At 40.2% G+C, this 103,276-nt stretch carries 80 protein-coding genes and 1 pseudogene (1 of these 81 running past the window's edge); 47 read left to right on the plus strand and 34 right to left on the minus strand.

What is annotated here, in order from left to right; all coding sequences use genetic code 11:
* From V7K98_RS18215 to V7K98_RS18240, 6 genes are all read left to right on the plus strand, one after another.
* Positions 1-2,635, plus strand: the 3' portion of a protein-coding gene (locus V7K98_RS18215; RefSeq protein WP_335024251.1) for a putative Ig domain-containing protein. Its footprint begins 2,624 nt before the window's first position; only the last 2,635 of its 5,259 coding nucleotides appear in the window; its start codon lies off the left edge, out of view; the stop codon is at positions 2,633-2,635.
* Between the two features lie 267 nt (positions 2,636-2,902).
* A complete protein-coding gene (locus V7K98_RS18220; protein ID WP_335024253.1) occupies positions 2,903-7,153 on the plus strand; it encodes a phytase in 4,251 nt (1,416 codons plus the stop codon).
* A 966-nt stretch (positions 7,154-8,119) separates the two neighbouring features.
* Complete coding sequence (locus tag V7K98_RS18225; protein ID WP_442940423.1) at positions 8,120-11,218, plus strand: esterase-like activity of phytase family protein; 3,099 nt, start codon at positions 8,120-8,122, stop codon at positions 11,216-11,218.
* 289 nt (positions 11,219-11,507) lie between these two features.
* Positions 11,508-14,243 (plus strand): beta-propeller fold lactonase family protein, encoded by a 2,736-nt coding sequence (locus tag V7K98_RS18230; RefSeq protein ID WP_335024255.1) that lies wholly within the window; start codon positions 11,508-11,510, stop codon positions 14,241-14,243.
* Between the two features lie 1,148 nt (positions 14,244-15,391).
* A complete protein-coding gene (locus V7K98_RS18235) occupies positions 15,392-18,400 on the plus strand; it encodes a peptidase domain-containing ABC transporter (RefSeq protein WP_335024257.1) in 3,009 nt (1,002 codons plus the stop codon).
* Between the two features lie 58 nt (positions 18,401-18,458).
* On the plus strand, positions 18,459-20,042 hold the full coding sequence (locus V7K98_RS18240) for an HlyD family efflux transporter periplasmic adaptor subunit (protein ID WP_335024259.1): 1,584 nt from the start codon (positions 18,459-18,461) through the stop codon (positions 20,040-20,042).
* A 267-nt stretch (positions 20,043-20,309) separates the two neighbouring features.
* On the opposite strand, the gene purQ is transcribed toward V7K98_RS18240, so the two are convergent.
* Entirely contained in the window at positions 20,310-20,984 is a 675-nt protein-coding gene (purQ, locus tag V7K98_RS18245; RefSeq protein WP_335024261.1) for a phosphoribosylformylglycinamidine synthase subunit PurQ, read from the minus strand.
* A 142-nt stretch (positions 20,985-21,126) separates the two neighbouring features.
* Positions 21,127-21,405 (minus strand): phosphoribosylformylglycinamidine synthase subunit PurS, encoded by a 279-nt coding sequence (gene purS, locus V7K98_RS18250; RefSeq protein ID WP_094332891.1) that lies wholly within the window; start codon positions 21,403-21,405, stop codon positions 21,127-21,129.
* A gap of 143 nt (positions 21,406-21,548) precedes the next feature.
* Here purS and V7K98_RS18255 point away from each other — a divergent pair, with 143 nt between their 5' ends.
* Complete coding sequence (locus tag V7K98_RS18255; RefSeq protein WP_335024263.1) at positions 21,549-21,953, plus strand: Fur family transcriptional regulator; 405 nt, start codon at positions 21,549-21,551, stop codon at positions 21,951-21,953.
* Positions 21,954-22,029: 76 nt separating this feature from the next.
* Here the strand turns inward: V7K98_RS18255 and V7K98_RS18260 are convergent, their stop codons facing one another.
* Entirely contained in the window at positions 22,030-22,599 is a 570-nt protein-coding gene (locus V7K98_RS18260; RefSeq protein WP_335024265.1) for a Uma2 family endonuclease, read from the minus strand.
* 221 nt (positions 22,600-22,820) lie between these two features.
* Here V7K98_RS18260 and V7K98_RS18265 point away from each other — a divergent pair, with 221 nt between their 5' ends.
* Entirely contained in the window at positions 22,821-23,408 is a 588-nt protein-coding gene (locus V7K98_RS18265) for a pentapeptide repeat-containing protein (RefSeq protein WP_335024267.1), read from the plus strand.
* A 65-nt stretch (positions 23,409-23,473) separates the two neighbouring features.
* Here V7K98_RS18265 and V7K98_RS18270 read toward each other — a convergent pair whose 3' ends face one another.
* Together V7K98_RS18270 and V7K98_RS18275 are read right to left on the minus strand one after the other, a co-directional pair.
* Positions 23,474-24,481, minus strand: coding sequence for an SPFH domain-containing protein (locus V7K98_RS18270; protein WP_335024269.1), 1,008 nt, complete (start codon positions 24,479-24,481; stop codon positions 23,474-23,476).
* A 133-nt stretch (positions 24,482-24,614) separates the two neighbouring features.
* Positions 24,615-25,049, minus strand: a complete 435-nt coding sequence (locus tag V7K98_RS18275; protein WP_335024271.1) for an NfeD family protein — start codon at positions 25,047-25,049, stop codon at positions 24,615-24,617.
* Between the two features lie 233 nt (positions 25,050-25,282).
* Here V7K98_RS18275 and V7K98_RS18280 point away from each other — a divergent pair, with 233 nt between their 5' ends.
* From V7K98_RS18280 to V7K98_RS18295, 4 genes are all read left to right on the plus strand, one after another.
* Positions 25,283-27,313, plus strand: a complete 2,031-nt coding sequence (locus tag V7K98_RS18280) for a protein phosphatase 2C domain-containing protein (RefSeq protein WP_335024274.1) — start codon at positions 25,283-25,285, stop codon at positions 27,311-27,313.
* Positions 27,314-27,500: 187 nt separating this feature from the next.
* A complete protein-coding gene (locus V7K98_RS18285) occupies positions 27,501-27,761 on the plus strand; it encodes a hypothetical protein (protein WP_335024276.1) in 261 nt (86 codons plus the stop codon).
* A 425-nt stretch (positions 27,762-28,186) separates the two neighbouring features.
* Positions 28,187-28,864, plus strand: a complete 678-nt coding sequence (locus tag V7K98_RS18290; protein WP_335024278.1) for a class I SAM-dependent methyltransferase — start codon at positions 28,187-28,189, stop codon at positions 28,862-28,864.
* A 158-nt stretch (positions 28,865-29,022) separates the two neighbouring features.
* Entirely contained in the window at positions 29,023-30,420 is a 1,398-nt protein-coding gene (locus tag V7K98_RS18295; protein ID WP_335024280.1) for a DUF2079 domain-containing protein, read from the plus strand.
* A gap of 91 nt (positions 30,421-30,511) precedes the next feature.
* Here the strand turns inward: V7K98_RS18295 and V7K98_RS18300 are convergent, their stop codons facing one another.
* Positions 30,512-31,462 carry a 1-aminocyclopropane-1-carboxylate deaminase/D-cysteine desulfhydrase gene (locus V7K98_RS18300; RefSeq protein WP_335024282.1) on the minus strand — a complete coding sequence of 317 codons (951 nt, stop codon included), beginning with the start codon at positions 31,460-31,462 and terminating at the stop codon, positions 30,512-30,514.
* A gap of 208 nt (positions 31,463-31,670) precedes the next feature.
* Here V7K98_RS18300 and V7K98_RS18305 point away from each other — a divergent pair, with 208 nt between their 5' ends.
* Complete coding sequence (locus V7K98_RS18305) at positions 31,671-33,401, plus strand: diflavin flavoprotein (RefSeq protein ID WP_335024284.1); 1,731 nt, start codon at positions 31,671-31,673, stop codon at positions 33,399-33,401.
* Here the strand turns inward: V7K98_RS18305 and V7K98_RS18310 are convergent.
* The gene (locus V7K98_RS18310; protein ID WP_335024286.1) at positions 33,351-33,476 is read right to left on the minus strand and encodes a hypothetical protein; all 126 of its coding nucleotides are present in this window, start codon (positions 33,474-33,476) and stop codon (positions 33,351-33,353) included. The two genes, V7K98_RS18305 and V7K98_RS18310, sit on opposite strands and share 51 nt — an antisense overlap.
* Before the next feature lie 84 nt (positions 33,477-33,560).
* Here V7K98_RS18310 and V7K98_RS18315 point away from each other — a divergent pair, with 84 nt between their 5' ends.
* The 9 genes from V7K98_RS18315 to V7K98_RS18355 all read left to right on the plus strand — a co-directional run bounded on the left by V7K98_RS18315 (position 33,561) and on the right by V7K98_RS18355 (position 42,224).
* Positions 33,561-34,073 (plus strand): phosphate-starvation-inducible PsiE family protein, encoded by a 513-nt coding sequence (locus tag V7K98_RS18315; protein ID WP_335024288.1) that lies wholly within the window; start codon positions 33,561-33,563, stop codon positions 34,071-34,073.
* A gap of 97 nt (positions 34,074-34,170) precedes the next feature.
* Positions 34,171-34,365 carry a hypothetical protein gene (locus V7K98_RS18320; RefSeq protein WP_335024290.1) on the plus strand — a complete coding sequence of 65 codons (195 nt, stop codon included), beginning with the start codon at positions 34,171-34,173 and terminating at the stop codon, positions 34,363-34,365.
* A 7-nt stretch (positions 34,366-34,372) separates the two neighbouring features.
* Positions 34,373-36,109 carry a diflavin flavoprotein gene (locus V7K98_RS18325; RefSeq protein ID WP_335024399.1) on the plus strand — a complete coding sequence of 579 codons (1,737 nt, stop codon included), beginning with the start codon at positions 34,373-34,375 and terminating at the stop codon, positions 36,107-36,109.
* A 411-nt stretch (positions 36,110-36,520) separates the two neighbouring features.
* Positions 36,521-37,525, plus strand: coding sequence for an ABC transporter ATP-binding protein (locus tag V7K98_RS18330; RefSeq protein WP_335024291.1), 1,005 nt, complete (start codon positions 36,521-36,523; stop codon positions 37,523-37,525).
* The gene (locus V7K98_RS18335) at positions 37,526-38,338 is read left to right on the plus strand and encodes an ABC transporter permease (RefSeq protein ID WP_335024293.1); all 813 of its coding nucleotides are present in this window, start codon (positions 37,526-37,528) and stop codon (positions 38,336-38,338) included. It begins immediately after the preceding gene.
* Positions 38,339-38,504: 166 nt separating this feature from the next.
* Entirely contained in the window at positions 38,505-40,259 is a 1,755-nt protein-coding gene (locus V7K98_RS18340; protein ID WP_335024295.1) for a GldG family protein, read from the plus strand.
* Positions 40,260-40,341: 82 nt separating this feature from the next.
* On the plus strand, positions 40,342-40,971 hold the full coding sequence (locus V7K98_RS18345) for a DUF4340 domain-containing protein (protein ID WP_335024297.1): 630 nt from the start codon (positions 40,342-40,344) through the stop codon (positions 40,969-40,971).
* Between the two features lie 24 nt (positions 40,972-40,995).
* Complete coding sequence (purU, locus tag V7K98_RS18350; protein WP_335024299.1) at positions 40,996-41,850, plus strand: formyltetrahydrofolate deformylase; 855 nt, start codon at positions 40,996-40,998, stop codon at positions 41,848-41,850.
* A 239-nt stretch (positions 41,851-42,089) separates the two neighbouring features.
* Positions 42,090-42,224, plus strand: a complete 135-nt coding sequence (locus V7K98_RS18355) for a hypothetical protein (RefSeq protein WP_335024301.1) — start codon at positions 42,090-42,092, stop codon at positions 42,222-42,224.
* A gap of 703 nt (positions 42,225-42,927) precedes the next feature.
* Here V7K98_RS18355 and V7K98_RS18360 read toward each other — a convergent pair.
* A complete protein-coding gene (locus tag V7K98_RS18360; protein WP_335024302.1) occupies positions 42,928-44,571 on the minus strand; it encodes a lipoxygenase family protein in 1,644 nt (547 codons plus the stop codon).
* A 327-nt stretch (positions 44,572-44,898) separates the two neighbouring features.
* On the opposite strand from V7K98_RS18360, the gene V7K98_RS18365 reads away from it, so the two are divergent.
* A complete protein-coding gene (locus V7K98_RS18365; protein WP_335024304.1) occupies positions 44,899-45,588 on the plus strand; it encodes an ATP-dependent Zn protease in 690 nt (229 codons plus the stop codon).
* A gap of 99 nt (positions 45,589-45,687) precedes the next feature.
* Here the strand turns inward: V7K98_RS18365 and V7K98_RS18370 are convergent, their stop codons facing one another.
* Both V7K98_RS18370 and V7K98_RS18375 read right to left on the minus strand, forming a co-directional pair.
* Positions 45,688-46,710: a GGDEF domain-containing protein gene (locus V7K98_RS18370; protein ID WP_335024306.1), complete on the minus strand. Its 1,023-nt coding sequence runs from the start codon at positions 46,708-46,710 to the stop codon at positions 45,688-45,690.
* 1,324 nt (positions 46,711-48,034) lie between these two features.
* Complete coding sequence (locus V7K98_RS18375; protein WP_335024308.1) at positions 48,035-48,235, minus strand: heavy-metal-associated domain-containing protein; 201 nt, start codon at positions 48,233-48,235, stop codon at positions 48,035-48,037.
* Between the two features lie 59 nt (positions 48,236-48,294).
* Between V7K98_RS18375 and V7K98_RS18380 the strand changes: the two genes are divergently transcribed.
* Complete coding sequence (locus V7K98_RS18380) at positions 48,295-48,444, plus strand: hypothetical protein (RefSeq protein ID WP_335024310.1); 150 nt, start codon at positions 48,295-48,297, stop codon at positions 48,442-48,444.
* A 42-nt stretch (positions 48,445-48,486) separates the two neighbouring features.
* On the plus strand, positions 48,487-51,129 hold the full coding sequence (alaS, locus tag V7K98_RS18385) for an alanine--tRNA ligase (RefSeq protein ID WP_335024312.1): 2,643 nt from the start codon (positions 48,487-48,489) through the stop codon (positions 51,127-51,129).
* A 110-nt stretch (positions 51,130-51,239) separates the two neighbouring features.
* Here alaS and V7K98_RS18390 read toward each other — a convergent pair whose 3' ends face one another.
* From V7K98_RS18390 to V7K98_RS18400, 3 genes are all read right to left on the minus strand, one after another.
* On the minus strand, positions 51,240-51,734 hold the full coding sequence (locus tag V7K98_RS18390) for an ureidoglycolate lyase (protein ID WP_335024314.1): 495 nt from the start codon (positions 51,732-51,734) through the stop codon (positions 51,240-51,242).
* Between the two features lie 95 nt (positions 51,735-51,829).
* Positions 51,830-52,849, minus strand: coding sequence for an RNA polymerase sigma factor, RpoD/SigA family (locus V7K98_RS18395; protein WP_335024316.1), 1,020 nt, complete (start codon positions 52,847-52,849; stop codon positions 51,830-51,832).
* 924 nt (positions 52,850-53,773) lie between these two features.
* Positions 53,774-54,190, minus strand: a complete 417-nt coding sequence (locus V7K98_RS18400; RefSeq protein ID WP_335024318.1) for a hypothetical protein — start codon at positions 54,188-54,190, stop codon at positions 53,774-53,776.
* A 1,381-nt stretch (positions 54,191-55,571) separates the two neighbouring features.
* On the opposite strand from V7K98_RS18400, the gene V7K98_RS18405 reads away from it, so the two are divergent.
* From V7K98_RS18405 to V7K98_RS18455, 11 genes are all read left to right on the plus strand, one after another.
* Positions 55,572-57,776, plus strand: coding sequence for a GumC family protein (locus V7K98_RS18405; RefSeq protein ID WP_335024320.1), 2,205 nt, complete (start codon positions 55,572-55,574; stop codon positions 57,774-57,776).
* Between the two features lie 76 nt (positions 57,777-57,852).
* A complete protein-coding gene (locus tag V7K98_RS18410) occupies positions 57,853-59,070 on the plus strand; it encodes a glycosyltransferase family 61 protein (RefSeq protein ID WP_335024322.1) in 1,218 nt (405 codons plus the stop codon).
* 19 nt (positions 59,071-59,089) lie between these two features.
* Positions 59,090-60,043: a glycosyltransferase family 2 protein gene (locus V7K98_RS18415; RefSeq protein WP_335024325.1), complete on the plus strand. Its 954-nt coding sequence runs from the start codon at positions 59,090-59,092 to the stop codon at positions 60,041-60,043.
* 91 nt (positions 60,044-60,134) lie between these two features.
* Positions 60,135-61,457 (plus strand): flippase, encoded by a 1,323-nt coding sequence (locus V7K98_RS18420; protein ID WP_335024326.1) that lies wholly within the window; start codon positions 60,135-60,137, stop codon positions 61,455-61,457.
* Positions 61,458-61,508: 51 nt separating this feature from the next.
* On the plus strand, positions 61,509-62,435 hold the full coding sequence (locus V7K98_RS18425) for a glycosyltransferase family 2 protein (RefSeq protein ID WP_335024328.1): 927 nt from the start codon (positions 61,509-61,511) through the stop codon (positions 62,433-62,435).
* Positions 62,436-62,467: 32 nt separating this feature from the next.
* The gene (locus V7K98_RS18430) at positions 62,468-63,742 is read left to right on the plus strand and encodes an O-antigen ligase family protein (protein WP_335024330.1); all 1,275 of its coding nucleotides are present in this window, start codon (positions 62,468-62,470) and stop codon (positions 63,740-63,742) included.
* Positions 63,723-64,994, plus strand: a complete 1,272-nt coding sequence (locus V7K98_RS18435) for a glycosyltransferase family 4 protein (RefSeq protein WP_335024332.1) — start codon at positions 63,723-63,725, stop codon at positions 64,992-64,994. The genes V7K98_RS18430 and V7K98_RS18435 overlap by 20 nt, the downstream gene beginning before the upstream one ends.
* Positions 64,995-65,018: 24 nt before the next feature.
* Positions 65,019-66,035 (plus strand): hypothetical protein, encoded by a 1,017-nt coding sequence (locus V7K98_RS18440; protein WP_335024334.1) that lies wholly within the window; start codon positions 65,019-65,021, stop codon positions 66,033-66,035.
* A gap of 76 nt (positions 66,036-66,111) precedes the next feature.
* Positions 66,112-67,005: a glycosyltransferase family 2 protein gene (locus V7K98_RS18445; protein ID WP_335024336.1), complete on the plus strand. Its 894-nt coding sequence runs from the start codon at positions 66,112-66,114 to the stop codon at positions 67,003-67,005.
* A gap of 102 nt (positions 67,006-67,107) precedes the next feature.
* Positions 67,108-68,259, plus strand: coding sequence for a glycosyltransferase (locus tag V7K98_RS18450; protein WP_335024338.1), 1,152 nt, complete (start codon positions 67,108-67,110; stop codon positions 68,257-68,259).
* 132 nt (positions 68,260-68,391) lie between these two features.
* Positions 68,392-69,216 carry a WecB/TagA/CpsF family glycosyltransferase gene (locus V7K98_RS18455; protein WP_335024340.1) on the plus strand — a complete coding sequence of 275 codons (825 nt, stop codon included), beginning with the start codon at positions 68,392-68,394 and terminating at the stop codon, positions 69,214-69,216.
* 95 nt (positions 69,217-69,311) lie between these two features.
* Here the strand turns inward: V7K98_RS18455 and V7K98_RS18460 are convergent, their stop codons facing one another.
* On the minus strand, positions 69,312-70,058 hold the full coding sequence (locus tag V7K98_RS18460; protein WP_335024342.1) for a creatininase family protein: 747 nt from the start codon (positions 70,056-70,058) through the stop codon (positions 69,312-69,314).
* Positions 70,059-70,523: 465 nt separating this feature from the next.
* Between V7K98_RS18460 and V7K98_RS18465 the strand changes: the two genes are divergently transcribed.
* Positions 70,524-70,754: a DUF6737 family protein gene (locus V7K98_RS18465; protein ID WP_335024344.1), complete on the plus strand. Its 231-nt coding sequence runs from the start codon at positions 70,524-70,526 to the stop codon at positions 70,752-70,754.
* Positions 70,755-71,336: 582 nt separating this feature from the next.
* A complete protein-coding gene (locus V7K98_RS18470; protein WP_335024346.1) occupies positions 71,337-72,548 on the plus strand; it encodes a sensor domain-containing diguanylate cyclase in 1,212 nt (403 codons plus the stop codon).
* A gap of 138 nt (positions 72,549-72,686) precedes the next feature.
* On the opposite strand, the gene V7K98_RS18475 is transcribed toward V7K98_RS18470, so the two are convergent.
* Positions 72,687-73,283 (minus strand): thioredoxin family protein, encoded by a 597-nt coding sequence (locus V7K98_RS18475; RefSeq protein WP_335024348.1) that lies wholly within the window; start codon positions 73,281-73,283, stop codon positions 72,687-72,689.
* A 137-nt stretch (positions 73,284-73,420) separates the two neighbouring features.
* Here V7K98_RS18475 and V7K98_RS18480 point away from each other — a divergent pair, with 137 nt between their 5' ends.
* Positions 73,421-73,978, plus strand: a complete 558-nt coding sequence (locus tag V7K98_RS18480; protein ID WP_335024350.1) for a hypothetical protein — start codon at positions 73,421-73,423, stop codon at positions 73,976-73,978.
* Positions 73,979-74,085: 107 nt separating this feature from the next.
* Here V7K98_RS18480 and V7K98_RS18485 read toward each other — a convergent pair whose 3' ends face one another.
* Positions 74,086-74,697 carry a DedA family protein gene (locus tag V7K98_RS18485; RefSeq protein WP_335024352.1) on the minus strand — a complete coding sequence of 204 codons (612 nt, stop codon included), beginning with the start codon at positions 74,695-74,697 and terminating at the stop codon, positions 74,086-74,088.
* Positions 74,698-74,846: 149 nt separating this feature from the next.
* Here V7K98_RS18485 and V7K98_RS18490 point away from each other — a divergent pair, with 149 nt between their 5' ends.
* Entirely contained in the window at positions 74,847-75,629 is a 783-nt protein-coding gene (locus V7K98_RS18490) for an ABC transporter permease (RefSeq protein ID WP_335024354.1), read from the plus strand.
* Positions 75,630-75,908: 279 nt separating this feature from the next.
* On the plus strand, positions 75,909-76,637 hold the full coding sequence (locus tag V7K98_RS18495) for a hypothetical protein (RefSeq protein WP_335024356.1): 729 nt from the start codon (positions 75,909-75,911) through the stop codon (positions 76,635-76,637).
* Here V7K98_RS18495 and urtE read toward each other — a convergent pair.
* From urtE to V7K98_RS18510, 3 genes and pseudogenes are all read right to left on the minus strand, one after another.
* Positions 76,600-77,298 (minus strand): urea ABC transporter ATP-binding subunit UrtE, encoded by a 699-nt coding sequence (gene urtE, locus V7K98_RS18500; protein ID WP_335024358.1) that lies wholly within the window; start codon positions 77,296-77,298, stop codon positions 76,600-76,602. The genes V7K98_RS18495 and urtE overlap by 38 nt on opposite strands.
* 102 nt (positions 77,299-77,400) lie before the next feature.
* A pseudogene (locus tag V7K98_RS18505) lies at positions 77,401-77,547 on the minus strand (type II toxin-antitoxin system HicA family toxin); the annotation flags it as partial.
* An 80-nt stretch (positions 77,548-77,627) separates the two neighbouring features.
* Complete coding sequence (locus V7K98_RS18510; RefSeq protein WP_094331380.1) at positions 77,628-77,834, minus strand: type II toxin-antitoxin system HicB family antitoxin; 207 nt, start codon at positions 77,832-77,834, stop codon at positions 77,628-77,630.
* A 63-nt stretch (positions 77,835-77,897) separates the two neighbouring features.
* Here V7K98_RS18510 and V7K98_RS18515 point away from each other — a divergent pair, with 63 nt between their 5' ends.
* A complete protein-coding gene (locus V7K98_RS18515; protein WP_335024360.1) occupies positions 77,898-78,050 on the plus strand; it encodes a Uma2 family endonuclease in 153 nt (50 codons plus the stop codon).
* A gap of 144 nt (positions 78,051-78,194) precedes the next feature.
* Here the strand turns inward: V7K98_RS18515 and urtD are convergent, their stop codons facing one another.
* From urtD to V7K98_RS18540, 5 genes are all read right to left on the minus strand, one after another.
* Positions 78,195-78,941 (minus strand): urea ABC transporter ATP-binding protein UrtD, encoded by a 747-nt coding sequence (urtD, locus tag V7K98_RS18520; protein WP_335024362.1) that lies wholly within the window; start codon positions 78,939-78,941, stop codon positions 78,195-78,197.
* On the minus strand, positions 78,916-80,034 hold the full coding sequence (gene urtC, locus V7K98_RS18525) for an urea ABC transporter permease subunit UrtC (RefSeq protein WP_335024364.1): 1,119 nt from the start codon (positions 80,032-80,034) through the stop codon (positions 78,916-78,918). Before urtC ends, urtD begins: the two co-directional genes overlap by 26 nt.
* Positions 80,035-80,065: 31 nt before the next feature.
* Positions 80,066-81,226, minus strand: coding sequence for an ABC transporter permease subunit (locus tag V7K98_RS18530; protein WP_335024401.1), 1,161 nt, complete (start codon positions 81,224-81,226; stop codon positions 80,066-80,068).
* A gap of 273 nt (positions 81,227-81,499) precedes the next feature.
* A complete protein-coding gene (gene urtA, locus V7K98_RS18535; protein ID WP_335024365.1) occupies positions 81,500-82,816 on the minus strand; it encodes an urea ABC transporter substrate-binding protein in 1,317 nt (438 codons plus the stop codon).
* Between the two features lie 193 nt (positions 82,817-83,009).
* On the minus strand, positions 83,010-84,155 hold the full coding sequence (locus V7K98_RS18540) for an NAD(P)/FAD-dependent oxidoreductase (protein WP_335024367.1): 1,146 nt from the start codon (positions 84,153-84,155) through the stop codon (positions 83,010-83,012).
* Between the two features lie 126 nt (positions 84,156-84,281).
* Between V7K98_RS18540 and V7K98_RS18545 the strand changes: the two genes are divergently transcribed.
* The gene (locus tag V7K98_RS18545; RefSeq protein WP_335024369.1) at positions 84,282-84,983 is read left to right on the plus strand and encodes a Uma2 family endonuclease; all 702 of its coding nucleotides are present in this window, start codon (positions 84,282-84,284) and stop codon (positions 84,981-84,983) included.
* A gap of 271 nt (positions 84,984-85,254) precedes the next feature.
* On the opposite strand, the gene V7K98_RS18550 is transcribed toward V7K98_RS18545, so the two are convergent.
* Both V7K98_RS18550 and V7K98_RS18555 read right to left on the minus strand, forming a co-directional pair.
* On the minus strand, positions 85,255-88,770 hold the full coding sequence (locus V7K98_RS18550) for a tetratricopeptide repeat protein (RefSeq protein WP_335024371.1): 3,516 nt from the start codon (positions 88,768-88,770) through the stop codon (positions 85,255-85,257).
* Complete coding sequence (locus tag V7K98_RS18555; RefSeq protein WP_335024403.1) at positions 88,771-89,097, minus strand: hypothetical protein; 327 nt, start codon at positions 89,095-89,097, stop codon at positions 88,771-88,773.
* 183 nt (positions 89,098-89,280) lie between these two features.
* On the opposite strand from V7K98_RS18555, the gene V7K98_RS18560 reads away from it, so the two are divergent.
* Positions 89,281-89,865, plus strand: coding sequence for an Npun_F5749 family FMN-dependent PPOX-type flavoprotein (locus tag V7K98_RS18560; RefSeq protein WP_335024373.1), 585 nt, complete (start codon positions 89,281-89,283; stop codon positions 89,863-89,865).
* A gap of 100 nt (positions 89,866-89,965) precedes the next feature.
* Here the strand turns inward: V7K98_RS18560 and cysE are convergent, their stop codons facing one another.
* The 8 genes from cysE to V7K98_RS18600 all read right to left on the minus strand — a co-directional run bounded on the left by cysE (position 89,966) and on the right by V7K98_RS18600 (position 100,085).
* A complete protein-coding gene (gene cysE, locus V7K98_RS18565; protein ID WP_335024375.1) occupies positions 89,966-90,730 on the minus strand; it encodes a serine O-acetyltransferase in 765 nt (254 codons plus the stop codon).
* 194 nt (positions 90,731-90,924) lie between these two features.
* Entirely contained in the window at positions 90,925-91,416 is a 492-nt protein-coding gene (locus V7K98_RS18570; protein WP_335024377.1) for a hypothetical protein, read from the minus strand.
* Positions 91,417-91,580: 164 nt separating this feature from the next.
* A complete protein-coding gene (locus tag V7K98_RS18575; RefSeq protein ID WP_335024379.1) occupies positions 91,581-92,066 on the minus strand; it encodes a nucleotide exchange factor GrpE in 486 nt (161 codons plus the stop codon).
* On the minus strand, positions 92,059-92,673 hold the full coding sequence (locus tag V7K98_RS18580) for a molecular chaperone DnaJ (RefSeq protein ID WP_335024380.1): 615 nt from the start codon (positions 92,671-92,673) through the stop codon (positions 92,059-92,061). Before V7K98_RS18580 ends, V7K98_RS18575 begins: the two co-directional genes overlap by 8 nt.
* Positions 92,674-92,686: 13 nt before the next feature.
* Positions 92,687-95,416: a peptidase M, neutral zinc metallopeptidase site gene (locus V7K98_RS18585; RefSeq protein WP_335024381.1), complete on the minus strand. Its 2,730-nt coding sequence runs from the start codon at positions 95,414-95,416 to the stop codon at positions 92,687-92,689.
* Positions 95,416-95,925 carry a LysM peptidoglycan-binding domain-containing protein gene (locus V7K98_RS18590; RefSeq protein WP_335024383.1) on the minus strand — a complete coding sequence of 170 codons (510 nt, stop codon included), beginning with the start codon at positions 95,923-95,925 and terminating at the stop codon, positions 95,416-95,418. Before V7K98_RS18590 ends, V7K98_RS18585 begins: the two co-directional genes overlap by 1 nt.
* Entirely contained in the window at positions 95,922-98,135 is a 2,214-nt protein-coding gene (locus V7K98_RS18595; RefSeq protein WP_335024385.1) for an Hsp70 family protein, read from the minus strand. Before V7K98_RS18595 ends, V7K98_RS18590 begins: the two co-directional genes overlap by 4 nt.
* A gap of 288 nt (positions 98,136-98,423) precedes the next feature.
* On the minus strand, positions 98,424-100,085 hold the full coding sequence (locus V7K98_RS18600) for a DUF3352 domain-containing protein (RefSeq protein ID WP_335024387.1): 1,662 nt from the start codon (positions 100,083-100,085) through the stop codon (positions 98,424-98,426).
* A gap of 158 nt (positions 100,086-100,243) precedes the next feature.
* Here V7K98_RS18600 and V7K98_RS18605 point away from each other — a divergent pair, with 158 nt between their 5' ends.
* The 3 genes from V7K98_RS18605 to V7K98_RS18615 all read left to right on the plus strand — a co-directional run bounded on the left by V7K98_RS18605 (position 100,244) and on the right by V7K98_RS18615 (position 102,909).
* Positions 100,244-100,576 carry a rhodanese-like domain-containing protein gene (locus tag V7K98_RS18605; RefSeq protein ID WP_335024389.1) on the plus strand — a complete coding sequence of 111 codons (333 nt, stop codon included), beginning with the start codon at positions 100,244-100,246 and terminating at the stop codon, positions 100,574-100,576.
* 446 nt (positions 100,577-101,022) lie between these two features.
* Positions 101,023-102,153, plus strand: coding sequence for a heat-inducible transcriptional repressor HrcA (gene hrcA / locus V7K98_RS18610; protein WP_335024391.1), 1,131 nt, complete (start codon positions 101,023-101,025; stop codon positions 102,151-102,153).
* Positions 102,154-102,231: 78 nt separating this feature from the next.
* Positions 102,232-102,909, plus strand: a complete 678-nt coding sequence (locus V7K98_RS18615; protein ID WP_335024393.1) for a DUF2834 domain-containing protein — start codon at positions 102,232-102,234, stop codon at positions 102,907-102,909.
* Positions 102,910-103,276 lie beyond the last annotated feature (367 nt).

Genomic DNA, 103,276 nt, shown 5'->3' on the forward strand with positions numbered 1-103,276 from the left:
CCTGACGACTACAGAAATTACTAGTCCCACAATTGTGAAACTCTCCAATGGAAATGCTTTGCCAACTGCGACGATTTTGGGTAATGGCGGCAGAACTATTCCAACTTCGGTAATCGATAACGACACTACAGGTAATATCGAAACTGGAACGACTACCTTTGATCCAACCCAGGATGGCATTGATTTCTACGAAAGCTTAGAAGGAATGCTAGTACAGGTAAATAATCCTGTAGCAGTTAGCCCGACAAATTCTTTTGGGGAAATTTGGGTATTAGCAGATAATGGCGCTAATGCCACCGGACGTACAGCCCGTGGTGGTATTGTTGTTAGCTCTAACGATTTTAATCCAGAGCGTATCCAAATTGATGACACGCTGTTTACCTCTGGTAGCTCACCCAAGGTTAACGTTGGTGCAACTCTTGGCACGATTACGGGTGTGGTTGATTATAACTTCAGCAACTATGAAGTTCTGCCTACCTCCGTGACAGTGACTTCAAACACCCTAACCAAAGAAGTCACTAATTTAACTCCCACCACAGACCAACTGACAGTTGCTACCTTCAACGTCGAAAACCTTGACCCCAGCGATGGCGCAACCAAGTTTAATAACCTTGCCAGCCGCATTGTCAATAATCTGAAATCGCCAGATATCATTTCTCTAGAAGAAATTCAGGACAATAACGGGGCGACCAATGATAGCGTAGTTGATGCTAGTACAACCTTCCAAACATTAATTGATGCAATTACTGCTGCTGGTGGCCCCACATATCAATATCGCCAAATTAGCCCGGTAGATGATACCAACGGCGGCGAACCTGGGGGAAATATCCGCGTCGGCTTCTTATTTAATCCCAATCGTGTCAGCTTTGTAGATATCCCTGGTGGTACTTCTACTTCTAGCACCACAGTCACAGATATTGGAGGTGTTTCTGCTAGCCCTGGTTTGATTGATCCCAACAACTCAGCTTTTACTAGCAGTCGCAAACCGTTAGTTGGACAGTTTACTTTTAACGGTGAAACTGTGTATGTAATTGGCAACCACTTTAATTCTAAAGGTGGCGACCAACCACTATACGGGCCAAATCAACCTCCAACCCTTAGTAGTGAAGTGCAACGCCAGCAACAAGCTACCTTGGTGAAAAACTTTGTCGCCAGTATTTTAGCGATCGCTCCCAATGCCAATATAGTAGTAGCGGGTGATTTGAATGACTTTGAATTTTCCAACCCTGTTAGCACCCTAGAAAGCGCTGGACTGACTTCCTTAATTGAAACTCTCCCTCCAAATGAGCGTTACACCTACAACTTTGAAGGTAACGCCCAAACCCTTGACCACGTTTTAGTCAGTAGCAACTTACTTGGTAAGCTAGATGCTTATGATGTAGTTCATGTCAACTCAGAATTTGCCGATCAGGATAGCGATCACGATCCTAGCCTAGCTCGGTTTAATCTACCTGCAAACCAAGCACCTACAGCCGTAGCTGATATAGTTAATGTTGCCGAAGATGCAACCACATCTAACCTTTATCTCAGCTTACTGAGTAACGACACCGACCCCAATCAGGGAGATACTAAAAACATCATTGCTGTTAATACTACAGGTACAAAAGGGCAAGTTTCCTTTAACAAAAATACGCAAAACCTGAGTTACACAGCCTCTAACTTTGACTATTTATCCCTTGGGCAAACAGCCAGCGATAGTTTTACTTATGCGATCGCAGACAGTAAAGGTTTACAATCGACTGCGATCGTTAACGTCACCGTCACAGGTGTTAACGATGCCCCCACAGTAGTGCAACCGATTGATGACCAAATCATCTCTACCAACAAGTCGTTTTCTTTCAATGTCAGTAATAAATTTGCTGACATCGATCAAGGTGACACCCTCAGCTACAGCACTACGGGTTTACCCACCGGCTCTAATATTCTTGCCAACACAGGTGTGATATCCGGCACTGTATCCCAAGTTGGCATTTTTGCCGTTACAGTTACCGCCAATGATGGCAAAGGTGGCAATGCTAGCGATACCTTTGACCTGACAGTTGCCAATAATAAGGCAACAACAGGCAACGACATCATCTTTGTCAGCGAACTTACAGGCTTAAACCAATATATAGTCAATGCCCTAGCTGGGAGCGATCGCGTCATCGGCACTAATGCCAGTGAGTTAATCGACGGTGGAACAGGCAATGATTACATAGATGGTAAAGGCGGTATAGACATCCTCCTTGGGGACGATGGCAACGACACAATCTTTGGTGGACTTGGTAGTGACGTTATCTCTGGCGGGAATGGTAGCGATCGCCTCATTGGTTGGGGAGGTGGCACAAATGAAATCGACCTTCTCAACGGCGACGAGGGTGCAGATACTTACGTCTTAGGTGATGCAACTTCAGTTTTCTATGCCAATTCCGGTAAAGGGGATTATGCCGATATATTCAACTTCCAAACAAGCGATCGCATTGAGATTAAAGGAATTGCGACCAATTACTCATTAGGGTCAGCATCAGCCGTGTCTTTAAATAAATCTGCTGTGGGTATCTTCACAAACAATGGTGCGGAATTAATTGCTGTTGTAGAAACCGGGTTAAACCGCAACACCAATTTAGCAACAGATACTCGTTTCCTCTTTATTTAACACATCCTTCTTCTCACCCAGATGCACAGAGAAAGAGTTTGAAATAAAGACTTTTGCAAGGGACTTCCAAATAAAAAAATACTCAAGTACTTCTTGTGGGGCGGGCAAGATGCCCACCCCACAAAATTGGGTAATTTATTTGTTAGAAGTCCCCAACAAACAAAAAAATCTCTCTCAAACTCTCCTCTCTCTGCGCCTCTGCGGTTCGTTATTCCTAACTCCTCCACAAATCCAATCTTCAAAACACTCTAATATCTTGAACAACTTATGGTTACAACAAACACAGTTCGCTTTTCTCAGTTCAACGCTTCCTTAAATCGCAACACAGAAGGAGAGTTAGTAACCGATCTCTCCAGCCCTGATAACCCTCAAGCAAAAGCAGTTGCAGAAATTATCCAACGCAATAACCCAGACGTACTGCTGATTAACGAATTTGATTACTCCCCAGAAGCAGTTCAACTATTCAAGCAAAATTACCTTGCAGTTAGCCAGAATGGTGCAACTCCCGTTGACTACACCTACTCTTACATCGCCCCTTCCAACACAGGTATTGCCTCTGGTTTTGACTTAAACAACAACGGCACAGCAGTTACAACCCCAGGCGCAGCCGGATATGGTGATGATGCCTTGGGATTCGGTAATTTTCCTGGTCAATATGGGATGTTGTTACTATCCAAATATCCCATAGACACTGCAAACATCCGCACCTTCCAAAACTTCCTCTGGAAGGATATGCCCAATGCTTTGCTTCCCGACGATTCGACAACACCAGAACCAAATGATTGGTATTCTGAGGATGAATTAGCAGTTGTACGCCTTTCTTCTAAAAGTCACTGGGATGTACCCATCCAAGTAAACGGTGAGACAATTCACGTCCTCGTCAGTCACCCCACACCCCCAACCTTTGACGGGCCAGAAGACCGCAACGGCAAACGCAACCATGATGAAATCCGCTTTTGGGCAGATTACATAACCCCTGGTAAAGGCGATTACATCTATGATGATGCAGGTAAAACAGGCGGGATTCTTGCTGGTTCAGACTTTGTGATTATGGGCGATCAAAACGCTGACCCCGTAGATGGTGATAGTTATGACAACGCTATCCGGCAACTATTGCAAAATCCCAATATCAATACTAATGTTATCCCTACCAGTCTTGGCGGTCCCCAACAAGCAGACTTACAAGGTGGTGCAAACGCTAACCAAAAAGGTAATCCTAGCTTTGACACCGCAGATTTTGCCGATACGACTCCAGGAAACCTGCGAACAGATTACGTTTTACCCTCTGCTGACCTCAAAATTGCTAACTCAGGGGTATTTTGGCCACTGAATACTGACCCGACATTCTCCCCAGTCGGTACTTATCCCTTCCCCAGTTCTGACCATCGCTTGGTGTTTGCGGATGTGCAAACAAAGCCAACTGAAGCGGGTGAAACTATTCCTAATGTTAAATTTGTCGGACAGACTACCTTCGCTACTGGCTTTATTCCTGCTGGCGTTGCGGGAAGTGTAAATGGTGTACAAATTCCATTGGGTGGATTGTCTGGCGTTGCCTACGACGCAGTTAACAACAGTTACTACGCCATTTCAGATGATCGCTCTCAAGTTGCTCCAGCCCGTTTTTATACCTTCAATACTGTTGATGGTGTGACTTTTACTAATGTCACAACCCTAAAAGATACCAACGGCAACTTTTTTGCAACGAACAGCCTTGATCCTGAAGGTATTGCTTTAACCAATAATGGGACGGTCTTCATCTCTTCAGAAGGTGAAGTTAATCTTAGTGCCGGTCGTGTTAGCAATCCCTTTATTAAAGAGTTTTCCTTGACAACAGGGCAAGAAGTGCGATCGCTATTAGTTCCCAGCAAATTCCTACCAGTAGTTGCAGATACCAATCACGATGGCATTGTGAATACAGGTGATACACAGATATCAGGCGTATATAATAACCTGGCATTTGAAAGCCTCACCATCACACCTGACCAAAAAACCTTATTTACTGCCACCGAAAACGCTCTATCCCAAGATGGGTTAAAAGCTTCGCTCACCAGTGGTAGCCCTTCCCGGATTTTGCAATACAATCTAGTGACTGGACAACCAGAAAAAGAATACCTCTACATCACCGATGCAATTCCCGAAGCACCCAACCCAAGTACAGGTTCTGCTGACAATGGTTTGGCGGATTTATTAGCAATAGACAATCGTGGTACTTTCCTAGCCCTAGAACGTTCCTTTGCCCAAGGTGTAGGCAACACCATCAAAATTTACGAAGTTTCTTTGCAAGGTGCAACAGACATTAGTTTCTACGATTCTCTGAATAATTTGAGTGCTGAACAACTAGCAGCTATTAAACCCGCCCAAAAGCGCCTGCTATTAAATTTAAACGATCTGAATTTGCCCACTGATGCAAATCATCCGATTACAGGAGTGGATAATATAGAAGGTCTTGCTTTCGGCCCCAAATTGGCAGATGGTCGTCAGTCCATTGTGCTGGTGAGTGACAACAACTTTAGTACCACCCAATATACCCAAATCCTCACCTTGGGCGCAGACTTAGTTCCCACTGCTGCACCTACATTAGAAACACGTCCTGATTTAATTGATGATCCGGCGCTTCCCACATCTCAACGTGGCGATGCTGACGATCCTGCGATCTATGTTAATGCCACCAATGCTGCTGATAGTCTAGTTTTAACCTCAGTCAAAAATGCTGGATTGCGGGTTTATGATCTGTCTGGCAATTTGTTGCAGACAGTTAATCCTGGTGGTATTCGCTACAACAATATTGATTTGCAATACGGTTTCAAATTAGGCGATCAATCTATTGATATTGCCGTAGCTAGCGATCGCGGCAATGATAAACTAGCAATCTTCAAAATTAACCCAAACCCTGGCGCTGAAGGCAATTACCTCGAAGATATCACCGATAGCAATATTGGTACTATCTTCCAAACCACACCTTTTGAACCTCCATATTCTGCATCAGCTCGCAGTTCTTACGGACTAACCTTATACCGTAGTGCTGTAACTGACGATTACTATGTCTTCACCAGTCGCCGCCAAACTGGAGACATAGCTCAATTCAAACTAATTGACAAAGGTAATGGCCAAATTGGAGCGGAACTGGTGCGGGAATTCACCATCCCCTCACCCACAGCAGCAGACCGTTCTCCCCAAACAGAGGGTATGGTAGTTGACCAAGAAACCGGCTTTATCTACATCGCCCAAGAAGATGTAGGCATCTGGAAATTCGACGCAGAACCGGATGGTGGCACAACAGGTAAGCTGATCGATCGCGTCCGTTTTGAAGGTGGTTCTCACCTCACCGATGACGCAGAAGGGTTGACCATATACTACGGCAAAAACGGCACAGGTTATCTGCTAGCATCCAGCCAAGGCGATAGCACATTTGTTGCCTACACCCGTGAAGGTAACAACGAATACGTGGGTAACTTTGCCATTGGTAACAATGGGTCAATTGACAGCGTACAAGAGTCAGACGGCGCAGATGTCATCAACGTGTCACTGGGTTCTAACTTTCCATTTGGTTTATTTGTCACTCAAGATGGTTCCAATGAACCTGCTAAAACAATCGATGGTGAAAACGTCAGTTCTAACTTCAAACTCGTACCTTGGGAGAATATAGCCAACGCCTTCCCCACTTCTTTAAATATTGACACCACTAGTTACGATCCACGCAATCCCGTTTCTCAACGCAATCTGACAACAGTACAGCCGACTTTCCCAAATGGTTCTGGTTCTAGCAACAGCGATATTGTCAATCTTGAGCCAGGACAATTTTTTAGTGGAGGTGACGGAGCAGACTTTATCGAAGGTACTCAAGGTAACACAATTGAGGCTGGTAAGGGTGATGACACCGTGCTTGTAGGGAGTGAATCTTCAGCATTTGGGAATGACGGTAACGATCAAATATTTATTGGTCAAAATGGCCCGGCTCAAAATACCAGTGCTGATGGTGGCAATGGTAATGACATTATTACCGTAGTGGAAGCCAGTGGTAGTAATAATTTATTTGGGGGGGAAGGTGATGATACTCTCACTGTAATTGAAGGTTCACGTCAATCATTATTCGGTGGCTCAGGTAACGATACTCTTCGTAGTGGCGGTAGCAATAACCGTCTCTACGGTGGTTCTGGAGATGATAAACTCTTCTCCAACCTTAATGACTCCCTATTTGGTGGCGATGGTGATGATGTGCTATTTGCTGGTCAGCAGGGTAGTAATCGCCTCAGTGGTGGTACTGGTGCAGACCAATTCTGGATTGCTAACGCCAGTCTGCCAGCTAGCAAAAACATTGTGACTGATTTTGCGATCGGCACTGATAAAATCGGACTAGGTGGTATTAGTGTGACTAAATTTAGCGCTTTAACACTATTGCAACAAGGCAATGACACTCTAGTTAAAACCGGAAATACAGAGTTGGTTTTATTGCAAGGAATTAGCCCAACTAGCCTGACTGCAAATGACTTCGTTTTTTCTTCTAGCATTGTGGCTTAGTTTGTTTTAGGACTTACGCAAAACTACATCTGTCGTAGGGGCAATTCATGAATTGCCCCTACAGCCTCTAGTTTCGCATCATTAATTATGTAGCGGTTCTCGGTCGAGTGAGGTACACCCGTAGGGACACGGCAGTGCCGTGCCCTTACACTTTGCGGTTAATCTTGTACTGCATCTGAATGGGAACTGCTATAGACGCATCTTCAAACAGAAATTATATTAGCGATCGCTAACAGATAAAAATTGAAAAATATCAAATTTCATTTCTTAAAATGATCAACGAATAATTTAGTGTTATTAACGCACTAAGCCCTCGATAATGGTGCGTTAATAACTGCGTTACAACACACCCTAGAATACCTAATTTTGTTCAGAAATTAAATATGAGTTTTATATTACTTTATTCCTTGAAATAATTTTAATCATTTCTTCTGTTTAGCTTATTCTTATCTTAATCTTTTAATGAAAATATCTTTAATGCTAGCTAAGTTCTCTCATAACTACTATCAACCGATTTAAGTTCTGAATCTCATTCTTCCGCATTCATTACTCACTAATATCAAGTCCGGGTAACTAGTTATGATTCCCACATTTATTACATACATCATACACACTCGCAAATTCGCTAATGCTGTGACATTCCGCTATCATTTCTCAAGCTTTCGACAACTGTGAGAAAATGCGTTTGTTGGAAATGTATTCTTGGTGTAAATGACGGAATCGGACTAGACTTGCCCAAACTCTAAAGGACTTACACAAACAATAGCCGAAGCCCTAATTTTGGGGTGGGGGCAATTCATGAATCGCCTCTACCGCGTGTAGTTTTGCAATTCTGGAAATTCTCCGTAATTCCGGTTTATAGGATGAGAACATGATTTATTTTTCCCACAAGTAAGTAATGGAATGAGAGAACTTGAACACCTTGTGGTGCAGTTAAATCCCAATACCCAAATAACATTCTAAATTATGGCAATTGAGTTAGTCGGCTTTGCTTCTTTACCTGCTGATACCTATGGTGATGGGCCAGTTTCTGGTGAGGAAATTTCAGCTAACGGCAGAACTGGGCCTTTTCCAGGACAGCCAATACAGGGATTTAGTGGTGTACAGTTTGGTGACAATAACTCTTTGTACTTCCTATCAGATAATGGTTACGGGAGCAAAGATAATAGTGAAGACTTTCTATTGCGTATCCATCGACTAGACCCAAGTTTTAAGGGAACAGAAAATGGAGATAGCACTGTTAAAGTTTTAGACTACATTCAACTATCCGATCCCAATAACAAGATTCCTTTCCAAATAGTTAATGAAGGAACTACCGATAGATTATTGACTGGTGCAGACTTAGATGTAGAGTCATTCGTCTTTGATAAAGACGGGACAATCTGGGTTGGAGATGAGTTCGGCCCTTACCTGCTGCATTTTGATGCCACTGGTAATTTATTAGAGGCTCCCATTGCTACACCTGACAAATTTAAGACTCTAGATGGAGAAGCACCTAAAGTCATTGGTCATAGAGGTGCAAGTGGCTATCGTCCAGAACATACCTTAGAGTCTTATAAGCAAGCAATTGAGCGAGGCGCTGACTTTATTGAGCCTGACTTAGTAGTTACAAAAGATGGTGTGCTAATTGCTCGCCATGAGCCTGCTTTAGCGGTTTTGAATGCCGATGGTACTGTCAATTTCAGTAACACAACTACAGATGTTTACAAACATCCAGAGTTTGCCGATCGCAAGAAAACAGTAAGTTTAGATGGAAACACAATTACAGGTTGGTTTGCAGAAGACTTCACCTTAGCTGAAATCAAGACTTTACGCGCCGAAGAACGTCTACCTTTCCGGGATCATTCCTTTGACGATCAATTTGAAATTCCTACTCTTACAGAAATCATCGATTTGGTTAAGCAAGTAGAAGCCGACACAGGTAAAAAGATTGGCATCTACCCTGAAACTAAGCATCCAACCTATTCGGCCAGTGAAGCCACTTATGTAGGCACTACCGACAAAATAAACAGAAACATCAGTCAGTTATTAATTGATACGCTCAAAGCAAATAACTTCACTGACCCAAGTCGTATTTTCATCCAATCCTTTGAAGTGAACAACCTCAAAGAACTGCATGATACCATCATGCCTGCGGCAGGGGTTGATATTCCACTAATTCAATTGCTAGATGCCAGTGACATTGATATCAACGGTAAGATCATCGAAAGTCAGCCTTATGATTTGAAAGTCAGTGGTGACACTCGCACCTACGGCGACTTGCGAACTCCCGAAGGCTTGGCTGAGGTTGCCACTTATGCTGATGGCATTGGCCCTTGGAAGCGAATGATTGTTAGCGTTAAAGGTACTGATGCTAATGGCGATGGCAAAGCCGATGATGTCAATGGAGATGGAGTAGTCAATGATGCTGATAAAACAACATTACCTCCTTCAACCTTAATTCAAGATGCTCACAATGCTGGTTTACAGGTTCACCCCTATACCTTCCGTGCGGAAGATCAGTATTTAGCAGCAGATTACAAAGGTAAGCTAGAACTAGAAATTCAGCAGTTCTATCAATTAGGGGTAGATGCACTCTTCTCAGATTTCCCAGATATTGCGGATAAAGTACGCGATCAACTTAGAGATGATCCTCAGTATAATGTGGTGCGATCGCCACAAAATCCTGATGTCCTTTCAGGAGACGCTTTTGCTAACTTAGGTAGCTCTAAAGGTTTTGAAGGTGGAGCAATCAACGCCAGCAAAACCAAACTCTATATGCTGCTAGAGGGTACAGTTCAAGGCGATGCGGCTGGCGCTTTGCGGATTAATGAATTTGACCTTGCCAGCCACAAATACACTGACAATACACTTTACTACAAGCTGGACAATCCTTCAAATTCGATCGGCGATCTAGCAGTTATTAATGATAATGAATACCTGGTGATTGAGCGGGATAATGGTCAAGGAGCTTCTGCTAAATTCAAGAAGATTTTCAAAATAGACCTGTCGAAAACAGATGCTAATGGCTATGTAGCCAAAGAAGAAGTTGCAGACTTGTTAAATATCCAAGATCCTAACGACCTCAATGGGGATGGTAAAACAACCTTTGATTTCCCATTTGTAACCATTGAAAACGTTTTAGTTGTTGACAAAAACACCATTTTGGTAGCTAATGACAACAACTATCCCTTCTCAACCGGTCGTCCTGGGAATGATCCTCAAAATCCAGTTATCGACAATAACGAAATCATTCTTCTTAAGTTAGACAAGCCCCTCAACCTTGCTCCTGGTTTAGGTCAACCCCAAACTGAAGAAATTAAGTTTGGCTCCACTACCAGCGATGATATTACAGTGCAGCCAAATCAAACTTTATTCACCGGTGATGGAGCAGACTTTGTAGAAGGTAGTACAGGTAACACAATCCAAACTGGCAACGGGGATGACACGGTGCTTGTGGGTAGTGACTCTTCGATATCCACAGGAGACGGTAACGATCAAATCTTAATTGGCGTAAATGGCCCTGCTAACAACACTACTGCTGATGGTGGTGCTGGTAATGACGAAGTTACTGTAGTTGAAGCCAGTGGTAGCAATAATTTGTTCGGAGGCGCAGGTGCTGATACTCTGACAGTAGTTGAAGGTTCACGTCAATTATCCTTCGGTGGTTCAGGTAACGATACACTCAAGAGTAACGGCAGCAATAACCGTCTCTATGGTGGTTCTGGAGATGACAAACTCTTCTCTAACGTCAATGACTCACTATTTGGTGGCGATGGTGATGATGTTCTATTCGCTGGAAAAGAGGGTGGTAATCGCCTGAGTGGTGGTGCTGGTGCTGACCAATTCTGGATTGCCAATGCTAGCTTGCCAACTAGCAAGAATATTGTTACCGACTTCATGGTTGGCATTGATAAAATCGGGCTTGGTGGTATTGGCGTAACTAAATTTAGTGCCCTAACACTATTGCAACAAGGTAGTGATACTCTGGTGAAAATTGGGAACACTGAGTTGGCTTCATTATTGGGAATTACATCAACTAGTCTTACAGCAAATGATTTTGTTTTCTCTGCTAGTGTGGTTTAGCCCAAAGTTCAAAATTAATTAACACTGTAGCTATTTTGCTAATGCGGGGGAGTGATACTCCCTCGTTTTTATTAATAAGAATAGCAACAAAAAAGAGAACATTTTATAAAAGTTATATAGGAATCATATTTGATTTCTGAAAAAGACTACGAGATAATACGGATGTGTATATAGGAATCCGATTTGAATTTTGAAAAAATCTAAGTAATCGTAAATTTACTGAAGGCAAATATTTGTTTTATCTCATACATTAGGGCGGACAAATAGTAAGTATTAATTAAGTAGGATTATGGCAAATCAAATTCTAGATTTCATAGAATTTCAAAAAAATGGCATAAATGGTATTGATGGGCTTGGTAGTATCGACTCCATCACCGTCAGTCCTGACGGCAAATTTCTATATACATCTGGATATGATGACTCGGCTGTGGCGGTGTTTGAGCGCGATGAAAAAACAGGGGAGTTGAGTTTTGTAGAAGTTAAAAAAGATGATACAAATGGCGTTGATGGACTCGCTGGTGCTGAATACGTCACGATCAGTCCCGATGGCAAATACCTCTATGCTGCTGGATATGATGACTCGGCGATCGCAGTGTTTGAACGCGATGAAAAAACAGGGGAGTTGAGTTTTGTAGAAGTTAAAAAAGATGATACAAATGGCGTTGATGGACTCGCTGGTGCTACCTCCATAACTGTCAGTCCCGATGGCAAATTTCTATATGCATCTGGATATGATGACTCGGCTGTGGCGGTATTTGAACGCGATGAGAAAACAGGGGAGTTGAGTTTTGTAGAAGTTAAAAAAGATGATACAAATGGCGTTGATGGACTCGCTGGTGCTGCCTTTGTAACTGTCAGTCCCGATGGCAAATACCTTTATGCTGCTGGATCTGTTGATTCAGCGATCGCAGTGTTTGAGCGCGATGAAAAAACAGGCGAGTTGAGTTTTGTAGAAGTTGAAAAAGATAATACAAATGGCGTTAATGGGCTTGCTGGTGTCACTTCTTTAGCTCTCAGTCCCGATGGCAAATACCTCTATGCTGCTGGATATGATGACTCGGCGATCGCAGTGTTTGAGCGCGATGAAAAAACAGGCAAGTTGAGTTTTGTAGAAGTTGAAAAAGATAATACAAATGGTGTTGATGGCCTTGATAAAGTCTACTCTATTACCGTCAGTCCCGACGGCAAATACCTCTATGCTGCTGGATATGGTGAATCGGCGGTGGCGCTGTTTGAGCGCGATGAAAAAACAGGCAAGTTGAGTTTTGTAGAAGTTAAAAAAGATAATACAGATGGCGTTGATGGGCTTGGTGGTGCCACTTATGTAACTCTCAGCCCCGACGGAAAATATCTCTATGCTGCTGGATATGATGACTCGGCAGTGGTGGTGTTTATCAATCATGCGCCACAGGTGGCAAATGAAATTCAGGATCAAGAAGCCACTGAAGATAGTGTCTTCAACTTTACTGTCCCATCTGATACCTTCACTGATGCAGACGTTGCAGATATCCTGACTTACACTGCAACTAGAGAAAACGATGATCCTCTGCCAAGTGGGTTGGATTTCAATCCTACTACTCTTACCTTCAGTGGCACTCCTGACAATAATGATGTAGGTAGTATAAACATCAAAGTTACCGCTAAAGATATTGCTGGAAATACAGCCAGTGATGTATTTAAAATCACAATCAAAAATACCAATGATGCTCCAGTGTTGTCCAAGGCGATCGCTGATCAAGAAGCCACTGAAGATAGTGTCTTCAACTTCACCGTCCCAGTTGATACCTTCAGTGATGAGGATGTTAAGGATATCCTGACTTACACTGCAACTCTAGAAAATGATGATTTACTACCCACTTGGTTGAACTTCGATTCGACTACTCTTACCTTTAGTGGCACTCCTAAAAATAAGGATGTGGGTAGTTTAAACATCAAAGTCACCGCCAAAGATATTGCTGGAGATAAAGCCAGTGATGTGTTTAAACTTGCGATCGCTGACGCGACTACTAGTATTCAGTCGATTACCCTGTTCACAATAATTACAGGCGATATCTTTAGTGTTAAAACTAAGCTGAACAAAAAAGGTGATAAAGGAAAACTCTCAATCAAGATAAAAACCAACACCTCCTTACAGGTGAACGAACTGTGTGTATTTGCTGTTGATGATGAAGAAGGTAAAATTAACGGTATAGCCCCTGGTACAGAAGGTTATACGAAAGTAGCTCTAGAGCGCTCAAGGGTGATTTTATCCTCCATTGCCAAGTTGCCCAAGGGTTTTAAAAACGAAGACCTGAAAAATATCTTAGAATTCGAGTCTGGTACGAAACTCAGATTCTATTTGGTTTCTAACAGTACTACTCAGGCTGTGCTGTCTGGAAAAACTTCTTTCTCAAGTGTCGTTTTTTCCTCGGCTACAAATAACAACACAGAAGAGGAAGGGTTTTCTCTCAAATTCCAGAATTTGGTTGTGACGCTTCAAGCAACAGAAGAAGAGGTATCTTTAGGTACTGGTTTGCAAGGCAAATCTCAAGGTGAACTGATTGATTTACGAAGTGTGACACAATTAGTAACAGCTGAGTTTGTAGTCAACAGAGAAGCGTCTTACAACAACTTTGTGGGCTTCTATCAGGTGGCTGATGAAAATGGTGGTATCGACACTAATGGCGATGGCAAAGCAGATATTCTCGTTGGGCAGACTGGTTATGCTGAAGCTGCTGTGCGTGGGCGGGTTGCAGGTATTGACTTGGCGGTGGACAACCAAGGTACAGCAAATTACACTGGCACTTTCGGGGCTGATTCTTTGTTTGCACCATTTATTATTGTGGATGGTAAACCCGATGCTATTCTCAATGGCAAGCAAAATAAGAATGTTTACTTCTCATTCTTGGGTGCGAACTCAGATAAAGTAGATCACATCCGACTCTTGGGAAATAACACCTTTGGTTTTGAGGATCTACCAAATGGTGGTGACAAAGATTATAACGATGTGATTGTGCAGGTAAAATTGAGTGTCAATGCTGCCTAATTTGAACCTCGCATTGACGTAAAGTCACGCGATTCCTGCTTCATAGATCCCTGCCTAAATTGCTCCAGATATTACAGCACTTCCGGCTATTATGCAATACAGTTTTCCTCTTACCCCTGTCCTATCATAGCTTTCAGCTTTGAGGATGTACCTCATAGCCGCCAGAAGTGCTGTATGGGTTCTCCACAGGCGTTTTGATGAGTCTCCGACGCACAAATATTTATTTCGAGATGCGTATATCGGTTCTCAGTCGAGTGAGGTACACCCGTAGGGGCACGGCAGTGCCGTGCCCTTACACTTCACGATTAATCTTGTACCGCATCTGAATGGGAACTGCTATAGCGCATATTTAATACGTCCAAGATCAATCCCCTGTCTTAAAAAGTTTTGCTGCCTGTTACCCAGACTATCTATGGGGTTACTCACAACTGGGCACTCAGCACTCCTGAACTCATTAATTAAACCAGTGAATTTACTGAAGGCAGTTATTGTCTTTACTTCATAAATTTAATAGTTGATTCCTCTCGGCTGACAAAAAATCTTCGCCTTTACTTTTCAAGTTGATTTTATTAAATTAAGCTACCAAGAAAGTAATAGAGGATTTTTTCATAAATAGGGCATGGTGTTGTTTAGCAAGGAAAGCTCACTGTTTATTGCCATAACTGATATTGTCAATCCCTGTATTTAAGAATTTGTAAAAAATAATTCAGAAAATTAAAGTTTTCTTTATTACATAATTCTTAATTAGGGTATTTACTTAGAAAAGCATCTGTGATATTTTCATATTGATTATCATAAATCAAAATATGCGAGGCTAAATTTAATCACCACCTATATATCTTGCATATTTGCAATATTGAATATTGATTTTAAGTTTGTATAAATTATGTAGCTTGAACCAAGTGATATCTTGTACTCAATCTATTAAGTCTATGATTTATTTTGAAAAACCCATAAAAATCTTAACCGTGCGATCTAAAAACACGTCTGAAATTAGACAATCTTTCCCTATGTGATTTTACATGTTTAGACACTTTAATTTCAAATAAGCCTTGCAATACTGCCATGAAATCAAACACTGCCACTGTTAGCAAAAGAGATACTTCCTCATATTTTCGATTTAATTCCTCACTTTTACTTGTTTTACTATGACTTATATTAAGAACACTTTTCTCGAATTTATCACTACTCTAGAAGGGTTTGATTGCTTACCCGATGGGGCGATCGCTAATCTATCAGACCAATTGCAAGCTTGGCGCTATCGCATAGGTCAAAAAATCATCGGTAAGGAAAGTATCCCGGAACGCATCACTATCATTTATGAGGGACAAGTGCGCCTCTTGGGATACGATCCCCAGACGCAAATGCCAATTACTCTAAAATTGCTGCAACCTGGCGAAATTATCGGCGAAATTGGTTTGTTGCGGGATGTCGCCTGTGAAACTGCGATCGCTTCCACTGAAGTAGTATGTTTAACCTTGAGTGCATCGGCATATTTTAGTTTTCTCGCTTTATACCCAGCTTTTGCCGAAGCCCGCAATAACCGTAGTTATTTGGTGGAAGTTTTTGATATTCTCAGTTCCTATTGGAACCAGCAAGCGATCGCTACCTTAAATCTTAGGGAACTCACAGAAAAAGCCTTACTACAAGCAAAAATCCATTACTTACCTCTAGGAAAAACTCCATTCAACCAACTGGATAGCGAAAGAGTCTGGTTTGTAAGTGGCGGTGGTACAGTCACAAATTTATCACCTGGCGATCGCCTAGAATCAGACGATGACAGAGACAAGATTCAGGTTATCGGTCAAAATCCCGCCCGGTTGGTTGGGATACATCCGTCAGATTTGATATTAGAAGATAGTCATGAAATAGTGCTTGCGGTAAATAACACCCAATTAGATACCCAAGATGAAGATGAATTAGATATCCCTTACGCATCAAACGAAATAGTTCCTCACACAGTCCCCGATACCTCACAGAGTTCGTCAAAACAAAAATATCCATTTTTTAGCGGCAAGGGAGAATTAAATACAGCCTTCGCCTGTTTCCAAATGGTCGCCAAGCACCTAGAAATGCCATTTCGTCGTGAAGTGGTTCGTCGCATCTTAACTGAACAAGTCAAACGTCAGGGAGTTATATCGTTTCAAGTTACTGCTTACCTGGCAGAATTAATCGGACTGAAGGCGCAATTAGTAGAAATACCAGTCGCTTCAATTACACGCACTCCAACACCAGCATTGATTCGCTATGGTGACAATTTTGCAGTTTTATACGCAGCAGATTCAAACACTGTGGTTGTGGGTGTCCCATCTAAAGGAATTGTGCGCTGTAAACCGGCACAATTAATTGAACAATTAGATATTGATCCAACCAACTTTCCGCCCCAAGCTAGAGTATTACTGCTCACTGCTACTAATCAAACACCTCAAGAACGCTTTAGTTTACGGTGGTTTTTGCCCTATTTGTCAAAGCACCGTCGAGTGTTGATAGAGGTATTTATAGCTTCCTTTTTCGTACAGTTGGCAGCGTTGGCAAATCCTCTGGTCGTTCAGTTAATTATCGACAAAGTTATCACTCAAAATAGCATTGGAACCCTACATATTTTGGGGATTTTACTATTAGTAGTCGGTATATTTGAAGCGGTATTGACTACCTTAAGAACCTACTTATTTGTTGATACCACGAACCGGATTGATATGGGTTTGGGGTCACAAATTATCGACCACTTACTACGTCTACCCCTGCGCTACTTTGAACGCCGACCGGTGGGTGAACTTTCGACTCGCATCAACGAATTAGAAAATATTCGCCAATTCTTGACTGGTACTGCCTTAACAGTGGGGTTAGATGCTCTGTTTTCGGTGGTTTATATCGGTGTAATGCTGATTTATAGTTGGCTACTTACCTTAGTAGCCCTAAGCACAATTCCCATTTTTATCGTCATTACCTTAATTGCTTCTCCTACCATTAGTAGACAGTTACGTGCCAAAGCCGAACGCAACGCCGAAACTCAATCTTATTTAGTGGAGGTAATGTCAGGAATTCAAACCGTAAAGGCACAAAACATTGAATTGCGATCGCGCTTTTCTTGGCAAGAGCGTTATGCTCGGTTTGTCGCCGCCGGTTTTAAAACAGTTGTAACTTCTACCCTCGCTAACTCTACCAGCAGCTTTCTCAACAAACTCAGTAGCTTACTAGTTTTGTGGGTAGGAGCTTATTTAGTACTGAAACAAGAATTAACTTTAGGCGAATTAATTGCCTTTAGAATTATATCGGGTTACGTCACTAGCCCAATATTACGTTTAGCTCAACTCTGGCAAAGCTTCCAAGAAACAGCCTTATCCTTAGAACGTTTAAGCGATATTGTCGATACACCACAAGAAGGGGAAACAGATCGCTACAACATACCGTTACCGACGATTAAGGGAGCAGTGAAATATGAAGATGTTTCCTTCCGATTTGGGACGAGTGGCCCTCTGCAACTTTCTAACGTCAACCTCGAATTTGAGGCAGGTAAATTTATCGGCATCGTCGGACAAAGTGGATCTGGTAAAAGTACGATGATGAAATTGCTGCTGAGACTTTATGAAACTGAGTCCGGCAGAATTTTGATTGATGGTTATGATATTGCCAAAGTGGAGCTTTATTCACTGCGACGACAAATTGGCGTAGTTCCCCAAGAAACATTATTGTTTGACGGTAGCGTTCAAGAAAATATTGCTTTAACCAATCCCGATGCGACAACCGAAGAAATTATCGAAGCGGCTCAGGTTGCCTGCGCCCACGAATTTATCATGAACTTACCCAACGGTTACAACACGCGGGTGGGAGAACGGGGTTCTGCACTTTCAGGTGGACAAAGACAAAGAATTGCGATCGCTCGTTCTGTTTTACAACGACCAAAATTATTAGTTTTAGATGAAGCAACCAGTGCCTTAGATTATCCCACAGAACGGCAAATATGTCTGAATTTAGCCAAAAAGTTTAAGGGTGATACAGTATTTTTTATTACCCACCGACTAAACACCGTCAGTAATGCAGACATGATCGTTGTCATGGATAATAGCAGGGTTATAGAACAAGGTAGCCATCAAGAATTAATGGCTACTAAAGGTCATTATTTTTATCTGTATCAGCAACAAGAAGTGAACTTGTAGTTAATTATTGCTTGGGAACAGTGTCCATCCGACAAAAAATCCAAAAACCAAAATCCTTATGACTCAACTTAATGGGAATCACCACAACGGCAATCAGAAAAACGGTAATCAGAAAAATGGAGTCAAGCAAGATTCACCAGTACTTACAAAACAACAGAAAGCTGCTCAACAGTCTTTAATTAACTCAAGTAGTCAGGAATTTGAGCAAGCAATTATTTTGCGCCAATCTCCAATTTGGTCGCGGATAATCATGGTTACTCTTATGGCATTAGCCTGCTTTGGAGTTGGTTGGGCTTATTTTGCAAAAATTGAGCAAGTCGTGGCAGCAACAGGCCAATTAAAGCCACAAGGAACAGTCAAAGATGTTCAGGCTCCGGTTAGTGGAGTGGTAAAAACAGTTAATGTTAAAGATGGACAAGAAGTAAAGCCAGGAGATTTGTTACTGACTTTTGATTCCATCGCTTCTGTTGCCGAATTAAATTCTTTAAATAAAATTCGCGTTGCATTAATTAAAGAAAACCAGATATATCGCCAATTGATGAGTGCAAGTACCGCTAGTGGATCTGAACTTTTATATTTACGCGGTAATTTGCCACAAGAAACTGCTTTTCTGCTAAAAAGTCGGGTAGCTTTAGTAGCAGAAAATGACTTATTACGGACTCAATTAAAAAATTCTGGTCGAGATTCTACTCTAGGAATTGATGAGCAACAACGTCTACAAGTTGCTAAAAAAGAATTAGATTCTCGATCTGCTGCGGCGCAGTTGGAAGTAGAGAAAATCAAAAAACAACTAGCTCAAAATAAATATAAGCTTGAAGATAGCAAAGCAAGTTTAGCTATTCAGCAGGGTATTTTAGAAAAGCTGAAAATATTGGCAGAAGAAGGTGGTATTTCTCAACTTCAGTATCTTAATCAGCAACAAGAAGTCCAAAACCGTACAGCAGAAGTAGCACAACTGGGTGAAGAAGAAAAACGCCTCCAGTTTGATATAGAAAAAGGACAACAAGAGTTAAGCAATACAGTGGCTGTTTCTGATAAAAACATTTGGGATAAGATAGCTGATAACAAACAGCGTATTGCGACAATTGATAGCCAATTCATGAAAGTTATCCTAGATAATGAACAGCGTTTAGCAGATGTCAATAGTAAAATCTCTCAATCACAGTTAAACGTTAAATATCAAGAACTCCGTGCGCCTGTAGCTGGAACAGTTTTCGATATCCAAGCTAAAAACCCTGGATTTGTAGCAACTCCGACTACAAAACTGCTGCAAATCGTCCCAAATGAAAAATATATAGCTGAAGTTTTCATAACTAATAAAGATATCGGTTTTGTGCGAAAAGGTATGAAGGTAGATGTGAGAATTGATTCCTTCCCTTACAGCGAATTTGGCGATATTAAAGGGGAAGTGCTTGGGATAGGCTCAGACGCATTACCACCAGACCAAACACATCAATTTTATAGATTTCCGGCAAAAATATCATTGGATAAACAATCGTTAGTAATTAAGGGGAAAAATGTTACTTTGCAATCGGGTATGTCAATCAGTGCCAACATAAAAGTCCGCGAAGAACGCACTGTGCTTAGTTTATTCACTGAGTTATTTACCAAGCAAATTGATACTCTTAAAGAGGTACGTTAATTTGTTAAATTTGAAACGCAAAGGGGCGCAGAGGTAAGCGCAGAGTCACGCAGAGAGTTTGCTACTAATTAATGAAATAATGAAATATTGTACTAAGCTGTCGTGCATTTAATTTGCACAGCTAGGGCGGGCAAGATGCCCACCCCACAAGAGATTTATTTTTTTGAGGATGCAAATTAAAGTATTTTCAGCTTAAGACTTAATGTGATAGAGCGATCGCTATCTGGAGAATAATCTTCTTCAGAGGGCGATCGCCCGATATTTGCTCTACGCTAATGCGGCTACCTTCTCTACCAAGCCTTGAAACAACCTCAAGCCATCACTATTACCCAGCATGGCATCAGATGCCCTTTCTGGATGCGGCATCATCCCCAACACATTGCCCTGACGATTGCAAATCCCAGCAATATTGTTCAGTGAACCGTTAGGATTCTCGCCTTCATAACGAAATACGACTTGCCCATTATCTTCAATTTCTGCGAGAGTGGCTTCATCAGCGTAGAATCGCCCTTCACCGTGGGCAATGGGCAAAGTGATAACTTCACTACTGGTATAAGCTTGCGTCCATAAGAGATTGGTACGCTCAACTTTCAAGGGGACGCGATCGCAAATAAAATGCAAATCCCGATTTTTGGTTAACACCCCTGGTAAAAGTCCAGCTTCAGTTAATACCTGAAAACCATTGCAAATACCGATGACAAACTTACCTTTTTGAGAGTGTTCCACAACTTGCTGCATCACGGGTGAAAAACGCGCGATCGCACCGCAGCGCAGATAATCCCCGTAACTAAAGCCACCAGGGACGATGACTACATCTAAATCAGTAATGTCTGTTTCTTGATGCCAAACCATGCGAGTTGGTTGTAAGAGCAAATCTCTCGTTACATAAGCAACATCGCGATCGCAATTAGAACCCGGAAAAACAACAACACCAAATTTCATGATTGAGGAAAGGGGAGTGGGGAGTAGGGAGTAGGGAGTAGGGAGTGAGGGAGTGAGGGAGTGAGGGAGCAGGGGGAGCCGGGGGAGAAAGAATAAATAACTAATGCCCAATGCCCAATGCCCCATCCCCCATTCCCAATTCCTAAAATACCCCAGTTTGGGTTTCGACCTCAATTAACTCAAAGCGGTAATTTTCAATTACGGTATTTGCCAGCATTTGGTCACAAATGCGATCGAGGTCTTGACGAGCCTTCTTTTCTTCAGTCGAGGTGATGGTGAGTTCAATGTACTTGCCAATCCGCACCTGTTCAACGTTATCGTATCCCAGTTGCTGAAGACCAGATTGTACGGCCACACCAGCAGGGTCTAAGACTGAAGGACGAAGGGTCACAAAAATTTTGGCTAGGTACTTGGTTTGCACGGCTTTTGCTGAATGCTGCGATCGCTATACTATAACTTTCTGTTCCAACTGAGTGAAAATAAGATTACGAAGCGGTTAAAGTTAATTGATCGATTAACCCATCTAACAGCTTCAACTACAGTGGCATATTTAAATAATTGTCTATGAGAGCTATACGCACCCGCAGTCAAGAGCGTATTTTCAACCTACTGAAAACCATCAAAAAAGGTATTTCCGCCCAGGATATTTACGTAGAATTACGTAACACCACTCAGAGTATGGGTTTAGCAACAGTTTACCGCTCTTTAGAAGCCTTAAAACTCGAAGGCATGGTACAAGTGCGGAATTTAGCTAATGGTGAAGCCCTTTACAGCCTAGCCCAGCAAGATAAACATCACCTTACTTGCTTACAATGCGGTGTCTCAATTCCGATTCATCAATGCCCCGTCCATGACTTAGAAGACCAGTTAGAATCCAGTCATAAGTTTAAAGTTTTTTACCACACTCTAGAGTTTTTTGGTTTGTGCAGCCAATGCCAGGTAAATCAAGCTAGTGGGATTGGTCAATAATCATACCAATTCTATGAGGGGAATAAAGCGTGTTTTACTTCTGAATTCACCAATTCTGCTGTAATAAATGCTTTATTCAAATAAAACTCAACCAACTAAACACGTCTACAACTGTTAATTGCCAATCTTCCAAAACACTCAAAACGGGTAAAATATCTTGATTTTCTTTTAATTCTGGTAATTTATTGGGTTCAAAAATCATGATTGACTCATCAGCAGAATCGAGTAACCAACCTAGCTTTGCTCCATTTTGAATGGAAAATATAATTTTGCGGATAACTCGGTTGGGTGATTGCTCTGGTGAGAGAATTTCGATTATCCAATCTGGAGGAATCTCAAATTTATTTGTAATTCTTCCATTAGAAAGCAATGGAATTCTTTGCCATTCAAAAACTGCAATATCTGGTACTATTGAACGACCTTCAAATGTACAACGTAATTCAGGAAAGGCATAAGCAATTTTTTGCGGTTTAGCAATCTCGTTAATTGCTGTGACTAAACTGCTTTGTAACGTACTGTGTTCTCCTTGTGGCATAGGTTTTTGGTATACTTGCCCGTTAAAATACTCGCTTGCTGGTTTTGTCTCTGGTAGTTGTAAGAACTTTTCTACACTTAGTACTGTGCTTGGCTGAATAGATAATGTCATAATTTATAACTTATCAAAAGTACACTGGATACTCTACATTTAGCGATCGCATTTCAAAATAATATCCGATTGGTAACGGCTGATGAAGCTTTAGCAACAAGTGCTGAGGTTTTAGAAGTTGAGGTTTTGTTACTGGGGTAAATCAACTTTCCTTTACAATTCCTCATCCTCCACATTTACCAAAAGTGCGATTTGGCAAGTTTAGGATCAGGTGTTGAAAAATGAACGTCAAAAGACAAAGTATTACTGTTGAAGAGTTGCTGGAACGTTACGCTGCTGGGGAGAGAAATTTTGTTGGTATTGAGTTCAGTTACAGTGATAAAGGGTTGAGAGGCTGTAACCTGAGTGGAATTAACTTGAGTGGTTGCGAAATTGAGTTTTATATGGCTGATGTCAACTTGAGTGGGGCTGACCTGAGTGGAGTTTATATGCCCGAAACCAACTTGGATCGAGCCATCCTTGTTGGTACTGACCTCAGTAATGCTATCTTGTGGCAATGTGGTTTTGTCGATGCCAATCTCAGTGGTGCTAATCTCAGTGGTGCTATCTTGACTGAAGCCAGCTTTCTTCGTGCTAATCTCAGTAGTGCTAACCTGACCGGAGCTAAACTCAACGATACTACATTCAGGATATCTGACCTGAGTGGAGCTAACTTCAGCAATACCGTCTTGGAATGGACTGACTTGCGTGGAGCTAACTTGATCGGAGCCAATTTGGACGGTGTTGAATTCAGGAGAGTATCCTTCCAAAACACCATTATGCCAGATGGAAGTATTAGAGATGGAAGTATTGGAGATGAGAGTTGCTGATGTAGAACATGAGGCATTGAGCATTGCTTCCCCCTCATCCACCTCATCTCCCGCACTCCCCATTCCTAACCAGGGCGGTTATTTTCTAACCCTGGTATTTGCTTAGGAAACAAATCGTTAGAGTCAACTTGACCATTTGAGATCACAGAGCGCATACCCTCGAAAGCAGCAGGGATAGTGCGCGGATCTATAAATAAGACTTTGCTGCTATCGCTTTTACCAATTGTCGCACCCATGTCTAGATAGCCCAAAGCAAACAGAACTTCAACTGCTTTATTGGCATTGGGATTTGTCTGGAGCTTTTGGGCGATAATTTCTGCTGATTCTGCGATCGCTTGGGCTTTTAAAACTTGCTGCTGACGTTCAGCTTGAGCTTTCATCACCAGCGACTTTTGTTCAGCTTCCGCTTGCAAAATTGTCGATTTTTGACGAGCTTCCGCATCCAATATTTGCGCCTCAGCTTTACCTTTAGCACTATTGACAGCAGATTCGCGTTCGCCCTCAGAAGTTAAAATTGCTGCCCGTTTGCGTCGTTCTGCCGACATTTGCAATTCCATCGATTCTCGCACTGCTTGAGACGGAATAATATCTCGCAGTTCTACCCGTGTCACCTTCACACCCCAAGGATCGGTAGCAACATCCAAATCCCGTAATAAAAGTTCACTAATATGAGAACGAGCAGTAAAGGTTTGATCCAACTCCAGTTGCCCCATTTCGGCGCGAATTTGAGTCAGCACCATATTTATCATTGCCGACTGGAGATTTTCTACCTTATACCAGGCTTTTTCCATATCCACGATGCGCCAGTAAAACACTGCATCCACCTCAATACCAACGTTGTCACGAGTGATGCACTGTTGGGGAGGAATATCTAAAACTTTTTCTTTGATAGTTCCTTGGTAGACAATTCTATCTAGGAAAGGAATGACAAAGTTTAGTCCTGGTTCCAATTTTTTGTTATAACTACCCAATCTTTCCACCAAAGCTTCATTACCCTGATTGACGACTTTCACAGATCCCGCTACGGCAGAACCACCAAGGGCTAAAAACACGAGCAAAAAAAACTGTTCCATTGTAAATCTCCTGATTTTTAAGTATTAAATGTCAAATAAAAGGGGAGTGGCAGATCAGAGAAATGGGGGAGATAAGGGGAATAACCAATGCCCCATGCCCCATGCCCCATGCCCAATTCCCAATGCCCAATAACTAAGAATTCAACAGATTTTCTGGTATCACAATCAAAGTGGTACCTTCTCTCCTAACTACATAAACTCTTTGATGGGGTGGTACGGTGAATTCATCATCGTCACATCGTGCTTGCCAGGAATTTCCCTCATACAATACCCGCCCTGTTTTCCCAGGCAGAATTTCTGTTAAGGTTTCAGCTATAACAGCATCCTGAATTTTCGATTTGCGTCGTCGTGGTTGCAAAAAGCGACGAGAAAGCACGATTAGGAATGTGGAAAATAATAGCCAAACTAAAACTTGCAACCATACACTTCCCAAACCCACTCCAGACAGCAGCGCCACCACAAAAGCGCTAATTCCCATCATGAGGGCGACAAACGCCGATGGTAAGAACAGTTCCATGAGACATAAAACTGCTCCTGCCAGAAGCCAGATTAAGGTCAAACTTGGCATAGCGTCATCCTAGACTCTACATTGACGTAAATGCATTTCTACGATTAGATACAGCCAGACGTAAGTTATTTACAGAAAGCAAAACTTGGTTTTTTTACCAATAATTTTGATTAATTTCAGTAACCAGGTGTAGCTAGCGGTACACGAATCCAGTTTATTCTAGCCTTCAAGTCATTGCCAGCTAAATGTAATCGAAATTCATGAGTTGATTGGTTTTTTTAATTTATACTTTTATGATTTCTACTCAACTGACAATTTATTGTATAAATCCAAGCTGTAATAGCCCCATTAATCCTATAGGAGATAAGGTTTGTGCCAGTTGCCAAACTCCCTTGGTTCACCGCTATCTTTGGGCTACTGGCTCATTGTCTGCTCAAATTACACCAGGCACAAAGGTGGCAGATAGGTATGGGGTAATTACTCCCCAGATTTGGCTAGATACTCAACCGGGATTACCGCCAGATGTCCCTGAAGACTTGCCAAAGGAAGTAATTCCTTATCTACGGTTATATCAAGAACGGTTACATCTGCCCCAGGCTTATGGGTTTGCTAGTGATGGTGAGGAAGATACAAATGATATCCTCTTATTAGAAAATGTGCCGATAGATGCGACAGGAAATATCTATCCAACTATTGTTGAGGCATGGGAGCAAGCAACGGCGGTGCGACAAGTTTATTGGCTGTGGCAAATTCTTCAACTTTGGACACCTTTATCAGAATTAGGACTCAGCCGCAGTTTACTGGTAGTAGACAACTTGAGAGTCCAAGGTTGGTGTGTGCGACTATTAGAACTCTACCAAACACCAGAAGATAAGACGCTGAGTTTACAAAACCTGGGAGAGTGTTGGCAGTTTTGGGTAGCTACTGCAAAAACATCAGTAGCCAAAGGGTTGCAAAACATAGTCCAGGAGATGTGTGAAACTGAAGTTGAGCTAGATGATATTGCAACTCAACTTAATGGTTTATTACTAGCATCTGCGGCAGAATTACCATTAGTTTTGCAGGTGGCAGGCTCTACAGATATTGGCCCAATTATGGCGCAAAATGAAGATGCCTGCTACCCCGATACTTTGAGTGATTTAGATGAACCTTTATTACCCCAGTTATCGATTGTTTGCGATGGTATTGGCGGACACGAAGGCGGTGAGGTTGCTAGTAAGTTGGCAGTACAGTCTGTAAAGTTGCAAATTCGCGCCTTACTAACGGAGGTAACAGAACAAACTGTACTTGTATCACCAGAGTTGTTGCAAGAACAATTAGAAGCAAGCCTACGGGTAGTAAATAATGTTATTTTTGCCCGCAATAACGAACAAAAACGCCAAGGCAAAGAACGCATGGCTACAACCATTGTTATGGCGTTGCAAGTTCCCCAACGAGTCCAGACAAGTACCGGCTGGCAATCAAATAATACCCATGAACTTTACTTGGCTAATCTTGGCGATAGCCGCGCCTATTGGATTACCCGCAATTATTGTCAGCTACTCACAGTAGACGATGATGTGGCAACGCGGGAAGTTCGCTTTGCTAAAAGCTTATATCGAAAAGCACTGATTAGAACAGATGCTACTGCCCTAACTCAAGCATTGGGGACAAGAAATGCAGAATCTTTGCGTCTTAGGGTTCAACGATTCATTCTAGAAGAAGACGGCATATTACTATTGTGTTCTGATGGTTTAAGTGATAATAACCGAGTGGAACAATCATGGCAAGATTATGCAATACCCGTGTTAACAGATCAGATGACAGTTGAAGATGCTGTCCACAACTGGATTAACCTGGCAAACGAAAAAAATGGGCGTGATAATACGTCGGTTGTTCTCACTTATTGCCGTATCTCCCCAGAATACTTAGTACCTGTGACTCCGACGTTGCCAGAAGAGATTATAGAAGCAGAAATACAAGAAGAAGCAGAGGAACAAGAGGAATTAATTTCTGTCAGAGAAAGTTCGCAAACTTTGCTAGATCCAAATCTAGATTTGGATCTAAATTTGGATCTAGATTTGGATCTAAATTTGGATCTAAATTTGGATGTAGATTTAGATATCTCAGAGGAATCAGTTACAAGCCCAGAAATTCCACCAACTTTAATTACAAAACCTAATCGGAGTAAACGTTTAGTGATGCTGGGGGGAGTGTTGGCGTTGCTTGTTGGTGGTACAAGTTTAGGATTATTTGCTTGGTGGCAAATTAATCCCCAAGGATTCCAGCAAATGTGTCGGCAAGTTCCTCAAAAACTACAGCAATTGTGTCAGCCGGGAAAATAGTAAATGGCGAATGGGGAATAATAGGCTAGATGTGATATTTGTGATTCTTCAGTATCCCATCTCTAACCTGATTAAAATCAAATATTGCTCAGGGATGGGGCTAGTGTGCGTACTTGGCACTAACATTAGATTATCTAGGGTAAGCAGATTACTTGTTCTAAAATTTACTTAACAAAGGCGGTAGAAAATGGGTAGACTAAATCCTTATACACTGCAATTGCAGATTACTCGAATGTTTGAGCAAGGGCAATCATTTTTTGCCACAACCAAGGTGCAAGAATGGTTGAAAGAACGCAAACATAATCCAGAAGATTATGATATTATTTTCCATAAAAAACCTGCGCCTCCTGGTTCAAAAGAAGTGATGGTAGTGGAAATTGAATTACGCCGCAAAGATGGACAACCTGTAGATACTTGGTTGCAGGAACAAGCAAATTTCCATGCCTGATTTTAAGAAATAGCAATTTTCAATTTGAATTCATATTATCTTAACAGAATTTACGAAAATAGAGCGTTCCCAATTGCGGAACGCTCTTTGCCATCTTTGGATGATATTTTTTGCATAAGTAAGTCGGCGTAAATTGATCTGTGCTGTATTGTGTTTTTTACCTGATTAGCACAAAGGCTAAAGCTGAACAAATATGAAAAAACTCTATGCCGAAAAGACATATAAACAAATTCTACTTCTACCTTTGTAATCTTTCTGTAGGAGCTTGTCGTAAGTATCTATCTATGCATTTTAAGCAAAAAATCACCCAATCAGGTGAATCAAATGGGTGAGGTAGAAGAAACACAAATTATCCTATCTTAAGGCTATGAGAAAATAGTTGCTTGGCAGACAAATTTATAGCTTTAGAAATTAGGAAATAGATAATGACTGTAAACCAAATTATTGGAGATTCACAAAATAAGATTGCTGCCAACTTTGGTAAATGTTTCTTTGATTGGATGATGGCTCAAAGCAGCACCACCTATGATAAAGTTGTAAGCAATTTCTACCACGGGCTACGCCTACACAAACTTTCTCTTTTTGTAAATCTCCAAGGTATAGTGTTAGAAATAGTCCCAGGAACGGACGCTAACCTACCCTACTATCCTAAAGATATTCACCGGATAGGAATCGGGACAAAGCTACAAACGTATTCCTATCTCCAAAAACAAGTAGAAAAACTAGGCTTAAACATCGATCTCCGAATTGGCAATTCTGAATGGTTAGATGCTGAAGATAACAGTATAGATACCGTTGTTAGTAATTTAGTTTTGTGTTCAGTACCAAATATAGACTATACATTACAAGCCGTTTTAAGAGTACTTAAACCTGGTGGACGCTTCTTATTTATTGAATATGTCGCTGCACCTCAAGGAACTTTATTGCGAAAATTCCAAAGTAAAATTAGTCCTATTTGGAAAGTAATGGGTAATGGTTTTCATCCAGATAGAGAAACTTTGATTGCTTTAGAAAATGCTGGTTTTGCTGGTATTCATTATGAGCGATTTGATGCACAACTGCCCATTATTAATTCTCATATTATCGGTGTAGCGACAAAGTGAAATAAATTTCTACTTCAGAGAATGCTTATTAAAAACTCTTCTGAATTTTTTTGAACCATTCTCTAACAAAAAATACTTTTATTAAGGTATATTAAAATATTATAGTGAAGGGCACTTCTATATTAGACTAATAAGTTTAGTATTTATTAGTTATTAATATGCAAAGAAAGCTTAGTTATATTAGCTTTTTAGTTTTTATAGGAACTTTAATATTATTTCTTTGTAGTAGTTTAAGACATATTTTTTTTAAATCTAATGCTCTTGACTTAGCTCTTTTTGACCAATGGGTATATTTGATAAGTCAAAATCTACCCCCAATATCTTCTTTTTTTGGATTTCATGTTATGGGCGATCATGCAGCCTTTATATTGTATCCAATAAGCCTACTATATAAAATATATCCCAGTGAATACTGGTTATTTTTAGTTCAAGCTCTTGGTTTAGCTTTTGGCTGTTTACCTATTTATTTACTAAGCCTACAAGCAGGATTATCTATACCTTATTCAAAAGCAATAAGTTTGTCTTATTTGCTTTATCCTGCTTTATTTAATAGTAATTTCTTTACTGATTTTCGTCCAGAAAGTATAGCCGTTCCTGCATTATTGTGGGCAATGTGGGCAGCAAGAGAGAAATGTACTTATCAATTATTTTTTGCTATTGGGTTAGTTTTAGTTTGTAAGGATAGCTTAAGTTTAACTGTAATAGCTTTTGGTCTTTGGCTGCTATTACAACATCGAAGGGTTTATGGATTAGCTTGTGTTGTAATAGGCATATCTTGGTATATTTTTACTATTGGTTATTTAACGCCTTCTTTGAGAGGTGGGCAAGCTGGGGGAGTTGTGTTTTATGCTTCCCTTGGTAGTTCTCCAAAGGAAATAATCATTAATATTTTCAGTAATCCTAATTTAATTTTAGGAAAGTTTTTTTCTCCTGACGCATTATTTTATTATCTTCTTCTTTTATTACCAGTAATTATTGGATTACATTGGAAACAAATGTTAGTATTAATACCGACTTTACCTATGTTGTTATTGAATATTATTTCTGATTATGCGTCACAAAGAGATTTAGCTCATCATTACTCATTACCTATTTTTCCTTTTATTATTGTATGGTTGATATATTCTATAAAAGAATATCAGCAAGAAAACAAGAGGCGTTGGTTGAAACCTAAAATATTAATAATTTCTGCTATTTTTTCTTTTTTGGCATTGGCTAAATATGATTTTTTTATAACACGTTATTTTCCAAATTTACCTAATCTTCCTTCTCTGTATACTGCTGTCAGTCTAGTTAAGACTAAAGAAAGTGTTTTAACTACAGCAAGTATTGCTCCTCATTTAGCTAAACGTCAAACCATTAAGCTAATTAGTAAAGATCGTCCGTCGGAAAAGTATAATGATATTTTTAAATATATACTTGTAGATTTAATAAATAATAAATCTGAGTTCATTCCTAATTTGATATATCAACTTAAAAATAGTTCTAATTTCAAACTTGTATATGAAGCTGATAAAGTTTTTTTGTTTGTAAAACAAGACTTACGCAAAAAATAGCCCAAACCTTGAGTTTTCGGTAGAAGCAATTGATGAATTGCCCCTACTGCGTGTAGTTTTGCGTAAATCTTATAAAAGTGTAATATATTTTTTACTGTCGCAAGTATCGCTTCTCCATACCAATGTTGCCTTGCAAGCCGCCTGTGTGTACCAGCAGCAACGAATCTCCTTGAGAAAAAAATCCCTGCTGTAATAAATCCATTACTCCGTAAAACATTTTGGCGGTATATACGTAATCAAGAGGTACGTTATGTTCTTCCTTGAATTGTTGGCTAAATACTAGCAATTGATTGTTTACCTTTGCATAGCCGCCGAAGTGATAATCACATACCAATTCCCAGGGAACGGGAGAGTTAGATGGTGTAGGTAAATCCGAGATGAGGTAATTTGTCAATAAACTTTCGATTTCTTGTGCGAGAAATAAACCATTTTTTAGAATGGGAAAAGCGATCGCTCTTTGTCCCTCATGCAACGAAAGCGCAATACCAGCCAGTGTGGTAGCTGTACCGCAGGCTACGCATATACGATTAAATGCGTAGGCGTAGCCAGGCGTAGGCATCGTATTACCAATTATCTCTGTGCAGCCGCGCACACCATTTAAATTACTCCCGCCTTCGGGAATGATAAACACCTCACCGAAGCGTTGTTGCAGATATTCCTGTAGCGCGGCTGTGTTGCGCTGTCGATACATTTCGCGGTTTAGGTACACAAGCTGCATACCCTGTTGGACAGCAAAACTCAGTGTTGGGTTTAGTGGTAGCGTCTCCTCTCCACGAATTACACCAATGGTACGAAAACCGAAAAGATTACCAGCCGCCGCAGTTGCATAGATGTGATTAGAATAAGCGCCACCAAAGGTAAGTAATGTCGTGAAATTTTTCTGCTTGGCTTCCAAAAGGTTGTACTTCAACTTAAACCACTTGTTGCCGTTAACCCACGGGTGCATCAAATCTAGACGCAGCACATACAGATCGACACCAGCGCTACGAGCGATTTCGCTGTTGATTTTTTGTATGGGAGGAGGAAAAAATATTAACGACATCCCTAAAGATTGTAACTGATTATTTTCATTTTCTCACATTCATTATTGATGGTAAACATTGAGTAATTCAATGGTAAATCAATCTAAATGATGAATAAAACTTTCTGATGATTAGCTTTAGAAATTGGCATTTTACTAATTGACTATTTCAGGTCAATATAAGAAATATAAAGCTCGCTTCAAATAACAATTTTTTTGGAGAAAACAAATGGTTGCACTCATCCAGCCCACTCAGGTTACTCCCAACTCAGGACGTTTGACAGTTCAAACTGTTGAAATTGCTCCTCAAACAACTGCTATTCGTTGTCTAGACTGGGATAGAGAACGTTTTGATGTCGAGTTTGGTCTACAGAATGGTACAACTTATAATTCTTTCTTAATTCAGGGAGAAAAAATTGCCTTAGTTGATACATCTCACCGCAAGTTTGAAGAATTATATCTTGAGATATTGGTGGGATTGATTGATCCGACTAAAATAGATTACTTGATTATTAGCCACACAGAACCAGACCACAGTGGCTTAGTGAAAAATATTTTGCAATTAGCTCCCTCTATTACTGTTGTCGGTGCTAAGGTAGCTATTCAATTTTTAGAAAATATGGTTCACCAGCCTTTTAATTCAAAGCAGGTGAAAAGTGGAGAGCGATTAGATTTAGGCAACGGACACGAATTAGAATTTATCTCTGCACCTAACTTACACTGGCCTGACACAATCTTTACTTATGACCACAAAACTAGCACTCTCTACACCTGTGATGTATTTGGAATGCATTACTGTGATGACCATACTTATGATGAAAATATCACTTTACTTGAGGAAGACTTTCAATATTATTATGATTGTCTTATGGGGCCTAATGCCCGGTCTGTTTTAGCAGCTTTAAAGCGGATTGAAAAGTTAGAAATAAAAACAGTTGCTACAGGACATGGCCCTTTATTACAACACTATATTTCCGAATGGCTCGGACGGTATCAAAACTGGAGTTTAGAACAGGCAAAAACAGATAGATTAGTAGCTCTATTTTATGTTGAAGATTACGGTTATAGTGAACATTTAGTCCGTACCATAGCTCATGGATGTGCAAAAACAGGCGTGGCTGTAGAATTATTTCCTCTCAACAGTTCAGAGCCTCAAGAAGTTCGAGAATTAGTTGCACAGTCTTCTGGTTTAGTAATTACAATGCCGCCGCAATCTTCAGTTATAGCTCAAGCGGCATTAAGCACTATTTTAGCTGCTGTTAATAAGAAACAGGCAGTTGGTTTATTAGAGTCTGGAGGGGGAGAAGATGAACCAATTTATCCTTTACGCAATAAGTTTCAAGAACTGGGATTAACTGAAGCTTTTCCACCTATTTTAGTTAAAGAAATTCCTACCCCAGCAACGGAACAACTTTGTGATGAAGCGGGGACAGATTTGGGTCAATGGTTGAACCGCGATCGCACCATTAAACAAATCAAATCCATCAATAGCGAGTTAGAGAAAGCTTTAGGGCGGATTAGTACAGGATTATACATCATCACCGCTAAAAAAGGAGAAATTCAGAGTGCGATGTTGGCTTCTTGGGTGACACAAGCCAGTCTTGAGCCTTTAGGAGTAGCGATCGCAGTATCCAAAGACCGGGCAATTGAATCTTTGATGCACGTTGGCGATCGCTTTGTTTTAAACGTTTTAGAAGAAGGGAAATATCAAGGATTAATGAAACATTTTATCAAGCGTTTTGCTCCTGGTGCAGACCGTTTTGCTGGAGTGAAAACATATCCAGCTAAAAATGAATCGCCAGTTTTAGCTGAAGCTTTAGCTTACATGGAATGTGAAATCACAAGCCGTATGGATTGTGGAGATCATTGGGTAATTTATAGCACAGTCCAAACTGGAAGAGTTGCCAAGCTAGATGCACTTACCGCAGCGCATCACCGCAAAATTGGCAATCATTATTAAATGGGAATTGGGCATTGGGCATTGGGCATGGGGCATGGGGCATGGGGCATTGATTATTCTGCTTCTCTCACTCATCTTTCCAACTCCGAACTCCCAACTCCGAACTCTTAACTCCCAACTCCTAACTCCTAACTCCCCACTCTCCAATTACAGAAAGCTATGTATAAATCTGTTGAAAATACCCCGATTACGATGTATGAAATCAATCGGGGGCGCGTTGTGCGAAGTTTGGAATTTATTCAAGATTTAATTGTAATTTCTCTGTGTATCGGTTTATTTAGCTTCATGGTGCTTCAGGTGAGAGATATGTTTCTCTCCTTACTTCCACCTCTAGATTTTCATGCTGTGACTGCCGATATTCTCTTTTTACTCATCTTAGTTGAGCTATTCCGACTGCTGATTATTTACCTACAAGAACATCGCGTATCTATTGGGGTAGCTGTTGAGGTTTCTATTGTTTCCGCTTTGCGAGAAGTAATTGTTAAAGGTATTCTAGAAACTAATTGGAGTCAAATTTTAGCAACTTGTGCCTTTTTATTAGTCCTGGGAATACTACTGTTTCTCCGAGTTTGGCTACCACCTACCTTTGAAGGTATTGACCCGGAACAAGAAGTATCTAAACGCTATAGAATCCGAGCCAAATCTGAATTAACAGAAACTAATGGTCATTAAAAATAGGTAGAGATGCAATTAATCGCGTCTGTACAGGAGTTAAGAAGAGAAGGAGAGCAGTTTTTATTTATGTGAGGTACACCCGTAGGGGCAATTCATGAATTGCCCCTACAGCTTACGAGATGATGTTGTACCACATTTGAATGGGAACCGCTATAACCAATTCCCAATTCCCAATTCCCAATTCACAATGCCCAATGCCCAATGCCCAATGCCCAATTCCCAATTCCCAATTCCCAATTCACAATGCCCAATGCCCAATGCCCAATGCCCAATTCCCAATTCCCAATGAGGTTATTATGTCTACTGCCACATTAACGTCCAACCATAGCAGAGATGTCCAAGTTGCTGAAATTGGTAAAAATACTCTGATTCTGCGATCGCGGACTTGGGACAGACTAAAATTTGAAGTTGAGTATTCCCGTCAACGGGGAACTACAGCAAATTCTTATCTGATTCAAGGTGATAAAAAGGCTTTAATTGACCCTCCTGGCGAATCTTTTACCGAAATTTACCTTGAGCAACTTGCACAACGTCTAGATTTCATTACCCTAGATTACATTGTTCTCAGTCATGTCAACCCGAACCGGAGAGCAACCTTACAAGTATTACTCTCTCTGGTTCCTCAAGCTACTCTCATTTGTTCTCGCCCCGCCGCTAATGCTCTAAAAACAGCCTTTCCCGAATTTGAATCACCTATTCAAGCAGTGCGATCGGGGGATACTCTAGATTTAGGACAAGGACATCTTCTCTCATTTGTCACCGTACCAACTCCCCGGTGGGCTGATGGACTTTGTACTTATGATTCTGCAACAAAAATTCTCTACACAGATAAACTTTTCGGCGCTCATATTTGCGAAGATATATTGTTTGATGAAGATTGGAAAGGGTTAGATGCGGAACGTCGTTATTATTTTGAATGTCTCCATGCGCCCCAAGCCAAACAAGTTGAAGTTGCTTTAGATAAAATCTCGGTTTTGGGAGCCAGATGTTATGCCCCTGCACACGGGCCAGTTGTCCGTTACAGCCTCAGTCGTTTTACTTATGATTACCGTCAATGGTGTCAAGGGCAAAAATCTCAAGAGTTGAGTGTCGCTTTGCTTTATGCTTCTGCTTATGGCAATACAACAATTCTGGCCAATGCGATCGCACAAGGTTTGATTCAAAATGGAGTTAATGTAGAATTAATCAACTGTGAATTAGCTGATTCTGCCGAGATTAACCGCATTGTCGAAACTTGCGATGGCTTGATTATCGGCTCACCCACTTTAGGCGGACATGCACCGACTCAAATTCAAACTGCTTTAGGAATAGTCCTCTCAGTGGCGGCTAAAACTAAGTTAGCAGGGGTGTTTGGTTCCTACGGTTGGAGTGGAGAAGCAATAGATTTAATCGAAAGCAAGCTTAAAGATGCAAATTATCAACTAGGATTTGAAACAATTCGGGTGCGTTTCAGCCCTACTCCTGAAATTCTCCAGGAGTGTCAAGAAGCAGGTGCATCCTTTGCCCAAAACTTGAAGAAAACCAAAAAATTGCGGACTTCCCGCCAGGTTGTCACAGAAACCCATGTAGATCGTACCGTACAAGCGGTAGGGAGGATCGTTGGTTCTCTGTGTGTTGTGACAACTCGTGATGAAGAAACTCACAAAGGGGTTTTAACTTCTTGGGTATCGCAGGCAACTTTTAACCCGCCAGGAATTATGATTGCGATCGCTAACGAGCAAAATGCAGATTTAATGCATCATCCTGGCGATCAATTTGTGCTGAATATCCTTAAAGAAGGCAGAAATGTGCGACGCTATTTTTCTCGTCATAGCACTTTAGGCGATAATCCCTTTGCAAATCTTGTCACAAAAACTGCTGATAATGGCTGTTTGATTTTGAATGAGGCATTAGCCTATTTAGAATGTACGGTGCAAAATCAGCTTGAATGTGGCGATAGATGGTTAATTTATGCCGTCATCAATCATGGTGAAGTGTTGGAAAATGATGGTATCACTGCTTTAGAGTATCGAAAATCTGGCAGCTATTATTAACCTGATTTTTTACGGTATTTGAAAAACCTCTCTCTAAATCTCTCTCCTAAAAGGAGAGACTTTGAATTTTCCCCCTTCCCGTGTCGGGAAGGGGGTTAGGTTCTTCCTGGGCTTTCTTACATAATGTAAAAAGTCATTTACACACAAGTCTTTTAAAGTTGCAATGTGATTGTTCAGGCTGACAATGGCATTGTTTCCACTTACATGCTGACTTTTCACGGGATTTAAAAAACCTTTCTTCTCATTAAGAGGAGAGAGGTTTTAATTTTTTCCCCTTCTCTAATATGCAAAGGGATTAGAGTTTTCAGGAACTTTAATCATTGTCGGCTAATCTTAGTGCCAGTTACCCATACCCAATATCGTGATCTAAGATTGTTGGGTATCTTATAAATTGCGATCGCCACTATACCGATGATCGAAGTTGAACATCTAAGTAAAATATACGGCTCTACCTCAGCGATTACTGATGTTACTTTTAGCGTCGAACCTGGGGAGATTTTAGGGCTTCTCGGCCCCAATGGCGCTGGGAAAACCACAACCATGCGGATTCTGGCTGGTTATTTACCCGCAACAAATGGAAATGCCCGGATTGCTGGTTATGATGTCCATGAAAATTCCTTAGCTGTGCGCCAACGGATTGGTTATTTACCCGAAACACCGCCGTTATATCCAGACATGACGGTTGAGGGATTTTTGCATTTTGTCGCCCAAATTAAGGGAGTATCAGCAGGCGATCGCGCCAGCAAGGTAACAGCCGCCATCAAACGCTGTAATTTAGAAGATAAGCGGCGAGTGATTATTCGCAAACTCTCTAAAGGATACCGCCAACGTGTCGGAATTGCTCAAGCGATCGTCCACGATCCACCGGCGATTATTCTCGATGAACCCACCGTTGGACTCGATCCTCGACAAATCATTGAGGTGCGGAATTTAATCAAAAGCCTTGCTGGGACTCACACAATTATTCTTTCCACGCATATTTTGCCAGAAGTGAGCATGACTTGTAGCCGCGTGGCCATCATCAATCGCGGTAAAGTTGTGGCAACTAATACACCAGAAAATCTGATGACTCAGTTGACAGGTGGTTCCGGGTATGAATTAGAAATAGAAGGAGAAGCTGCCCTAGCAAAACAGGTATTGCAAAATGTTGCGGGTGTGAGTCTGATAGAATCAATTCCGACCGCCGGAGGTCATCAACCGCAGACAAATCGCGCTTACCTACGGGTGATATCGCAACCTGGAAAAGAACCAGGAAAGGATATTGTTGCAACCTTGGTGCGTGCAGGCTTTGGTTTACATGAACTGCGGCGAGTAAACGCCACCTTAGAAGATGTATTCTTGCAACTGACCACAGAAGAAAAGAATTTCGAGACTGAGGTAGACTTAGCAGCAGACAACGAAGGAGAAGCAGCGTAAATGGGTATAGTGCTGAGTAATATTATTGCCATTTATCGCCGAGAGTTACAGAGTTATTTTGTATCACCTTTGGCTTATGCGATCGCAGGCATATTTTGGTTCATCGCCGGGTTATTTTTCGTGATGATTTTGCTAGGGCCAGATGGCATTTTGCTAGGAGTTGCGGCAATAGATTCACAAGGGCAACAACTAGGAGTACCAGTACCGCCGATAGATGTCCCCTACGAATTTATTCGGGCATTTTTGGATCGTATGGGGTGGCTACTGTTGTTTATCTTACCGATTCTCTCAATGGGACTTTATGCCGAAGAACGAAAGCGCGGCACTTTGGAACTATTAGCCACTTCACCAATCACTAATTGGGCGGTAGCAGTAGGTAAGTTACTAGGCGTGCTAACATTTTTTACTACAATGGTTGTACCCATGCTAGTGTTGGAAGCGATCGCAATCAGTGGATCAAATCCACCAATGGCATTCTCAATTCCCTTGCTGGGTCATTTTGGATTAATCTTACTAGCAGCAGCAATTTTATCTGTAGGAATGTTTATTTCCTCTTTAACAGACAGCACAATTCTGTCTGCCGTTTTCACATTTGCAGTAATTTTATTATTGTTATTGATTGATTTAATCGCCAGAATTGTCCCCGGGCCAGTGGGTGAAGCTTTAGGTTATCTGTCGTTGCTGAAAAATTACAACACCTTAATTCAAGGAATTTTTGATACCAGCGCCTTAATTTTATTCGCTAGTTACATTTTTTTGGGCATCTTTCTCACCGCTCAATCAATTGATGCACTACGCTTTCAAAGGCAATAGTTATATAAATTATGAGTTAAAAGTTAGGAGTGAGGAATTAAAACTCATCAGGACTTATGCAAAATAATGAAAAACGAACCGCAAAGGACGCAAAGGACACAAAGGAATAAGAGTTTAAGATAGTCAATAATTCATAACTCCTAACTCCTCACTTCAGTTTAAAAATATGAAGATAGTTGCAAAAAAGAAACTGTGGAAATATCTATTTTGGTTGGGCCCCTTCCTAATTGCTGTCGGCTTAACAGTTGGGTTAGTCTCTGAAAAGTGGGGACTAATTCCATTAGCATTTCTGATTACGGGAATTGCAATCAGTGGATTGGGAATAATATGGCAAAGCTATGAAACTAACTGGTGGAAACGTCGTTCTACCCAAGCCGGAACTAACGCCCTCGTAGCAACTCTAGCAGTATTAGCAATTTTAGGATTGATTAACTTTTTGGGGACTCGTTATCACTTGCGGGCGGACTTAACAGAAAGTCAATTGTTTACCCTTGCGCCCCAGTCACGGCAATTGGTGAGTGTATTACCACAACCAGTTAAAGTGTGGGTATTTGATATTAATCAAAATACCCAAGACCGAGAATTGCTAGAAAATTATCAACGGCAAAGCTCAAAATTTAAATATGAGTATATCGACCCCCAAGCTAGACCAGGACTTGCAGAAAAGTTCGGCGTTAAAGATTACGGGGAAGTTTATTTAGAATCTGGGGATAAACGGCAATTAGTACAAACAGTAAATCAAAATGAGCGTTTGTCAGAAATTAGATTAACTAGTCGCCTGCAACAACTAACAAATTCAACCACAGCTAAAGTTTACTTACTTCAAGGTCATGGCGAACGCCAACTTTCGGCTGCTAAAGGTGCAATATCACAAGCAGTTCAGGGATTAGGCGACAAAAATTTTACAACATCACCTCTGAATTTAGGAGAAACTTCCAAAGTTCCAGAAGATGCGGCTGTAGTGATAGTAGCTGGCCCCAAGCGAGGGTTATTTGAAGGCGAAGTCAAAGCTTTGCAAGATTATCTGAATCACGGCGGTAACTTACTGCTGATGATTGATCCGAATACCGATCCCAAACTTAACAGCTTATTAGAAGAGTGGGGTATTCGTCTGGACAATCGTTTAGCAGTCGATGTCTCTGGCGAAAGCGTTGTGGGACTTGGCCCTGCTGCACCCTTAGTCACAGAATATGGACAACATCCGATTACCAAAGATTTCGGTAACGGCAATTCTTTTTATCCCATTTCCCGACCACTGGAAATTACCTCTGTGCCTGGTGTTCAGGCTACTCCATTGCTACGAACTAAACCCTATCCCAAAAGCTGGGCAGAAAGCGACCTGCAAAGCGAAAAATTGGAGTTTAATGAAGGTAAAGACCTAAAAGGGCCTTTAACCTTGGGCGTTGCTTTAACAAGAAAACAAGCAGCTAAATCTGCTTCCATTCCCCAAGCTGCACCGACTCCTTCGCCCCTACCATCCCCAACCACCCAAAACAAGACTAGCCCCACTCCTTCCGCCTCCCGCAAGACTCCGCAAGCTTCACCCCTGCCATCTCTAACCACCAAAGGTAAAGCTATCCCCACTCCTACACCTGCGGCTACTGCTTCCCCTACTCCCTCATCTCCCTCATCCCCCTCATCTCAAACAACCACCGAGTCCCGGTTAGTAGTTTTAGGAAATTCTAGTTTTGCTACCGATGGCTTGTTTCAACAGCAATTAAATGGAGATGTATTTCTCAACTCAGTTACTTGGCTGAGTCAACAGGATCAGCAACCCCTTTCCATTCGCCCCAAAGAGCCTAAAAACCGTCGGATAACCTTGACAACCACACAAGGCAATCTTTTAATATTGTCATCTCTGTTAGTTTTACCCTTAATCGGGTTTGCGATCGCAGTTCTTATCTGGTGGAAACGACGATAGACGCGATTAATCGCGTCTGTACAGGAGTTAGGAGTTATAAATATTAACTATTCACCAATAACAAATCACAAATGACTAAAAAATGAAATTGCCGAGAACGACTTTAATTTTGATACTGCTAATGCTGGGTTTAGGCGCTTTTGTTTACTTTCATGAAATTCGGGGTGCGACTGTGAGAGAAGAATCCAAGGAGCAAAAGCAGAAAATTTTCTCTTTTGCAGAAGATGATGTGCAGTCTTTAACAGTCAAGACAAAAAAACTCACTCTGAATCTAGAACGTAGCCCTGAGTCTAGTAACCCTAAGTGGTTAATCAAATCTCCAATATCAGGCCCAGCAAATGATGCTATTGTTTCTTATTTGATGGATTTGTTGGTAAAAGGTAATAGCGATCAAACTTTATCAACTCCAGTAAAAGAACTTGGACAATTTACCTTAGATGAACCCCCAGCCACTATCAATATCACCCTAAAAAACCGACAAAGCCTTCAGTTGATTTTGGGTAAATCTAACTTTAACGGACGTTTTTTGTATGCTCAAACTGACCCTGCTACAAAACCCGATGGAAATATAAATGTGCTGTTGGTATCTACAGATTTTGCAAATGCCGTGAATCGGGATCTATCAGAGTGGCAGCAACCGGTAGATAATAGTCAGAAACTTCCTTCTTCGCTCACCATTCCTAAACCGAGTCCAACAAACAGCAAGCCTTAATTAATTAAAAAATCTGGCGATATTATGACAAATCCAACAGCAACATTGCTGATTTCCTGTCCAGATCAACGGGGACTAGTGGCGAAATTTGCTAATTTTATCTATTCTAACGGTGGTAATATTATCCATGCAGATCAGCATACAGACTTTGCTGCTGGGTTATTTCTCACCCGCATTGAATGGCAGCTAGAGGGGTTTAATTTACCGCGAGAATTTATTGCCCCGGCTTTTAATTCCATTGCTCAACCTCTAGGCGCTAAGTGGGAAATACGTTTTTCTGATACAGTACCACGCATTGCTATTTGGGTAAGTCGGCAAGACCATTGTCTTTTTGATTTGATTTGGCGACAACGTGCTAAAGAATTTGTGGCTGAAATTCCTTTAATTATTAGTAACCATTCTAATTTAAAGGTAGTAGCAGAACAATTTAAGATCGACTTTCAGCACATTCCTATTACTAAAGATAATAAATCAGAACAAGAAGCCCAACAACTAGAATTACTCAGGCAGTACAAAATAGATTTAGTTGTTTTGGCGAAATATATGCAGATTGTTAGTGCAGATTTTATTAGTCAATTTCCGCAAATTATTAATATTCACCACTCCTTTTTACCAGCTTTCATCGGTGCAAATCCCTATCACCGAGCTTTTGAACGTGGGGTAAAAATTATTGGGGCAACCGCTCATTACGCCACTGCCGATTTAGATGCCGGGCCAATTATTGAACAAGATGTAGTGCGAGTTAGTCACCGTGATGAAGTTGATGATTTGGTGAGAAAAGGCAAAGATTTAGAGAGGATTGTATTAGCAAGAGCGGTGCGATCGCACTTACAAAATCGTGTATTAGTATATGGTAATAGAACAGTGGTATTTGAGTAAATGATGCTTAGGTAAATGGAAGTCGCGGCTATATAGGGGTTCTGCCTTGAGTCCAATACAGACCTAACCCCCAGCCCCTTCCCTGCAAGGGAAGGGGAGTAAGATTCAAATTTCAAGAATTACCCTAGCTGTTTTAGTTAACTGAAACTAACTCTGTCTCATTTTTCGATTTATCTCTAATATTAAAGTAGTGATAAAGATTAGCAACAGTTAGGTCTGATGCAGGTTGACTGCTGTTAATGCTACACCTGCGATCGTTCCCACACCAATCAAGGCTAGTTGAATCAGCTAGTCGAGTAATCGCAGAAGCGATCGCACTTTACGAAAATCTCCTAGAACAGCAGGAAAAAGCTCACAATGAAACTCTGGAATAACGTGAGGCTGAAAAGATGTGGATCTACCAAAAGCGTCAAGAACTTGAGCATATACAGACTGAACTAGAAGTTATTCTCAATACCCCTCTTCTGTCACTCTCCGAAAACATTTGCCATTTCTGAATTTTAGAGTCTTTGTATAGCAAGAGATTGCGCGATTCTTTTCTAATAACAAATACAAGACCCATTTTTTTCTAATAGTATAGCTTGTATTGATTGTCTCATCAGGCTTCTAGCGATCGCCGTCCCGGAAAGTGACAGAAGAGGGATACAGCGCTTGCGGCTATTATGCAATACAGTTTTCCTCTTGCCCCTCTGCTATCATAGCTTTCAGCTTTGAGGATGTACCTCATAGCTGCCGTAAGTGCTGTAAATGTACCATTATTTAATCACATTCCTTGTCTAACTAATCTCGCATCATGATTAGCTAGACTGGTTTTTAATCTGATTACCTATTTATGAATTTAAAACCAGAAGCATATTACTATAGCGCTTCTCATCTGGATGCAATACAACTCTGACCTCACTTCCATTCCTCTCTCCTTTTAGGAGAGAGGCTTTGAATCTTGCTCCCCTTCCCTACAAGGGAAGCGGCTGGGGGTTGGGTCTGTATTTCATGCAATTGAGAACCGCTATAATCAAAAATATATCCAAAATTTATGGATGTTTTTGGAGATATTTAATCAAGTCAAACAGGATTAACTTATACGCTAATACTATTGGTAACAAGCCTTGGTTTTAGATAGTTATAATTTATTAAACGGCTCTTATTGTTTAACTCAATTTGCCGCTCTGCTTCGTTCAAATCCTGCTGAAATGTAACCAAAATATCCTGAGCCTCTGGGTCTACAAACTTATCATCATAGTACCCTAATCTGTCATAACGGTAGGCTGCGAGGATGAATAAAATCGATAATTGATCGGCAGTTTGTTTTGAGGGTGGCAGAAATGATAATAGACTTTTGCGGTCAGGAATAGTGCCTTCTGCTGTGATTTGTTTATAAGCAGCAAGAGGCATATTTGGCATGAAAGTCATATATTCATATTGCGCGTAGTTAACAGCAGCGTGTTGTGGCCCACAGGTGAAGATAACCGCAGTAGCAATATCAACTAATTGGTCTAATGTGTCGATGCGGTCGCTAACACCCTTGACTCGTCCGCCTGATTCGGAAACTAATTCCTGCACCCAAGTTTGTAATTCCAAGTCTTCTGCTAAGTCTGCGGGAGTTTTGTAGTATAGCTTCAAGTATTCAGACACAAACTTTTTAATGGCATTCCACAATAGCAAGCCATCGTCTCGATAGGGATAGTGAGGTAAGTTGTCTGGATCATCCATACCCCGATTTTTTAGTTCAGTGGGTAAAGAAAACTGATCTAAGCTCCATTCTTTATATGCGTTAACGACAATTTGCAATGACTCTTGCAGAGTTCCAGCTAGCAATTCGTCAACAGGGCCACCTCTACTAATTAGGCGTTTACGAGCTAAGTCATTATTAGCCAACATGAAACGGAAGTGGGGTTTTAGTAGTAAATTGAGGGGATGATTCTCGGCTAATTGTCGTGCTGTGACAATAGCAAAGGGTTCCATAACAAAGTGAGTTCGACACAGATGGCTACTCATTTCATGATGGTTAGCATCAGCAATTTGAACACAAAGCTTGGCATGGAACCAGATTAAAGGTTCATCAAAAGGTGTGATTAGCTTGCTCTGTTTACCTTCTCTGGGGTTGATTTGGATCGCAATCGGTACTAGTTGACCGCGATCGCTAAAACCAGAACTCCGCCAACAAAAAAATGCTACAGGGGTTGGTAAATACTTCTTACCTCTTTCATAAGTACCTCCTTTAACAAATGCAAGCGCTCTGTAATCAGCCACATATAAATTTCCATTCGCAAGTTTTTCTACTAAGTTGATAGAGTCACCAAACTTATCTTGCAGTTCTAAAATGCTAAAGGCAAAGCCATCTGGCATCTTCTCAATTCGGCGTATAACCAAAGGATTTGCCCCACAAAGCCGTTGTTCGCAAAAAGAGTTGTCAGTTTGGTATGTTTTGATGATATTAGGTTTAGGCAAAACTGGAAAATAGTCTTCATAGTCTTGCAATTCATCTAAAGGATCCCATAAAGAATGGGTTTTAACAGCTAACATATTTATCGGAAGTTCTGCCGACTCTACTATACGTTCAGCGATATATTTAGTAGAAAAATTTTCGCTCGCAGGTACATTTTTTAGCATTGCCATAGGCGCTAAAAAATCGCGATCAAATTCATACTCTCCTTGCTTTTGCTCTAACAACATTTTGCGTTGTGTAGGGTCAGGATCATTCTGAGGAAGGTATGGGTTCATAACTTTTAATGCCTGTTTAACGTAAGAACAATAACAAGTAATTTAAACTCTAAAATCTGGATTTTAAATTTTCACATAAAATACTTAACAGTGTTGATTAGAGTTTGTCTGCAAGCTGCAAAATCTATAATAATGGACAGCTTACTATCAATCGCGCTTACTTATTGTTCTTATGCAGAATCACAATTTTTGTAAAATTTCTTCACTTATCGCCAAATCCCAGTCAGGAAAATTAGACTGTCAAGGGATTTGTAAAGACACTTGATGCATGAGGTGTGCGATCGCATCATAATAAAGAAATATTAAGCTGCACTTAAAAAACTCTCGATGAGCCAGACTACCTTAAATTTAGTTGCAATATCTATCTTTCTCATGACCTTATCGGTACTGCTGGGGCCATTTTTGAATTTGTCGCCAGCAGTACCGGCACTTGCAACCTTCACTATCTTAGGCATAGCTACGTTAGATAGTTTTAGCTTACAAGGCAAGGGTGGTACTATTTTTTTAGATTGGATTGCTGGTTTTTCTAGCGAACACCGCGATCGCATCCTCCACCACGAAGCAGGGCATTTTTTGGTTGCTTACCTGCTGGATATTCCCGTTACTGGTTACACACTCAGCGCTTGGGAAGCCTGGAAACAGGGGCAGCCTGGGCAAGGCGGCGTTAGCTTTGATGATAGCGAATTAGCGTCTCAATTAGATGTAGGTAAAATCAGTGCCCAAATGCTAGACCGCTACTGCACTATTTGGATGGCGGGTATTGCTGCTGAAACCCTAGTTTTTAATAATGCTGAGGGTGGATCTGATGATAAAAACAAGCTGATAGGAGTCTTGACAATTTTGGGCTTTTCTGAATCAGTTTATCAACAGAAACTACGATTTCATGCCCTCCAAGCAAAAACCCTACTGCAAGAAAATTGGTCTAGCTATGAAACTCTAGTTAATTCCATGCGACAACGCACTTCAGTAGAAGATTGTCATGCTGAGTTAAGAGACGCGATAAATCGCCTCTGTTAGGAATTATAAATATTAACTCTTCACCAATTCCCAATTCCCAATTCCCAATTCCCAATTCCCAATGCCCAATGCCCAATGCCCAATGCCCAATGCCCAATTTTAAGAAGAAACAGCTTTCAAATGTGAAACATGAGATACGTAATTCGAGTGAATAACCCGATTACGCCCACTATTTTTAGCCTGTAACAGATATTGATCGGCACGATTCAACAAACTCTCTCCTCGATCGTCATCGTCAGCTTGCAGACTTGCTGTGCCCAGACTAATGGTGATATTAATTATCAGTTTATTATTGAGTGCAAATGGTTCGTCGCTGACTACGCGATTAAGACGACGGGCTACTAATAGTGCTTCCTCATCGGTAGTGTTAGCCAGAAGAATCACAAACTCTTCGCCACCATAGCGAAATGCAGTATCTTGACAGCGCAGATTGTGTCGCAGACGCTGACATAATACTTGCAAAATGCGATCGCCTACTAAATGCCCATGAGTATCGTTAACTTTCTTGAAATGATCTACATCTAAAATAATCAAACTTAGAGAAGTTTTTTGAGTTCTAGCTCTATTAATTTGCCTGGGTAAATCCCATTCTAAAGCACGACGATTATTTAATTCTGTCAACGAATCGGCTAAGGCGATCGCTGATAACATATCATTTGTCCGAATCAAATCTCGATATTTTTGTGCTTTCCGCAAGCCAACAGTCAATTGAGCAAGTATTAATCCATGATTAGCGGTTAACTCTGCCAAGCTATGTTCTGTTTTGTCATCAATAAGATGCCAAATATAAGCATCGGCTCCTTGCTTTAGGGCCGCAGCGCTCATTTCTAATTCTCTATGCCAACCCTTATTTCTATCGGTAAGCTGTTGGGAACGATCCTCGAAAAGAATACAGTACATCCAGGATAGTTTTGTCTGCTCTTTTAACCAACTGCACAGTTCCATACTACCATCTAGGCTAGCCTGCACAAGTATTATATCCGGGGGCGTTGTTTTAATCCTCGACACTGCTTGATTCAGATTGTCCATATCTTCTACATTAAAAGCAGTCGCATAACGGATCTGATCTGGAAGTGTGGCGATAAAATTATTTTTTCCAAAGATCAGAATAGAAATATTCATTGCTTTATTTTTTATCCTATTTAAATTTTAAAGAAATTAAGTTGAGTAATTCGCTGCTATCATTGCCTAATACTAAATACAATCTAAGTAAGTAGGTGAGAATAAATCAAACTAGATTAAGTAATGTAAGAAATCTTGAGATTAGTTTGTAGTGAGGGCTTCAGCCATCATTCGAGAACTAAAGTCCTCTCTACGAGACGCTGCGAGAACACTACAAACCTTTAATTATTTACGCCATTCTACTTGTGATCTTTTAGGCTAAGTTATATTTCTGGATATATAATTTTATTTACACCGAATTTAAAATAATTTTCCAAGTTTAATCTCCTTTCAAGGCTTTATATTTTCTGAAACATCCACTTCTGACAACTAATGTCTTCTTTACAGTATGTTTTTCAAACAGTAAAAATACTGAATAATATTGAGACGAATAAAAACTATTCCTGTGTTTTCTTAAGTGTTGTTTTTCTGATGAAATTGCCAAAATAAATAGTTCCGAATAAGCGTCACATTAGGCAATTAAATTTCTTTTTATGTAGAAAAATAAAGAGATTATAAAAGATTTTAATTCAATGTTCAAAGCCGAAATCTTGTCATTGAATTAAAAATGTTATTTCCCATAGGGTACTTTAGCCTTTTTCTTTATAAACTAGGCTTTCCTCAAGTATTAAGGTAGGAGTGAAATTACAAAAACAATGCGAACTGAATAGATAGCAAAGCTCCCTCCTACTATGGACAAGAGCTTTCTAGCACTAATATGCCCTACAATTACAGAGCGAATTTATCGGGTAAAAAATTTCCAATTTAAGCAAGATGTAAAACTTGGGTTCACAATGTGTTAGCAAGATAAATAAGATGTCTCTGCCTATGCGCTTTATCTGTGTTTGTTTACTTAATTCACATCTTTTGTTTAATTGGCTGCAACATCATAAATCTAGAAAACAAAGCTAAATAAAAAATTTGATGTCAAAATCTGCTCCTAATGTGGGTAAAATATACCGTTTCTCAGTTGAGTGAGGTACTCAAGTTCCCCACCCCCAACCCCCTCCTCGCTCTTTGAGAGTGGGCTATGATGTAACTCATGTGATTGAGAAATGCCATAGCTCAATTCAGCCTATAAGTAAGTGTGTCAAATTAAATATAAAACCTCACCCTGCCTCCGGCTTCCCTCTCCGATACTTTGGAGAGGGATTGAGGGTGAGGTTTGATCTTACATATTTAATTACGCCTACCTACTTAGAAAGGGCGGAATAAGTATAAGAAAATTTTGTTACCGTAGTCTGGGATATTAAAATTTCAACCTCTGCGAAAAGCTAGAATCGGCTCAATAGCCTTCAACAGCGTAACCAGCAGCAACAATTACCTGTTTGATTGACTCGTCAGAAGCTGCGGATTCCACCGTGACAGTTTTAGCATTAACATCGACATCCAACTTGGCTTCAGGTTCCATAACGTGGATGGATTCAGTAATTATTTCTGCACATCCCTCACAAGCAATATTTGATACTTTCAGTTTTAGTGCCATTTGTTACCTTAGTATGGAAATTTTAAACTATTTCTTAAGGATTAATCTTAAAGACCAAAATGCGCTTGCACATGCTGTTAGAGCGAGATAATGCTCTAAAAGCATCCTCATCACTGCATATTGCTCACAGAATTGCAGAATTTGCTGGCGGTAATATGAAACAAAATGCAAGAATATATAAAGCTATTTATGAAAATACACTTACCTAGTGCCGCTACGCCCAAGCCTAAAGTCTAAAGTTAAAAACACCTATGTCTTCAAATCCCCAGTACCTAAGCGGTAACGAAATTCGCAATATATTCCTCAACTTCTTCGCCCAACGGAGTCACCAAATCCTTCCAAGTGCGTCTCTTGTGCCAGAAGATCCAACCGTACTGCTGACGATCGCGGGGATGCTACCATTTAAACCGATATTCTTGGGGCAGAGGACAGCAGAATTTAAGCGGGCTACAACTTCACAAAAGTGTATCCGTACCAACGATATCGAAAATGTCGGACGCACTAAACGGCATCACACATTTTTTGAGATGCTGGGCAATTTCAGCTTTGGTGATTATTTTAAAGAACAAGCGATCGCTTGGGGATGGGAAATTTCCACACAAGTCTTTGGCTTTTCCCCCCAAAATCTAGTTGTCAGCGTTTTTAAAGAAGATGATGAAGCCTTTGCAATCTGGCGCGATCAAATCGGTGTGCCGGTAGCGAGAATTAAACGCTTGGGCGAAGACGATAACTTTTGGGTATCTGGCCCCACTGGCCCTTGTGGCCCTTGTTCAGAAATATATTACGACTTCCACCCAGAACGCGGTGACGAAAATATCGATTTAGAAGATGATTCCCGGTTTATCGAGTTTTACAACCTCGTATTCATGCAATATAACCGGGATGCTTCAGGGAATTTAACGCCACTGCAAAACAAGAACATTGATACCGGTATGGGTTTGGACAGAATGGCACAAATCCTGCAAAAAGTGCCGAATAACTACGAAACTGACCTAATTTTCCCAATTATTCAAACCGCAGGGCAAATTGCTGGTGTTGATTACCACAGCAGTGATGAAAAAACCAAAACTTCCCTAAAAGTCATTGGCGATCACATTCGGGCTGTGATTCACATGATTGCTGATGAAATTCGCGCTTCTAATGTGGGAAGAGGTTATGTACTGCGGCGATTAATTCGGCGGGTGGTGCGTCATGGGCGATTAATTGGGATTTCTGGCGAATTTACTACCCAAGTTGCCGAAACTGCGATCGCTCTTTCTGAATCAGCTTACCCCAATGTCCGCCAACGAGAAGCAGCAATTATTGCTGAGTTGCAACGAGAAGAATCGAATTTTCTCAGAACTCTGGATAGAGGTGAAAAACTCCTAGAAGAAATTATCCAAGAGGTGAAACAGCGAGGAAACACTCAAATTAGTGGTGAAAGCGCCTTTACCCTTTATGACACCTACGGATTTCCCCTTGAACTTACTCAAGAAGTTGCCGAAGAAAATAATCTCACAGTTGATGTTGAGGGATTTGAGGTACAAATGGAAATCCAAAAAGGACGTGGTAGAGATGCACACGAAACTATCGATTTAACTGTGCAAGGTTCTCTCGATAAATTAGCAGAACACATCCAAGTCACCGAGTTTTTAGGTTACACTCAAGCGACTGTGACGGCAAAAGTAGAAGCTATTTTGGTAGAAGGTGTTTCCCAAGAGGAAGCTGAAGCGGGGACACAGGTACAAATATTTATTGACAAAACGCCATTTTATGCTGAATCTGGGGGACAAATCGGCGATCGCGGTTATATCTCTGGTGATGGGATTGTTGTTCGCGTTGAAGACGTGAAAAAAGAATCTGATTTCTTTGTTCACTTAGGACGCATCGAACGCGGTACACTGCGCGTAGGCGATCGCGTCACCGCCCAAATCGATCCGGCTTGTCGCCGTCGCGCCCAAGCGAACCATACCGCAACGCATCTGTTACAAGCAGCGTTGAAAAAAATTGTTGATGATGGCATATCTCAAGCAGGTTCCTTGGTTTCCTTCGATCGGTTGCGCTTCGATTTCAACTGTCCCCGCGCGTTAACAGCAGAGGAAGTGCAACAAATTGAAGAACAGGTAAACACTTGGATTGCTGAAGCACACGCAGCGAATATAGAAGTATTACCTTTAGCAGAGGCGAAAGCTAAGGGTGCTGTTGCCATGTTCGGCGAAAAATACGGCGATGAAGTGCGGGTAATTGACTTCCCTAGCGTATCAATGGAACTGTGCGGTGGAACTCATGTCAGCAATACGGCTGAAATTGGCGTTTTCAAAATTATCTCGGAAGCTGGCGTAGCTTCTGGAGTGCGGCGCATTGAAGCTGTTTCGGGGCCAGCAATCCTAGATTATCTCAACCTGCGGGATAAAGTAGTTAAAGATTTGAGCGATCGCTTTAAAGTTAAACCCGAAGAATTACCAGACAGAATTACAAGCCTGCAAAGCGAACTCAGAAGCAGCCAAAAGGAATTGGAAACCTTAAAGGTACAGCTAGCGATCGCTAAATCTGACAGCTTGCTACAAACAGCCGAAATTTTAGGCGATCATAAAATTATCGTCGCCCAATTAGAAGATGTCGATCCAGAATCATTGAAAACCGCAGCCGAACGCTTATTACAAAAAATCGGTAACGGTGCAGTAGTGCTGGGTTCTGTTCCCGAAGCTGACAAGGTTAGTATAGTAGCAGCTTTTAGTCAAGAAGTCAACAAAAAAGGTTTGCAAGCTGGTAAATTTGTCGGTGCGATCGCTAAAATTTGCGGTGGCGGTGGCGGTGGAAGACCAAACTTAGCCCAAGCCGGCGGACGCGATGCGAGTAAATTACCAGATGCCTTGGCACAAGCGGAAAGTGAGTTAAAGTCCGCCTTGGCTTAACCCTCTTTGCAACAGCATCTGTCGTAGGGGCAATTCATGAATTACCCCTACGGAAAATCACGGCTTTCTCCTCTCTGTGTTCTCTGCGCCTCTGTGGTTCGTTGATTTCTTTAAACCATCTCAAACTCTAATTGATGACTCTTAAAAAAATCATGAGTAAAATGATCCACCACATTCGTATCAGCTAATTCCAAATTATAAAAATCCACAGCTTCATGGTCAAAATGGGGGCCAGCGTGCCAAGTACCCTCATACAGCTTGATAAAACAATTCCCCGGAATACGAAAAGCAGCAATCTCTTCTAACGCTGGTTCATTCACATCATTATGAGGAGGACAAACAGCAATTAACCAATCCTTCCCTTCCAAAGAACCTAAACATTGAGTGCATTGCTGATGGCGAGTAATTTTGTGAAACTTTCGCCCTCTCTTCTCCAACCGCATAATATAAAATCGTGGAATTCCATTTTGCAGGTTTAACTGGGCATCTTCCACGTCGTAACCTTTGCCATCAAGACTTGCAAAAATCACCTGTCCATAAGACCGAAAGTTTTCAGAACTTATCCATTGCGCTTGCAATTGCTGTACTGTCTTTGATGTGCCCATATCAAATTATTTGATAAAGATTACTTAGGTTTATTTTCCCCCAAACTGACCGAATTTTATACAGACAGCATTATGCTAAATTTTAAAAAATAACCTTAGCTAGCTAGATAACTACGCACTTGTTCCTTTTGTCGTCGGAGGAGACTGAGAGCTTTTTGCTCAATCTGACGTACCCGTTCTCGACTAATACCCATGCGATCGCCAATCTGTGCTAAAGAAAGTTCATAGCCATCAGTTAGACCAAACCGCAGGGTTAATATTTCTCGCTGTTGGGGAGACAACTTTGCCAACAAGTCGTGTAAATCTTGGTGCAAAGATTCTTCAACAGCATAGTCTTCAGGAGAAGGACCGTCATCTTCCAGGATGTCCTGCAATTCTGTATCTTGTTGTTCGCCAACTCGCGCCTCTAGCGAAAAAGGTTGACGCGCCAAATACAAACATTCTCTAACTTGGCTAGGTGTCAAAGATAACGCAGTCGCAATTTCAGCAGTTGTGGGAACGCGACCCAGTTGTTGAGATAATTCTCGCTGTACCCGTTTAATTTTGTTCAGTTTCTCAAAGACGTGGATCGGTAAACGAATTGTTCGTCCTTGTTGAGCGATCGCTCGCGTAATTCCTTGACGAATCCACCAGTAAGCGTAGGTAGAAAACTTATAGCCAAGAGCAGGATCAAATTTATCCACCCCTCGCTCTAAGCCCAAAGTCCCTTCTTGAATTAGATCCATAAACTCCAGATTGCGGTGCTGGTATTTCTTCGCCACCGCTACCACCAACCGGAGATTAGCCTGAATCATTTTTTGCTTGGCTTGGTGTCCTTGATTTAGCTGTTGCTCTAACACCTCAACACCTAACTCTACCCGATCTGCCCATTCTTGCAGCGTGGGTTCCTGGTTTAATTTCACAGTCAGTTCTTCTTTAGCAGCTAATAAATTCATCATCAGCTGCACTTGTTGGGCAAAAATAACCTCTTGTTCGCGAGTCAACAAATCTACACGCCCGATCTCTTGCAGATAACTACGCACAATATCATCTGTAGCCCGAGGTTTTTTATCTGCGGCTAAACTTTTTTTCTTTGTTTTTTGAACTTCGGTAGGTGGAGATGTTAAGTTGCTCATGGTTATTTGCTCCTCTGTAACCTCATCAATTTAGTGGTATCAAGTCTAGATATTCAGACCCATAGCCATTTCACACTGCTAATCAATCAATTGGCAATACTGATGAATTTTGGTCTATGATACATTACAAGTCAAATCTTGGAGATAATAAACCCAAAATCAACCCACCCCATAATACTAACATTATCATTAGTCACAAATCAATTACCTAAAGTATTATCACCATATTCGTTGAAGTAATTACACTAGCTTTTTACTAAAAATTGCAGATTTTTAAACACAATTATGTTTCGCTAAATTATCCGATGTAGTTAACGGAAAAAATAAAAACTTTACTGGCCAACTATTCTATTTCCAAAATATAAATTTATAACAGCAAATATCAACATAATTCAAAACTATAAAATAATCTATATACTCAATTTTTAATAGCTGATTTTACTTCTATCTAATTTAAATTAATTATAGCGTTTCCCAATCAAATGAATTACATCATAGCCCCCTCTCGAAGAGCGGGGAGGGGGTTGGGGGTGGGTTTCTTCTACCTCACTCAACTGAGAACTGCTATAAAGACAATGTATCTATTTTTTACCTCTATTTTATGTTAAATAATCGAATCATATCAAGGCGGGTAAATAGCGAACAACCGTTAAAAATCCATAAAAGCACTTTTCCCAATCAAGAACAGCTTTCTTCAGAAGTTCGGTTAAATACTTGTATTCGGAATTTAGGATAACGAGGACACAAGTATCTGTAATATTTGTACTTATGTCATACTGCACGTAGACATCTGCATTGAATGCGCTATTATCAATTTGATTGCTTTTGTAAACATTTTTTTAAATAAAAGTGGTAATAGTTGTCACATCAGCACCAAGGATGATAAGCAAAAATTAGTTATCTCCGGTTCAAAAAATGCCTAGATCAAAATTTAGTAACTGTTACACTAATACCAGAATCGAGTTTAGGAACCTTAAGATACTCAATTGGCTCAGTACTTTGAGAACTTGGGATATTTGTTGCCTTCTGACATTCTTTAAAGAAAGCACCGGGATTATTGATGAATTCAAGCGGGTTAACCTTTTGACATCCTTGCTCCTGAACTAACGAAATTGATTCAGGAGTTTGTTCAGGATTACTACTCTGTCCTGTGAAATTGCTCCATGTAGTGGTAATTGTCGCAGGTTCCGTCAATAAAACTCCAGCCTGATTGCGATCGTGAAACCGATCTTTCAACGCATCGCCTGTTGTTATCGGAACATTTTCTTGGTTAGCATAAACACTCTGGGGAAAAATGAGTGCGCTAATCATAAAGAATAAGGTGATAGAAGATGATTTCATAATTAAATCTTTCAACACTTAATGTTAGTTTAATAATTCCAATTCGCTAGATAGGGCAACCAAAAAATAGCATCCTAGTTTGGGTACTTCACATTAACACAGGTAGTAAGAAATATAGCTAAATTTAATTAAAAATATAGCAAAATCAAGTCAGATATAGACTTTTGTCTGAGAGAATGCAGTTAAACAATCCATACTCTAAGCAGATCAGAATTTAATACTCACTCAATAAATTAAAAGTATTTATTGATACTGCAAGATCAATATTAATTAGCAAAATACCTGTAAAAATTTATTGTTAACATAAGGCAGGATGCACACAAAAGTTCAAGTATCGAGTTTCAGCACCATAATTTCACAGAGGCTGAGGGGAAGGTAGTCATACCTAAGTTTATCTAGCTTGGTTTTATTGTCCCAACTTACTTACTAGCCGTTTATCTCTCGCGTGTGTTACTATACGCTTACACAGATAACACAATGTATATACTGCGATAAAATTTTTGAAAGGAGTATTTTGTGTATATTGCAGAATAAAAACAGGGCAATTGCAAGTTTAAGGGTAAAGCTAGAATACCGAGATATAAACCCAAGGATTGGAACTTTACTCGATTATAAATTCATACCTCAAGCCATATCAAAAAAAATCTTTCACCAGCCTCAAAAAATTAAACGGAGTATGATTTATTACAGATTTGACAGTAAAATCACATAACCCTGTTATTGTCAGTACCTATCATTTCCATGATTGATAATTATTCAGAGAAAGAATTAACTTTTGCTGAAAGCTTTTAAACAGCTTATATAGATATTCATCCAGTCTTTGAAAGTGGCTATTCTGACTCTATAAAGTCTATCTCTGAAGTAATTATATTGTTTGGAGTGCAGCACAATTGCTCTATTCCTTATCCTTAAGGTATTAATTGCTCTCGTCTTTTCAAAATTAATGAACGGGTAGCGAATTTACTAGCAGGTTGTATGAATTTTTTGTAAAGTTCTACAATTCAGTGTTCCTACATAATATGATGGCGATTGTTAGATTACTAACGATTATTTGCGTCAGTACTAACTAAAAGTTAAAGTTACAGAAAACAAAGTTAGTAAAAAATAGAAAGTGAATAAATCATAAGAAATTTGTGAGCTATTCTTTTTTAGCACCAGGATAATATCAAGCAACTTGAGTTAAAAGTACAACTGTTCAACCTATCTTAGGTTAGTTCATTACTTTTAGAACAACATCAATCAAAAGACGTTAGTTGACAATCAATGAAGTCAGGTATTCCTATCTTCAATTAGACTACAGTCCTACTTGCCGATAAAATACTGAGAAATAGAAATATTTTTTGTTAGGTAAATAAACTTTTTTATTGAATACGTATATATTATGACAATGGAATCTTTACCACAGTTTGAAGAAGTAAATATTCAGAAATACTTAGAAGTTGTTCAACGACGTTGGCTACCTCTAGTCGGAATTTTTAGCATCGCTGTTACCCTTGGATGCTTGTATGCATTTTCACTCAAACCCTTCTACAAGGCAGAAGGAAGTTTGATGATTAAAACAAATCGCTCTTCTTCACTCACAGGCTTATCCGAAGACATAGGAAGACTGGAAGCTTTAAATATAAACGATAATCCTCTGGAAACTCAGGTGAGAGTTATTGGATCAAATCCAGTAATTGGCAAAACAATTAATTCCCTTAACCTCAAAGATAATAAAGGCAAGCCACTATCGATTCGCAACTTGGCAAACCAACTAAAAATAGAAGGAATTAAAGGCACTGATGTTGTACAAATTTCTTATAAAGGAAGTGATCCTGAACTAGCTACCAAAATCGTCAATGAAGTTATAAAAAATTATATCGCTCTAAATATCCAGGCTAATCAGGATGAAGCACGAACAGCTAAAGCGGTTCTCGTAACAGAAGTACCCAAATCTGAAAAAGTTGTCGAAAGAGCCGAATTAAAACTGCGGGTATTTAAAGAACAGAATAAAATTGTTGTATTAGGGCAAGAAGCAACCGCAGCAGTTGATACAATTTCCAAGTTAGGAAACCAAATTTCTCAATCTCAAGCTCAACTAAATAATGTCAAGGGTCGTTTAGAACGGTTAGGCAGTGAAACTCAGTTAGATTCACAGCAAGGTGTAATTGCATCTGACTTGAGTCAAGCACCTGGGGTTCAAAAAGTACTTATCCAACTTCAAGAAACAGAAAGTCAACTAGCAATAGAACGGACTCGGTTTGCACCTGAACACCCTACAATTACTAGCTTAGAAGAAAAAATCTTAGCTCTTAAAAATTTACTGAAAGAGCGGACAGGACAAGTCGCTGGGACAGCACAGGTAACACAGGGAAATTTGCAGATTGGACAACTGCGCCAAGGCTTAATTGGAGATATTGCTCGCGCTCAAGCAGAACGCGTCGGTCTAGAAAGACAAATTTCCACCCTTCTAGTACAGCAAGATGCTTACATCAAACGAGCAAATAATTTGCCAAGACTAGAACAAACTGAACGAGAGCTAGAACGGAGACTGCAAGCGGCTCAAACGACTTACGAAACACTCTTAAAGAAACGCCAAGAAATTGAAATTGTACAGAACCAAAAGATTCCTAATGCCCGTGTAATTTCCCCAGCCTTAGTCCCTGATAAAGCAGAAGGGCCTCGCAAAGTCGTGTTTATTGTTGGTGCAGGAGCAGTTGGTCTTTTCTTGGGTATCATTGTCGCCTTTACCTTAGACTTGATAGACCGCTCAGTGAAGACGGTTAAAGAAGCTAAAGAAGTCTTGAGATACACTGTTTTAGGAGTGATTCCGACACAAAGCAAAAATACTAAAACTCATTCTTCCACATCAGGAATTGATAGACCCATTCCCAAAATCATTGGTAGAGATATTCCTTATTTTCCTATTGGTAACGCCTATCAAATACTCCAAGTAAACTTGAAATTCCTCTGTTCTGATAAACCGCTCAAAAGCATTGTAATCACGAGTTCGGTTGCTAAAGAAGGAAAGTCTGACGTATCTGCAAATTTAGCTGTGACAATGGCTCAGGCGGGTCGTCGAGTGTTGTTGGTGGATGCAGATATGCGTAACCCTATACAGCATCATATTTGGGGGCTAAACAATACAGATGGACTAAGCAATGTAATTGTTGGTCAAGTTTCTTTAGATACAGTTGTTCAAGAAGTCATGCCTAACCTAGAAGTTCTTACTTCTGGTGTTTTGCCTCCTAATCCAGTAGCTTTGCTAGATTCTCAACGAATGGCAACATTGATAAGTAATTTTGGTAAAGATTACGATCTAGTTATTTTTGATACGCCACCTCTATCAGGAATAGCAGATGCTGCTGTTTTAAGCACCCTAACTGACGGTATTCTATTAGTCGTTCGTCCTGGAGTAGTTGACTTGAACAGTGCGAATTCAGCTAAAGAATTTTTAAATCAGTCAGGTCAAAAAGTCTTAGGGATAGTTATTAATGGTGTAAACATTAAAAATGACTCTCATAATTATTTACCTCAAAGTAAAAAACCTCAAATTGAACAAGACTTAGTATCTAGCAGTTTAACCAAATTTTACAAGGAGCGTTAATTCATACTATTCCAACTATTGCTTTTGCATTTGCTTTATGTCTACTCCTTCAAAGACTTGTATATCATTCATAAATATGATTGCTTTAAAAAAGATAGTAAAATCATATATATATACAAACCAAGTTTGGTTACTTGCAAACCAAATCAGGAATTGGCTTGTCAATACTGCTAAATCTCTTCCTCTCGTTTCCAAGTATCTTAACTTACCAAAAGGCTACTATACTTCTTCTGTAGAATATTGGCAGCTATGTCAAACCGAGAATCTGAATGATGTAACCTATAAAAAATCTCTTCCAGCATCTGTATCCCATAGAACTCCTCCTAAATCAATTTCGGGAGAAACTCATTGGAAATTTAACGGTAGACACATTCACTCTAACCCTGAAACCTTTGTGATTTCTATCGCCAATGGTAGAGTTCTTGGTAATGCAGGTACAGTCATTACCCCTGATGACAAATTACTTTGTGATGTTTCAGGTATTCAAAGTAGTGAACATCATATATTTCCTTATTTCAATCTGCCTAAATGTGAGCAAGTATCTGAAACTATTGCTGTCTTGGCAACTGGTGCTGGAGGCAAATATTTTCATTGGTTATTAGATGCTCTACCAAGACTAGAAATTCTTAAGAAAACTCTTCCAAACGGTTTAGATAGTATCGATAAATATATCGTCAATAGAGGAATTTCTGCAATACCTGAATCTCTAGAAAATCTGGGAGTTCCATCAAATAAATTGCTATTTTGTGATTCCAATTTCCACATTCAGGCTAAATCTCTTCTGATTCCTTCCCTTCCTGGTAGTATTGGTGATCCTCCAGCTTGGGTATGCAAGTTTTTACGAGAAAATTTTCTAGGAAAAAAAGCAGATATTAACACGCCTACTAAACTATATATAAGTAGAAATAAGGCTGAATATAGAAGAGTTAAAAATGAGGATAATGTAGTTAAATGCTTGTCAAATTATGGATTTACATCAGTTTACCTTGAAGAATATAGTTTTTCTATGCAAGTAGCTCTTCTGTCGAATGCAGAAGTTATTGTTGCTCCTCATGGAGCTGGATTAAGTAATCTCATCTGGTGTACTCCTGGAGCCAAAGTATTAGAAATATTTTCTCCAAATTATGTGAATGTATGCTTCTGGGCAATTTCCAACCAAGTTGGATTAGAGTATTTTTACCTGATTGGTGATGGAAAAAAACCTGTTGATTATTTTGATCCGCATTTAATCCATGATGATATAAATGTTCCTATAGATGAGCTTAATTTGATCTTAAAAACCATGTTCCAGTAAAGTCTATACCCAGTTTTATATGGATATAACAAAGATTAAAACATCTTGCTTGATTAACAATTATAATTATGCTGGCTTCCTATCAGAAGCAATCGACAGCGCTTTAAATCAAACAGTTAAATTTGATGAAATTATTATTGTTGATGACGCATCTACAGACGATTCGGCAGCAGTTATCGCTAAGTTTATACAAAAAAATAATGTTAAATATATTTTGAAACAAAAAAATCAAGGACAATTGTCATCTTTTAATGAAGGCTTTTTAGCTGCAACTGGAGATGTTTTATTTTTCTTAGATGCTGATGATATTTATGAACCTGAATATTTAGAAACTGCCCTAAGTTTTTATAATAGAAGGAGTGAATGTGATTTTATATTTTGTGCGTATAAAAAATTTGGGGCAATAGAAGGTATATTTCAAACTGATATAGTTGATTTAGATTTAGGTTATTCAGTAATCAGAACTTTATACACTGGTGAATGGATTGGCTCTATAACTTCAACATTATCAATACGTCGAGAAATAATCAGTAAATTTTTACCTATCCCATATATAGAAGATTGGCGTGTTAGAGCTGATGACTGTCTAGTATGGGGAGCTTCCTTGGTAGGAGCTAAAAAGTTTTATATATCTAAACCTTTAGTAAGATATAGAATACATCAAAATAATCAATTTCATAACAAGAAGTTTATAGATATAGATAAAAGCTATGAATATAAAAGATTTTGGAAATGCAATTCTTTATTTAACTACATTCTTCAAAAAAATAACTATACCTTGCCTTTATTATTAGCTTTTACATCCCTAAATGAATTAAAAACAATACCATGCCCAAAATCTAAAGATTTTATTTGTTATTTGAAAATAATATTTTTGTTTGAAAATAATTTTTATTGGAAAATCAAGGGTATTTTTTTGCTATTCATCTATTTTATAAAGATTTTTATGACTGAAAAATTAAAAAATAGGTAAACGATCGTGCCTGTATTTTTTTATGGATTTTGAAGGTAGCACAATTTATAAAGTCAAGAGGAAAAATCTCAAATGGTTAAATTAAAAAGCAATGCTAAGTAAATTTAAACTTCAAAGTTTATCGCAATTAAAATCTCGTTCGAGGCTGCGTGCAATTATTGCTAATACAGGTTGGCTATTTGCAGATCGCATTCTGCGTATGGGTGCAAGCTTAGTTATAGGAGTATGGTTAGCACGCTACTTAGGAGTACAGCAGTATGGTCTTTTTAACTATGCTTTAGCCTTTGTCACCTTGTTTAGCCCAATTTTTACTTTAGGACTAGATGATGTAGTAGTTCGCCATCTTTTACGCGAATCATCAAATAAAGAGGAGATTTTAGGAACCACTTTTTGGTTAAAATTTTTGGGTGGAATTTCCTCTGTATTACTTGCAGTAATAACTCTATTTTTCTTAGGTGAGCATGAAACGCTTAAGATATGGCTAGTTGCAATTTTAGCAATGGCAGGAGTTTTTAGAGCGACTGATACTGTTGAATTGTGGTTTCAATCACAAGTACAGTCAAAATACGCTGTAATTGCTAAAAATTTAGCTTTTCTACTAAATAGTCTGATTAAAATATCACTAATTTTAACAAAAGCGCCATTATTAGCTTTTGCTTGGATAACATTAGCAGAATTTGGGATGAGTGCAATTGGATTGCTAATTGTTTACCAAATCAAAACTTCTTCATTGTTGTCATGGCGTTGGAATTTTGCTGAGGCTAAAACTCTTTTGAAAGATAGTTTACCTCTAATTTTTTCAGGATTCGCCATTTTGATTTTTATGAAAATAGATCAAGTAATGTTAGGTCAAATGATCGGAAATAGTGAGGTTGGAGTTTATTCTGCTGCTGTACGTATTTCTGAAATTTGGTATTTTATTCCAGGGGCTATTGTTTCTTCTGTTGCTCCTTCAATTTATGCCGCTAAGGAAAAATCAGAAAGTCTTTACTATCAGAGAATAGGACAATTACTTAGTCTAATGACATGTATGTCTTTGGCGATTGCTCTTCCAATGACATTTCTATCCGACAAGATAATTATGGCTATGTTCGGAAGTGGATATGCAGAAGCCGGGCCAATATTAGCAGTTCATATTTGGACTTCTTTGTTTGTATTTATGGGTCTTGCGACATCACCGTGGTTTATCGCTGAAGGTTTAAACCACGTTTCTTTAGGTAAAACTTTATTTGGAGCAATACTAAACATTATTCTTAATTTCTTTCTGATTCCTAAATATGCAGGATTGGGTGCTGCGATCGCAACAATAATCTCTCAAGCTTGTGCTGCTTTTCTATGCAATGCATTTGATAAAAGAACACAAAAAATATTTAATATTCAGATGCAATCATTACTTCCTTTTTATAAATTTTGATTGTTATCTTTAACTTTTTTATATCAATGAAATTAGAAAAATTAATCAAAGATGCAAACACCAGTAACTCTTATTATTTTTAATCGTTCACAAAAAACAGAGAAAGTTTTTGAAGCTATTCGCCAAGCGAAGCCAAAAAAACTTTTTGTCATTGCAGATGGCCCGCGCAGTGACCGTGAAGGTGAGGCGGAAAAATGTGAAGAAACTAGAGCAATTATTGAAAAAGTTGATTGGGAATGTGAAGTTATTAAGAACTATTCTGATATCAACTTAGGTTGTGCGAAACGAGTATCTAGTGGTTTAGATTGGGTATTTAATAATGTTGAAGAGACAATTATTTTAGAAGATGATTGTATCCCTGACCCGACTTTTTTCAGATTTAGTGAAGAACTACTGGAAAAATATAGACATGATACTAGAATCGCCACCATATCTGCCCAAAATGTTCAATTTGGACGAAAACGCACAAATTACAGTTATTATTTTTCTCGCTATAACCACTGTTGGGGCTGGGCAAGTTGGAGGCGTGCTTGGCAACATTATGATTTGACTATCAAACTCTGGAACGAAGTAGAAGCAGAAAACCTTTTACATCATATTCTTATAGATCCGAAAGCAGTAAACTATTGGCGACGAATATTTCGGTCTGTTTATAACAATCCTACAGGTATAACCTGGGATTATCAATGGACATTTGCTTGTTGGATGCAGGGTAGTTTAAGCATTATTCCCAATGTCAATTTGATTTCTAATGTTGGTGTTGGTGCAGACGCAACTCATTTTAATTCTAAGCAAGAATTTTCGTTTATTAATATGTCAATGGAAGCAATGGAATTTCCTTTAAATCATCCACCCTTTATTGTGAGGAATATAGAGGCAGATACTTTTACACAAAAAACAGTCTATAAAGCAACTGCATTAGATATTTTTAAAGAAGAATTGAAGAAAAAATTAAATTACTCTACAGTCAAAAAATGACGAGGAATCTAGTAAATTAATAGAAAAATGAAATGTCAGAAACTAAAGTAAAGTTAACAGAAAAAATATTAACCATCTTGCTATTACTCATTACTGTAGGAGCATTGACGATACATCCTGCACAAGAAATTTCTACATCTACCCTTGGAGGCGATAAGCTAGATACTATATTTAATATAGTTTCATATTTAATTCTATTTTATTTTCTACTTATATACTGGAAAGGCTTTCTTTATGTAATTACTAGAAGTCCGTTACAGTTTCTTTTATTAATAATAGTTGCATTTTCTATTTTGTGGTCAGGAGACTTAAGTTCGAGTCTTACTTATATGAGAGGTTTAATCAGACTATACTTTCTGGCAATTTATTTAGCAATGCGTTATTCTCTCCGGGAACAAATGAGACTAATCGCTTGGGCTCTTGGTGCATCTGCATTATTATCGATGCTATTTTCTGCATTTATACCAGGTTATATTCACAAATCAGCTGAATTAGTAGGTATGTGGAGCGGAATTTTTGGTCATAAAAATGAATTAGGATACATGATGGCTTGGAGTGCAGGAGTTTTTTTACACCTTGCTCTTAGTAGCAATCGATATCGTTGGTTGATGTGGGGAATATGTGGGATATCTGTATGTCTAATTATCCTGTCACGTTCCACAACATCTTTAACAATTATATTAACAATGATATTACTTTTGCCAATCTATAAATCCTTGCAAAAAACTAATTATAAACTACAAGTTATTATGATTACTTCGGCATTAATGTTAGTAATTCTTGGTGTAACATTACTTATCAATAATGCCGACACTGTAGTTGGTACTTCTGGCAAAGACCTTACCTTTAATGGACGTTCTGATCTCTGGGAGCTAGTGATGTCTAAAATTTGGGAAAGGCCCTGGTTAGGCTATGGATTTTCCGGGTTTTGGACTAGTACTGATGCATCTAATTTAAGAGCTACTTATGATTGGGCAAGTAATGCTCACAATGGGTTTTTAGAACTATTGTTAGAATTAGGATTTTTAGGTTTTTTGACTTTCGCAGGAGGGTTTATCAGGTTCTTTATAATGGCATTAACTCGAATTATTTCTATGGCTAAAAAGCCGGAAGATTATTGGCCAATGCAGATGCTAATTATCATTGTAATAGTTAATTTCTCAGAAGCGAGATTATTAACTCCTAGTTGGAATTGGTTAATGTATGTCACCACCTCGTTATCTTTGACCCTTGAATATCAACGAAATCATAAGAATATTTTAGTTACTAATTACGCAGTTAATAAAAATGAAAGTTTTACATCTTAGTACTCACGATATTGGTGGAGGTGCTGCAAGGGCTGCCTATCGCTTGCACACAGGTTTACAAGATATAGGACTACAGTCACAAATGCTAGTCCAGGAAAAATCTAGTAACGATCAAACAGTAATTGCTCCTAAGCTTAGACTATTTCAAGGCATTGCTAAGGCTAAATTGACATTTGAAAGTCTACCATTAAAGCTTTATCCTCAAAAGAAAAATACTCCATTTTTTATTCAATGGTTGCCAGATAGAGTTATTCCTAAAGTTGCTCAGATTAATCCAGATATAATCAATTTACATTGGATTAGCGCCGCTTTTATGCAAATAGAAACGTTGCCTAAACTGAAGCGTCCTTTAGTTTGGACACTCCATGATATGTGGGGATTTACTGGAGGGTGTCACGTTATTGGAGAATGCGATCGCTACAAAGTATCCTGTGGATCTTGTCCCCAACTCAACAGTAGTAATGAATGGGATTTATCCCGTTGGGTATGGCGGCGCAAAGTAAAAGCTTGGAAAAATGTTAACTTAACTCTGGTTTCCCCAAGTTCTTGGTTAGCAGAGTGCGCTCGTTCCAGTTCTTTGTTCCAGAATTTGCGAATTGAGGTGATTCCTCACGGATTGGATACTCAAAAATATCGACCTATTAATAAATATTTTGCACGAGAAACACTGAAGTTACCTCAAGACAAAAAGCTAATTCTCTTTGGAGCAATACAGGCAACAAGCGATCGCAATAAAGGATTTCATTTGTTGCAGCCAGCTTTACAAGAATTGAGTAAATCGGGATGGAAGGACGACTTTGAAGTGGTAATTTTTGGGGCATCTCAACCCGAAATTCCACCTGATTTAGGATTCAAAACATACTATTTGGGGCATTTATATGATGATATATCTTTAGCAACTCTTTACTCAGCAGCTGATGTGATGCTTGTACCGTCTTTGCAAGAATCTTTTGGACAAACGGCTTCTGAATCTCTCGCTTGCGGTACTCCAGTTGTTGCATTTAATGCAACTGGTTTAAAAGATATTGTTGACCATCAGAAAAATGGCTATTTAGCTAACCCTTATGAAGTTGACGATTTCGCCAAAGGAATTGCCTGGGTACTTGAAGATGAGCAGAGGTTAGAAAAACTGTCATTTTATGCTCACAAAAAAGCAGAACAGGAATTTACTCTGGAACTTCAAGCACGTCGTTATTCAGCTTTGTTCCAGGAGATATTGGTAATAAAAAATAAATCTTCATTTAGTAATTAACTTAGTAAATCAATACTTCATAATATGTCAATACCTATAGTTTTTATAATTTGTACAGAGCCTGGACGCTTAGAAGCTCAATCTTTAATGCTTGCAGAAAGTATTCGTAAATTCTGTGGAGAATTGAAAGATACACCTATATATAGTTTTCATCCTAGAGTGGGTGAACCTATAGCAAAGCAAACCCAAAAAGCATTTGAAGCGTTGCAGGTAAATCATCAACAAATCCCGATCAATCAAGAATTCCATGAATATTATTTAGCAAATAAACCCCTAACGTGTGCTTATGCAGAACAAAATATCGATGCAGAAATACTGGTTTTTCTAGACAGTGACAAATGCTTTTTTTCGGAACCAAAAGAATTTTTATTACCTGTAAATTGTAACGCCCGGTTACGTCCTGAGTATGGTCAAGGAATTGGCTCTACAGGTTTACGAGACTCTCAAGAATGGTACTGGCAAAAATTATATGAAGTGCTGGGGGTAAAGCGTGAGGTATTTGTTGAAACACCAATCGGTAAGAAAAAAATTAGAGCTTACTGGAATTCTGGCTTGGTCGTTGTGAGAAGGAGTGCAGGTATATTTACAGCTTGGAAAGAGAATTTTGAAAAAGTAATGCGCCTTGATATCACTCCTCCTCAAGGTATTTATTTTGTTGAGCAGTCTGTTTTATCTGTAACTTTATGTGCTTTGGAAGAAAATGTCGAACATCTTCCTCCTAATTATAGTTATCCGTTACCTTTACATAACCGCTTATCACCAGAACTACAAATTAAATATTGGAATGATATTACATCGATTCATTATTTCAATTTATTCTTTTATAACGATTGGAATGCACAAATAAAAAAATTGAAGAAACTTAATATTGATTCCGAAAAATATCGATGGTTGTGTCAAGAGGTTGTCAGGCTTCAAATGCCTCGTGTATCAGTTTTACATCGATATATGTTGGTCGTTAGAAGAATAGAACAAAAATTACGAAATTTTAATTTAGATATTAATTTAAGTGGTTGGATAGAAAAAATGGCTAAACTTTAAACATAATCAAAATAATTACCTTTAGCTTTATTATTTGTATTGATCATTTCCAGATAAACTACATGAGGTAAATAGGATGAAAAAAGCAAATCTAGCTGTAATAATGACCTGTCATAATAGGCGTGAAATAACTCTCACCTGTCTACATACTTTATATGAGCAAAAAAATAATTGTGATGTCTATCTAACTGATGATGGGAGTTCTGATGGAACTGCACAAGCTATCAAAGCAGAATATCCAGAGGTACATATTCTTCAGGGTAATGGTAATTTATTTTGGGTGGGAGGGATGCATCTCGCCTTTGGTGAGGCGATAAAAAATCAATATGACTATTATCTGTGGTTAAATGATGACACATTTCTAGAAGCTAATGCTGTCAGTAAATTATTACAGATTCATCAAAATTTATCTGAGCAAGGTTATCCAGACTCAATTGTAGTTGGTTCAACTAAAGATCCAATGACAGGAAAAGCAACCTATGGTGGAGCAATAAAATCTAAAAAGTGGTATTCTAACAAATTTGAATTTTTAGAACCCAGTTCGGTTATGCAACAATGTGATGCTATGTATGGTAACTGTGTGCTAATTCCTAAAACTGTTACTGCAAAAGTTGGGAATATTGATACAGCTTTTATTCACAGTTTAGGAGATTTAGATTATGCCCTCAGAGCGCGTAAATTAGGTTGTCAAATATGGGTAGCTCCTGGATATATTGGTACTTGTACTAAAAACTCCATTCGTAATAGTTGGGTAGATACCAATTTAAGCATATTACAGCGCTTGAAAAAAGTACTGCAAATTAAAGGATTTCCATTAAAACCCTGGACTATATTTTGTATTAGACACTCTGGCCCATTATGGATATTTTACTGGTTTTTACCCTACATTAGAGCAATTATTGGTTACAAAAATTTGGCAATCTCTCCTACCTTTTCTGACGATATCAGCCAAACTAACTCGGAAATCTGATTTAGCTAATAGGCACATTATAATATTTAGATAACTTATAGCTATCTAAGTAAGTTAAAAATCTTTTGTAAAAACTCAATTTATTACTTAATAAATAATGTTATGGGTAAACGCTTATTAATTGTCTCAACACTGGATTCCAGTCAACCATTTGGTGCATTTACTAGACCTTTTTATCTAGGACAATATCTTACTAAAGATTTTGATGTTTTCCAGCTAGGATTAGACTGTTCATCTGTTAATTATGCTCCTTCTGCTTCGATTGGCTCAAGAAGCCTAAAGTCATATATTCAAACGATAGAAAAGTGTATCGATGAGTTTTGTCCAGATATAGTTTATGCTCAAGAAACTTTACCTGGATTAGCTGCTCTAATTTCACTTAAGCTTAGAAAACAGAGAAATTCCTCTCTTGTATTAGATTTTCATACATTTTCAGCGTATGAATACTGGATGCGCTTGTTTTCAGTTGCCAATCCTTTCAAAGAGTTTGTACAATGTATTAAGACATATATTGCTCAGGGAATTTTGATATTCTCTGGTAGTCCAATTATTGCAGCAGGTGACTCCATTCCTAAACTAATTTCCCAGTGGTATGGTAAAACTCCACAGGAAATTTATAGTATTGGGAATGGAGTTACTGAAGACTTACTAAATACTGAATTGTTGTTGAATAAAGATCCCTATCAAGCATTTAGACCAGCAAAAATAGTGATTCTTATTGCTCCTAAAACATTTCAGTTTCCAAGTAATGATATGTCTGTGTCAATGACTATTGAGGTTGCGAAACATCTTGAAAATCATCAGGAAAAAATCCATTTTGTTGTTATAGGTAGGGATAGTAGTGATATTTCAGAACCGATACCCTCTAATATTTCTTTTTTAGGGTTTTTACCTAAAAGAGATGATTTCGTTGACCATGTTAAATATGCGGATATTGCTTTGCTACCATTCTCAAAACAAGCAGTAGCTGGTGGCGCTCGTAATAAAGCATTAGATTATTTTGCTAGTAAAAAGTTAGTTGTATCAACACCAGAAGGCTTGCGAGGTTTAGAAGAGTTTCGGCACTTAGAACATCTTCTAGTAACAGGATACTCTACTGAAGAAGTAGCTAATACAGTACTGGATGCAGCCTCAAATTTTGATAAATATCAATCACTTGTAGATACAGCACATACCTTAATTACAGAAAAATATTCCTGGAATGCAAGAGCGCACAATGTCGCCGAAATCCTGATGAAAACAAGTCATTCTTAGTTAATAAGGAGACTTAATTTTTATTAATATTTAAATTTGGAAATATTTAAATATTGTTAACAATTCCTTTTTAAATAATCACCTTTGCTGTGACATTAACTCTCATAATTCAAAAAATAAAAATTTTAAGTCATGAAAAAACGATTTTCTTATAAATTTCTTGGTGTTAAAGTTGATGCACTCTCTATCCCAGAGTTAAATTTATTAATTGAAGAATCTGTTGAGAAAAAGCAGAAGTGGATTATCGCAAATCACAACATGCATAGTCTTTATCTCTTTCATAATGACCCAGAAATGCAAGCTTTCTATGCCCAGGCTGAATATATACATATTGATGGTATGCCTCTATTGTTGATTGGAAAGTTGTTAGGCTTTCCTATGAAACGAGAACAAAGAGTAACCTATGCTGACTGGATATGGCCCCTGATGGCGGAAGCAGCTAATAAAGGCTGGCGTGTATTCTATTTAGGTTCAAAGCCAGGAATTGCTGAAGAAGGAGCAAGTATTTTGCGCGAGAAGTTTCCTGGTTTAGAGATTGGTTGCGCTCATGGCTACATTGATATGGATAAAGATAGTCAAGAAAATCTTGCTACTCTAGCTGCAATTAATGCTTATAAACCTCATGTATTAATGGTAGGAATGGGTATGCCACGCCAAGAGCATTGGATTTCTGAAAATCTGGAATATATTCATGCCAATAGTATTTTGACTAGTGGAGCTTGCATGGACTATGTAGCAGGAGTAATACCTACTCCTCCTCGCTGGATGGGAAGGGTGGGTTTGGAATGGTTGTATCGCTTGGTGTCTGAACCGAAAAGACTTTGGAGACGCTACTTGCTTGAGCCTTGGTTTGTAGCCACATTATTTTTACGGGAAATTTGGAGTATGCCAAGCCAACAAAAAAAAAATAGAATGCTGCGATTTCTCAGTACAAGATTTCACAAGTTTGTCGCGTGATTGAGTCTTGACAAGCCCTCTCAGTAGGGAACTCAATTTGTTACGAATTTATGGAATACTGTATTAAGCCTTAATTATAAATTACTCAACATTCTTTACTCTGCGTTCAAAAATTCCAAATACCCATTGCTCAGTTCTTTCACCGCCAAATCATAAAATTGCTTACCGTGTTCTGGCGTTGCTAAAGCCGGATTTGAACCCATACGTCCATCTGGATAATGGACTCGAAAATCCGCTGCACTGTAAATTTTGTGTCCGGTTGTAACTTCTGGTGAAAGGGGTGCTTGCTTAATCGCCTCTGGATAAATGTACTGGGTGAGAGCTACTTCACTTGGGGTTGCATGAGAACCTTCTTGATTCCCATATAATTCTTTAGCCAGTTTATATACAGAATTGCACATAAACCAGTTTGCTACTTGACATTGCACGTGTTGAGCATTGGAAATCTGCAAATCTTCTAAATGCGCGTAAGTTTCTGAGAATGCAGCTTTGAGGGTAGCAATGTTACCGCCGTGTCCATTGATAAAGTAGAACTTAGTAAAACCAGCTTTGGCTAAAGAAGTTATATAATCTCGCACTACTTGAATTAAAGTACTGGGGCGTAGACTAATTGTACCAGGAAAAGCAGTGTGATGCAGTGCCATCCCCACATTGATTGTAGGACCAACGATCGCTTGAATTGCATCACCTACACCATGAGCGATCGCTTCTGCACAAATGGCATCAGTACCAATCAACCCCGTTGGGCCATGTTGTTCTGTGGAACCAATAGGGAAAATAATACCCCGTGACTGCTGTAAATAAGCTTCGACTTCTTGCCAAGTACTTAAATGCAGTAACATTTTTGATGAATTTCCTTAATAAATTGCGGTGGGACAAAACATTTTTCTACTAAACAGCAGGTTCTGTAACTAAATTCCCCCTAACATGATTATGAACTCCTTTGCTTTCCGGTGGTAGCGATCGCTTGAAACTTGTCGTCTCAGAAAAGTTTACCCTTGGGCTTATATTACGATGATTCTTATCCAGGCTCCTAGAGGATAAAATATTTGTCTTTGCTGTGCAAAAAATTAATATTAAATGCAATCCTTATCAACCGCCTTACAGCGCTTCCGGCTATTATGCAATAAAATTTTCCTCTTACCCCTCTCCTATCATAGCTTTCAGCTTTCAGGGTGTACCTGATAGCCGCCGGAAGTGCTGTATATCCCGCCACTGGAAACGGAAGTACCAAATTCAGTGGGGATATAAGGCATAATGTTTAAAAATGCTTAAAAGGAAATTTTGAATTTTATTTAATAAAATTAATGTCTGAACAAAAACCCATAAGTCCTTGGAGCTATAAACCTTGGTGGTGTCAGCCCTGGTCTATAGTTCTCACTGGTATAACCCTGATTAGTGGTAGCTGGTTACTATTTAAAACTATCTGGCTAACAATTCTTGTCTCGATCCCTATAGTGACGTGGATGGGATTTTTTGTGTTATTTTGGCCACAATTAATGATTCGCAGTGGGATTTTGGAGTCGTATAAAGACTAAGAGATTTTTGATCGAGGAAAAATGAAATTTCTGTAGGGTGTGTTAGGCGCATATTTCGAGAATTTTGGTTACAAAAAAGATAATTGAAGCGCCTAACACACCGGAACACAACACACCCTAACTTTTTATTTATTTGATCAATAGATCGCAAGATCGCACATTTTTATTTTTGTCGGGAGTCTGCTTAGGTAAATTCTATTAATGAATTTGTCGCAACCGTTGGTTTCGACTTCTCTGTGAGACGCTGTTCGTGTTCGCTCAACCAACTTCATAGTCGAGAGTTGAGCGGAGTCGAAACTCCTCAGCATTGGTATTTTCTTCCCTAGAAATCACCTTAGTTGTCTGCCGCTCTCCTTCGCGCAGCCTCTGGCAGAGAAAGAGAAGTTCCGAGGGTTAGATTCCAATCCTCGGAATTTATTTAAATTTAAACAAATTAGTGGTATAAAAAAGGTTCAGATTTAACAATATAATAAGTTTTGATAAATTTTAGTTTATATTAATAATTTTCAAGCGGGCTTTGGGCATAAGACCTTGTAAGCATATAGATACTTAGGGAATTTGCACGGTGAAAGTTAGGGTGATATGAACAACAGAGCAAACCAAAGGCATGAAGAACATCATGCAATACAATATTTCTGTATATTCAACCGAATGTTGATTTTCGTTGCAGAGATGTTTATATCATGCAGCCTTAATGCTGGAGAGTTAACCCTGCGGTTGTTGCAAAATTTCTACCGTACTACACTTTCCTGGCTAAGGCTCGGACACTTATCTGTGAAAATGCCAACTGCTCCTCTACCTGAAAATGAAGTAGAAAGGCTCAAAGCATTGGCAGATTACAATATTCTAGATACCCTACCCGAACAAGCATTTGATGACCTAACTGCTCTTGCTGCTTACATTTGTAAAACTCCAATTGCTTTAATTAGCTTAATTGATGCCGATCGCCAATGGTTTAAATCTAAGATTGGACTAAAAGTTAGGGAAACACCCAGAGAGTCGGCTTTTTGCTCTCATGCTATTCTGCAACCAGAGGATATATTAGTGGTTTCCAACGCCATTAAAGACGATCGCTTTGCTAACAATCCTTTGGTCAAAGGTAATCCCAAAATTCGTTTTTATGCTGGTGCGCCACTAGTTACGCCCAATGGTTTGCCCATCGGAACATTATGTGTTATTGATACCGTTCCTCGTCAGCTAAGTTACCAGCAGTTAGATGCACTGCGCCGCCTAACTCGGCAGGCGATCGCTCAGATGGAACTCATTCAAGAAGTTCGCAACCGCAAACAATCAGAGATGGAAGGAAGACAGCTATCGCTGACTGATGAACTAACAGGTTTGCGTAACCGTCGTGGCTTCTTCGTGATGGCTGAACAACAGTTGAAAATTGCTCACCGGATGCAATTGTTGTGTTGGGTTATTTTCATTGATTTAGACGGGCTAAAACAGGTTAACGACACCCTTGGCCATGATATAGGAGATGCCTTAATTGTTGATGCTGGTCAATTACTCAAGCAAAGTTTTCGGAATTCGGATGTTGTTGCTCGCTTGGGCGGAGATGAATTTATTGTTTTCATCTCCAGTTATTTTAAGGATGCTGATAGCATCCAATCGTGTCTGCAAGAAAATATTGCCAATTTTAATCAACAGCAAAACCGTAGATATAAACTTTCGATGAGTATGGGGATAGAGCGTTACTCACCAGGAAGTAATATGTCACTAGAACAACTAATTGCCAAGTCTGACGAATTAATGTACGCTCACAAACGTCTGAAGCGGGAATCTATTCGTTGAAGGGGATGGGGAAACTCGGTTTTAAAATACTCTTGACACTCTCAGGTCTAAAGACACTGAGTTTTACGCTTACCGAGAGACTTATAAAAGGTGCGCGATCGCTCTTTTTCTGCACTCGTACCCCATGCTTCCAATGTGCTAATCTACTACTTGGCTACCATGACTACGGGGATCGTCTTGATTAGCCGTTGGCGCTACTGGGGCTGAAAATTTAGAAACTTTCCCGCTAGCGCTAGCTTGGGCATAAGGGAGAGACGAACCAGTAACTAAAGCTTCTAAGTTACTAGCCATAATCGTCCGGGGTTGATCGCCGATTGCTTGGGCTATGGTTTCGCCTTGCTGACTCAAAAATACAAAATGGGGAATCCCATCTACCCGATATTTCAGCATGTCTGGTAGCCACTTGGTATTATCCACATTCAGCATGACAAAATTCATCTTGTCAGCATACTCTGTTTCCAGTTGAGTGATATCTGGTGCCATTTTCTGGCAGACAGTACACCAGTCAGCATAAAACTCTACTAGAGATGGTTTGCCGTTGCTGACGGCTACTTCTAGCGGTGTGGACGATTCGCTTAATTTGGCTAGGGTTGCCGAAGTTGTTTCAGTTCGCAATCCTAAGACTAGGGCAACGCTAAGAGCGATCGCTACCATTACAATTAAGAAGTTTCTCAAACGCTTCCCTAATGGAGATTCAGACTTATCTGGGGAATTAACAGGTGAATCAGTACTCATAACAGAATTATTAAAACTTATTAAGTAATTTCTTCTTTAGTCTAACTGACTCAAAGCGCTCTTTATCTTTAATAGGTAATTTGCTACTCAAAATGGGTATTACAAATAAAGACTTTAGATGAAACAGGTTTTCAAAGATGATTTTAAGCTTTAGAAATATTAGTGCTGTGTGTGGCGTATTTTTATTAGTCAGCATTAACAGCTTTCACAATTCAGCCATAGCCAATATAAACAATCAGTCCCAACTGATAGCACAGCAGAGTAAAACCCCGCCACACCCAGTTTTTAAATCTATTTTGCCAAAATTAAAGCAAAAAACTCAGATTCGGATTCTCTTACCGAGGTTTATTCCTGAGTCGGATGGGAAAAATCCAATTTACGCAAATATAGACTATGCTACGCCAAAAAACTACGAGATTTCACTTGCTTTCACTCCCGATTGTTATGGTGCTTCTGCTTGTCGTTTGGGCGCGGTTACGGCTGAAGCTGTAACCCGCAAAACACCCCATCTGAATGGGAAACGTGTATCCTTAGCTAAGGGAATCACTGGCTATTTTGTAGATTTTACTTGTGGTGCGGGTTGCTCAGATGCTACCTTGACTTGGAGACAACAGGGTGTGCAATATGTTGTTGGGTTGAAAGGTGGCGATCGCACTTCTTTGATCAAAATGGCTAATTCTGCAATTAATCCGTAGTATGTCAACCTAACAATACTTGGATTAAATAACGAACCACAGAGCCACAGAGAACACAGAGAGAAAGGTTCTAAAACTTGGTTTACTTAGTAAATCCAAAAGATATTTTAACTTTTATTTGCCCTATTCTCTTGTACTACATGAATAATCGATGGTACTAAAGAAATAATTATAATTAATCCAATAATTGGTAATAAATACTTATCTACCTGTTCAGGTGGCAGAGATTTTCCTAAGAAAAATCCTAACAGAGTAATGCCAAATGTCCAAAGAAAGCCACCGATTAAGTTGTAAGACATAAATGTTCGGTAATGCATGGCACCAAGTCCAGCTACAATTGGCGCAAAAGTCCGAATAATCGGTGTAAATCTCGCCAAAACTAACGTTTTTTTGCCATGTTTATGATAAAAATCCTGGGTTTTTACCAAGTGTTTTTTCTGAAACAACCATGAATCTTCTTTCTGAAATAATTTTCTACCAAATTTGTGTCCTGTAGCGTAGCCAACATTATCACCAAGGACTGCACAAACAAAAGCACCAAAAATCAGCACCCAAATGTTAAACACTGGTTCTGGAACAGATGCAAGAAATCCAGCAGTAAATAGCAAACTATCTCCCGGCAGAAAAAAACCAATTAGCAAGCCAGATTCGGCAAAGATAATTGCCCATACCCCAAAGTAGCCAATTTTTGTAATTAGGTCTGGTAAATCTAAATGCATAAAATCTTTTACCGTTAAAGAATAAGCCTAAAATATCTTAACGTTTAGCAATTTTCCTGAATAAAAAGTAATATTAAATTTACAAAAAGTTATTGTGTAATTTTTATAAAGATAGTTACAAATAGGACATTTTAGGTTGTGGGTGCAAGATGCAAAGATATTTGAAAGTACTAAGACTATTTTGGGGTGCTGCGATCGCAGCTGAGTTAGAGTATCGTGTTAATTTTTTCATCGCTACCCTCACCAGCTTGGGAAATCTTGCGGGTAGCCTCTTTGGACTATTCTTGTTTTACCGCACTGGTTATACTTTTAGTGGCTGGTCATGGGAAGCAGCTTTAGTAGTTTTAGGAATTTTTACCTTACTACAAGGCTTTTCTGCGACTTTTCTAGCGTCAAACTTGAATCGCATTGTCCGCCATGTCCAGGAAGGCACTTTGGACTTTATATTATTAAAGCCTATCCGCAGTCAGTTTTGGCTTTCCACTCATACCCTTTCACCTTGGGGACTGCCGGATTTAGTTTTTGGTTGTATTATTATTGGCTATGCAGGTAAACGCCTCGGTGTAGGGATAAATGGCTATCTAATTGGTATGCTGCCGTTATTATTCAGCTTCGTGATTTTATACAGTCTGTGGTTTATGCTGGGATCGATGAGTATTTGGTTCGTCAAAATATACAACGCTACCGAAGTGCTGAGTGGTTTGTTGGAAGCTGGGCGATATCCCATCGCTGCATATCCCACTACTTACCGCTTTTTCTTCACCTTTGTGATGCCTGTGGCTTTTTTAACTACTGTACCAGCCCAGGTGTTACTGGGTCGCAGTGAAATTAGCTGGTTGATAGGTGCGGCAATATTAGCAGTAGCGTTGTTTTTCGCTTCTACTTGGTTTTGGCGGTTTGCGTTACGGTTTTATACTAGCGCTTCGAGTTAGAGAAATATTAAAAGTAATCAAATTCTCATCCAGAAGTACTCAAAAAAGCTAGAGATTGAAGAAGAATTCAGAAGTCAGAATTCAGGAGTCAGAATCAATCAGTCGGGGATTCAGACCCGCCACTGATTGAAGACCACCAAATTTAAAATTTGGTGGGGGTCTTAAACCCAGTTATTCATCCGCCACTCGTACAGAATTCATTCTGAATTCTGACTCCTGAATTCTGTTTGATAACAATTGCAACTTGCAAGTCAAGGTGATTTGGATTTATAACATTTTATGGAATCCCAAATAGACATACATTTGCCTAATGGAGTTTTACAACGCTTGCAAAATGTAAAAGATTTTGTAGGTGGAAGCGTTAATTCTCTAAGTAACTCAGCACAGCAAGTTGGAGAGTCTTTAAAGACGACAGCAACTACAACAACTGATACAGTTACAACAAGTTTAGAGCAAACTTGGCAAACTGCTGAGAAATTTAAAAGTACAACATCGGGCGCAGTTAAAGATGCAATGGCATTTTCTGTAGGTGATTGGGTGACACAACACCCGATATTTTTTAGGTTAGTTCAAATACTAGGTTGGGCGACTAATCATCCAATTATTAGTATAGTGGTTTTGCTGTTTGCACTTGCTCTAATTTGGAGCATCATCAAAGCAATTGTCCGCTTAATTGAAACAGCTAGTTGGTCAATACTCCAAGTTCCGTTAAAATTGCTTCAGACTTTGATTAAAGTAGGTTTTTTATCTTTAACTAAAGCTGGTAGTTTTGCTGTTCAACAAATTAAGGCTACTAAAACAACTGATATCCTACCAGCTTTACCACTGGAAAATTTTCAACCAAATAAACAACAACGATTGGCAGAAATTTCTAGTCGCTTGGAAGTAATTCAAAAGGAACAGCATGAGCTTTTACAAGAAGCAGCAGACTTGATTACTTCTGAGACAATTGATATAGACATCTCCAAAATTAAACAGCTAAGAAGCGTTGAATCACATCTTGGCTAAGTTCGGCTGTGGAACCGGAGGCGACAATACCGCCTTTTTGCATAGCGTAATAGTAATCAGCCTGACGGACAAAGTGCAAATGTTGCTCTACCAATAAAACCGAAATGCCTTTGGTTTCGACGATGCGACGGACTGCGGCTTCAATTTCAAGGATGATGGAGGGTTGAATACCTTCCGTGGGTTCATCTAAGACAAGTAATTGAGGTTCTCCCATTAAAGCACGTGCGATCGCTAATTGTTGCTGCTGTCCCCCGCTCAAATCTCCACCCATCCGCGAAAGCATGGTTTTTAACACCGGAAATAAGCTAAAAACTTCCTCTGAAATTTCTGCTTTTTTTACTGGTTTCTTTCTAGCTTCCAACCCCAGCAGCAGATTTTCTTTGACTGTCAAACGGGGAATAATTTCTCGCCCTTGGGGGACATAACCAATTCCTAACTTTGCCCTTTGGTCGGGAGATTTTGAATTGATTAATTCTCCAGCTAAGTTAATTGTACCGCTACGGGGTTTGAGTAAACCCATAATTGTTTTGAGTAATGTAGATTTCCCCACGCCATTGCGTCCAATCAGGCAAATCATTTGCCCAGATGGTACGCTTAAATCTACATTGCGAAGAATATGGCTTTCACCGTAGTAAACGTCAAGATTAGAAATTTGTAGCATTATAAATTACGTAGATATTAAAATTTAACGCAGAGGCAAAAAGAAAGATTTATTTGTTATGCTTTTGTCCAATAACCTCAATATGATAAGGTCATAATCCACTCAAATTGCAGAAACAAACTCGCTCACTGTAAGCCCCGCAGTGCGAATCAAACTTCGCAACGTTCCTTTCGCTACTTCACGATGCTCAGGAACAGATAGTGTGGCTAACTCTCCTTCTTTAACCAGAATTATATGGCTTCCACTTTGGCGTGCAACTTCCTAACCAAATGACTCAAACACACGAACAACTTCACGTCCGTTAAGAACAGGAATAGCAGAGGCCATAACTAAGCCACAACCTCTACTTGGTGAGTCTCTATGGTAAGTGGCAAACCGCGCTCGGCACGAACTTGTAGACAAGCAGCTATTGCATCTTTGATATTTTCTAGTGCTTCTTTCTTAGTCTGACCTTGACTCACACAACCCGGAATACTGGGGCACTCTACAATCCATGCACCATCTTCATCACGATCAACCGTTACATTAAACCTCATATTTCCTCATACACTAAGCTTGTGACTATAGTATATCTAGAGTGTGTGATGTAGGACTCCTATTTGATTTTTGAACAAAATATTGTTTCTCCGGGAACGGTCAATCGCGTTCGTGATTATCGCTACAAGCGGACGGAGTATGCTGCTAGGGAAATATTGGAGTATTGGATTGTTGACCGACAGATGCAACAAATTACGATTTACCAGTGGGTGTAAGGACAGTATGAGGATAAGTTATTTACAGGTGCAACTTCTATGGAATCAGTGGTAATTGCTGATTGGGCGCTAACAGTAGAGCAGGTATTTAATAGCGCAAATCGAGCAGAATCACCAGGCGAATAGAAAGTACAATTGAGTTTTTTATTCTTCCTGTTTTCCTAGATATACTTCAATCACACGAGAATCATTTTGCACTTCCTCAAAATTTCCTTCACATAACACCGAACCTTCATGTAATACCGTTACTTTATTGGCAATTTGACGCACAAATTCCATATCGTGTTCAATAACTAAAATGGAATGGCTTTGCGCTAGTGCTAAAAGCAGTTCGCCAATCTTATAAGTTTCTTCATCTGTCAAGCCCGCAGCTGGTTCATCAACAAGTAATAAATCAGGTGATTGTGCTACTAACATCCCAATTTCTAAACGTTGCTTTTCGCCGTGAGAAAGTAAACCTGCTCTGATGTCAGCTTTTGGAGTTAAACCGATGGTTTCTAACAATCCTTTAATATTATTCTTTTCAACAGCGTTAGAACGTTCAAACAAAGTAGAAAAGACATTTTTATTCTTGTTACTGGTAATTTCTAGATTTTCACGAGGCGTTAAATTTAAGTAAATTCGGGGTGTTTGGAACTTTCGCCCAATTCCCAATCTGGCAATTTTATATTCAGGTAAAGAACGCAGGTTTCTTCCTTTGAATAAAACTCGCCCAACGGTTGGTTGCACTTTCCCGGTAATCACATCTAGAAATGTTGTCTTTCCTGCACCATTGGGGCCAATTACTACTCGTAATTCACCCACATCCATACTAAAGTTAAGCTGATTTAACGCCTTAAAACCGTCAAAACTCACAGTGACGTTTTCAGTTTCCAATATTTTTGCGTTCATGTTGCACTTCTGGGTCTTCTTCCAAGGTGGGATATGTAGCAATTTCTTGAGGGCGATTGAAAACAGAAATATTCTGACTACGCAACCATCCCACTATACCGTCGGGAAGCACTGTAACGACTATCAAAAATAGTGCGCCTTGAAAAAATAGCCAGATTTCAGCAAATTGTTCGCTTAAAAAAGTACGGGCATAATTTACTAACAAAGTTCCGACAATTGCGCCAATTAAAGTAGCGCGGCCGCCTACAGCTACCCAAATCACCATTTCAATGGAAAAAGCAATATCCATTGCTCTGGGTGAGACAGAACCACTTTGAATGGTGTAATATGCTCCTGCTATACCTGCGATCGCACCTGAAACTGCAAACACCAGCACCTTAAAATCTGTAGGATCGTAGCCAGAAAACCTTACCCGACTTTCATCATCACGAATCGCTATCAACAATCTGCCAAAGCGTCCAGTTGTCAACCAGCGACAAATACCGTAGGTAATTGCGAGAAACACTACCGTTAGCGTGTAGAAAACAAACTGCGTTTTCGCATCGCTGACCGTTGCCCCGAACAAAGTTGTAAAATCTATCAGCCCATTCGTACCGTTGAAAAATTGTTGTTGACCGTTAAAGAAGTTGAAAAATACAATCGTTCCCGCTTGAGTCAAGATAGAAAAATAAACTCCCTTGAGACGATTACGGAAAACCAAATATCCCAACAATCCCGCCAATAACCCTGGAATCAACACCACACCAGCTATTGTCAAAGGAAAAGAATAAAAAGGTTTCCAAAACGCGGGAAGTTCCGTAACCCCATAGAGTCCCATGAAATCAGGCAATTCACCAGTAGGGACTTGCAGTTTTAGGTACATTGCGATCGCATATCCACCCAAACCAAAGAAAATACCATGTCCCAAACTCAATAGACCAGTATACCCCCAAATCAAATCAATACCCAAAGCTGCGATCGCCAGCGACAAAAATCGCCCCAACAAATTCAGGCGAAACTCCGACAGCAACAGTGGCATGATAATTATAAGGAAAAGTGCGATCGCAACTACCACCCCCACCTCAATTAACAACCCTCCTCCCCTCCTCCTCATTCTCTGCGCCCTCTGCGTCTCTGCGGTTCGTTTAAACATCAACAGTACGTCCCTTCTGCGGAAAAATCCCCCCAGGCTTCCATTGTAAAAACACAATAATCAGCGCAAATACCATCACCTTCGCCATACTCGTCGTCGCAAAAAAAGTAAAGAAATCAGCCAAAGGTTTAACAGGAGTAAACAACAAAGCCAGAGTCCCAGAACCAATTAAAAAATTAGCCGTCCCAATACCCAAAGCAGCAACAATCGTCCCGGCTAGATTCCCTACGCCGCCAACCACAACCACCATAAAAGTATCAATAATATAGTTTTGTCCCGTATTTGGCCCCACCGAACCGAGTAAACTAATCGCACATCCAGCCACACCAGCTAAACCAGAACCTAGTGCAAAAGTAATCGCATCAACCTTTTGAGTTGGGATACCCAAACAAGCACTCATACTCCGGTTTTGTGTCACAGCCCGAATTCTTAAACCCCAGCTAGAACGTTGTAAAAATAAATAAATTCCCGCCACACAGATTATTGTTAAAGCGATAATAAATAATCTAGCAAAGGGTAATTGCACACCACCAAGAGACATCCCTGCTTGTAACCAAGTAGGTGCTGTTACATCTACATTTTGAGCGCCAAACCAAGGTTGAGTTACTGCTAGCTGATAAGTTTTGCTTAATAAATTTACCGTTGTGATTGTCACCCCTAACGATAGTAAAAATATTACTGCCACAATCCAGTTACGAACCCTTCCCAAATCAGTACGGGAATTCAAAATCCATAAACCTCCAAAAAAGAATAGAGAAAATATAGCTATGCCAATTACCAAGACCCAATTGACGCTGCGAACCAACTGCTGAAAAATTAAACTTACTCCCCAAGTTGCCAAGAGAGTTTCTAACGGTCGTCCATAGAGATAACGAATCACGCCTTTCTCTAGAATTAATCCCACAGCAGCCGTGAATATAAAAGCAATAATCAAAGCCAAAAATATATAGACTTCAAACCATACTCCGCCCAATTGCTTACAGACATTTTGCACAACAAATGTTGTATAAGCCCCAAACATCATCAACTCACCATGTGCCATATTGATGACACCCATCAATCCAAATATAATGGCTAATCCCAATGCAGCAATTAATAATACAGCACCGATACTAATGCCATTAAATACAGCTTCTAAAAAACCTGTTAACACTTTTTCCCTCACATACTAATTTGTAATTTTAAAAGTTATGATTGATGTATCAAATATTTTTACCCCACCCTAACCCTCCCCTTATAAAGGGGAGGGAACTAGATTATTTTCCGGTTTCCCCCCTTTCCAAGGGGGGATTAAGGGGGGTAATCATTCTATTAAAATCACAGCCAACCACTTTTCAAACATCCTCTAAATGGTGCGTTGCACTTCGCTATAACGCACCCTACAAAGTTAAGATTGATTAATTAGTAATTACGAATTACGAATTATTTAAACTTTCTTGTACTTACCACCTTTAGCAGGGTCAGACCAATCACAAGCAAATCCCTTAGTTTCTTTTACAAATTGATTCCAAGGAACTGGTTCAACTGCTGTCGGAGTAGCATAGACAATATCAAATAAACCATCTTGCCTAACTTGACCAATCCGCACAATTTTGGATATGTGATGATTAGCACCCATTGTCACTTTACCTTCAGGTGCATCTAGAGTTTGACCATAAGCCGCAGCACTGACTTTAGCTATGTCTGTAGTCCCAGCTTTTTCTACTGCTTGCTTCCACAAATAAACGGCGATGTATGCTGCTTCCATTGGGTCATTTGTTACCCGGTTTTCACCGTACTCTTTCTTGAAAGCTGCAACAAACTTCTTATTAGCAGGTGTGTCTACTGTTTGGAAATAGTTCCAAGCTGCATAATGACCTTTGAGATATTCTACACCAATTGCTTTGACTTCTTCTTCAGCAATACTTACAGACATAGAGGGATATTTATCTGGTGTCAATCCAGCCCCTTTTAATTGTTTGAAGAAAGCGACATTACTATCACCATTTAAGGTGTTATAAATCACGCCACCATTGGGCAAACTTTGTTTTATTTTAGTAATGATAGGTGTAACTTCTGTGTTGCCAAGAGGTAAATAATCCTCACCAACTGTTTTCCCGCCTAAAGCTTCTAATTGGGCTTTAATAATTGTGTTAGCAGTGCGAGGAAAAACATAGTCCGAGCCAACTAAAAAGAATTCTTTACCCTTATTTTTTAACAACCAATCAACAGATGGCTCAATTTGTTGATTTGGTGCAGCACCAGTGTAGAAAATATTTTTAGAACACTCTTGTCCTTCATATTGCACAGGATACCAGAGCATGTGATTTTTGCTCTCGAATACTGGCTTCACATTTTTACGGCTAGCAGAAGTCCAGCAACCAAAAACTACAGCAACTTTATCTTGATCGATTAACTTAGTTGCTTTTTCTCTAAAAGTATCCCAGTTAGAAGCACCATCTTCGGTAACTGCTTCAATTTGTTTACCTAAGATACCACCAGCAGCGTTAATTTCCTTGATTGCTAATTTTTCAGCATCGACAACGCTTTTTTCACTAATAGCCATCGTACCACTCAGAGAGTGCAAAATACCTACTTTGATGGTGTTACCAGCAGTAGCCGCAGCAGGAGTTGCAGCAGGAGACGCGACTGGACTTTCTGTAACAGTTGGGGAATTATTCGCGCAAGCTTTGATAAAAAAGCTGCTTCCAAAAGTTAGAGAACCGTAGATTAAAAACTTGCGTCTGTTAAATTGTCTTCTCATATCTTGATGAATTTTCCTCTTGATGAATCAACTAACTTAATGGAAAGCTGACAATATCAAACTTTAAAATGTGATGATAGTGCGATAGTTTACTAGTAAAAAGTTACTGTTTATACAAAATGTCTGATTTTTGTAACAAAAAAATAACTTTGCAATGTTAATCTTTGTTAAGCTCGGTCTTCTGAAATTATTGTCAATTATGAAGAGATAGCTGGAGAATAATTTCATCTTTCTTGCCAGAAGCAAAGTTAGCAAAATGCTTTGCTAAAGGTGGTATGATCGCTAAAGGACTGCTAAATCCCCAGAATAAATGAATGCTGTCAAATCCTGGGATAGTACCAATCAACGGCTGGCGATCGCTACTAAATGCCACCAAGCAATGATGCCAAGTTCCTGGTAAATTTCCCAAAGCTGGTAAAACTTGACCAACACTTTTTCGCAGCCACTTTTCACTTGACTCTGAGTTTACCTTGGCATGAGGATCTGCGATCGCACGGCTAATTTGACCAATGCGGATACTACCATCTTGAAACTGAATTGCACCCGTATCTAAAATCGGTGGTACTAACTCATTACCTAGTCCATCCCACAATTCATCAACTTGAGAAGATTCAGCTTCGAGTTGAAACCGTTGCTGATTCGCTGGCATAACTAAGGTGCGTAACTCCACATCCACAGGTGGGGTTTCAATGATTTCTGCGTGGGTAAAATACAGTTTTACGGGAATACCAGCAGATTTTAGTAGTTGGCGGCTGAGTCCACCCGCACAGATGACAACGTTCGCGCTGTGGAAAGTTGCAGTAGTGGTTTTTACACCATCTTGCAGTACTTGTAATACTTGGGTAATCTGCATTTCACCGCCAGCCCGTAGAAAAGCTTGGATGTAAGCTAGTGCTGTTTTTTCTGGGTGAATATGACCGTGTTTAACAGTTAAAGCACCAGATATCGCTTCTGGATTTAGCTGTGGTTCCAACTCACAAGCTTCTTGGATACTGAGTAAACGAGGTGGGATGGCAGAATCATTATATGATGCAGCCGTTGCTTCTGGGTCATTAGCGGCTGAAATAGTAAGTAATAAATCTAATTCCCGAAACTGGATATCAGCGTCTAACTCTTGAGATAGGATATGGTAACGCGCGATCGCATCTTCGCACAATTGCCGAGTTAGTGGCGTATTCCCCGACCAATAAGCAAGCCCACCATAACTATAGCGAGTTGCATTCTGTGGTGTTTGGTATTGCTCCAATAAAAGTACAGCAAAACCTGTTTTGACTAATTCATAAGCGAGTGCAGCACCCGCAATTCCACCGCCAACCACAATCCAGTCATAGGTTTTCATATATGAATTACGAATTAGTAAAGAGTCTATAGCTTGGTGTAGATCCAGATTCTCTCATTGAAATTGCGATCAAAATTAATTTAGAAAATAAAGATGTATTAATAACTGAGGAACGGTAAGTCCATCATGGTAAATTACGATCCATCAGCTCGTTTGCCCTCTTCAAAAGAACTACCTGACTCTGACGATACCCCAGTAGATAATCAATTACAAAAATCAATTCCCGATTTACTCAGAAGCGTATTAGCAATGGCTTGGGCAGAACGCATGGATTGGTTTTTTGGTATTCGCATGGGTATTTATTACGATCCAGATTTACCGCCAATAGTACCAGATGGGTTTTTAAGTCTGGGCGTAGAACGATTTTATGATGAAAATCTTCGCCCTAGTTATGTGCTTTGGGAAGAAAAGAAACTACCAATATTAGTCTTAGAGGTAGTTTCGCACAATTATCGTGGTGAATACTCAACGAAAAAAGCAGAGTATGCAAAACTAGGGATTTTATATTATGTAGTTTACAACCCACTTCGCCGCCGCAAGCCACGGTTAGAAGTATATAAATTAATTAATGGTGGCTATGTAATATTAGAAAATACTCATCCTGCTTGGTTGCCAGAAATCGGTTTAGGAATTGGCATCGAACGGGGAACTTATATAGGCATTCCCCGTGAGTGGTTGTATTGGTATAACCAGCAAGGGGAAAGGCTTTTAACACCAGAAGAACAGGCAAAAGAAGCAAAACAAGAAGCTCAACAAGCACAGCGACGCACCCAATTATTATTAGAACAGTTGCGATCGCTCGGCATAGATCCTGATTCTCTCACCTGAATTGCTGTCAACACTCATTCACGAGTATTAAAGACTCTCGCGCGAATATCAAAGCCTCGTTCACGGAGTTCAAAGCCTCGTTCACGGAGTTCAAAGACTCGTTCACGGAGTTCAAAGACTCGTTCACGGAGTTCAAAGACTCGTTCACGGAGTTCAAAGACTCGTTCACGGAGTTCAAAGACTCATTACAGCAGTTTTTATTTGCTTAAACCACATTCTTGCCTTCTTCTTTGCGCCTCTGGGCGAGACAAAAAATCTTTCCGTTCTGTAATTACGAATTACGAATTACCCTATCAAGACTTGCACTCACACTTTCAGCATCCGGTGACTTCAATCGCTGCAAAATTTCTAAAGCTGGTTGCAAATAGGATATAGCTTTAGTGTATTCACCCTGCTGTTCTGCCAAATCTCCTAGCCACCACAGAGTCATTGCTTGAGTTCGGACATCACCAATGCGTTGAGTTATTTCCAAAGACTGATTGTAGAGTCTGATCGCTTCATCCACTTCCCCTTTGTCGGCGTAAATACGTCCCAGTCTGTTCAACGTCACCGCTTTGCCTTGGACATTTCCACTGCGTTCATCAATTTCAAGGACTTGATTGTAGAGTGCGATCGCTTGATCCACTTCCCCTTTGTTGGCATAGATACTTCCCAGTTGGTGCAACGTCGCCGCTTTGCTTTGGACATATCCAATACGTTCAGTTATTTCCAAAGACTGATTGTAGAGTGTGATCGCTTGATCTACTTCCCCTTTGTTGGCGTGGATTACTCCCAGTTGGTGCAACGTCACCGCTTTGCCTTGGACATATCCAATGCGTTGAGTTATTTCCAAAGACTGATTGTAGAATGCGATCGCTTCATCCACTTCCCCTTTGTCGGCGTAGATTATTCCCAGTTGGTGCAACGTCGCCGCTTTGCTTTGGACATATCCAATGCGTTCATCTATTTCTAAAGACTGATTGTAGAGTGCGATCGCTTCATCCACTTCCCCTTTATTGGCGTAGAGAATAGCCAGTTGGTGTAACGTCGCCGCTTTGCCTTGGATATTACCAATGCGTTCATTTATTTCCAAAGACTGATTGTAGAGTGCGATCGCTTCATCGACTTCCCCTTTGTTGGCGTAGATACCTCCCAGTTGGTGCAACGTCCCCGCTTTGCCTTGGACATCACCAATGCGTTCTTTTATTTCCAAAGACTGATTGTAGAGTCTGATCGCTTCATCCACTTCTCCTTTGTTGGCGTAGATACCTGCTAGGTTATGAATTATTGCGGCTTTTTCTGTTTCGTCTGTTTGCAAACAAAATTCAAGTGCTTGCTGATAATACTGCTGTGCTTGTTCAACTTCACCAAGTTGTGCTTGAGAGCGAGCTATTTCATGTAAAACGCGGTAGTCTGGAGTGAGTTCCAAGGTAGATTTGCACAGTTGCACTGCTTCCCGAAAACGGCTTTGAATTTTCCAGCTATTTGCTAAATAGAAGGCTGTTTCCGCCGCAATTTCTTCATACTTCCCCAACAAAGCCAAGCGATGAATTTCTAACTCTTGTGCTTCCGTAGCAGTTTCCGCCTCTTTCCACCACAGGCGATACAAAATTTGTGCAGCTTGCTTATACAACTCTTCACCCTTGGGGTTTTCTGGAAACTCTAGCAACGGTGACAAAATCCGGGGAACCCGATACAACCTCTCTGTGTTGTTGGTAAGCGTAACTTCCAACAAACCCAAAATTTCAGCGCGTTGAATATGAATTTCCCAACTTGAGATATCCTCACAAATCGGGGAAATAGCAGCTAGAACAACAGGTAACTCATACACCAACAACTTACCCAGCATTTTCCGCAAACCTGGACTTTGCTGCTTCAGCAATTCCTCAGCCAAGATATTCTCACGAAATTTTTCTTCTGCCACTTCCATCTTCTTTAAGATTGTGGCGAGATTATCTGCAATGTTTTCAGAAAGAATTTTATCCAACCATTCCAACAGCCGAGGATTTCCATCTGCTGCTTTTTTGGCGAGTTCCTGCAATTCTGCATCAATCACCAAAGTGCCATTAAACGAATCCAGACGATTATACTTTTTAATTAAATCTGCCCCACCCAAAGCACCCAGAGATTCGCGGTACAGACGATGATTCAGTTCCGACAATGAAAAATTGTAGCGACAGGTAATAATTACCTTGTGGGGGAGTTGGGAATTTTGAATCGCCTTCAGCAACGCCAGCAGTACATCTACAACTTGTGGTTGCAACAGATAAACCCCATTTCGTAATTCCAAATTTGCCTCAAAGTCATCCAGCACAAAAGCAAAGCGCTGTTCTTTGGTATTCAGTCCTTCGATGAAAAACTTGGTGAGGCGCTGCATCAACGGTAACTTGCCATTGAGAATTTCATGCCCCCGTTCCGAGGTACATTGTTCAGCAAGGGTTTTGAGCAATTTATCCTCATCCAGTTGCCGAAAATTCACCAGCCTGTCATAGCCAACCATCCTTTCGAGAAGTCGCGCAGTCACAGTACTCTTACCCACACCCCCCAGTCCGTGAATGAGTACCCCCAATGAAGTGCGAATCGCTTTGAGACAACGTTGCAAAGTCCGCCGTCTGCCAACAAACTCAGAGGGTTTCGCCACCCGCACCAGTTGGGTATCGGGATCTAAAAATTGTTGATATGCAGGTTCCGGCGCTGAGGGTGGCAAATCTCCCCACACTTCCACGAACGCACCGGGACATTCTCCCTGAATATATAACCGCAACAAATGCCAGTCACGCACATTCTGTTTAAACAACAGCTGATAAGTGCTAGCGAGTGCTTCAGCTAATTGATATCCCGCAGCCAATTTGCCGTAGAGGTGTGCGGCGGCGGCTGTCGCAGTCCGGTCTTCCACAGGTCGCCCCCAACTTAAAACCGCCCTAGCCCCTTGTGCAATTAGTGCCTCAGCCATAGAAGGGACAGCCCCTTTATCTGGTGCTTGTCCAGTCCGACACCCAGACAAAAACACCAATTTGGGAAATCTAAACCGAAAAACTTCCGCCAGTTCTGCGGCTGTAGTTTCGTGACGTTCTCCAACTTCCGTTTCAGTAATAAAATAAGGCGTATTCGCCTCTAAACCTTCCCCCCTCCTCGCTTGCGGGGAGGGGTTGGGGGTGGGGTTCTTTTCCGCTTCACCAGGAGTAATTGACGCGTGTCCTGTGAGGTGAAACACATCAAAGTCATCAAGATAGCGACTCCACACCTTACCCAACTCGCTGACGCAACCGCTTTCTTCCACCCGCAAATCGACAGCAAAATCTCGCGTATCAGCCAGAATTCTCGCCTCTTCCTGTTCAAACTCTAACTTTGGTTCCACATCTTCCGGGTCGGTTGCCATAAACAATACTCGCAATTGTCGTGCTTCTACAGAAAACCCTTCCGTTTCTTTCTCAATCCAGCGCAGAGGTAAAACCACCGGATTAACCCGCTTTACCAAAAAATCCTTATCATCATGCAACACTTCCCAAGGTAAATGTGCCAATTTTTTATCAGTATCAATGGCAATTACCAACCCCTCACCGCGACAGTCAGCAATTCCCCGACTCAACCAGCGTCCATCGCTATCCAACCAAAAAAATAACTGCTTCCCGATTCCTGGTAAATTGGGCAGCAGTTTATAGTAATCTCGTTCTCCCTGCTTGAGTAAATCAGCGATTTCTGCTAATTTCAGGCGACGTGATTCATAGTGCTTTATTTGAGGTAGCCAATACCTGAGTTCAACTGTTTCCTGCGTACTTTCCCGAAGTTGAATGCGGATAGTTTGCACTTATTTGCTGAGAGATTTGAGGATTTCCGTGATTTCCTCTATAGTAGCTTCTTCGAGTAAAATCCTATTTCCATTATCAGGGTCAAGAATGACCACATCAAATTGCTTCCCAGGATGAGATTTATGCCATTCTTGATACAATTTGCGAATTTGTTCAGCTAAAGCCGCAACACCACCCACAATGGTAATAATAGTAGCGATCGCCGCCAAAGTTCCCTCTCTTTGCGTCGGCACTTCATAGCTTCCCGATATTCCAGGGATTTCTAGCAAAGCCTCGGCTGCTGCTGGTGCGCCTTCACCCTCAATACCAACTTGAATTCCTGCCATAAAATCACCTGCGAATTTATACAACATAGTGTATATTCTGCGTCGAATTGGAAATAAACTTCACCCACAGACGATTACAAAATTATTCACTTTATATCGCACCAATTGTCTAAAATAAGACAACAGATCCAAACCTTCTAACTGTCTTAATTACGAATTACGAATTACGAACTACGAATTAATATGTCTCTTGCTCCTTGGCGAGGTGCGATCGCTCATGCACTCCATCGCAACCGCAGTCTTGTTTATGCCCGTTACCTCCAACTAGCAACAGTGCAGCCAAACGGTCGCCCCGCTAATCGTACCCTAGTCTTTCGCGGCTTCCTGGAAGATACAAACCAGCTAAGATTTATCACAGATATCCGTAGCGCTAAAGCCGATCAGATACAACAACAACCTTGGGCAGAAATTTGCTGGTACTTCCCCAATACACGAGAACAATTCCGCATCAATGGCGATTTGACCCTAGTCAGCAGTGATGATTCTCACCAGGAATTACAGCCAGCCCGAATTTCCATCTGGCAAGAATTGAGTGATGCGGCACGTTTACAGTTTGCTTGGCCCCATCCTGGTAAACCCAGAGTTGAAACCCCAGAAGCTTTTGCACCACCAGCACCCAACCCCATACAGCCAGTGCCTAATTTTTGCCTACTGCTACTCAACCCAGCGCAGGTAGACCACTTAGAACTACGCGGCGAACCACAAAATAGAAGGTTTTATCGCCACGATGAAAATCAGGAATGGTTTTGTGAAGAAATTAATCCTTAATTTTGTCCGTCAGGAGTCATGAGTCAAAAGGCGCAAAGATAATTTTTATTCCTCACTCCTATACAGACGCGATTAATCGCGTCTCTACTCCTAACTTTCTTTAAATACCCGCACCATCTAGAAACTGCTGTATTGCCTTATCTTTAAGGCTGCACACAGGAGCATCTTGTAATACATCAGCCTGGTTAGAAGCTATACAACCTGCCAACACAAGAATTTTTTCAGAAGACTTGCTGCGCTGAAGATTTTGTATTTGTTCTTCTAGCGCCTCAATCCGGTCTACTAAAGCACGAATCACTTCGGCTTCCGAATCTGGTAAATTACTGTGTTCCAGAGGTGCAACCCGAACTCCAGAACGATATATAATCCGCCCAGGCACACCGACTACAGTACAATCAGAAGGGACATCCCTGAGTACAACAGACCCAGCACCAATACGGACATTATTCCCAACTTGAATATTGCCCAACACCTTCGCTCCCGCCCCAACCACGACATTTTCGCCCACAGTTGGATGGCGTTTGCCACATTCTTTACCAGTACCCCCAAGGGTGACACCTTGATAAATTAGGGCATAGTCTCCCACGATCGCAGTTTCACCAATTACTACACCCATACCGTGGTCAATAAACACACTTTGCCCAATTGCTGCACCAGGATGGATTTCAATTCCAGTCAAAAACCGAGCCAAGTGAGAAATCAGGCGAGGAATAAAGGGAAGACCGAGAGTGTACAGCCAGTGAGCCAGCCTATGAAATAGCAGGGCTTGCAAACCAGGGTAACAAAATAAAACTTCCAACCAGTTACGGGCAGCTGGGTCACGTTCAAAGATGATACGAAAGTCAGCACGCAGTATAGATAGCACGAGATAGCACCCTCGGAAAGCACGACAAGCTACTCTCCTATATTATCCTTTCAGGTGTTGCACGTAAAAATTGGGCATTGGGCATTGGGCATTGGGCATTGGGCATTGGGCATTGGGCATTGGGAATTAGTTATTAATCACTGAACTCCAAACTCCAAACTCCAAACTCCAAACTCCAAACTCCAAACTTCCCATTACTGCTGCTCTACTGTCAGGGTGTAATCGTGCTTGACTCCAGGATTGAATGTACCTACCCAAATCCGATAAGTGCCACTTTTCCAGTTGCGATCGCTAACGCTAGCATCTTTACTTTTACCAGTATCATCACCGCAACGAATCGTAGTTTGATCTGGGCCTTGGATCATTAAAGTGGTGTCGCTTCCCCCGCTATCTACTTGTATTGTCAGCTGGGAAAAGTCTTTTTCCAAAACCATAATGTGATCTGGATTGGGATCGGCAAAGCCTATACATGCTTTTTGATCGCGATCGCGGTTACTGATGGCAGACAATGAATAAGAACCACCTGTAAACCCCTGTACTGTTCCTTGGGCTGGATTAAAGTTTGCTGATAAGTTTAAAGTAGCAAAATTCGCTGTCTGTGCGATTACAGGAGTCGCTGTGATGGCGGTAAGTATAGCCAACAACCAGCTGCCGCTAAACTGAAGTCGGGGGCGACAGTATTTCATAGTAGCCCTCCAACAGGCTGTTAAATTAGTGATGATATATACACATTCTAATGAAAAAATTCCAGTAAAATTCCAGTTGATTGTGCCACATTAAAATGTGCCACAATGAAGGGTTTTGAAAGCAAACAGCTAATTGCTAGGCTGTCTCTCGATCTAAACAGCAGCTATGATTCCCCAACTGATGATTTGGATGTGATTATCTCTGTTGGGCGCAGAGTCTTCTCTCCTAAAGAAAACCCTCGACGGACGATTTTAGTAATTGTTTGATCTGCTATATCATTTCTTTCTTCACGATCGACAACACGGCATAAATTAAAATCTGGCTGTGTACTTTGCAGTTCTATCTCTATAGGTAAGACTTGGCGTTTTCCTAGTACACCAAGAAACTTCCGATTAACCGCCCCTACAGACTTGGGTAAACGCTGGAGAAACTCTGGGCTTGGGTTGGGGTTTTGTTCTAAATAATCCAGTAAAGCTTCTAATGCATCACCAATTTCTAGCAGTTCTAAAAATAAATCTTCAGTGTTTGCTGCGGTTTGAGTTTGCTGTTCTCGCAAGGATTGTTGTAGTAAAACTTTTTCCTTTTGGAGGTTGCCAAATTCTTGCTTAAGCCAGTCGCGCTTCTCTTCGTTAAGAATAAAATTAGACATGGGAAACCTCTTTTGATAACATCGGTAAGGTCTTAATTGCCCAAGTTTGCACTTGCGGATGGGTATGGTTACTCAAAAGCTGACAAAGGGCGATCGCTCTTTCTAACTGTCCAACCATTTTATACACTTTAATCAGCCACATTTGTGCTTGAATGTAATCTTGACTATTCCGGTCTGTAGAGCCTTGACAGTGGTCTTCAAGATATTTGATCGCTTTGGGGTAACGTCCTTCTTTGCAAGCTGTAATGCCCTCAGTCAATAACTCTGATAGCATCATCGGTAAAGGCTCTCGCTCTAGGCGTTCTTCTTGAACGGATTGAGCGATCGCTTGCTCTAATCCATCAAATTCTGGCAATAATACCAGTCTAGGTACTGGCTGAAGTAAGTCCGATAAATCACTATATTTGAAGTGTTTGATAGCAGGTAGTATAGGACGTAAATAGTCGGCTATGATGCGTTCTTCTGGTTTTAGTAAGCTTTTTTGAGCTTTAGCAATGATATCCACAGGATGTTTTTTTTGCTTCATTGCCACTGCTACAGCTTTTGCAATTTCAGCTTTGGATGCTGCTGGGGATACACCCAGAATGTCATAAGGATTATATTCCATTAGATACCTTTAATTAACGAATCTTTAGGCTGTGGTAAATTTCTTGAAAAGCAGGTTCGTCTGGACAAAGTTCATAAGCCAAATGGCCTAGTTTTTGAATTGAATCAAAAGATAAATCATGGTTTTGGATACCTTTAAGTAAGGCCTTAATAAAAAATTCAGCGACATAGTGACTAATAGAGTCATGTTGTGAGTATTTGGCACGGCGGACGGCTTCATCAAAGCGATCGCATTTCATCAAATTTTCAATATCCTTCAGTTCTTGGCTAAACCTGTAAACTTCTTGGATATTTGGATCGTCTGGACAGAGTTCATAAGCCCAATATCCTAATTGATAAATATCTTCAAATCCTAAATCCCGATTTTGGAAACCCTTGATTAATATATCTACACAAATGTCTGACACAATATTACGTAGACGTTGATGCTGGGATTTATTAGCATGTTGTACAGCTTCTTCAAATTGATTATTTTTTAATAAATTCTCAATTAATTCTAATTCTTGGTTAAATTCAATTCTCTGAATTAAGTCAATTACAATAGGATTTTGATTGTCAATTTCTTTTATTTTTTGTAGTTCTCTTAGGGCTATTGCTGGTGAAATTTGTTCATTAGCAATTTGTTCGCGTATTTGTTCTGCCTTATACTCAGCTAGATAACTTCTAGCGTCTCTACTTCCTAAAAGATCGTACCAAAACTGGGCAAACTCTAAATTTTCTTGAGATTCTGATATTGCTTGACGTTGTAATCCACAAAGTCTGTCTATTTCTTCTTGCCAATCCTTACTAGCTTGAATTTCTGGTTTTGCTTGCTTCAGAGGAATAATTGCCTCTCGCCATTTTTGTTGCTGTAGCTGATAGTAACCTTCATGATAAGCGACAAATTTCTGAGCAAATGCTGCGATATCAGAATTATCTGTGGTTGAGGGTTTTAGTTGAATTGCTCTTTGGTAATCTCCTTGTAAACAAGCAGCTATAGCTAATCCCCAATTTGTATAAAGGGAACTTAAGATTTTTTGGTTAGCATTTATCCTATTGTCGTAACTACCTTGCCATTGAGGAAGGTAATGCTGATAACAACCAGGTGTGATAAATATATCCTTTATTTTCATTCCCCACTTTGACGGTTCACCCATCAGGTTTAGAGATTCAATTTCTAACCGGTAGCTATCGCGTAAGTTTAAATATTCAATAATATTTTCACCTTTCCAAGTATCTATTAATGATGTAATTCGGCGTTTTAATTCCAAAGAGACTGAGGCAAATCCTACAGGTTTATTCTCTAGCCAAGGGACATCTTGAAGGGTAGGATCTTCAGTTATATTTGCCAACGCTGTTGAAAACGAAATTATCAAATTTAACAGCTTGATAGGGTCAGTTTGAGCAAGATAATAATTTGCTATTGTCCAATTATGTAATGTGGTAATGTTAGGCTGGACAATCCAAGCCTTTTCAGATTGATTGGCAATAATTCTCCAGTTTTTTTCTTGCCATACTTCCACTTCTAAACGTGGCTGAATATGCTCGTTGAGATTTTTTTCGACTAACGGATCGGAACCAAATTTTTGGATAAATTCTGTACTTTCTGTTTTAGCATTTTCCCAATTTTCAGCCTTTACTAGTTGCTCTATATTCTGTAGTCTTAGCAAGCGTTGGCGTTGGGAAAGGTTTTTAATAATTTCTCGTTGCTTGGTAATATTAGGAGTAGTCAACCCAAGCCATTCTTTATAAGCTACTTGTAAATTTTCTTGTTGGGCGTGGGCAAAACCCCGTAAGTAAGCAGCTTGTTCTCCAGATATAGCTTCTAGGTGAGTTAGTGCGGTTGCCCATGCTTGAGTTTTAATTGCCACAAGTGCTAACCGGATTTGGCAGTATGTAGAATTGGGTAAGAGCAATTTAGCATTTTTATAAAGGGATGCAGCCGCCTTAAAATCACCCGCTTTTTCTGCTGCTAGCCCTTGGCGATACTGTTCTCTTCCTTTAAGTGTTTGTTGTAGCTTTTGGAGTAAATCCAGTCCGTCAGAGCGAGAAAAGTTAGTCAGGGCATTTTTTAAAAGTGCGATCGCTCTTTGTAATCTTCCTTCACTTTCAGCTTGTTGCACCTTTTGAAAGGCAGCATCATAAATATCTTCTTGTTGGACTTGGGCAAGACTTACAGCGATCGCCTTTTCTAGAGACTCAGTAGAATAAAGCTTTTGTGCCTCTCGGTAAACTGCGATCGCATTTTTATAAAACCGATTTTCTGCCTGAGACTGCGCCTGTGTCACTAAAGTCAAAAACTGCTGTCGCCGTTGCAGTTCTTCTTGGTACTGCTTGATTACCCGCGAGATGCGATCGTCGTGGAGAACTTTGGTACAGCGCTGATAAATGGCGATCGCATTTGCAAGTATTTGCGTTTCTAAAGGATCGCCCGTATCTTGCTTGAGAAGGGTTTTAGCATTAGCAGCTAGTTTATCCACTTCTGCGACTTGATAGCGCCACTGCTTTAGTTGCTGAATAAAATTATCTAACAGCTTACCCAGCAGCAAATGACAAATCAAACGCTCCCAAAAACCTGGTTTTCTCGACCAGACAGCGAGAGCTTTTTCTGCAATCATTACTGCTTCTCGCAGGTGTTTGTTTTGGGCTAATTGTGCTGCTTTTTGACTGGCTTCTTTAGTCTGTGGCGCTTGTTTCCAGGCATCAATAATGCCCACTCCCAGTAAAGTTTTAGTTAAGGCATTAAAACTATCAAGGATGCTCATTAAGCGCCCTCCTTGCAGTTGGGAATTTTTAACACATCCCCTACGTCTATATCATCTTCCCGTCCTTTGAGTTGGGAGTTGGCTTTAAGCATTACTTGCCAAGAGGTTCCCTTGCCACAAAATTTTTCGGCGATCGCGCCGAGGGAATCTCCCGATTTAACGGTATAGGTAATTGGTTTTGGGGGTTCCTTGGCTGTCACAGGGGCATGAATAACTGGTAGTTTGAGGCGATCGCTAATAACTGGATTAGGAGAAGAGACGGTTAATGTGTGTAACTGTGGTTGCAAGAATAAAAAACTGCCCATTGCTCCCAACCCAATGCCAATAATCAGTAGGAGTAAAGCAACTCCTAGTTGCCATTTGGTAATTTTCACTTGTCGCAGAGGATTTTCCACCTGCGGTAATTCTTTAAGCATCCGAATTACAGAAAGGTCAGTGTCGCAGTTAGGACAAGTATCACCTTCAATTTCTTGGTAATCGCACACAGGACAGTTCAGCTTCATCTTCATCGCGTTAGCCCTGTGACAATGCTGTTGCTGGGTAACTCCTCATTTAGCCAACGCTTGACATCTGGTTGCAATTCATTCCACAAGCGATTGGCTTCCTTATCATCATCGCTTTCCATAGCGCCAAGCATCCGAGAAAGTTTGTCAGACATAGCATTTGCTTCAGTCGGTGCAACTGCGTGGGCTTGACGGATTGCTAAAAGACAAGCTTGAATAAGCTGGACTTGATCGGGTAGATTGTCAAGTTCTCGTCTTGCATCTTCACTCTGAGATTCCATCTTGGAGAGGTTATTGGTGTTGATGGCATCTTGTAATTCTTGACTCAGTTTTTGCAATCGTTCTTGCTGTGGTTGAGGAATTATCGATCCGCAAAGTTTAACTACGCGATCGCATTCATTCATTAGGTACTCGGCTTGTAGGCTTTCCTTAGACATAGATACCTGGAATTTTTTCAAGTTTGCACTAGCGCGATCGCGTAAATCGCTGCGTTCCTCTCCAGTCTTCGGATCGATGATTTGATTACTTAATTGCACCACTGGTAACGCTAACTTCAGCGCTTCTTCCACGCCGAGATGAGTTAGGTTTTGATCGTTGAGTTCTGCGATCGTTTCTTCTAATCCCTTATATATTTTCTCGTCCGATCGCCCCCGCGAAAAGGTGCAACTCACTCTTTCTGAGGGGTCATTTTTTAATGTGGCAGTCATCCCTAGACCATTATTTTTTTCATCTAACTCTAAGTTGACTAAAATTTCTGTCCCGCATGGATAGGATTGATTTAAACCCAACCAGATATCACCAATACTGTCATCTTCATATATTCCATCCAAATCTTGCCTTACTTGATCGGGGCTGAAAAATTGAAAGTGAATCAAACGTTGTCCATCAGCAGCAATTTTAAAAGTGTGGGATGTCGTCACTGGTAAAATATCACCCCGCTTAATTACTTGCTCTCTACCATCCACTAGCTTGATAAAATAATCACGAGAGACTGTAGTTACTTTGTCTGTTTGTCCAGCAGCGACAATTGCTGCACCCTCAGCCACCGCATACATCGGGCGGGGATGCACTACTACTTTATCGGCTCCGAAGGCTTCTCTGACTTTGCGTTGGACTATAGGAATTTGGCAAGAACCGCCAACTAATAACACTACATCTACCATCTCTAGGTGATGTTCAGCGTCTTCTAGTGCTTGGCGGCAAATCTGAATCGATCGCTCTACCAAATCAAAAATTATTTCCTCAAATTGCTCACGAGTGATTTCTACTTCAATAGGAATGGCAATACCCAATTCATCTAATAATTGAGTAGCGGGAGCAATGCGAGATACTGTAGCAGTGCTTAGTTCAACTTTGGCGCGTTCTACTGCTAACTTCAAATCTGCATTAAATCGCACTCGTTGATAGTGCGGCATTTTGGTAATCAAGCCATCAATATCAGCAATTCCTTCTTCCTGGGAAAATTGCTGTTTAACAAACTTGATAATCCGAGAGTCAATGTCATCTCCTCCCAACCATAAATCCCCAGCTTTTCCCAGTTCAATAAATGAAGTTCCTGCTGCTTGAATCACCGAAGCATCAAATGTACCACCACCAAAATCAAAAACTAAAATTGTTTTAAAATCATCCCCAGTTGGAGAAAAGCCGTAAGATATGGCGGCAGCTGTGGGTTCCGGTAGCAGTTCTAAGGGGGTGATTCCAGCTATGAGTGCAGCTGTGCGGGTTGCATGACGTTGTTTGTCATTGAAATAAGCCGGGATGGTAATAACTGCTTGATCTATGACTTCGCCTGTTTTACCAATTCCTTGGCGATAAGCTTGGGCATTTTGCACAACTTTTTTGAGAATTTCAGCAGAAATATCCTCTGGCTGATATTCTTTGCCTCCTAGCCAGACTGCAATACCGTTGTCTGTACCCTGACTCGGTTGAGCAATTTTGTAACCAAATTCTGACTTTTGTTTCTGTACGGCTGGATCGCCAAAACCTCTTCCTATTAGGCGCTTGATGGAAACAACCACATTTTCAGGATTAGCTCTAAGTTGGTTGTAAGCTTGCTCTCCTACCAAAAATTTATTTTGCTCACAAGCAACGATCGATCGCGTCAATTTCCTGTCTGGGGGCGTGTTATCGTTAGCTGTCACTACTTCCACTTCTGCTAGCTTAAAAGCAGCGACAGAATTCGTCGTTCCAAGATCAATGCCAATTGCCTTGCCCATTACCGATCGCTACCTGGGTATTGTGTAAATTCTTTCTGATGTATTTGATACTCGCTGCCCCCTCGAACCTAAATTTCTCAACCAGCAGCCAGTATCTATCCAAAGATTACAAATACAAATAGCAAATGCTACAGAAAATCTACGTAAATATCATGGGGCAAAAAAGGCATAAGGCAAAATACACATGATATACATCATAGCCCCCTCCTCGCTTGCGGGGAGGGGGTTGGGGGTGGGGTTCTTTTACTTCGCGCTATACCTTCTACACTTTGACTCGTTGTGAAAATCTCAGGAATTATTGAGTTGGAAGAAAACGCCACCTTTAAGCGATCGCGAGTCAGTTCCATAACTGCTGACTGTGAGCGATCGCAGATTATCAAAAAACGGTTTCCCTAAAACTTCCACTAGCTTGAGAATCGGTACTTGACGCTCTAATAAATTCTGGCTCTTTGTCCAGTCAAGATATATGTAGCCTTGGTTTGGTAAGGGAATTGCAGCAATACTATCTTTGAAACTGGGATTGTCAATTAAGAAATTATCCTTAGTTGTGAGAATTTCATCCATTGTTTCTAAGTCAGAGGTGAAAATTTCGTAATTTCCTAAAGTTGTATGCAATCCCCGCACTTTTGTTTCAATGCTAAAAGATGTTCCCTCTTTAACATCACTTTTTTTAGCAGCCGTAGTTAACTCTGTCCAAGCGGAAATTTTTTGCTTATCTATAGTTAGGGGATTAATGCTGAGTCCATTGGATGATGCGATCGCATCTAATTTAGCAATACCTTGCTCTACACTCTCAGATTTTTCCACCACAAAAATCCAATGAGGGGTTGTTTGCTCTTTCTCAGGTAACAATGCTAGGGCATATTCTCCCTGTACCCAGCTAAAAATATCCTCTGGTAAGTTTATCCCCCAACGTTTTTGAACATCCGTCAAAGGTTTTGCTAACCGAGAAAGCACATCTTCCCCAGAACCATATATAGTAGCTGTTGCTTGTCTCCAAAGTTTGGCTAAATCACTCTCACCCAAATTGCTCAAATTTGAGCCGGAAATTGCCAAACCTGCGGATGCTGGAATATACTGCAATGCTCCCACAGGTTTAGATAGTGGTGCAGATGGAGTAAGAATTTCTGATGAAGTCAAAAATGTGGTTTCTGCTAGCAATCCTTTGGGATTCAACGCCAGAGAAATAATTTCACTGTTATAAAGTTGTTCTGACAGTTCTAAGCCTTGCCATTTTGCCACAACAGGAAGATTCAAGAACGCTACAGCTAAACCCCCTTTAGGTAGTTCTTTAGTAGCTTTTTGGTATTTGGGGGAGCTAGTCAAATTTAGATCGGGTGCTTGGACGTTATTAATTGCGTCTCGCAACACTTTTAGATCGTTGGCAAACAACACAAAGCCTTCACCAACAACCGCACCTGCAAGCAAATCCTTTTCTGATTGAGAATTATCAGAAATCAGCTTTACGCCTTTGTATTGTTCAACAGCTAAGGTTGCGCCAGCTAACGCCCGTTTGGAAAACAACAACTCCACAAACTCGCGGCTTTTCTCTGGTTGCTCGGTTGCTAGTGCTAACAGATACCCTGGCTGCTGTCCGTTTTCTGAGTCTCGATCGATATCTAAGGTGGCGATCGCTAATGTAATTTCATTCCCTAACCAGGGTTGAACGTCTTGTTTATAATCTATGCCACTCTTGGCGAATAAACTGGTTTTAATTTTAGATAGTTCCTCTTCCCGATCCAACGCCTGTAACTGATCGGGATTCGCTAGCAATGAAACCATTGCAGGGGAGAGTTTCGACACAAATATGGCTGCACCAGGCTGGGAGGTAGAAGCAATGAGGTTAGCCGGACTTTTGGCAGAAAACCAGTAAAAGCCAGCGATCGCAATTACTAGCAGTGCGATCGCACCTGCGACGATAAAACCAATAAATGAACGTTGCTTATTCACATCAAACCTTTTAAAAAGACGGTTTACAGCCATTTAAGCAGAAAGCCTAACAGAATTTAACAGTCTTCTTGAGAATGGATACTCATGCAAAGACAGAGATTTTCTGTCACCATAAAATTAGATTAGGACTATTTATAGGGAATTCTTTTAGTCAACCCATGAACCAGATTAGTGTAAAAGAACTGGCACAACGTCTTTCCTCTGGTGATGGAAGTATACAGCTAGTGGATGTGCGAGAACCAGAAGAATTGGCGATCGCTAGCATTGAGGGCTTTGTCAACCTACCATTGAGTCAATTTGCCGAATGGGGAGATGAAGTACCTACCCTTTTCAATCCCCAAAATGAAACCCTTGTGCTATGCCACCACGGTATTCGCTCTGCTCAGATGTGCCAGTGGTTAATTGCTCAAGGTTTTACAAATGTGCAAAATATTTCGGGTGGTATTGATGCTTACTCCGTCTTAGTAGACCATTCAATTCCCCAGTATTAGCTTGTGTTTAGGTGCATTACTCAGATGGATCTCAATTCCATCTGGCTTTTGCTATTGTGAAAATATCACTAAATTAGTTTAAAGACTTGCCAGAAAAGTTTGCAACTTTCTCCACTAGCTAATAACTTACCGAACTTTTTGACCAAAACCTTAGCAGCGATCGCCGCAAAAATACGTATACAACAATACTTTTATCAGTGTAGAATCATGCAAAAATAAGACGGAAAAGTGATGTTATAAATTCAAACTCTCAGCTTGTGCTGCCAAGCATAGATTTTATTTAGAGCGCACTTTTAAACAATAGTTTACATGAACCTTAAAACTAATTATCACAATATAATTGTATAATTTACTATCTTAATAAATTATTAATATTCTTTGCTTTCAATCAAATCCAGAAATTTTCCAAAATTTGATTAAAATTTGCCTCTAGCAAAACATATCCTATGGAAGTCCAGTTAACAAATCGACAACAGAATATACTTTGGGCAACGGTACGTCACTACATTGCTACAGCAGAGCCTGTTGGTTCAAAGGCTTTGGTCGAAGAGTACGATCTGGGTGTAAGTTCAGCCACAATTCGCAATGTGATGGGCGTTTTAGAAAAGTCTGGATTACTCTACCAACCACATGCTTCTGCCGGACGAGTACCTTCAGATTCAGGCTATCGCATTTATGTTGACCAGTTAATTACACCTTCTCTGCGATCGCGCAGCGTGTCGCAGACAGACGCTATACGAATGGAAACTTTAGGGCGAGAAGTAGAAGTAGCACTGCAAAAGCATCTCCAGTGGGAAGATCGGAGTTTAGAAGCCCTACTGCAAGGAGCCGCGCAAATTTTAGCAACCTTGAGTGGTTGCATTAGCTTGATTACCATGCCGCAAACGACTACAGCGTTATTGCGACATCTGCAATTAGTGCAAATTGAAGCGGGGCGGATTATGTTAATTGTTGTTACTGATGGTTATGAGACACATTCCAAATTGATGGATTTGTCGCCAACACCAGAAGAAACACAACGGGATTCAGAGGTAATCGATCGCGAATTGCAGATTGTTTCTAACTTTTTGAATACCCATTTACGAGGGCGAAGTCTGTTGGAATTAGCCAACCTCAATTGGAGTGAACTAGATCAAGAATTCCAACGCTACGGAGAATTCTTGAAAAATTCAGTTGCCGAATTGACTCGTCGCACTCATGCGCCGACTACAACCCAAATTATGGTTCGGGGTGTGTCAGAAGTTTTGCGCCAGCCAGAATTTTCCCAATTACAGCAGGTACAAACCATTATCCACCTGCTGGAAGAAGAACAAGACCAACTATGGCGATTAATATTTGAAGAACCAGAATCGGAGGATGGGGGAAAATCAAGGGTAACGGTTCGCATTGGCGCAGAAAATCCATTAGAACCGATCCGCACCTGCACTTTAATTTCCTCCACCTATCGCCGAGGTTTAGTAGCAGTAGGAAGTGTGGGAGTTTTAGGGCCAACACGCCTAGATTATGAAAGTGCGATCGCAGTTGTGGCATCTGCTGCTGATTACCTCTCAGAAGCCTTTAGTTATTTTAATCCTTAATTAACTAACAATACAATAGCAGGCAGATAGCCCAATTTATAGTGGCAAAATCAATAATTAATCCTACTTAAATCTTTCATGGTTAGAAAAATTGCCTTTGGCTTCCTGTGGTTAGGATTCACTATCTATGCTTTTTTCCTCGCTCCTCCTGAGCAACCCGGTACATTCGAGTTAATTAAAAACCTTTCTACTGGCCAGTGGCAAGGTGTTAACCCGTTAGTCATAGCACTATTTAACCTGATGGGTATCTGGCCTCTCATCTACAGCACAGTAGTGTTTATTGATGGTAGAGGGCAAAAAATACCTGCTTGGCTATTTACTATAGCCTCTTTCGGAGTCGGAATGTTTGCCTTGTTACCCTACCTAGCCCTTAGAGAACCAAATAATAAGTTTGTCGGTAAAAAGAATATCTTGCTCAAGCTGCTAGATTCTCGTGTGACTGGGATTGTGTTGACTCTAGCCACAGTTATTTTAGTTGCCTACGGTTTAAAAGGAGGAGATTGGGGCAGTTTTGTACAACAGTGGCAAACAAACCGTTTCATCAATGTAATGAGTTTAGATTTTTCCCTATTTAGCCTTTTATTTCCCGCATTACTAGGGGATGATATGGCGCGTCGCGGTTGGAAAAATCCACAGATATTCTGGTTAATAGCGTTGATACCGCTATTCGCTCCCTTGATTTATTTATGTGTGCGTCCACCTTTAGCAGAGATAGGTGTCGAATCAATACCCACTCAGCAGCCAGCCGCAAATTAAAGCACTTTTTTACGGCTGCTGGATTCTCGTTTTTTTGGGATTGTTTTGAATTTTGGGGCAACACACCTAAATAATAAAAGTGCGTAGCATAAGGATAACCCTTTCTAAATATCGAGAGCCTCCTTCTTTCGTTGATCTGGGGATTTTCTGTTGCGGGTGCGTAAATCCTAAGAGAAAAGTTTTTTCTGAAAGTACTTTACAAAACGCAATAACTCCTTTAAGATGTGTAACAGGTAGTCAAACCTACCTAATTCATCCGCAAATAATCGCATTTATAAAACCATGACAGCAACGATCCAACGCCGCGAAAGCGCCAACGTATGGGATAGATTCTGTGAGTGGATCACCAGCACCAACAACCGGATTT

The sequence above is a fragment of the Nostoc sp. genome, assembly GCF_036917435.1.
In the GTDB taxonomy this organism is placed as follows: Bacteria; Cyanobacteriota; Cyanobacteriia; order Cyanobacteriales; family Nostocaceae; genus Nostoc.

What these genes read in the sequence shown, in the direction of transcription:
- V7K98_RS18370 (WP_335024306.1), bottom strand. Translation starts at nt 46,710, where the DNA reads ATGAATATTTCTATTCTGATCTTTGGAAAAAATAATTTTATCGCCACA.
- V7K98_RS18400 (WP_335024318.1), bottom strand. Translation starts at nt 54,190, where the DNA reads ATGAAATCATCTTCTATCACCTTATTCTTTATGATTAGCGCACTCATT.
- V7K98_RS18305 (WP_335024284.1), top strand. Translation starts at nt 31,671, where the DNA reads ATGGTTGCACTCATCCAGCCCACTCAGGTTACTCCCAACTCAGGACGT.
- V7K98_RS18450 (WP_335024338.1), top strand. Translation starts at nt 67,108, where the DNA reads ATGGGTAAACGCTTATTAATTGTCTCAACACTGGATTCCAGTCAACCA.
- V7K98_RS18395 (WP_335024316.1), bottom strand. Translation starts at nt 52,849, where the DNA reads ATGAGCAACTTAACATCTCCACCTACCGAAGTTCAAAAAACAAAGAAA.
- hrcA (WP_335024391.1), top strand. Translation starts at nt 101,023, where the DNA reads ATGGAAGTCCAGTTAACAAATCGACAACAGAATATACTTTGGGCAACG.
- V7K98_RS18290 (WP_335024278.1), top strand. Translation starts at nt 28,187, where the DNA reads ATGACTGTAAACCAAATTATTGGAGATTCACAAAATAAGATTGCTGCC.
- V7K98_RS18615 (WP_335024393.1), top strand. Translation starts at nt 102,232, where the DNA reads ATGGTTAGAAAAATTGCCTTTGGCTTCCTGTGGTTAGGATTCACTATC.
- V7K98_RS18320 (WP_335024290.1), top strand. Translation starts at nt 34,171, where the DNA reads ATGAATTGCCCCTACAGCTTACGAGATGATGTTGTACCACATTTGAAT.
- V7K98_RS18330 (WP_335024291.1), top strand. Translation starts at nt 36,521, where the DNA reads ATGATCGAAGTTGAACATCTAAGTAAAATATACGGCTCTACCTCAGCG.
- V7K98_RS18430 (WP_335024330.1), top strand. Translation starts at nt 62,468, where the DNA reads ATGTCAGAAACTAAAGTAAAGTTAACAGAAAAAATATTAACCATCTTG.
- V7K98_RS18490 (WP_335024354.1), top strand. Translation starts at nt 74,847, where the DNA reads ATGCAAAGATATTTGAAAGTACTAAGACTATTTTGGGGTGCTGCGATC.
- V7K98_RS18275 (WP_335024271.1), bottom strand. Translation starts at nt 25,049, where the DNA reads ATGCCAAGTTTGACCTTAATCTGGCTTCTGGCAGGAGCAGTTTTATGT.
- V7K98_RS18280 (WP_335024274.1), top strand. Translation starts at nt 25,283, where the DNA reads ATGATTTCTACTCAACTGACAATTTATTGTATAAATCCAAGCTGTAAT.
- V7K98_RS18230 (WP_335024255.1), top strand. Translation starts at nt 11,508, where the DNA reads ATGGCAAATCAAATTCTAGATTTCATAGAATTTCAAAAAAATGGCATA.
- V7K98_RS18595 (WP_335024385.1), bottom strand. Translation starts at nt 98,135, where the DNA reads ATGGGCAAGGCAATTGGCATTGATCTTGGAACGACGAATTCTGTCGCT.
- V7K98_RS18335 (WP_335024293.1), top strand. Translation starts at nt 37,526, where the DNA reads ATGGGTATAGTGCTGAGTAATATTATTGCCATTTATCGCCGAGAGTTA.
- V7K98_RS18340 (WP_335024295.1), top strand. Translation starts at nt 38,505, where the DNA reads ATGAAGATAGTTGCAAAAAAGAAACTGTGGAAATATCTATTTTGGTTG.
- V7K98_RS18440 (WP_335024334.1), top strand. Translation starts at nt 65,019, where the DNA reads ATGTCAATACCTATAGTTTTTATAATTTGTACAGAGCCTGGACGCTTA.
- V7K98_RS18300 (WP_335024282.1), bottom strand. Translation starts at nt 31,462, where the DNA reads ATGTCGTTAATATTTTTTCCTCCTCCCATACAAAAAATCAACAGCGAA.
- V7K98_RS18345 (WP_335024297.1), top strand. Translation starts at nt 40,342, where the DNA reads ATGAAATTGCCGAGAACGACTTTAATTTTGATACTGCTAATGCTGGGT.
- V7K98_RS18355 (WP_335024301.1), top strand. Translation starts at nt 42,090, where the DNA reads ATGCTACACCTGCGATCGTTCCCACACCAATCAAGGCTAGTTGAATCA.
- V7K98_RS18605 (WP_335024389.1), top strand. Translation starts at nt 100,244, where the DNA reads ATGAACCAGATTAGTGTAAAAGAACTGGCACAACGTCTTTCCTCTGGT.
- urtD (WP_335024362.1), bottom strand. Translation starts at nt 78,941, where the DNA reads ATGAACGCAAAAATATTGGAAACTGAAAACGTCACTGTGAGTTTTGAC.
- purU (WP_335024299.1), top strand. Translation starts at nt 40,996, where the DNA reads ATGACAAATCCAACAGCAACATTGCTGATTTCCTGTCCAGATCAACGG.
- V7K98_RS18510 (WP_094331380.1), bottom strand. Translation starts at nt 77,834, where the DNA reads ATGAGGTTTAATGTAACGGTTGATCGTGATGAAGATGGTGCATGGATT.
- V7K98_RS18435 (WP_335024332.1), top strand. Translation starts at nt 63,723, where the DNA reads ATGAAAGTTTTACATCTTAGTACTCACGATATTGGTGGAGGTGCTGCA.
- V7K98_RS18580 (WP_335024380.1), bottom strand. Translation starts at nt 92,673, where the DNA reads ATGGAATATAATCCTTATGACATTCTGGGTGTATCCCCAGCAGCATCC.
- V7K98_RS18295 (WP_335024280.1), top strand. Translation starts at nt 29,023, where the DNA reads ATGCAAAGAAAGCTTAGTTATATTAGCTTTTTAGTTTTTATAGGAACT.
- V7K98_RS18445 (WP_335024336.1), top strand. Translation starts at nt 66,112, where the DNA reads ATGAAAAAAGCAAATCTAGCTGTAATAATGACCTGTCATAATAGGCGT.
- V7K98_RS18485 (WP_335024352.1), bottom strand. Translation starts at nt 74,697, where the DNA reads ATGCATTTAGATTTACCAGACCTAATTACAAAAATTGGCTACTTTGGG.
- V7K98_RS18405 (WP_335024320.1), top strand. Translation starts at nt 55,572, where the DNA reads ATGACAATGGAATCTTTACCACAGTTTGAAGAAGTAAATATTCAGAAA.
- V7K98_RS18480 (WP_335024350.1), top strand. Translation starts at nt 73,421, where the DNA reads ATGATTTTAAGCTTTAGAAATATTAGTGCTGTGTGTGGCGTATTTTTA.
- V7K98_RS18360 (WP_335024302.1), bottom strand. Translation starts at nt 44,571, where the DNA reads ATGAACCCATACCTTCCTCAGAATGATCCTGACCCTACACAACGCAAA.
- V7K98_RS18240 (WP_335024259.1), top strand. Translation starts at nt 18,459, where the DNA reads ATGACTCAACTTAATGGGAATCACCACAACGGCAATCAGAAAAACGGT.
- urtA (WP_335024365.1), bottom strand. Translation starts at nt 82,816, where the DNA reads ATGAGAAGACAATTTAACAGACGCAAGTTTTTAATCTACGGTTCTCTA.
- V7K98_RS18410 (WP_335024322.1), top strand. Translation starts at nt 57,853, where the DNA reads ATGATTGCTTTAAAAAAGATAGTAAAATCATATATATATACAAACCAA.
- V7K98_RS18325 (WP_335024399.1), top strand. Translation starts at nt 34,373, where the DNA reads ATGTCTACTGCCACATTAACGTCCAACCATAGCAGAGATGTCCAAGTT.
- V7K98_RS18460 (WP_335024342.1), bottom strand. Translation starts at nt 70,058, where the DNA reads ATGTTACTGCATTTAAGTACTTGGCAAGAAGTCGAAGCTTATTTACAG.
- urtE (WP_335024358.1), bottom strand. Translation starts at nt 77,298, where the DNA reads ATGCTACAAATTTCTAATCTTGACGTTTACTACGGTGAAAGCCATATT.
- V7K98_RS18475 (WP_335024348.1), bottom strand. Translation starts at nt 73,283, where the DNA reads ATGAGTACTGATTCACCTGTTAATTCCCCAGATAAGTCTGAATCTCCA.
- V7K98_RS18560 (WP_335024373.1), top strand. Translation starts at nt 89,281, where the DNA reads ATGTCTCTTGCTCCTTGGCGAGGTGCGATCGCTCATGCACTCCATCGC.
- V7K98_RS18540 (WP_335024367.1), bottom strand. Translation starts at nt 84,155, where the DNA reads ATGAAAACCTATGACTGGATTGTGGTTGGCGGTGGAATTGCGGGTGCT.
- V7K98_RS18235 (WP_335024257.1), top strand. Translation starts at nt 15,392, where the DNA reads ATGACTTATATTAAGAACACTTTTCTCGAATTTATCACTACTCTAGAA.
- V7K98_RS18285 (WP_335024276.1), top strand. Translation starts at nt 27,501, where the DNA reads ATGGGTAGACTAAATCCTTATACACTGCAATTGCAGATTACTCGAATG.
- V7K98_RS18265 (WP_335024267.1), top strand. Translation starts at nt 22,821, where the DNA reads ATGAACGTCAAAAGACAAAGTATTACTGTTGAAGAGTTGCTGGAACGT.
- V7K98_RS18225 (WP_442940423.1), top strand. Translation starts at nt 8,120, where the DNA reads ATGGCAATTGAGTTAGTCGGCTTTGCTTCTTTACCTGCTGATACCTAT.
- V7K98_RS18380 (WP_335024310.1), top strand. Translation starts at nt 48,295, where the DNA reads ATGCGCTTGCACATGCTGTTAGAGCGAGATAATGCTCTAAAAGCATCC.
- V7K98_RS18420 (WP_335024326.1), top strand. Translation starts at nt 60,135, where the DNA reads ATGCTAAGTAAATTTAAACTTCAAAGTTTATCGCAATTAAAATCTCGT.
- V7K98_RS18455 (WP_335024340.1), top strand. Translation starts at nt 68,392, where the DNA reads ATGAAAAAACGATTTTCTTATAAATTTCTTGGTGTTAAAGTTGATGCA.
- V7K98_RS18375 (WP_335024308.1), bottom strand. Translation starts at nt 48,235, where the DNA reads ATGGCACTAAAACTGAAAGTATCAAATATTGCTTGTGAGGGATGTGCA.
- V7K98_RS18255 (WP_335024263.1), top strand. Translation starts at nt 21,549, where the DNA reads ATGAGAGCTATACGCACCCGCAGTCAAGAGCGTATTTTCAACCTACTG.
- V7K98_RS18470 (WP_335024346.1), top strand. Translation starts at nt 71,337, where the DNA reads ATGAACAACAGAGCAAACCAAAGGCATGAAGAACATCATGCAATACAA.
- V7K98_RS18495 (WP_335024356.1), top strand. Translation starts at nt 75,909, where the DNA reads ATGGAATCCCAAATAGACATACATTTGCCTAATGGAGTTTTACAACGC.
- V7K98_RS18585 (WP_335024381.1), bottom strand. Translation starts at nt 95,416, where the DNA reads ATGAGCATCCTTGATAGTTTTAATGCCTTAACTAAAACTTTACTGGGA.
- V7K98_RS18575 (WP_335024379.1), bottom strand. Translation starts at nt 92,066, where the DNA reads ATGTCTAATTTTATTCTTAACGAAGAGAAGCGCGACTGGCTTAAGCAA.
- alaS (WP_335024312.1), top strand. Translation starts at nt 48,487, where the DNA reads ATGTCTTCAAATCCCCAGTACCTAAGCGGTAACGAAATTCGCAATATA.
- V7K98_RS18315 (WP_335024288.1), top strand. Translation starts at nt 33,561, where the DNA reads ATGTATAAATCTGTTGAAAATACCCCGATTACGATGTATGAAATCAAT.
- V7K98_RS18545 (WP_335024369.1), top strand. Translation starts at nt 84,282, where the DNA reads ATGGTAAATTACGATCCATCAGCTCGTTTGCCCTCTTCAAAAGAACTA.
- V7K98_RS18270 (WP_335024269.1), bottom strand. Translation starts at nt 24,481, where the DNA reads ATGGAACAGTTTTTTTTGCTCGTGTTTTTAGCCCTTGGTGGTTCTGCC.
- urtC (WP_335024364.1), bottom strand. Translation starts at nt 80,034, where the DNA reads ATGAGGAGGAGGGGAGGAGGGTTGTTAATTGAGGTGGGGGTGGTAGTT.
- V7K98_RS18425 (WP_335024328.1), top strand. Translation starts at nt 61,509, where the DNA reads ATGCAAACACCAGTAACTCTTATTATTTTTAATCGTTCACAAAAAACA.
- V7K98_RS18365 (WP_335024304.1), top strand. Translation starts at nt 44,899, where the DNA reads ATGAGCCAGACTACCTTAAATTTAGTTGCAATATCTATCTTTCTCATG.
- V7K98_RS18555 (WP_335024403.1), bottom strand. Translation starts at nt 89,097, where the DNA reads ATGGCAGGAATTCAAGTTGGTATTGAGGGTGAAGGCGCACCAGCAGCA.
- V7K98_RS18415 (WP_335024325.1), top strand. Translation starts at nt 59,090, where the DNA reads ATGGATATAACAAAGATTAAAACATCTTGCTTGATTAACAATTATAAT.
- purQ (WP_335024261.1), bottom strand. Translation starts at nt 20,984, where the DNA reads ATGAAATTTGGTGTTGTTGTTTTTCCGGGTTCTAATTGCGATCGCGAT.
- V7K98_RS18390 (WP_335024314.1), bottom strand. Translation starts at nt 51,734, where the DNA reads ATGGGCACATCAAAGACAGTACAGCAATTGCAAGCGCAATGGATAAGT.
- V7K98_RS18590 (WP_335024383.1), bottom strand. Translation starts at nt 95,925, where the DNA reads ATGAAGATGAAGCTGAACTGTCCTGTGTGCGATTACCAAGAAATTGAA.
- V7K98_RS18260 (WP_335024265.1), bottom strand. Translation starts at nt 22,599, where the DNA reads ATGACATTATCTATTCAGCCAAGCACAGTACTAAGTGTAGAAAAGTTC.
- V7K98_RS18220 (WP_335024253.1), top strand. Translation starts at nt 2,903, where the DNA reads ATGGTTACAACAAACACAGTTCGCTTTTCTCAGTTCAACGCTTCCTTA.
- V7K98_RS18570 (WP_335024377.1), bottom strand. Translation starts at nt 91,416, where the DNA reads ATGAAATACTGTCGCCCCCGACTTCAGTTTAGCGGCAGCTGGTTGTTG.
- V7K98_RS18465 (WP_335024344.1), top strand. Translation starts at nt 70,524, where the DNA reads ATGTCTGAACAAAAACCCATAAGTCCTTGGAGCTATAAACCTTGGTGG.
- V7K98_RS18310 (WP_335024286.1), bottom strand. Translation starts at nt 33,476, where the DNA reads ATGAGTGAGAGAAGCAGAATAATCAATGCCCCATGCCCCATGCCCCAT.